94 protein-coding genes (2 of these 94 running past the window's edge) are annotated in these 115343 nt (G+C 32.9%); 48 read left to right on the top strand and 46 right to left on the bottom strand.

The window, feature by feature from the left end:
• From Q0829_RS24460 to Q0829_RS24360, 21 genes are all read right to left on the bottom strand, one after another.
• A protein-coding gene (locus Q0829_RS24460; protein WP_298547917.1) for a peptidoglycan-binding domain-containing protein crosses the window boundary here: on the bottom strand, window positions 1-389 show its beginning. It extends 430 nt beyond the left edge of the window; only the first 389 of its 819 coding nucleotides appear in the window; the start codon lies at window positions 387-389; its stop codon lies off the left edge, out of view.
• 144 nt (window positions 390-533) lie between these two features.
• Window positions 534-1835 carry a hypothetical protein gene (locus tag Q0829_RS24455; RefSeq protein ID WP_298547915.1) on the bottom strand — a complete coding sequence of 434 codons (1302 nt, stop codon included), beginning with the start codon at window positions 1833-1835 and terminating at the stop codon, window positions 534-536.
• Between the two features lie 137 nt (window positions 1836-1972).
• Entirely contained in the window at window positions 1973-2629 is a 657-nt protein-coding gene (locus Q0829_RS24450; RefSeq protein WP_298547910.1) for a hypothetical protein, read from the bottom strand.
• Window positions 2626-6672, bottom strand: a complete 4047-nt coding sequence (locus Q0829_RS24445; protein WP_298547908.1) for a DUF4157 domain-containing protein — start codon at window positions 6670-6672, stop codon at window positions 2626-2628. The genes Q0829_RS24450 and Q0829_RS24445 overlap by 4 nt, the downstream gene beginning before the upstream one ends.
• Before the next feature lie 62 nt (window positions 6673-6734).
• The gene (locus Q0829_RS24440) at window positions 6735-7406 is read right to left on the bottom strand and encodes a hypothetical protein (RefSeq protein WP_298547906.1); all 672 of its coding nucleotides are present in this window, start codon (window positions 7404-7406) and stop codon (window positions 6735-6737) included.
• A 28-nt stretch (window positions 7407-7434) separates the two neighbouring features.
• Window positions 7435-9255, bottom strand: coding sequence for a DUF4157 domain-containing protein (locus Q0829_RS24435; RefSeq protein ID WP_298547904.1), 1821 nt, complete (start codon window positions 9253-9255; stop codon window positions 7435-7437).
• Window positions 9252-9740, bottom strand: coding sequence for a hypothetical protein (locus Q0829_RS24430; protein ID WP_298547902.1), 489 nt, complete (start codon window positions 9738-9740; stop codon window positions 9252-9254). Before Q0829_RS24430 ends, Q0829_RS24435 begins: the two co-directional genes overlap by 4 nt.
• 12 nt (window positions 9741-9752) lie before the next feature.
• The gene (locus Q0829_RS24425) at window positions 9753-11429 is read right to left on the bottom strand and encodes a contractile injection system tape measure protein (RefSeq protein WP_298547901.1); all 1677 of its coding nucleotides are present in this window, start codon (window positions 11427-11429) and stop codon (window positions 9753-9755) included.
• A gap of 4 nt (window positions 11430-11433) precedes the next feature.
• Entirely contained in the window at window positions 11434-15273 is a 3840-nt protein-coding gene (locus tag Q0829_RS24420; RefSeq protein WP_298547900.1) for a PKD domain-containing protein, read from the bottom strand.
• A 15-nt stretch (window positions 15274-15288) separates the two neighbouring features.
• Window positions 15289-18102, bottom strand: coding sequence for a hypothetical protein (locus Q0829_RS24415; protein ID WP_298547898.1), 2814 nt, complete (start codon window positions 18100-18102; stop codon window positions 15289-15291).
• Window positions 18103-18112: 10 nt separating this feature from the next.
• Window positions 18113-21355, bottom strand: a complete 3243-nt coding sequence (locus Q0829_RS24410) for a baseplate J/gp47 family protein (protein ID WP_298547895.1) — start codon at window positions 21353-21355, stop codon at window positions 18113-18115.
• A gap of 18 nt (window positions 21356-21373) precedes the next feature.
• Window positions 21374-21793: a GPW/gp25 family protein gene (locus Q0829_RS24405; protein ID WP_298547893.1), complete on the bottom strand. Its 420-nt coding sequence runs from the start codon at window positions 21791-21793 to the stop codon at window positions 21374-21376.
• Between the two features lie 2 nt (window positions 21794-21795).
• Window positions 21796-22086 carry a PAAR domain-containing protein gene (locus tag Q0829_RS24400; protein ID WP_298312687.1) on the bottom strand — a complete coding sequence of 97 codons (291 nt, stop codon included), beginning with the start codon at window positions 22084-22086 and terminating at the stop codon, window positions 21796-21798.
• 184 nt (window positions 22087-22270) lie between these two features.
• Window positions 22271-24016, bottom strand: a complete 1746-nt coding sequence (gene vgrG, locus Q0829_RS24395; protein WP_298547890.1) for a type VI secretion system tip protein VgrG — start codon at window positions 24014-24016, stop codon at window positions 22271-22273.
• A 2-nt stretch (window positions 24017-24018) separates the two neighbouring features.
• Complete coding sequence (locus Q0829_RS24390) at window positions 24019-24744, bottom strand: LysM peptidoglycan-binding domain-containing protein (RefSeq protein ID WP_298547888.1); 726 nt, start codon at window positions 24742-24744, stop codon at window positions 24019-24021.
• 2 nt (window positions 24745-24746) lie between these two features.
• Entirely contained in the window at window positions 24747-24914 is a 168-nt protein-coding gene (locus tag Q0829_RS24385; RefSeq protein ID WP_298547887.1) for a DUF5908 family protein, read from the bottom strand.
• A gap of 1 nt (window position 24915) precedes the next feature.
• Entirely contained in the window at window positions 24916-25359 is a 444-nt protein-coding gene (locus Q0829_RS24380) for a phage tail protein (RefSeq protein WP_280929528.1), read from the bottom strand.
• Window positions 25359-25805: a phage tail protein gene (locus tag Q0829_RS24375; protein WP_298312700.1), complete on the bottom strand. Its 447-nt coding sequence runs from the start codon at window positions 25803-25805 to the stop codon at window positions 25359-25361. The genes Q0829_RS24380 and Q0829_RS24375 overlap by 1 nt, the downstream gene beginning before the upstream one ends.
• A gap of 153 nt (window positions 25806-25958) precedes the next feature.
• Entirely contained in the window at window positions 25959-27923 is a 1965-nt protein-coding gene (locus Q0829_RS24370) for a phage tail sheath C-terminal domain-containing protein (protein ID WP_298547883.1), read from the bottom strand.
• A gap of 15 nt (window positions 27924-27938) precedes the next feature.
• Window positions 27939-28949 (bottom strand): hypothetical protein, encoded by a 1011-nt coding sequence (locus Q0829_RS24365; RefSeq protein WP_298547882.1) that lies wholly within the window; start codon window positions 28947-28949, stop codon window positions 27939-27941.
• A gap of 1 nt (window position 28950) precedes the next feature.
• Window positions 28951-29541 carry a DUF4255 domain-containing protein gene (locus Q0829_RS24360; protein WP_298547881.1) on the bottom strand — a complete coding sequence of 197 codons (591 nt, stop codon included), beginning with the start codon at window positions 29539-29541 and terminating at the stop codon, window positions 28951-28953.
• A gap of 431 nt (window positions 29542-29972) precedes the next feature.
• On the opposite strand from Q0829_RS24360, the gene Q0829_RS24355 reads away from it, so the two are divergent.
• Window positions 29973-30542, top strand: a complete 570-nt coding sequence (locus tag Q0829_RS24355; protein ID WP_298547879.1) for a hypothetical protein — start codon at window positions 29973-29975, stop codon at window positions 30540-30542.
• Between the two features lie 24 nt (window positions 30543-30566).
• Window positions 30567-30917 carry a hypothetical protein gene (locus Q0829_RS24350; protein WP_298547877.1) on the top strand — a complete coding sequence of 117 codons (351 nt, stop codon included), beginning with the start codon at window positions 30567-30569 and terminating at the stop codon, window positions 30915-30917.
• A gap of 146 nt (window positions 30918-31063) precedes the next feature.
• On the opposite strand, the gene Q0829_RS24345 is transcribed toward Q0829_RS24350, so the two are convergent.
• From Q0829_RS24345 to Q0829_RS24325, 5 genes are all read right to left on the bottom strand, one after another.
• Entirely contained in the window at window positions 31064-31792 is a 729-nt protein-coding gene (locus Q0829_RS24345; RefSeq protein WP_298547876.1) for a LytTR family DNA-binding domain-containing protein, read from the bottom strand.
• Window position 31793: 1 nt separating this feature from the next.
• A complete protein-coding gene (locus Q0829_RS24340; RefSeq protein WP_298547873.1) occupies window positions 31794-32876 on the bottom strand; it encodes a histidine kinase in 1083 nt (360 codons plus the stop codon).
• Window positions 32854-33195, bottom strand: coding sequence for a DUF4907 domain-containing protein (locus Q0829_RS24335; RefSeq protein ID WP_298547871.1), 342 nt, complete (start codon window positions 33193-33195; stop codon window positions 32854-32856). Before Q0829_RS24335 ends, Q0829_RS24340 begins: the two co-directional genes overlap by 23 nt.
• 83 nt (window positions 33196-33278) lie before the next feature.
• Entirely contained in the window at window positions 33279-34298 is a 1020-nt protein-coding gene (locus Q0829_RS24330) for a kelch repeat-containing protein (RefSeq protein WP_298547869.1), read from the bottom strand.
• On the bottom strand, window positions 34282-35190 hold the full coding sequence (locus Q0829_RS24325) for a DUF6268 family outer membrane beta-barrel protein (RefSeq protein ID WP_298547866.1): 909 nt from the start codon (window positions 35188-35190) through the stop codon (window positions 34282-34284). The genes Q0829_RS24330 and Q0829_RS24325 overlap by 17 nt, the downstream gene beginning before the upstream one ends.
• Window positions 35191-35414: 224 nt before the next feature.
• Here Q0829_RS24325 and Q0829_RS24320 point away from each other — a divergent pair, with 224 nt between their 5' ends.
• The 17 genes from Q0829_RS24320 to Q0829_RS24240 all read left to right on the top strand — a co-directional run bounded on the left by Q0829_RS24320 (window position 35415) and on the right by Q0829_RS24240 (window position 57187).
• A complete protein-coding gene (locus Q0829_RS24320; RefSeq protein WP_298547865.1) occupies window positions 35415-36728 on the top strand; it encodes a DUF4270 family protein in 1314 nt (437 codons plus the stop codon).
• Window positions 36721-37968, top strand: coding sequence for a hypothetical protein (locus tag Q0829_RS24315; protein ID WP_298547864.1), 1248 nt, complete (start codon window positions 36721-36723; stop codon window positions 37966-37968). The genes Q0829_RS24320 and Q0829_RS24315 overlap by 8 nt, the downstream gene beginning before the upstream one ends.
• A 10-nt stretch (window positions 37969-37978) precedes the next feature.
• A complete protein-coding gene (locus tag Q0829_RS24310) occupies window positions 37979-38341 on the top strand; it encodes a hypothetical protein (RefSeq protein ID WP_298547862.1) in 363 nt (120 codons plus the stop codon).
• Between the two features lie 6 nt (window positions 38342-38347).
• On the top strand, window positions 38348-39460 hold the full coding sequence (locus tag Q0829_RS24305; RefSeq protein ID WP_298547860.1) for an efflux RND transporter periplasmic adaptor subunit: 1113 nt from the start codon (window positions 38348-38350) through the stop codon (window positions 39458-39460).
• Window positions 39461-39462: 2 nt separating this feature from the next.
• Entirely contained in the window at window positions 39463-42609 is a 3147-nt protein-coding gene (locus Q0829_RS24300; RefSeq protein ID WP_298547859.1) for an efflux RND transporter permease subunit, read from the top strand.
• The gene (locus Q0829_RS24295) at window positions 42596-43906 is read left to right on the top strand and encodes a TolC family protein (RefSeq protein ID WP_298547858.1); all 1311 of its coding nucleotides are present in this window, start codon (window positions 42596-42598) and stop codon (window positions 43904-43906) included. Before Q0829_RS24300 ends, Q0829_RS24295 begins: the two co-directional genes overlap by 14 nt.
• Window positions 43907-44357: 451 nt before the next feature.
• Window positions 44358-44975, top strand: coding sequence for a TetR/AcrR family transcriptional regulator (locus tag Q0829_RS24290; protein ID WP_298547857.1), 618 nt, complete (start codon window positions 44358-44360; stop codon window positions 44973-44975).
• A 69-nt stretch (window positions 44976-45044) separates the two neighbouring features.
• Window positions 45045-46403, top strand: coding sequence for a TolC family protein (locus tag Q0829_RS24285; protein WP_298547855.1), 1359 nt, complete (start codon window positions 45045-45047; stop codon window positions 46401-46403).
• A gap of 12 nt (window positions 46404-46415) precedes the next feature.
• Window positions 46416-47468: an efflux RND transporter periplasmic adaptor subunit gene (locus Q0829_RS24280; RefSeq protein WP_298547853.1), complete on the top strand. Its 1053-nt coding sequence runs from the start codon at window positions 46416-46418 to the stop codon at window positions 47466-47468.
• 11 nt (window positions 47469-47479) lie between these two features.
• Window positions 47480-50539, top strand: coding sequence for an efflux RND transporter permease subunit (locus tag Q0829_RS24275; RefSeq protein WP_298547852.1), 3060 nt, complete (start codon window positions 47480-47482; stop codon window positions 50537-50539).
• A 398-nt stretch (window positions 50540-50937) separates the two neighbouring features.
• Window positions 50938-51450, top strand: coding sequence for a hypothetical protein (locus Q0829_RS24270; RefSeq protein WP_298547851.1), 513 nt, complete (start codon window positions 50938-50940; stop codon window positions 51448-51450).
• A gap of 10 nt (window positions 51451-51460) precedes the next feature.
• A complete protein-coding gene (locus Q0829_RS24265; RefSeq protein ID WP_298547850.1) occupies window positions 51461-53167 on the top strand; it encodes an ATP-binding protein in 1707 nt (568 codons plus the stop codon).
• A 2-nt stretch (window positions 53168-53169) separates the two neighbouring features.
• The gene (locus Q0829_RS24260) at window positions 53170-53904 is read left to right on the top strand and encodes a LytTR family DNA-binding domain-containing protein (RefSeq protein ID WP_298547849.1); all 735 of its coding nucleotides are present in this window, start codon (window positions 53170-53172) and stop codon (window positions 53902-53904) included.
• 382 nt (window positions 53905-54286) lie between these two features.
• Window positions 54287-54688 (top strand): hypothetical protein, encoded by a 402-nt coding sequence (locus Q0829_RS24255; protein WP_298547847.1) that lies wholly within the window; start codon window positions 54287-54289, stop codon window positions 54686-54688.
• Between the two features lie 62 nt (window positions 54689-54750).
• Window positions 54751-56295, top strand: coding sequence for an MAC/perforin domain-containing protein (locus tag Q0829_RS24250; protein WP_298547845.1), 1545 nt, complete (start codon window positions 54751-54753; stop codon window positions 56293-56295).
• A 222-nt stretch (window positions 56296-56517) separates the two neighbouring features.
• On the top strand, window positions 56518-56859 hold the full coding sequence (locus Q0829_RS24245) for a hypothetical protein (RefSeq protein ID WP_298547843.1): 342 nt from the start codon (window positions 56518-56520) through the stop codon (window positions 56857-56859).
• 88 nt (window positions 56860-56947) lie between these two features.
• Window positions 56948-57187 carry a hypothetical protein gene (locus Q0829_RS24240; RefSeq protein WP_298547841.1) on the top strand — a complete coding sequence of 80 codons (240 nt, stop codon included), beginning with the start codon at window positions 56948-56950 and terminating at the stop codon, window positions 57185-57187.
• A 109-nt stretch (window positions 57188-57296) separates the two neighbouring features.
• Here Q0829_RS24240 and Q0829_RS24235 read toward each other — a convergent pair whose 3' ends face one another.
• Together Q0829_RS24235 and Q0829_RS24230 are read right to left on the bottom strand one after the other, a co-directional pair.
• Window positions 57297-58835, bottom strand: coding sequence for a YifB family Mg chelatase-like AAA ATPase (locus Q0829_RS24235; RefSeq protein WP_298547840.1), 1539 nt, complete (start codon window positions 58833-58835; stop codon window positions 57297-57299).
• Window positions 58836-59444: 609 nt separating this feature from the next.
• Window positions 59445-60776: an aspartate kinase gene (locus Q0829_RS24230; protein WP_298547839.1), complete on the bottom strand. Its 1332-nt coding sequence runs from the start codon at window positions 60774-60776 to the stop codon at window positions 59445-59447.
• Between the two features lie 104 nt (window positions 60777-60880).
• Here Q0829_RS24230 and Q0829_RS24225 point away from each other — a divergent pair, with 104 nt between their 5' ends.
• A complete protein-coding gene (locus Q0829_RS24225) occupies window positions 60881-61525 on the top strand; it encodes a hypothetical protein (RefSeq protein WP_298547838.1) in 645 nt (214 codons plus the stop codon).
• Between the two features lie 59 nt (window positions 61526-61584).
• Here Q0829_RS24225 and Q0829_RS24220 read toward each other — a convergent pair whose 3' ends face one another.
• From Q0829_RS24220 to Q0829_RS24205, 4 genes are all read right to left on the bottom strand, one after another.
• On the bottom strand, window positions 61585-63657 hold the full coding sequence (locus Q0829_RS24220; RefSeq protein WP_298547837.1) for a M13 family metallopeptidase: 2073 nt from the start codon (window positions 63655-63657) through the stop codon (window positions 61585-61587).
• Window positions 63658-63971: 314 nt separating this feature from the next.
• Window positions 63972-64427, bottom strand: coding sequence for an RES family NAD+ phosphorylase (locus Q0829_RS24215; RefSeq protein WP_298547836.1), 456 nt, complete (start codon window positions 64425-64427; stop codon window positions 63972-63974).
• Window positions 64427-64879, bottom strand: a complete 453-nt coding sequence (locus Q0829_RS24210; protein ID WP_298547835.1) for an antitoxin Xre/MbcA/ParS toxin-binding domain-containing protein — start codon at window positions 64877-64879, stop codon at window positions 64427-64429. Before Q0829_RS24210 ends, Q0829_RS24215 begins: the two co-directional genes overlap by 1 nt.
• A gap of 52 nt (window positions 64880-64931) precedes the next feature.
• Window positions 64932-67256: a hypothetical protein gene (locus Q0829_RS24205; RefSeq protein ID WP_298547834.1), complete on the bottom strand. Its 2325-nt coding sequence runs from the start codon at window positions 67254-67256 to the stop codon at window positions 64932-64934.
• 358 nt (window positions 67257-67614) lie between these two features.
• On the opposite strand from Q0829_RS24205, the gene Q0829_RS24200 reads away from it, so the two are divergent.
• The 11 genes from Q0829_RS24200 to Q0829_RS24150 all read left to right on the top strand — a co-directional run bounded on the left by Q0829_RS24200 (window position 67615) and on the right by Q0829_RS24150 (window position 77908).
• Window positions 67615-68148 (top strand): hypothetical protein, encoded by a 534-nt coding sequence (locus tag Q0829_RS24200; protein ID WP_298547833.1) that lies wholly within the window; start codon window positions 67615-67617, stop codon window positions 68146-68148.
• A gap of 145 nt (window positions 68149-68293) precedes the next feature.
• Complete coding sequence (gene glp / locus Q0829_RS24195; RefSeq protein ID WP_298547832.1) at window positions 68294-69469, top strand: gephyrin-like molybdotransferase Glp; 1176 nt, start codon at window positions 68294-68296, stop codon at window positions 69467-69469.
• 142 nt (window positions 69470-69611) lie between these two features.
• Window positions 69612-69944, top strand: a complete 333-nt coding sequence (locus tag Q0829_RS24190) for a LysR family transcriptional regulator (RefSeq protein WP_298547831.1) — start codon at window positions 69612-69614, stop codon at window positions 69942-69944.
• Complete coding sequence (locus Q0829_RS24185) at window positions 69941-70513, top strand: molybdenum cofactor guanylyltransferase (RefSeq protein WP_298547830.1); 573 nt, start codon at window positions 69941-69943, stop codon at window positions 70511-70513. Before Q0829_RS24190 ends, Q0829_RS24185 begins: the two co-directional genes overlap by 4 nt.
• The gene (locus Q0829_RS24180) at window positions 70504-70743 is read left to right on the top strand and encodes a MoaD/ThiS family protein (RefSeq protein WP_298547829.1); all 240 of its coding nucleotides are present in this window, start codon (window positions 70504-70506) and stop codon (window positions 70741-70743) included. The genes Q0829_RS24185 and Q0829_RS24180 overlap by 10 nt, the downstream gene beginning before the upstream one ends.
• 13 nt (window positions 70744-70756) lie before the next feature.
• Window positions 70757-71197, top strand: coding sequence for a molybdenum cofactor biosynthesis protein MoaE (locus Q0829_RS24175; protein ID WP_298547828.1), 441 nt, complete (start codon window positions 70757-70759; stop codon window positions 71195-71197).
• 81 nt (window positions 71198-71278) lie between these two features.
• The gene (gene moaCB / locus Q0829_RS24170) at window positions 71279-72193 is read left to right on the top strand and encodes a bifunctional molybdenum cofactor biosynthesis protein MoaC/MoaB (protein WP_298547826.1); all 915 of its coding nucleotides are present in this window, start codon (window positions 71279-71281) and stop codon (window positions 72191-72193) included.
• Entirely contained in the window at window positions 72183-73211 is a 1029-nt protein-coding gene (gene moaA, locus Q0829_RS24165; RefSeq protein ID WP_298547823.1) for a GTP 3',8-cyclase MoaA, read from the top strand. The genes moaCB and moaA overlap by 11 nt, the downstream gene beginning before the upstream one ends.
• A gap of 130 nt (window positions 73212-73341) precedes the next feature.
• Window positions 73342-74745, top strand: coding sequence for an ATP-binding protein (locus Q0829_RS24160; RefSeq protein WP_298547821.1), 1404 nt, complete (start codon window positions 73342-73344; stop codon window positions 74743-74745).
• Window positions 74746-74974: 229 nt separating this feature from the next.
• Complete coding sequence (locus tag Q0829_RS24155; protein ID WP_298547818.1) at window positions 74975-76282, top strand: carboxypeptidase-like regulatory domain-containing protein; 1308 nt, start codon at window positions 74975-74977, stop codon at window positions 76280-76282.
• Window positions 76283-76456: 174 nt separating this feature from the next.
• Entirely contained in the window at window positions 76457-77908 is a 1452-nt protein-coding gene (locus tag Q0829_RS24150) for a S41 family peptidase (RefSeq protein ID WP_298547816.1), read from the top strand.
• A 3-nt stretch (window positions 77909-77911) separates the two neighbouring features.
• Here Q0829_RS24150 and Q0829_RS24145 read toward each other — a convergent pair whose 3' ends face one another.
• Window positions 77912-78385 (bottom strand): hypothetical protein, encoded by a 474-nt coding sequence (locus Q0829_RS24145; RefSeq protein ID WP_298547813.1) that lies wholly within the window; start codon window positions 78383-78385, stop codon window positions 77912-77914.
• 207 nt (window positions 78386-78592) lie between these two features.
• Between Q0829_RS24145 and Q0829_RS24140 the strand changes: the two genes are divergently transcribed.
• Complete coding sequence (locus Q0829_RS24140; RefSeq protein ID WP_298547811.1) at window positions 78593-79108, top strand: lipocalin family protein; 516 nt, start codon at window positions 78593-78595, stop codon at window positions 79106-79108.
• A gap of 173 nt (window positions 79109-79281) precedes the next feature.
• On the opposite strand, the gene Q0829_RS24135 is transcribed toward Q0829_RS24140, so the two are convergent.
• Together Q0829_RS24135 and Q0829_RS24130 are read right to left on the bottom strand one after the other, a co-directional pair.
• Window positions 79282-80718 (bottom strand): rubredoxin, encoded by a 1437-nt coding sequence (locus Q0829_RS24135; RefSeq protein WP_298547808.1) that lies wholly within the window; start codon window positions 80716-80718, stop codon window positions 79282-79284.
• Between the two features lie 2 nt (window positions 80719-80720).
• Complete coding sequence (locus tag Q0829_RS24130) at window positions 80721-84239, bottom strand: nitrate reductase (protein ID WP_298547806.1); 3519 nt, start codon at window positions 84237-84239, stop codon at window positions 80721-80723.
• A gap of 584 nt (window positions 84240-84823) precedes the next feature.
• Between Q0829_RS24130 and Q0829_RS24125 the strand changes: the two genes are divergently transcribed.
• The 8 genes from Q0829_RS24125 (at window position 84824) to ccsA (ending at window position 92065) form a co-directional block, all read left to right on the top strand.
• A complete protein-coding gene (locus tag Q0829_RS24125; protein ID WP_298547804.1) occupies window positions 84824-85252 on the top strand; it encodes a globin family protein in 429 nt (142 codons plus the stop codon).
• A gap of 36 nt (window positions 85253-85288) precedes the next feature.
• A complete protein-coding gene (locus Q0829_RS24120) occupies window positions 85289-86158 on the top strand; it encodes a DUF3365 domain-containing protein (protein ID WP_298547801.1) in 870 nt (289 codons plus the stop codon).
• 2 nt (window positions 86159-86160) lie between these two features.
• Window positions 86161-86658 (top strand): hypothetical protein, encoded by a 498-nt coding sequence (locus tag Q0829_RS24115; RefSeq protein ID WP_298547799.1) that lies wholly within the window; start codon window positions 86161-86163, stop codon window positions 86656-86658.
• A gap of 14 nt (window positions 86659-86672) precedes the next feature.
• The gene (locus Q0829_RS24110; RefSeq protein WP_298547796.1) at window positions 86673-87713 is read left to right on the top strand and encodes a ferredoxin--NADP reductase; all 1041 of its coding nucleotides are present in this window, start codon (window positions 86673-86675) and stop codon (window positions 87711-87713) included.
• Between the two features lie 6 nt (window positions 87714-87719).
• Window positions 87720-88439, top strand: coding sequence for a cytochrome c3 family protein (locus tag Q0829_RS24105; RefSeq protein ID WP_298547794.1), 720 nt, complete (start codon window positions 87720-87722; stop codon window positions 88437-88439).
• 35 nt (window positions 88440-88474) lie between these two features.
• Entirely contained in the window at window positions 88475-88843 is a 369-nt protein-coding gene (locus Q0829_RS24100) for a hypothetical protein (RefSeq protein ID WP_298547791.1), read from the top strand.
• A 61-nt stretch (window positions 88844-88904) separates the two neighbouring features.
• Window positions 88905-90290 (top strand): cytochrome c biogenesis protein ResB, encoded by a 1386-nt coding sequence (locus Q0829_RS24095; RefSeq protein WP_298547789.1) that lies wholly within the window; start codon window positions 88905-88907, stop codon window positions 90288-90290.
• Window positions 90287-92065: a cytochrome c biogenesis protein CcsA gene (gene ccsA / locus Q0829_RS24090; RefSeq protein ID WP_298547787.1), complete on the top strand. Its 1779-nt coding sequence runs from the start codon at window positions 90287-90289 to the stop codon at window positions 92063-92065. The genes Q0829_RS24095 and ccsA overlap by 4 nt, the downstream gene beginning before the upstream one ends.
• Window positions 92066-92359: 294 nt before the next feature.
• Here the strand turns inward: ccsA and Q0829_RS24085 are convergent, their stop codons facing one another.
• The 7 genes from Q0829_RS24085 to Q0829_RS24055 all read right to left on the bottom strand — a co-directional run bounded on the left by Q0829_RS24085 (window position 92360) and on the right by Q0829_RS24055 (window position 99689).
• Window positions 92360-92686 carry a hypothetical protein gene (locus Q0829_RS24085; RefSeq protein ID WP_298547783.1) on the bottom strand — a complete coding sequence of 109 codons (327 nt, stop codon included), beginning with the start codon at window positions 92684-92686 and terminating at the stop codon, window positions 92360-92362.
• 91 nt (window positions 92687-92777) lie between these two features.
• Window positions 92778-93107, bottom strand: coding sequence for a hypothetical protein (locus tag Q0829_RS24080; protein ID WP_298547782.1), 330 nt, complete (start codon window positions 93105-93107; stop codon window positions 92778-92780).
• A 384-nt stretch (window positions 93108-93491) separates the two neighbouring features.
• Complete coding sequence (locus Q0829_RS24075; protein ID WP_298547779.1) at window positions 93492-94316, bottom strand: ABC transporter ATP-binding protein; 825 nt, start codon at window positions 94314-94316, stop codon at window positions 93492-93494.
• Between the two features lie 11 nt (window positions 94317-94327).
• The gene (locus Q0829_RS24070) at window positions 94328-95191 is read right to left on the bottom strand and encodes an ABC transporter ATP-binding protein (protein ID WP_298547777.1); all 864 of its coding nucleotides are present in this window, start codon (window positions 95189-95191) and stop codon (window positions 94328-94330) included.
• 13 nt (window positions 95192-95204) lie between these two features.
• Entirely contained in the window at window positions 95205-96302 is a 1098-nt protein-coding gene (locus Q0829_RS24065; protein ID WP_298547774.1) for an ABC transporter permease subunit, read from the bottom strand.
• Between the two features lie 126 nt (window positions 96303-96428).
• Entirely contained in the window at window positions 96429-97835 is a 1407-nt protein-coding gene (locus Q0829_RS24060; protein ID WP_298547772.1) for a CmpA/NrtA family ABC transporter substrate-binding protein, read from the bottom strand.
• Window positions 97836-98288: 453 nt separating this feature from the next.
• Window positions 98289-99689 (bottom strand): MFS transporter, encoded by a 1401-nt coding sequence (locus Q0829_RS24055; protein ID WP_298547770.1) that lies wholly within the window; start codon window positions 99687-99689, stop codon window positions 98289-98291.
• A 435-nt stretch (window positions 99690-100124) separates the two neighbouring features.
• Here Q0829_RS24055 and Q0829_RS24050 point away from each other — a divergent pair, with 435 nt between their 5' ends.
• A complete protein-coding gene (locus tag Q0829_RS24050) occupies window positions 100125-100958 on the top strand; it encodes a type IV pili methyl-accepting chemotaxis transducer N-terminal domain-containing protein (RefSeq protein ID WP_298547766.1) in 834 nt (277 codons plus the stop codon).
• A gap of 19 nt (window positions 100959-100977) precedes the next feature.
• Here Q0829_RS24050 and Q0829_RS24045 read toward each other — a convergent pair whose 3' ends face one another.
• Entirely contained in the window at window positions 100978-101661 is a 684-nt protein-coding gene (locus tag Q0829_RS24045; protein ID WP_298547764.1) for a response regulator transcription factor, read from the bottom strand.
• A 258-nt stretch (window positions 101662-101919) separates the two neighbouring features.
• Here Q0829_RS24045 and Q0829_RS24040 point away from each other — a divergent pair, with 258 nt between their 5' ends.
• From Q0829_RS24040 to Q0829_RS24015, 6 genes are all read left to right on the top strand, one after another.
• Window positions 101920-103254, top strand: a complete 1335-nt coding sequence (locus Q0829_RS24040) for an alginate export family protein (protein ID WP_298547763.1) — start codon at window positions 101920-101922, stop codon at window positions 103252-103254.
• Window positions 103255-103411: 157 nt separating this feature from the next.
• On the top strand, window positions 103412-105931 hold the full coding sequence (gene nirB, locus Q0829_RS24035; RefSeq protein WP_298547760.1) for a nitrite reductase large subunit NirB: 2520 nt from the start codon (window positions 103412-103414) through the stop codon (window positions 105929-105931).
• A 26-nt stretch (window positions 105932-105957) separates the two neighbouring features.
• Entirely contained in the window at window positions 105958-106335 is a 378-nt protein-coding gene (gene nirD, locus Q0829_RS24030; protein ID WP_298547757.1) for a nitrite reductase small subunit NirD, read from the top strand.
• 55 nt (window positions 106336-106390) lie between these two features.
• The gene (locus tag Q0829_RS24025; protein WP_298547755.1) at window positions 106391-106975 is read left to right on the top strand and encodes a DUF4202 domain-containing protein; all 585 of its coding nucleotides are present in this window, start codon (window positions 106391-106393) and stop codon (window positions 106973-106975) included.
• Window positions 106976-106985: 10 nt separating this feature from the next.
• The gene (locus Q0829_RS24020) at window positions 106986-108797 is read left to right on the top strand and encodes an ATP-binding protein (RefSeq protein ID WP_298547752.1); all 1812 of its coding nucleotides are present in this window, start codon (window positions 106986-106988) and stop codon (window positions 108795-108797) included.
• A gap of 48 nt (window positions 108798-108845) precedes the next feature.
• On the top strand, window positions 108846-109220 hold the full coding sequence (locus tag Q0829_RS24015; RefSeq protein ID WP_298547749.1) for a hypothetical protein: 375 nt from the start codon (window positions 108846-108848) through the stop codon (window positions 109218-109220).
• A 21-nt stretch (window positions 109221-109241) separates the two neighbouring features.
• Here the strand turns inward: Q0829_RS24015 and Q0829_RS24010 are convergent, their stop codons facing one another.
• From Q0829_RS24010 to pfkA, 3 genes are all read right to left on the bottom strand, one after another.
• A complete protein-coding gene (locus Q0829_RS24010; RefSeq protein ID WP_298547746.1) occupies window positions 109242-110111 on the bottom strand; it encodes a BadF/BadG/BcrA/BcrD ATPase family protein in 870 nt (289 codons plus the stop codon).
• An 88-nt stretch (window positions 110112-110199) separates the two neighbouring features.
• Window positions 110200-111201, bottom strand: a complete 1002-nt coding sequence (gene gap, locus Q0829_RS24005; protein WP_298547744.1) for a type I glyceraldehyde-3-phosphate dehydrogenase — start codon at window positions 111199-111201, stop codon at window positions 110200-110202.
• A gap of 44 nt (window positions 111202-111245) precedes the next feature.
• Window positions 111246-112232: a 6-phosphofructokinase gene (gene pfkA, locus Q0829_RS24000; protein ID WP_298547741.1), complete on the bottom strand. Its 987-nt coding sequence runs from the start codon at window positions 112230-112232 to the stop codon at window positions 111246-111248.
• A 304-nt stretch (window positions 112233-112536) separates the two neighbouring features.
• Between pfkA and Q0829_RS23995 the strand changes: the two genes are divergently transcribed.
• Window positions 112537-115343, top strand: the 5' portion of a protein-coding gene (locus tag Q0829_RS23995; RefSeq protein WP_298547738.1) for an Ig-like domain-containing protein. The gene runs 385 nt beyond the window's last position; the window shows 2807 of its 3192 coding nt (coding positions 1-2807); its start codon is at window positions 112537-112539; its stop codon lies off the right edge, out of view.

Below are 115343 nucleotides of genomic sequence, written 5' to 3'. Positions count from 1 at the left end.
CTATTGGATTGCCCTTTTATCTCTAGTTCGAAAGGGTGTTGCATTAAATGATTCTCTGACACTTCCACCATCAAATCTCTTAAATTGTTACTTACTAAAGGTTTTTCAAAAGCTTCTTTCAACCCAAAAGAGAGTGTATTGAATAATTCTTGATCAACAATACCTGTTTTTGTAAGGTTATTAAAACTCTGAAAATTCTTTACTGACCTTTCTGTAGCAGGGCCAAAATCTCCATCAATTGCAGTCGCTGTGCCACTGTTTGGATTCCTAATAGAAAAGAGTGTTAACCAGGATTGAATTTTCATTACATCTTTTTTGTTATTATCAGTTCCCTTTCTTTTTTGAGTCGCTTTAATAACCAATTCTTTCTGATATGCTGTTTTTTTCATCCCGTTGCGATTTAGAAACTAAATTTACTCTTATTTAACTGGTTTTCAATGGGGTAAAAAACTAATCTTTTTAGGGGTATTTTCCTATACTGCTATAAGTAACCTAGATTAACCTCTTTCTTTACTTATAAAAAAAATCTTGAGTTATTCTGAAGAACACTTTCCTCCTTCTAGAACATTCATTGCACTTTTGAATACCCTAGCTTTCAACTTTGCTCTTCCTATAAATTTTTCTTTTTCTTTTAATTCATTAATATTTTGTCCTGCTACCCAACTGGATTCAGGTCCTGTACCCAAAAATGATGGTGACTTACTTACATTTCCAGATTTTGCAACTCCTCCTGCCATATGCATATAGGCTGCAGAAAAAATAAATGTAAATTCTGGATCCGAAGCTTTGGTTACGTCCTTTTTTATTGCATCAGAAGCTTTCTTTATTTTCTCCTTATCTTTTTCTTGAATAGCATCATTTGCCAGTAAAGCATCTAGATATGCCAAAACCTTAATATAACCATCCTTATGTGTTGTATGGAATGCTCCTCGTCCTCTATATTGTTCGCCTCCCCGATACTTAGCCATCCACTTATTTTTTGTCTCTGTAAGACTCATTAGATTATTACTCTCTCCTGCTGCATGTGCAAGATATACGGCTTGTGATTTAATCGTATCAATCCCCATGATCCTAAAGGCTTCATTCATATGATCGGCAATCTTTTTATCTTTTAAAAACTTAAGGTATTCATCTTTATTTTTTAAGCACTGATTATTTTCAATCATTGTACAGCTTCGACCTTGATCATTAGTTTCTAGTTGTTTAAAAAGGTCACCTTCTTTAAAAATTGCAATTAAATCAGCTTCCGAAATGGTTTGACATGATTTTTCCGCATCTTTATTCCAATCACTTGCTGTTTTAAAAATAACATCTCCTTTTTTAAGAATCTGCATCATTTTTTTTGGAAACTTGCCATTTCGAATAGCTCCAATAATTAACTTATAAATATTAACAATAGGTTCTTTACCTTTCTTTCCTTGTAAGCTTTGCTTATGAGTTATCAATGATTTTTTCCAAACATCAAAAATATTTTTATGTTCTTCCGGGATTACATACGTAGCATTTTTATCTACATTCTGAAAAATTACCTGAATCTCGTATGGCATATAGTTGTTTCCTGAAAATGTATCTGTATGCCATTCATCATCTTCTTTTTTCTGAGGTGTTTCACTTGCTTGTTTTTGTATAACTGATGAATCGAAAAATCTATTATTATTATTTCCTTCTGCTACAGCCTTATCTGCTTTATTTTCTGCTTCTACCTCATATTTACCTTCAGGTTTTCCTATATTTAACTTAGGTTGAATGAAGCCATCATTACTTTTTCCTTGTTGGAAAAGGTGTGGTTTACCTAAATCTGTATTTCTATTGTATATGTTTGTTTCTCTAAACATCATCATCTTTTTTTGAAACGTAAATTATTTTCACCTATAACAACCTATGTATCAGTTATATTAATTTTAAGCATAATTAATATCATTTAGAAAAGCATAAATTACTGTTAGAACGTTAGCGTATATACTTGTTCCAATTATTCATACATTTTTGATTCTTCTATAAATTTCAATATTTCCTCATGATTAATGGTTGCAACATCATATTTATCCTTGTCAATAACATCTTTTATTACTTCTGAATCATACGGTTTTAGCGGAAATATTAGGTTCAGAAGTCTTGAAAGAAATATGCTTTTGTTCGTATTACTAATGAAAAGATCATTTGCCACACCTACCACAACATCTTTTATAGCAACTTCTTGTTTGGCTAAATTCACTAATGCTTCGAATATAATTACTTTGAAATTCCATTCAATCTTATCATTATTCAAAAAGAGTTGGAGTTCTGGAATTATTTCATCCCCAATTAATAGTAACACTTTAGGCAGTTCATTTCTAAAATCAAAAGCTTCTTCATTTTTTTGAGCAGTTAATGCATCTAAAAGTGGGGTAACTGCATCTTTACTTTTAAGTTGCCCCAACGCTCTCCAGGCATGTCTAGGTCCAAAATCCTGAATTGTAAAACCTGAAATAGCTTTACTAAGATCAGAACTTGTAATCACATCAATAAGTTCATCACAATGTTTTTCTTCCAGGTTTATATCTTTTATATAGTTTGGCCAAACATCTAAAAGATCTGTACTACCATAAGAGAATAACTTTTCTACTTCTTTTGAATATTTCTTTTTCATATGACATAATAATTATTTCCATGTTTTGTGATATCCCCTCCGGCAACATTCAAGGCTTGAACAGCATTACTTATAACTGTATTATCTTTCCCTAGAGCTCTCGCCATATCAAAAACTGATGTGAATGTAGTTTTTGTATAGGTTACACCATTTTTGATAATCGTTTGACCTGCTATTTTATCTGCAGTTAACAAATTTAACACCTGTGTTTCGGGAGGGATAGCCGGTACTATTGCTAAATTTGGGAAACTACCCTGAACATCTTGAGATGGGTAAAGAGATGTCACATTAGTACCATTTATCTCATCCACTTGAGCGGTTATAGATTCTGCTATATAGAATCCTAACGCTTTTCTAATATCTGCTGGCGTAGGTGAAGGACCACTTAATAACGCATCATTATTTGTGCTTTCGTAATAATTTACAGTCATAGAATATCGTAAGGTCTTAGCTGTATTATTTTTACCTATCGTTTCTGGACCACTTAACATTCTGCTATTTAACGATTGCGAACCAAAAACTATATTCCAGTTAGCCCATTTACCATGTAGATGATGAGATAAAATGTGTACTCCTTTAGCTTCGGACTGACCTCCTGCATTTTTAGCTATATGCGTATTTACCATACTATTTCCGAAAACTATTGCTCTAGAACCTGAAGCTACACCTGGTCCATAAGAAGATGCTACACTAGTTAGAGGATCTGCTATTACTGTACCGGGTCTACCTTTCGAATCTAAGGTTGGATTAATAACTGTAGGTGGAGTTGGTGGTTTTTTAGGTGTTTTTTTAACAGCTCGCTGTACATAATTGTAATCCCAAGTATCATCTCCATCCGTAACCGAAGAAATATTAATTACAGAAGCATGATCTGTATTCACCTTATTTTTGATGCCTTGCGCTTCTTCTGCTGTAACTTCACCTTCGTCTTGTTCTCTTGCGCTCTCTGTTTCAATTTCCGTCAATGCTTCACCAACAGGACCTGCAGGTGTTTCCTCTTCTTCTGACGAAGGAGCACTTCTTCCCATCACTCGATCCAGTAATGCCATACCTGTATCTACAGCTTTATTTACCAACCAGGTCAGCGCTTCATCTATTAACGCTCTCACTGATCCTATAATCTCTGCTATTCTAGCTCCTATTCCACCCAACCCAACTTGATTGGCAAGGAATCCAATAACTACAGGCATAGATTGTCCCATGGTTCGTTCCAGATAATCTGCTGCAGTTGCTACATTTCCTTGAGCAATATCAGCTACTCCATTGACAAATGAATTTATCACTTCCAGCATTTCACGGAGATACTGAATAAAACTCTGTATTGCATTAAAGAAGGCCATAGCACCATTGATCACTGCCATGATACCGGTTGGATCTAACATGCTCAATAATTTTGTGGTTATTTGGGTAATGATTCGTGTCATTACGAAATTTTTAACCGCATCTAGCACAATATTCCAAAGGTTACTAAGCTGCTCCTGAATTTTATCCCAGATCGCCGCGATACCCCTTTCTTGTACATCTTTGATAAATGTCCAAATACCTTCTAGTGTATTAATAGCTCCTCGTATTCGAGCTACTCGCTCTGGTCCTATACGTGGATGTTCTGCCAATTTCTCCCAGATCCTTTCCATAGACAGCCCTAATACTTCTAAGACCCAACTGATCACTCCTTGCAAGGAGAAGTCTGTTAACTCCGGAATGCCAGCATCTCTTAACTCTCGCATGAGCCAGCCCATCACTCCATTGATTAAATGAGTAACGATATTATCAAAGAATTTCACAAAACCTTCCTTAATAGCTCTTAGTATATTTTTCAGGAAGCCTATTGGATCTCGTTTGATATCTTCCATAGCTTGAAGTGATCTTGTAATAATATTTCCGATCAACTCAAATGGGAAATTCATTATTTCCAAAATCGCAACGATCACTATTCTCACTATTTCTGCTACAAAAGCTATTAATCTGCCAATTGGTTCTCCGAATGTGTCAATAATTCTAATGAATGCATCTATTGGATTGAGAAGGTCATCAATAGAAAACGAATTCCATAAATCTGTAAACAACTGTACAATGGACTCTGGAGTCATGTTTAATGTCTCCACGGCGGCTTCAATTTCACCCGTTATTCTTGCTATGGCACCGGTTTCAACCATCTGCGCATATTGTGCTTCTCCTCCATCCATAAGACTCATGAATCCACGGATAAGATTAGGAACAGTTCTGGGCACTCGCTCATCAGTAAAAGGATCTTTTCCAATGATTACTTTTACAAGAGAGAATCCTCTGGTTTCATTAGCTACCGAAGAAAGCCAACTGAGTAATGCTTTTTTAATAAGTTTCAATACTTCTATAGCCACAGTCAGTGCAAATGCCCATACGCGTTCTAAGAAGCCTGTAACACGACCTGATAATGCTGTTAAGTTAGTTGCTATCTCTGTTAGATTAGCAGGTCGAATCGCATCCCAAGCTGCCGTAATCAAACCACGTAACTCACCTAATAATGACATAAAAGTACCTACCTGTGTATCCAGCCAATCCGCTGTTTCCTGCAAGGTTCCCCTTTCTCTCATTTGCTCGAGTTCAGTTTCTTTACCGATAAGCATTAAGAAATCTTCTAGAATTTCTACCGTAGTAGCTGTTACTTCTTCATCTCTAAGTGGATCGTAGTGTATGATTTTTTTAATGAGTGACCAGGCACGATTTTCCTCTAAAATAGGCTCTGCTACATCGATTAGTGCTTCTTTAATCCAAGTAAGAATCTGATCGACTAGCGAAATAGCGAAGAGTTCAATTCTGCTGAGTAATTCATTAAATTTTTCTCTAACAACGTCAATAAACGTAGTAAGAGACGACTCATCCCAAGCTTCTTCAACCAGATCCAATATTCCCTGCGTGGTTAGATTGAGTTCTCCTAATCTTCCACTTACCCAATCAAATACTCGTTGGATGATATTATATTCCTGTAGTTTATCAAAAATTGCTGTTCCAAAAGGAACTAATCCCATTAAACCTCTAAGTAAATTGATTGGTGTTGGCTCTACACGCTGACCTAACAACGGATCATATTGTATGATCACTGTAAACAATAGATATCCAGGAATATGACGCGCGTTGTTTATAATCCAATTTGGTATTAAATCTAGAATACCAAAACCTTGAATCATTTTTGGAGCTGAAGTTACATTCTGAACTTTACGCTTAATACCTCCTCCTTGTTGTACAGTGTGAGTCAACTCATGAGCTAATAGATGTTTTCCGGAATTGGAAGATGTATCAAATTTCCCTTCATTAAAATAGATATCATTCCCATGGGTAAACGCTTGTGCACCCATATCTTGACTCATTTGTTTCGCATTGGAATCTGTATGTACTCTTACATTACTAAAATCAGTACCAAAACCAGACTCCATTTGGGTTTTAGTATCTTTTGGTAAGGGAGAACCTCCTCCTTTAGAGCTATGTAATCGAGATTCTATGGATGAGTTCTCGACTCCGCTCGAACTGACAGCCGTATTCGCTTTGGTTTGAACCGGCATATCTTCCTCTTCTTCTTCTTTTTCCTGAATTTCTTCCTCTTGTTTCTGTATCTCCGGAACTACAGAACTACTTTCTGTTTTTTCCTGGATCGTTGTTTCTGGAACTGCTTCTTTTTGCTGTACTTCTTCCTCTGGTTGTTTTTGAATTTCTTCCTCTTCTTTTTGTTGTAAAGGTTCTTCTTCAACCTGTCTTTGAACTAGAGGGCTTATATGTTCTACTAATGGTTTCTGTTGGATCTGATTCTCGGTGTATTCTTGTTTTTGAACCTCTTCTTCTGATTGTTTTTGTACAAGTGGTGCCGGGCTAAAAAACGAATTGCTTTGATCATTCCCTTTGGCTACAATAGTATCTGCAACTCGATCTGCTTCTACTTCGTACTTATCTCCGGGTTTACCAATGTTTAATTTAGGCTGAATAAAGGCACTATCACCTGTCTCTTTTTGAAAAAGAGAAGAATTGCTTGATTTAGCATTTGTAGTATGTGCCGTTGCCGTTTTAAACATTACTTATTATTATATCTCATTCTTATGATTGATTTTTATTTTCTGAAACTTTCAAGTGATAATTATTGATCCCGTAACCTTTCTAAGGTTTTTCTTTTAACTATGATATTTTTAGTTCCTTTTAGTTCATCATCAACTTTGATACTTCGTATTTTGGCTTTTAAAGCAGCAGTATCCAGATTATCATTTTCCATATTTTGAACTCGAGCTAACTGTTTTAACTGAATCGCTTTGTTAGTAGTTTTAGATTGTTTTGTTGGAGTATTTATGTCGCCAGTACTTGTGTCTACCATGAGTGTCTCACCACCATCCGAACCCGATCTTTTTTGCTCGATTTTAATGGCTTTATCTGCATATTCGATTGCTTCTTTGGCATTGCCTAAGAGCAATTTTGCTTTACTAATTTGTATGATATCTTCTGGTGTATTTGCTCTTTCTTCCAGTTTTTCTGTGAGTTCTTCTAATCTTTGTTTGGTTATAGTATCATTAGGATTTTGAATATATTCTTCTTGGTATTTAGAAAACGCAATTTTATCGCTAGAAATAGTAACCTCTTTAACACTAGGATACCCTATCATTAAAATAGGAATAGGGAAAAACAACAGTAATTTCTTAATCTCCTCTTTTTTAAGAATGTAGTACACTAATCCTGCACTTAGAATTAAAAATAAGAATACGCCTAAAAACAGGAGTATTAATTCGTATAGATGTAAATCGTTTAGTAAAGTTTTCATGATTTCTTATTTTATCACACGTCATAATTTATTTCACAAAAGGGCTTGATCTTATTGTTTTGATTTCTTCTGGTGTCAATTTTTTAGGATTGGAAGCGGTCGCATGCATCAAATACGTGTCATCCGGAACATTATGTGTTCCGCGATCTAACAGCATATGTCCCATTTCGTGAGATACTGTATTATCGGTTCCTGAATTACTCACTACAGTCCCTAAAAGTCCCGTACCGTGACCAGGTCTAAAGTTTTCACCCAAACTGCCTTTACTTAACTTTTTGACGTAAAACAATGTAATTTGATTATTCTTCTGATTCAGCGGTAATAAGGCTCTTTCTTCGGTTGTCGGACTAGTTGCACTACTAAACTCTTCGAGGACAAGATCACTTCCTATTAGAGCTGTAGAAATAAATCTAGACAATGTAACCTCCTTACCTTTAACCACTTTGATATTAGCCTGGTAATACACTTCGTTGTTTGCATAATTTATAGCACTGGATACATTACCGCTACTTCCTTTTACATGCACAACATTTAACGTGATCGTTTTTTGTTTTGGCTTCTTTTTCTTGGGAGTTGGTGGTGGTACTGATTTTGGGATGGTCATCATGGCTCTTCTATTAGGTCCTAAGGACTTAGAAAACTGATTGGTTTCTCCATTTGCAAATGTTTTGATGCTTGTTAACGGTATTCCTTTTGATCCATCAGATGGATGCATTAGTTCTTGTGCTACTTTTTCAGCTCTATCGCACGATAGTCCCCAATTAAGTTCTGGTTTTCCATCGATACTTGCAAACCCATCAATCCTGATAACATCTGTACCTCCAGAAGCATGCCAGTTCATTGCCAGATTGGACAACATACTTTTATCAGATGCGGATAAATTACTACTTCCGATTCCATGATTAATACTCATTTGAATCCCAGATGCACTACTATTTGCAATGTTACAACTCATTGCTGAAGGCGCATCTTTTGGATCATTTTCTAGTTTGTGTTTCTTCTGAATCTTTTTATTTACCATTCCGCTTTGCTGAACAGTATGTGTAAGCTCATGCGCCAACAAATGTTTCCCAGATTTAGAATTTGGATTATATTTTCCTTTATTAAAATATACATCATTACCATGGGTAAAAGCCTGAGCTCCTAGTTCCTGACTCATTTGAATCGCATTGGCATCTGTATGAATGTTTACATTGCTAAAGTCTGCTCCAAAACCAGATTCCATTTCATTTTTAGTGTCCCCGGAAATAGGGTTTCCTTTTCCTTTACTATTTTTTAACTTAGACTCTATAGGAGAATTTGATTTGGATTTAGTTTGCACTTCCTCTTCCTCTCCCATTTTTTGTACAGATTCTTCATTTTCGCATTCGTCGCACTTTGCCTGAACTGATTCTTCTTCCTCCATCGCTTGAACTGATTCCTCTTCTTCCATTGCTTGAACTGATTCTTCTTCCTCCATTGCTTGAACTGATTCCTCTTCTTCCATCTCCTGAACAGCTTCTTCCTCTTCTTGTTTTTGAACGGGTTCTTCTTCCTCCATTGCCTGAACGGGCTCTTCTTCTTCCATCTTCTGAACCGCTCCTTCATTTTTATCTTTAAACATACTGGTTTGCACCAAAGGAGTAATTGAAGATGCTAATGGTTTCTGTTGTACTTCTTCTTCTGAAGTTCCTTTCTTCTGAATAGCACCTTCTGAATTAGAAGATGTTTTACTTACCACTTTATCCGCCATCGTATCTGCTTCTACTTCATACTTATCACCTGGTTGTCCAACTTTTAACTTTGGTTGTATAAAAGCACCTTCTGCCTGGGTTTGTGTTCTTGTTTTTTTCTTTCTTTGTAATCTCATGCTGTATCCTCCTTAATTTCTTTTCGTTTTGCTTTTGTGATATCGCTGATTAGACTGACCAATTGATGCCAGCCATCTGTTCCTCCTGCTATTATAGCCGCAGTAAGAATACAATCCAGACTTCTGAATGCTACGTTTTGGAATACTTGGGTTTCTATAGGCGGATTCATAAATGTTTCTAAAATTCTAAACCCAACAATTGCAATCAGTAATCCTATCGTAAATGATGTTAAAGTAGTATGTCTAAAGTTTTTTTTAGGAGTCCGATTTTCGGGGTTTTCATCGGTCTGGATCTGATTGATTCTTTTTATTACAAAAAGTTCATTGAATCGCTCTACTAATGCCAATAAAATTGGAAATGAAATCAATAAAGTACTTAGATCTATATCCTTTAATGGTTTCAGTTCTAAAATATCCATATCAAACTGATACAATAAAATGATAGTGAGTGTAAATAGTGCTAAAATGTAGAGTGTTGTTTTCATTACTTTTATATTTTACCATTCAACAAAAATTAGTCTATCTATCCATGGAAGCTTAATAATAGTTAGATTCCATGGTAATTTTTCTAATAAAATGTCTTGTGTCTTACGCTCTACAATAACTCGATATCTCGAAGGATCATCTGACATTAACTTACCTTCTCTTTTAATAAAATTCTCTCTTAAACCGTCTGTAGAAGTATTTTTTAACGCCTTCCAATTGTTCAATAAAGCTTTTAGTAAAAGCTCTGCTTCTTCCTTAAAGTTCTGGGGTAATCTTATATTTTTACGGATTGGTTTATTTATGGGATATCCACATAAGAATTTTTCAAAAACCAAATCACTTTCTATTTGTTTTTCTCTCTTAGTAGCTAGATAATGTAATAAATGAATGGCCAATGCTACTTTTTTCTCTTTAATTTTCTTTTCCCTGGTTAGTAACTTTAATTCAGAAAACAACCTTTCTATATATGGATGTAATAAAAGCAACCCTCCGTTTTGGATATATTGATAAAAATCAGTTGCTACTTTTGGGGTTTCCTGAAGTTCTAGATATTGATTTTTGTTTATTGGTTTATCTAAAAGTTCTATCTCATTATATCGAAATCCCTCTAGTTTTTTTGATATCAATTCTGAAGTAAAAGGAAGTATTTTTTCTTGAAAACTGTAAAACTCTTCTTGGAGTATTTGATGGAATAGCTCAGCGCTTACTTTTATGATTTCATTTAAAAATCTGGTGTTAATAAACTCTTTAAACTCTCCGTGTAGTTCATTATAAACTTTAATTTTGAAAGCTTCTTTTACTTCTTCTTTTTTCTTAATTGATTTCAGTTCCTTAACAACTATTTTTTCTACACTTTTTAGTATAGAATTCCTTAGTTCTAATACTTTGAGATGTTTGTTTGTTTTTTGAAGTATATCCGTCTTTTCTAATTCGATTATTCGTGTTACTTCTTTTGATAAAATTTTACTGACATTTTTTTGAATTTTATCGTCTTTTTTTAGTTCTGAAAACAGCATTACAAAACCACCTTGTAAAACCCTTATATTTCTATCTCCTATATATTTAAAAAGTAGTTCCCAATAGTGTTCTCTAACTTTTTTTGCTTTAAGGATTTTTGGAAATTGAAAATCTAATTTATCACTGCCCAAAATTTTTAGTAGTACCTCATCAGAAAATTGATACACTAATCTTTGACGAACACTCGTATCTAATAAATACGGATTAAGTTTTTTTCTGAAGTTTTTACTAGAAATGACTGCTTCCAAAAACGTATTATCTTCTATATCATTTTTTGATACCCACCAAGGGTTCTGACCGAATTTCAAGAAATAGAAGAACGTTTCGATATCACTTTTTTCTTGGTTAGTGATCAAAAATGCAGGATCCTTTTCTGTAAAAGTTTTTGATTCTTTTTTCGGTTTTAATTGTTTTTGTAGTGACTTAATAATGTCTAATTGTAATTGTACTTGATCTTTTACATCGGTACTATCAATATTTAATTCTAGTTTATCAAATCGGATTATTTGATCTTTTCCTGAAGTTAAACTGTCAAAATATGCCTGAATTGTAGGAAACAAACTTTGTTTTAAAAACGTATCAAGATTATCCTTGAGATCATACGCCGTCTTAGTATTCGACGTATTAACCTCAAAGAAAACTTTATTTATGATATGTTTTTGTTCAATCATCCTTTTAAGAATTGAGAATTTCTAATTGCATTTTAATATTCCTTAGTAAAAGTTCTTTTTCTTCAACTTTCTCCAAAGTAATATTTAGGAACTCCTTAAGTCTTCCTTCTTTATCTACTTCTATCTGATTCTCCCTGAATTGCTCGAGAGATTGATTAATTTCTAGCAGTACCTCCTCAATTATTGTTTCGAACTTCTCCAGTAATTCATTGGATTGACAGCATAGAATGCTATACACTAATTGTACTTGTAGCCTAAATATATTTGTAACGGCAAAAAATTCGAAAGTATCTTGATCATCTAATGTTAGAATTGTTTTTGCTGTAGTTTGTATTAAGTCTACAAACCTTGTATTTAACTCCTCATCAAGATCTCCATTAACAAATGCTTCGAACTGTTCCAACACTTCTTTATACTGAGTCATCGTAGGATCAAAGATTTCTTGTTTTATATTCTCTGAGATATCATTAAACTCAGGTAATTCTTGTAAACCTATTTCGATAGTTGTGTTTGCATTTTCAATACATTCTCTATCCACTACTTCCACTTCAAATTGTATGTCGTGAGAAACTGAATGACTACATTTACCATTAGTAATTGTTAAGGTTACAGTAACTAAGTTTTCTTCGTTTACGGGCAACTTATATTCGTGTCGCGGATTCTCATCAGTTCTGTTATCTGGAAGGGTATCATCTCCAAAATCCCAGAAATATTTAACACCTGCTGGTAAATCAACTCCTTGAACGGTAAAGTTTACAGAAGCTACTGTATCATCATTAAAATATTTTGGTTCTGAATTAATGAAATCAAAATCAGGTTTTCTGAAGACAATAATTTTGGAATCAGTAATCTGCTCATTCACAGTAAACTCAATCTGTTTACCTAATAATGAGTCACTAATTTGTGTCGCATCAAAGAAGTATTTACCATCAATCTGTGTAACACCTCCATTAAGACCTTCATCTACATTTGCTGCAACAATTCCATCCGCAGGAATCACTTCGAATGCTATTGGTGTTCTACCTTCATGAAGACAAACAAAATCGACTGGTAAACGAAGAGAAACTGGTTGTTTTGGAATAATAAAGGCCGTTGGAGCACAATCAGAACAACATAAATATGGTAATGCAAAATCAGCTACCACAGTATTCTCTGTTACATTAGCAATTGGAGGTACTAACAAATCTCTAAATCTCGAAAAATCTACTGTACTTAATGCTGTTAATGCCGAATTAGCTTCTAAGATGTTAGGATTTATGACTGCTGTTGGATTAATTCCTGCCACACTCACTGTCGGATTATTGACTCCCAATAAATTAAGCGAGGGCAAGTTAGCAGTAGTAATTGCCGTAGATGCAATCGCATTACTTACTAAAGAAGGTGTTCTACCTGTTGATTCACTTTTTCCTTTGTACACCATTACAAATGTACCGCCAGGTTTTACTCCAGCTTTATGCTCTAATCCACTATGCTTTTCGACAAACTTGGATAAAAGTTTTTGCGCTAATACTTCTTCTTTACGCTTTTGAATTTCTTCTAGTAATATTTCAATTTTTTCGGCCGCACAACAATTGATAGATAATTGATTCAATAATAAAGCATATTGTTGTTCAAAACCTGCTCTTCTATAATTTGTAGATTCTGCATATAATAAACCCGTCGTCTTTTTTTTATAAGCCTCTACTTTTTCGCATAAACTCTCTATTGTTATCTTGTAATCATTGATCCTCTTAACGTCCATTTCTTCGACACTATTGGGGATGTACCTCGTTGCCACTTTGGTATGTGCCAGAATCTCTGCTGGCTGATTAATTGCTACATCTTTTACTTCAGTTTCCCAAGAAGAAATAATCGGATCTTCATCTATATCTTTTTTGATCACTGCAATAATATCCTCTGCCGAGCCTTCTGGTTTTTCCTTAAAGGCTTTATCTATAACTTTACCCAGAACATCTTCTTCTTTTATAATATTATCAACCACCACTGTATCCACATCATATACAGTTTGAAATCCACCTATCTCTCGAAAAGAAGCGTCTAATGTTACCGTATCTAATGGGATGTTTATATTCGTTATGGAGCTTATTGGTGATAATAACACTCTTTCTGACACCATCGGTTCTTCTGAAACGACAGAGTTTGCAGCGGTTTCAAAACTATCTACTTTATAGTATTTATGTCTCCCCTTATCTTTTGTACTAAATCCTGAGAAAAATTTTGCCACATTAGCATTTAGACAATTCTGCTCTGCTCGCCAAGCTTTTAACACTGCATTCAAATCCTCAAACTGACACTTGTAATCAGAAAGATCAAGACTTTCTAAAGTTTCGTCAATACTTAATACTTTAATATCAAAAGCTAATCCTTTTTCATTTTTGATCGTATCCAAATCTTTTATCGCTGTTCGATAATCTTTACCCAAATGTCCTTCGATTCTATAAAAATCATTTCCATCGATATTATAATCTAAAGGATTTTGAATTGGGTCACTATCAGAAAGGTTTGTACTTCTGTAACCTAAATTTTGATCTTCTTCATATTTCTTGGTTTTTAAGTAGTCCCAATTTTCAATAAGATTTTTTGAGGTACTGTAATAATATGGAATAGAGCGCTTACTAAGAGAAGTATCATATCCCAATGATGGAGTAACTTTGATATCTGTAAGTGCTGATTGTGTGATATTATATTCCTGTAACATATAATATATCTTCAATATCAGATTTCTGATCTCTTCCCACTTTTCTTTACCGTGAGGTATTATAGGCGAAGGATAAAAACTATGTCTGCATTCTAGGTATGTTGAAGCGGGAGTTAATTCTCCCAATAGTAGATGCTTAGGAAATGAATTTTTATCCGGACAACAGATGACTCTTAAATCAAATAAAAGGCATTTAATTTCATTATAAGTACTTACCACATCCTTTAGCACATCATAACGATATTGAATATCCAGCGGTATATTGGTAATCTTAAAATTGAATATCGAATCAATTCTATTATTAATAGCACTTGATGTGTTTACTACCAAAGAATCTGTGTCCAGCAAGGTCTTGAAATCTGTAAAAAATCTGGTGATTCCTGCTTTTAGATCTGTAATAACGGAAGTATTTTTTATAACATCATAATAACTGTTTTTTAATTTAAAGTAATCTGCAGTATTAGAGTTTTTTGAAATAACTGCATTTCTGAGGTTACCAAGTACATACTCATTTTTAAGAATCACACGTTTAACAGAAATCTCCGGAAGATTGATAAATTTTTTGATATTATTATGCTTATCAAATATTGGGTCATTGTCCTTATTGCTGATGGTCTTTACATCATTTTTAGATAGTAATAACATTCTAATGTTAGCAACTTGTTCTTTACCTTGAGTATCACAATCGGTAGAAGTACATGGCGTTTCTTCCTTTGCAAAATTTTCGAGATATAGCACAACTACTTTATCTGCAATATCATCCATAGCATCTAATGCAGAAGCCTCTGTCGATTGAGACTCTTCTGTAGTCAATAATTCATGAATATCGGAGACACCTATAAATTTACTGTAGTTAGCATCTTTGTCCTCAAACAGTTTAGTATGAGTATACGTTTTAGCCAAGTACTTTATTAAATCTCCATCCGTGGTTACAGCACATCCATCCGATACGGTAATAGAAGTATTCTCTATAAAGGTTACATCAAGACCGCACACAATACCTACTCCATTTAAACAAATACGGGTTAGTCTATGCTGATCTTCAAAATATTCTATTATTGTATTAAGTTGTTCTGCCGTCAATACCTGATCATCGACAAAGGATCGATATTGCGTTGTAATTTCTTCTAATCTTATTGTTGCCATGACTTTTCTTCTTTTTTAAAGGTTGCCAATATTTGTTCTTCCTAGTATTATTTTATTTCCTGTTTCTTCCGTATCATCATTATCACAATCGTGTAATCGTCCGGTATGATAAATTGTATGTGCATCGTTCATACATTTCACCAATTCATTTACTGTAGTTCTATAATTTTCTATTGCTGATGTACTATCAATGATCGTATCGCAATGCAGTTGTTCTAAAAAGCTTTTGTACTTTTCTTGTAGATTGAACATGTCATTCTCTTCATCAGGTACTAAACCTATGGGATATCCAACCCAACAGATTCTTGCTAACACGTGAGCCGGTAATTCTTCTCGGATTAATTGTTCTGCAAATCTTCTGAAATCTTTATTACCAAATCTTTCTGTCCAACCAGGTAGTATTATAGAAACTCTAAAGGAGTAAGGATCTACTGGGCTACAAGATTTACAATCAGTATCTAAACAGGTGGGCATAAAATCTTGTGGACCGGCATCTGGTAATAAATCATCTGGATTTTCGACATCAAACTGATTTAGATTATTGGTATCTGGGCGTAGTAGAATATGCTCTATTATATACATTCCTTCATCAGCACTAATTTCCTTAATAAGTCTTATTAAAGTATCTCTAGCATCTATTGCTTCCTCTTCTGTATCAGTAAAAGCAATCCTTCTTGCAATAATCCAATCTTCATTTTCTGGATCAGAGATATCCGGATTGATTAAATTAAAATAGGTTTGTGTACCATCTTCGGTCAGCCTAAAATCATAATTATCTGCATTTTTAGCCAAATGATATGCTCGAAAAAGTTCTTCGAAAGCATCAGTAAGATTGTGATAGTGTTTACTAGAAGATAATAGTATCTGGTCTTCATTTTTAATCCTCCATCTGTACTCTGTAATTTCATCATCATCCAGCTCTTCGTAAACTTCTAAAAACTCTGATGCCAGATCTCTTCTTGTATAGTCCAATACTCCTAGAAGTTTTGATATTCTTTTCTGTACTCCAGAAACATTAGCTGTATCCCAAATCCCGTTATCATCTGCTTCTGTTTTGGGATTACAATAGTTAAATCCTACACCTCTAGCACAACTAATTTCTTTATAGTCTTGCAAAAAGCTGAGTTTTGCTCTTAAAATTTCATCATTAGCACTTTGATTATCTCCATATAACAACTTCATAACGAATACATAATCTCCAAATCGTTCAGAAAATCGACTTATCAAGTGATCCAAAAGCTCATTACGCCTCTTATAAAAAACCTCACTACTGGTTTCTTCTCCTTTTACATCACTCATAATTTTTATTAGATCCTGCTCATAATTCGTGTGATCAGAAATTATAGTTTCTATATCGGTAATATCCTCTACCTGTTGTGTATAATAGGTTTGTTTCGCTTTTAACTCTTCTATTTCTGTAAGTACAACATCATCTATATATAATTTTTTAAGATTTTCATCTACGGACAACAAATTTTTAACCTGAGATAAATGCTTAAAATAATTAGCCAGTATCTGATCAAAAAACAATAAATATGCTTTCAACTGTTTTGCTTTTGCTTTGCGCTGTTTTTTTGCATTTCCAGGAAGTCCGAATGAAGAAATCCCATAGGTATCTGGAAAATCATTTTGAATTGTAGTATACCTTTCTGGTGTTTGATAACTCCCCAAAGGAATTTCTACATCTTCAATACTTACACTTTGCTGTTTTGCTTTTTCTTCTGCTTTAAGTTTTGCTATATTAGTGGCTACTCTGGATTCATTAACACCTATAGGTAATAATCCTTTGGTAAAATTGAAAGTGCTCTTATCACATCTAACTGGTTTGTGCCAGTCTTTAATACAGATATTCCAGGATCCTTCTAACCCTAAAGTTCCGCCACAATTACCAATAGAAATATCCTTAATCACATGAACTCCCTCTATATTCATGATCAACTGAATGATATCAGAGAGCCGGACTTCTTTTCTAAGATCCGCATTTATAAGTTCTTCTTTATCAATAAACCCTCCTTTGATATTATCAAAATCAACACAAGCTTCAGAAAAAGGAATAGGTCCTTCAAAAATTTGATCCGTAGTATACCCTTTATCAAACATCTGCTGTAAAGAATAGAAGTTTACTGATGGAGAAAAATAATGATCTATAGCTTGGTAAATCAATGCTAAAATATACTCTTCATCTGCTCCAGCTTCTAAATCTATATAAGCGCAAATAGCTATTGGATATTCTTTTACAATCGTAACATCCACTATATCTTCGCACAAGTTCCTGTTTTGATGGTATACATTCTTTACTAAGCTAATAACACTATCTTGATCTACCACTTCTTCTTCAAGGTCTAAAATGATATCATTAAGTCCTTTTAGTTTAAACGGAGCCGGTAACACCTGATTTTCGTCAATAGCATTATACGACAGTTCAGCGGGATGTGTTTTGCAATTAATATGGATGTATTGATCATGAGCTTTGATCCAAGCATTTTTTACTCCTTGTACGTGAACAAACAAGTTTCGATAATCCAATGCTGTTACAGGTTTTGTAGGAAGGATATGTATCGCTGACAAAAACTGTTGGTGCATGTTACTTTTATTATTCTCCTTGGAGGCTAATAAATTCTGAATTGGCATCTCGATTCGTTGAGAAAGGTCGGTAATTGCATATGACAACATCTCTAACATAGTCACGCCGGGATCGTGAACATTATAATCTGTCCATAATTTACTTCCGATCTTTTCGATATAATCAACACCTACATCTCTTAGATAATCATAGTCCAGATCATCTCCTGTATTTACATTCTTTGGTATGGAAATCGTTTCTTTCATGAGTTTCTATTTACTGTCCTGATGTTAATACTGTACATCCTTCTTCTGGAGTTACTACTCCTATTTCATGGCTTGTGAATTTCACCGAAGTGAGAATCACTTTTGCACTACTTGGCTCTACTTTCTTTACTGATGAGAATATTTTTACTCCTAAATTGGTTACACCCGTTTCTTTTTGCAACTGAAAATCTGTTATATAGTCTACGTATTCCAGTTTTTCTATATAATTAATCACCACACTTTCATGTAGGGTAATTCCAAAATCGATAATCGAAGTTTCTTCAAAAGCCCAAGGAGCCAATAATTTTGCGACATCCTTTTGCAGTTGAGTTGAATAAAAATTTTCATCTTTTCCTTCATAAAACTTTGCTTTCAGGATTACTTTTACTTCTTCGTAAATAGGATTAATTACCTGTGCTGTTACATGAAGTGTATTTAACTGATTGACGAAGTTTTGTATTTCATTTCTCTTTGCTTTACTAATTCTAGGCTTATACGGATCATACACATTTTGGTTTATGATATTAGGTATAATCACTAAGGTCACATCTCCTGGAGACAGAAAAGAAGTCAACGATGTATGATTCAAACAATTTACCTTATAGATATCAGGAAACTCCTGTAAAACTAAATGTTCATAATCCCAGATCGTAATCGCTCGTTGTTTATGTCTTAATCGTTCGCTTATTCTTCTATAGAATTCTTTATCAGTTTCCTCTGGTTTACCATCAAATGATCCATACTCCTGAATGGCTCCTTTTACATTGGCCAAGCGTTCCACCAACTTAGAAATTGTTCCAGCCGGAATTCCATACTGTAAGTGATTCAGGTTATTATTGTTATTTTCAAATTGAGCTAATACTGCTTGGGATTTGATATCAATCAGCTGACTCACAGTATCAAAATCTCTTGGGTTATCAACTTTAAGCCAAAAATATCCAGTCGGTAATTTTGTATTTTCCTTAGTAGCTTGCTTAGGAATTGAAAGCTTTACTATGCCAGATTTTAAGAAATTATCTGTATTATTAGCCAGGATAAAATCTGTATTTAAGGATAACCATTCATTATCGCATAATATGGACCATTCTAATTTTTCTCCTTTGGCAAAATCATTAGTTGTTTCTGGATTTTCACTTCCTTCTAATGTTTGGACAAGTAGTGATACACTCTGAAGATTCTCTGCATTTTCTAATGCTAGAAACAAAGATCCGTTTTTATATGCAGGCAATAATTTAATTACCCGATCTGTTGTTTTTAAAACGGAGTTATTTTTTAGTTCTTCATTTTCTTCAGAAACTCCAAAAGGGTGTTCGTGAAATAACTTCACATCATTATCCGTCGTACTCGCTTGAGCATCGTATCCAACCTTGATTGTTTCGATTTGTGGTGTATATGGAGCATTGGGAATAAGTGTATTCGATACATTTTCTTTGGACAACGCTACGGAAAAAATTCTAGGAAACAAATCGTGCAAAAATGATGTATTCAGGATGAGTTTTACAAAACCCTTTTTAACAGCGGCTGTAAATTTTTCTTTTGGAGGTTGTTTGCTTTGAAATATATTTCCCCCTTTTTGAAACTTTCTTCCAGGTTGAAAGAAGAAATCAAAAAAATCTTCTTTATCAGCAGCAGTATCCGCAGTTTTTGTAATTTCTATGCTACTCTTATTGCGATCGGATGTACTAAATAAAAGATGATTTAAATCCTTAGTATCCCAAACTCCATTCTCAAGAACTTGTACTTTTGACGTAAAATAATCCTCACTATCTACAATAGCATCAAGAGTATTAGGATTACCAATAGCTCCATTTGCATCTAGCGTTAATGTATATCTGTCTTTACTAATTTTATCAATAAATTCTGTCCTGTAAGCAACATAATTGTCTACTAGATTTATCTTATCCTTCCATTCAAAATCTATATTTATTTTAGTCCAGTTTTTATCTAATGCTTCTGGTAATCCTATAAAAAAATTAGATCCTCTTTTAGGTTGCGGACCAAAAGGGTAAAATGGTTTAGAAGCATCCAAAACTCCTAAATCATTCTCAACTGTAATATCCTGTATGGCATCAATTGACACATCTATTGTTGCACTATTTATTACCGTGGAAGAGAATAGTTGCTGAAACGTATTGCCTTTATTATTTGTAATACTATTTCTAATCACAAATCTAACTACAGGATCTGTTGTATTATAAGGTTCAATTAATACTTCTTTATCATAATTAATTATTGGATCTAAACCTTCGTTAAGTACAACTACTATTTTTAATTCTCCGGATGCAATTGAAGATTCACTTGCTATAATTTCGCCTTCGATCCATTCTTTTTCTCCACTAAAAAAAACTGCTATTGCATCTGTAAGATCAGAAGTATCCAATTGTGCTGCGTTAAAGGGACTAAGATCAAAAGTGAATGTGATAGTTCTTCTCCCTTCTTTTAATAATAATACCGGAGAGGATAATCCAAATCCTATTTTTGCGAAAGGAAGGTCTGGATATGATCCAGAATCCTGTGTAGCTCCAGGAGTATCCGTTGGATACCCAAATGGCCACCACCTAATTTCATCTCCAGGAAAATCTTCTCCGATTCCATCATAAGAATTCGCTACAAAAGCATTTTTTATTCCCACCCCATCTTCATAAAAAACATTCCGTAAAGAAGCTACTGTCGCTTTATTTACTATAATTTCTTCCTGAGTTTTATATACTCGTTTTAATCCGTCATTATCTTTTCCTCCATCAAGAGAAGTTTTCTCTTCGATTCTAACTTCAGTAGCATTTTTCGCTAATTCAAATAGTATATGTACCTTATCTTCAACGGGAGCTTTATTATCTAATTTTAAAACTTCTTTATAGTAAAAATCCAGATGCTTTTTGGATAAAGTGTTTAATCGTTCTTGCGAGAATGAAGTCAACTTTAAAAAGGCTGCAAACAGCGTAAGATGTGGTTCTACATTTTTTTCTACTATACTATCTTCTGAAGGTTCTTCTAATTTTTTTAGTTTTTCTACAAAAGCTAAAATTTCATCTTCTTTTACAAAGAAATTAGTCCAATCTCCTGAAATACTATTTGTTTCAGTTTTAAAATAGTGTACATTTTCGGAAAACTTAAGTGCAAATCGCATCCAATCTTCTGTAGTTAGATCATGCAATTGAATATTATTCGGGTCCAGTGCATCAATACAACGTTGATTCTGGGATGTTCCATTCCGCATCAGCAATAAATCGTTATGTTCGCAACTGTTACTCATCGTATTTTATTTTTTCTATTATATGTTAGTTCCTTCTTCTTTGTAGAATGGGAATACCAGATTATTTCTAGCATTGGTTGCTCTGATTCTATAGTCAATAAGGATCAATAATTCTCCGTCTAATTCGTTCGTTTGATCAATCTGTATTTTCTCTGCATCAATTCTAGGTTCATAATACAGGATCGCATTTTTAATCAGTTCTTTTACAAAAGTTTTCAGCGTTAGGTTTAATGGTTTGAACAACAGTTCATCGAGATTACATCCATAATTTGGAACCATCACACGCTCACCTAGTCGAGTGGAAAGTAGAATCTCCAAACTACTTTTTATATCTGCTTCATCAGATAACATTGCTACTTTTCCAGATTCAACCCCTTCTTTATTAAATTCAGGTGGAAATCCCCAACCTGTTCCTAAAAATGATGTATTTATATCCATAATTAACCTCCTATTATTACTGTTGGTAATCCTAAAACAATAGTTCCTCCGTGCGCAGTACTATCTCCCATTCTTGCTGCTGGCATTCCACCAATCATTACTGTTCCGGAACCTACGATTATAGTATCTGGTGGTCCGACACAAGTTGCCATATCTCCAACTCTTGCTGCCGGAAGTCCGCCGATAAGTACTGTAGGTTCTCCTGCTGGAAGTATTGGTCCTCCAACGTGTGGTACTACACCGGTTACCATAGGACATACATGCATATCTGTTATTCTTGCTGCTGGTGGCATATTTCTTAGTTTATGTTATTAGTTGTTCGTTTATAGTTTTTTTATAACTAGCATTTTTTTACAATTCCCCTCTCTGTCCGCCTTGGGCGGACATCTCTCTCAGAGGGAGAGAAGCTGGAATTCGTTCTTATTCAATTTTGTATTTTGTATTTTATATTTTGTACTCACTACTGAATACTTACCTCTAGTTTATCTGTACTAAAGAACCTTTTAAGGTTGCTGTGGCGCTTGATGACATTTCGACTCCTGCTGATCCTTCTGCTTTAAACTGTGCACTGGCAGTAATATTTACATTGGTTCCTTCGATATTTACATCTCCAGATGCTGTTAGGTTAATATCACTAGCACTTTCTATCGCTATTCCCGAATCATCTATGGTGATTACATTAGAATTGTCATCTTCTACAACTATAGATCCTGCATCTTCATCCAGTACTATTTTTTTACCTGCAGGTGTTTCTATACTTATTGATTTTTTATCGTCATCGAACAGTACTTTCATCTCACTTCTGGTAATGAACCCTTTTTCGTGATTATCATCACTTGCTGTAAGTGGCGCAGGTTTAGCACTGCTATTTAACATACCTAATACTACTCCATCATTGGGATCATCATTAATAAAACCAACAATTACCTCATCAGAGATTTCTGGGAGAAAAAAAGCACCTCTGTTTTCTCCAGCGTCTAAAGAAGCGATACGGCACCAAATACCTTGTTCCTCACTATTAACTATAGGTAATTGCACTAATATTCGATTTTCTCCATCCGGGTCTTCTTCTAACTGACTCACAACACCAATCTGTAATCCACATACTCCTGATAATAAACCAGATGCAGGCATTGGGTTAATATCATAGGTTTCTGAAAACCATTTGGGGTTAATTCCGAACTGTGCATCTACAGTCCAATTTCCTTCAGAAATATGATGACTTATCCCGGTTACATATACCTTTCCGTTAAAGCGGTCTCCTACACCCTGAAGTTTTAGAATCGTTCCTGGTTTTACTACTGGAATCCCTTGGAACTTTACTCTACCTCTAATTTTAGAAAGCTGTTGGAACATCCATTTAGCATCGCTCCAATCCTGCATTTCTGTGGTAGAAAGTGCACCACCGTGTCTTAGTTCTAAGTTCTCTAGAGCAATAACGGATGATAGATCAGACGGTTCTAAATTTCCGTTTAAGGATACAGCGGGATCAGCCGCTTCAATCTCCACAAGCTCCTGGTCAGCATAATTCCAACTATACGATGTTACTTTATCTATCTGATGCCTTGCGTCTATTTCTGCATCTAAATCTAACATGGTAGCACCAAAAGTGACTGTTTCTATTTCGGTAGCGCCGAAATCAGGTTTTTTAATACTTAACTTTCCGTCATCAACAAAACAAAGTTTCCCATTTGCCTGTGCTCTACTTACTATAAAATCCCAATCAGAAATATTATACTGCACTAGTTCTTTATGTTCATAATTGGTAGCTTCTACTTCTTTATCAATTCCGTAGGTATCAATAATTTCTTCAATAATTCCACTATCCTTATTTTCGTAGAAATACTTACTCTTCCTACCTATGGTAAGTTTAACCGATTCATCTTTGCATTCTAGAATTAAGTAGGAACCATTCGTTCTTATCTTTATATTGTGTTTGATTACAATACCCTTAAAAACTGTTTCCTCATCGGAATGATATCCGGCTGTGATTTCGACTTCTGTACCTGGAATTAATAACTCTTCATTACTTAATTCAAAATCCTGCTTTGCCGGCTCGCCGTCTATCAAAATGATCTTAGCCGTTGAGATTCTATTCACTTCTTTTTCTATAGAAATCGTCTTAACCTGATATTTTTTTGAAAGTTCCTGCCCGCCCACAAGAAGTTTATGAGTAACCAGATCTGCATTCTTCGAAGTTTGTATAACGCTACCTTCTGCCATAATTATGATATTTTTTCTATAGGTGGAAAAAAGATTTCTTTTCCTACTTCTAGTTTTCTAAAAGAAGAAAGCTCGTTTACTTTGGCTACTTCCAGATAATACTTTGAATCTCCATAAATACGATGCGACATCAGCGGTAATGTATCTCCTTCTTTTACCAAACGGATATGTGTTAAATCGGGAGATTGATTATTCTCTTTCGCTACCCGTAGATCATCTTCTACAAATCCCTGAAATTTTGCCTTTGCAACTGCTCGTATGGGAGTGCCATCTGATTTAAAAAGCTTAAATTCTACATTCATTTCGGTGAGACTTCCTTTAAACAAAAGGGTTCCCCAATAGATCATTACATAATTGGGTTTGTGCTCATCACCATTATAATCAAGAATTACTTTTTTAAACTTTTCGATATCATCGATAACACCTTCTCCATTATCCTTAAAAACTGTATCATCCGAACTTTCATCGGGATTACTACCATAATGTATAATCACACCGGTTCTATCAAAAAGGAATTCTAATTCGAGGTCTTCTGGAAGTTTTTTATTAAATCTAGGAGATAAATCACTCGTCCCTGATGCCTGATCTTCATTTTGTTCGATCTTATAATTAAAGGTATACTTCTCTGGATTTACCAAAGTGGTGAATTCTCCATCGGCTACCTCGTTATTAAACTGAGGATCGCTATAGGCTTTAATCTTTAATTTTGTTAATTCTCCCGTACTCATAACTATCGTTCCTTTTGTTTAGCAATGATTTCCATGACTTGTTCTACACATTCGGCAATGATCACATCCTTATTAGCCTCAGGTTTTTTAGAAGCATTACCACTGGATTTACTTTTTTCATTATCAACATTAATTTTGATATGAAGTTCTTTGATCTCTATTGCGCCCATGTTATGTTATGGTATTATAATAGTTGTATACCAACTCAATTGTTTCTATAACTACTTTGCTTTCTTCTGCATTAAAATCTGCTATTGACCATTTTATAGGATATGCGTGCACAATATTCCAAGATAGTAGTGGTTCGTGTTTTTCGTTAAGGAGCTTGACAATAAGATCTATTGGCTCAAAATCAAAATTCTCTACTGCTTTTTTACACCAATCCACTACTTCTGAATCAACTAGTAAACCTCTCTTTAAAACAAGATTGGGATACTTTGTCCTTACTGGAATTTTATGCTTGAATCTATTTTCTCCACCTTCTGTAATTTCTTCAGTTTCGATATCCACGGTTAGTCCAGAGACGGATTGAAACTGATGATCTTTATCACCAGTAGATAAACCGGTAAACTCTACACTAAAATGAAATCCTACTGGTGGATAATAGGTAGCCATTACGAAGCAAGTTTAAGACTGTTAATTACAAACTCTGCAGATTCTATTGCAATCTCGTTTCCATCGGCTTTCAGATCTGTTGACTGGATTTTTAGCAACCACGCATCTGCTGCTTCCCAAGTAACGATTGGTTCATGTTTCTCATCCAGTAAACTGATGGTAAGATCACTTCTAAATTGTTCTTCGCCTTCCTGAAAGAATACATTTTTCTTCCACATATCGTAGAACTGACCTTTTGTTGAAGCAAAAGTCCCTCTCTTGATGGAAATATTCGCAAACTTGGTCATTCCAGGTTGCTTTTTCTTAAAATAATCATTGTCCGCTCCTCCTCTGTATTCTATCACTTCGGTTTCAAAATCTAAACCTGATACTTCGGTACAATTTAATTCGGTATCACCGCCAATTGTAACCTTAAAATGGAACTTTGGTAATGGATATTCTGCCATGATTTCTATGTTTTAACCTCCTCTGCCTTTCAGGCATCTCCCCTAAAAAAGGGAGAAGCTTTTTTTTTAAGTTACTTGTTTGGCAAAAGAGAAATGTTATTATTAATGATTTACTTTATGGTTATTTTATTTACTAGCTACTAAAAATCTACTCTAAGCTTCTTGCATTTTATGAGAGAATCTAAGAATGATAAATTCTGCAGGTCTCACTACTGCCATTCCTATTTCTATAATCATATTACCATCCAGGATATCATTAGCAGTCATTGTCTCTCCTAAACCAACATTTACGTAAAATGCTTTATCTGGTGTTGGTCCAGCTAATGCTCCTGCTCTCCATTGCAGTGTTAAGAAATTATTGATCATTGCTTTTACTCGAACCCATGTATTCATATCATTTGGTTCAAAAACAAACTGTTCTGTAGCTTTTTTGATAGACTCTTCTGCCATATTAAAAAACCTTCTTACTGGAACATATCTCCATTCTTTATCGTTTCCTGCCAGTGTTCGTGCTCCCCAAACTAATGTTCCTTTTCCTGTAAATGTTCTGATAGCATTAATTGATTTACCTGCTACTGTATCAACATTAAGGCGATCCTGAATATCATTTGTAATCTTCTGACTTGGTTTTACAGTATATTTAACAGATACATTTGCAGGTGCTTTCCATACTCCACGATCATTATCTACTCGAGCATACACCCCTGCCATAGCTGATGATGGTGGTAATTCTAGAGGGAGATTATTAATAGCTGTCTTAATATTATTGTAAGTAGCGCTGTCTTTATCCTTTATTGCACTTAGAATTAAGCCATCTAGACTACCACTATCAGTGTCTACCGCAATAGCTGCAGTAATAGCCAATATGGTAGATGCTATCAAATCTTCTACTGATTGTATGGTTGCATCTACTGTCGATAATGAGGCTATAGAAGCTGTAGATTCTGCTTTAACAGCGGTACCATTAGCGGCTCCAGTAAGGTTTACTACATGTCCATTTACAGTGTCTATTAAGTTAGCTATCGCAGATCCTGATCCTACCGCTACTTCTAAAGTATCTGCTGCTGCAGTAGCTGCTGCGGATAAAACGGCATCCTCACTCGAAGTTGCTGCTGCTGTATTTGCACTACTCACTACGGTATTTGCGTCACTTACTACCTGCTCTAATGATGTAATAATTGGCGCTAAAGCGTCTGTTATTGTTGTCAGATTAGTCAATGCGTCCGGTGCTGTTCCTGCTTGTAAAGTAGTATCTGCTGTAGTAAGATCTGTTACTAGACCTGTCATTGCTACTTGCTCTGCTGCTATACTCGTTGCAGCATCATTACTGTCTGATTGTAATGAACCTCCAACTGGTACATCAGAATTATGTGTAATCTGAAGTACATCTTCATCATAATGATAATCCAAAATCGTTTTTAAGTATGGGAAATATACTGCTCCATATTTTTTTTCATCAATATCAGAACTGATAAGAAATCTAACTCCTTCTGGATCATTCATTTCTACATCTTCGTCATCAGTATAAGTATCAATTATTGCAAACCTATCTTGCATCTTTTTACACTGTGATAATGCATTATTATACAGGTTATAAAAATCTGCTTCATTTGCTAATGAAGTTGCATCTGGAAATAATAATAATGTTGGTTCGTCCTCTTTTTCTAATGTGGCCAGACCATCAGATAGATCATTAAACTGAACTGGAGTTGCTGAATTATTAGTAATTGCATCTGCATATGTATTTACAGAAACTATATAGCAAGGACCGCCTCCATTTGCAAAATACATTTGCATCGCATAGTACATTAAAAATGGTGACTTTGCATCGGATGCCGGTTCAGTCACTTTTATTGATTTTTCGCCATCAACTTCCGTGATAGTAATACCCAATGCGGTCTCCTTCTGTGGAAATCCAAAGTGTACTTCGTATTCTAACATAGATGTAATCCTTTTCGGATCCATATGGAGTGTCTCGGTAAGATCTTCTTCTTTCTCCCTAGCTTTTTGCGTGTATCCAACAAATGCCGGAATTGCTGTTTCTACTTGGGCTACCGAAGGAGGAAATTTTACAATCTCCTCGATATAGACCCCTGGTGTTTTGTACGTAGTTGCCATAATTTTAATTGTTTTTTAAATAAAAATTTCAGAATATGTTGTTGTTATATTTGTGTTTTCGTCAGTTATCTGTTTTATGATATTTGCCGTAGGGTTCGGAAAAATGTATTTATCTATATCAGTGGGCAATGGACCCGAAAAATCAGTATCTGGATCAATTTCTATAAAACCATTCCTGGTTAAAGGTTTTACCGAAGAAGTTTCTAATTCGTTTTCATCAGATTTTTTGATGTACTTCCAAATGGTTTTTCTGTTTTCGAAATGAAGTTTATATGCTGGTGTTGGGTTTAATAAAAAACTTTTGATATCATTAGGATCAGTACTATCAATCTCTATAACATCCATAGTATTGTCACCAATCATTCGTAGCTCAATAATTCCTAATAGGCCTCTGCCATGTTCTTTTTGAATAGATTGATCTAAAATCTGTTTTCCTTCGTCTGTAATTAGATCATCGTTTTTGAGCTCTGCGACCAGATCTAATCGTTTCGTTATTTCTGCCCTTATATTGTCCTGTTCCAAATCAAACCATAACTGTCTAGTGCTTTCTTCTGTTAACAAAAAATCATCGGTAATTAAGTCACTTGAGGAACTAAGTGGAATATAGGAGTAAGGATCTGTTTCTGTGGCTGGTTTGATATTAGAGAAATAGTAAAGTCTATTATCTGTTTTTGTGAGCTCAGTATAATTATCAAATAAGTAATCTTTTATATAGACTAAAAAGGTAAGTTTTAGATCATTTTCTAAAAACCTATGCAATTTAAATTTATCATTTTCTTCAACCACACTACCCAATATCCTGAAACCTTTCAGCCCTTTTCTCAAAACCAGTTTATGATTTTTTAAAATTCCCTGAGTTGCATACGAAGGAATTATATTGATGTAGTCCAAAAAATTGTACTTTTTTAGTTGCTCTTTTTTATCATCATCATTCATAGATACAAAAGGGGATAATCCGTCATCCAGAAAATAAGAGTGCAGCAACTCTATCTCAAACAAGGTTTTATATAGTGTTCTAAATGCCATTTTATTTATGATTTAGAGTTCCATTTATTTCAGTAATTAAACTTCCTTCTGATTGTGTAACATCCCTTTCTATCTCGAGAACGCTAGCTTTATATATCACTGAGGGATATTGTTTGCCGCCAAGTGTACCCCAGATAAAATTCATCTCTTCAAAAGATGGACTAAAAAGCTCTACAGTGAATCTGAAATCTTTAATCTTGTCCATTCCATCTACTTCTCTATCAAAACTGGTATTACTTTGCGTAAAAATTCTTTTTGACTGGAAAAATTCAATGATTTTTGACAAACTTTTTAGTGATTCTGTATAATCACTTCTGTTAGCGGAAAACATTACATATAGGTTCAAATGCACCTTATTATTTTTATAGACAACCTTAGTTCCTTCTATTTGATGGTTTAATATGTTTTTTAAAGTGGCCTCCTCCTCAGTATGTAATAATGATAGTACTACATTATTACTGGTGTTTGAATTCTCGTTAGTGTCTGATTCTATAAAGGCGATGTTATCCAATGAAACTGGTTTTTCTTCGATCTCTATATTGAAGAAATTGTTAACCTCTTCTGTAATAATCTGTAGTACCTCGAATATCATACTCTTTTAATTATAGAATTAACTGTTTTTATAAATCACTTTTTCTGTATCAAAAGATGATTTACATTTTAAAATCCAAAGAAATAGGGCGTGCTTATACTAATAAGTGGGGTACATATTCTCAATCAATTAAAAAGGGAATTATAGGTTTGATTAAGATGATATAAAATTATGTTTTAGATGCATAAGTTAACATAGCTAAAACACGGATTCTATGCAGGAAAATAACTTTTAGATAATGGGTTAAATCCCCCTAAGAAATTACTGTTTTATTGTACTCTTATTAAAATATAAGTATAAATGATGTAAATCATACGTTGTTAAAGTTCCATTCCCTGAAAACAGTGAATGTATTTTCACTATAAGAGGTGTAATAAAAATCTGGTTTATTGTGAATCTTTGTAAGGAATAAAACCAAAAGCACTTTTATTATGAAAAAGATACTCTTCACACTGTTGTCATTTTTAAATCTATTTTTCTATACTAAGACTAACGCTCAGGAATTGACATCTCTAACAAATAAAATGACCAATAACACTTATTCTAATATTGGTAAACAGAAAAATATTCAGAATACATTGTACTATACTGACGGTTCGGTTAAAGAGATAAGAGAAACAACAGGAAACAAGCTAAACGGATCTTGGGAACTCTTTTATACCAATGGAAAATTAAAAAAAGAAGGAACATTCAAAAATGATAAAACTCAGGGGCAGTGGAAAATTTATGATAAAAATGGAGCTTTAAGCTTTATAGAAAATTATAATGATGGTGAGGAACATGGTACTTGGAAAGCTTTTTATTCTGATGGGAAGATAAAAATTGAAGGTGCCTTTGTAAAAGGTAAACGACAAGGTCCATGGAAAGTATATAACCCATTAGGAGCATTAGAAAAAATTGTAACGTTCGAAAATGATATAGAAAAAAGTGAGTTAATTTTAAATCCTCAATCAACGGATCTAAACTTCTTTTCTGTTAGTCAATCTATAGGTAATTACTAGGCATTCTATAAACTTCACATAATCATGGTAGTAATTATTTTATTGATCATACTTATCGCTATTATAGTAATATATTATCAATCATACTGGGCGAAAATCGAACGACACTATGAATGTATTAATTATGAAAACTATTCATTAATTAAAGAATCTCCTTTTTCCGAAGAGTGCAGCACATATGAAATTTTATGTAAAGAAAATGAGGTTTGGTTTAAACGAGATGGATATTCTTTGTTCTATATTCAGTTAACATCAGGAGACTCAAAGAACGTAGAGTTAATAGGTCTTGATGGTTATGGGGTTCGGAATATGGAATTTAAAAAATATGTTTGTAAACTGGTGCAAAAAATAAAAATTAAACATAATAATTCGTAAAATAAAAGAATTAAAAGCTTAGTTCCTTTTAATTTATGAGCGAGTTTGTTCGGTTTTTCTTCATTATTATTTTTATTAACTATTTATATTTCCTTTTTACACAAAAATTAAATAACGAATTTACATTAACAAATGTTTTATCTAAATCATATCCCTAAACGTTTTAAAAAAGCTTTCTTATAACTTTCTCCAATTGGAACTCTTACGGTATCAATGATTATTCTATTTCTTTGAACAGAATCGATGTAGTTTATATTAATGATAAATGATCTATGAACTCTCAAAAAAACATCCAACGGTAATTTAGTCTCAATGTCTTTAAAACTCATCAATGTTAATATAGGTTTTCCGGAAGTGATGTGAATTTTCAAATAATCTTTAAGACCTTCGATATATTTTATAAGCTCCAATTCTATTTTTATGTTTTCATATTCTGATTTCACAAAAATAAATTGATCAGGAGTAGTAATCGATTCTGTGGGTTTCTTTACTGTATTTGGTGTTTTTAAATTGTCTTTTTTTAATTCAAAAATTTCCTTAGCTCTATTTACTGCTTTTATAAACCTTGGAAAAGGTATAGGTTTTACCAAATAATCTACAGCATTTAACTCAAATCCTTCTATAGCATATTGGGAATAGGCAGTAGTAAAAATAAAAAGCGGTTTGTGATCTATAGCTTTCATAAAATCGATCCCATTGATTTGAGGCATTTCGATATCAGAAAAAACAAGATCAACATTCGTATTATTAATAATGTCTAATGCCTCTAATGCATTTGTAAAAGTTCCAACAACTTCTAGAGTACCTAAATCCTCACAATAGGATTTTATTATATTAAGCGCTAGTGGCTCATCATCAATTATAATACACTTCATTCTATTTAAGTGTTAATGTTAAATCGACTTTATAAAAGTCTTCATCCTCCTTTATAGTAAGCGTATAGGCATCTTTGTACAAAAGTTCTAAACGATTCTTTATATTGCTAAGACCAATACCCGAAGAATCTTCATTCTTCTTATAAGTTCCGATGATATTACTTATACTCATTATCAGTTTATTTTCAATGACTTCAATCGTAATGTCTATAATAGTATTTCCTTTAAAATCCGTACCATATTTAAAAGCATTTTCAATAAAAGAAATCAATAGAAGAGGATAAATTTTTTTGTCCTCATAGTTTCCTTTTATAAGTAGTCTTACTTGTTCACTATTAGCAAGTCTAAGTCGCTGTAGAGATACATAGTTTTTTATATAATCAATCTCTTTTTTTAGAAACACTATTTCCTGATTAGCCTCATATAACATATATCTCATTAACTCGGATAGTGTAATTACTGCTTCCGGAGCTTCATTAGATTTGTTACGTACTAATGAATAAACACTGTTTAAAGAATTGAATAAAAAGTGTGGGTTTAATTGAGTTTTTAGAAATCGAAGCTCCGTTTCAGTTCGTTTTGCTTCTATTTCTTTAGAAACTTGATCTCTTTTATAAAAATCAACAATAAGACTAAAGATGCCTCCTAAAAGAAAAAAGACAAAAGAGAAAATCGCAGGAACAATATATTTCAATTTTTTTATAGGATGGAATTCATTTTCTAATTCCAAATATTTATCTAAATTCTCCAATGGTGGGATTGGATAAAAATTTCTAAGAAGGTAATTAAAAGAAACCAAAACACTAATTGAAAGTATGATGTATAGAAGGATTTTTTTCTTCAGAAGCAATCTGGGAACTAATAGCAAGTAGTTAATATAAAATAAGATTGCGCTACTAAATCCTCTATAAAAAAAATCTAATCGTATTTGATCTAATTCTGGAATTGCGATTATTATAGGTAATGTAAAAAAACACAACCAGATAATTACGTGAATCCAGATCTCTTTAATTTTAAAGCTTTTTTTCAAAGCAACTACTTTTTTATATGGATCAAGATAGTTATTTTTTGAAAGTGATATCATACTTCTTTAATTCATTTAATGATATCATTGGCAGGTTACCAGATTTTAGTTTAGTAATTACTAACAAACCAATTCTTCTTGCCTCTTCTTTAGATTTAAAGCGTTGCACCCCTGGAATTCCAGGAATGGTTTCTTGTTTTATAATTAACTTAGAATCCAAATACACTTCGTAATACCATTCTTTTTCTGCACGTTCACTAATCTTTAGTATATATACATTATCATTTTTTAGTGTTCCTTTTTGAAGAAAGAAACTCGATACTAAAACCCCTGTGACAATTGTGATAAAGACGATCGTATATTTAAGAAACTCTTTCATAGTTGTTTAAAATAGACCAGACAGTATTTATGGAGGAAAGTATTGGTAAAAAAAGAATACTGTCTGATCGTAGCTAATAATTATTAATCATCTTCATCTTCAGTTTCAAATGGAAAAAATTCTCTATTATCGTCCAGATATAAAGTTCCTGTTCTACCTAATCCAACAAAAGCTCGTGATCCATTATAAAAGGCAATCGCATCTTCTCTGGATATACCTTCATATTCTGTTTTCTCCACCCAAAGATCAGTTGTAGGATCATATTCCCATATAGAAGTAGATGGACCTAGTCCACTATTTCCACAAGCAACATATCCTTTGTTTCCTATACTAAAGCCTACAGCATTATTTCTTGTAATTGTATAGTCATCATTATCATCAAGATCTGTTAGTACACTCCAGGTTTCTGTTGTAATATCAAACACCCAAAAATCTTCCTGATTTATACCATTAGAAATACCTGTTCCCAGATATACTTTATCTCCGATAGAAAAAGTTATGGCATCTCTTCTTTTATCCCCGCCAAAGCCTACTAATTCGTTCCACTCATCACTAACAGGATTGTATTTCCAGAAATCCTTCTTGTCATTATCACCGTCAAAACCGGTTCCTACATATCCAGAAGAATCAGAATTAAAAGCAACAGCACCTCGTCTGTTCCCTCCTGTAAAATCAGCAATAGGAGACCATATATTGGTTGAAGAATTATATTGATAAAAATCATTTAATTCATTATCTCCATCAAAACCGCTACCTACGTACCCATTACCACTAATTGTAAACCCCACAGCAGCGCTGCGTTCTACTCCGGGAAAATCTGCCAATTGACTCCAGAAATTTCCTTCCAGGTCATATTTCCAGAAATCTTTCAGATAATCATCACCATCAAATCCGGTACCCATATATCCGGTGTTATTAATAGTAAATGCTACAGCACTGCTTCTAGGAGTTCCATCAAAAACGGATCTTTCTACCCAATTTCCTAATAACTCATCATCATCATCATCAGAACAACTAGTAATGACAATAACCATTAGTGATGCCAATACTAATTTTTGTAATTGGAATGGATTTATTAGATATGGATTATTTTTTGTTTTCATTCATTGTTTTATTTAAGTTAAACTTTAATCCCATAGATATATAAAAGGAACTATCTGATCCTATATCATATAGCTCATTATTGTTATTGTCAAGTATTTTTAATTGATTCCAAGGCGCATAACCTAAACTAATGGTAGTAGTCCAGTTGGGTTGGATTCTATAATTATATTGAAATCCTGTATTTAGTGAATTATACTGCAATTTTGTATTCGTTTGTAAACTACTATCAGGCAAAGCAATGGACGAAGACACATTTCCAAAAAGCCCCTCAAAAGTAGCTTTCCCTGAAAAAACATGTCTCTCTCTGTACGTATAGTTTATACTTGTTTCCGGAATTCCCAATATATAACTCCAACTAGAATTTATTTTTTTTCTAAAAGAAATAGCAGGAAAAAACTGAGGTTCACCAAACGGAGTTCCGAAACCTAATCCAAACGTTAGTACCGACAAATTCTCTTCATTGCCCCATTTTTTGGATACAGAAAGTATAGAATTTATGATGAGATCCTCATTACTTAAACTCCCTGTTAAGTTGGATGATATAATCGGAGAAAATAGAATATTTCCTGACCAGGATTCATTAATCATATACCTATAAAATATTCGTAATCTTATATTATGAATCCTTTCATAGGGAGCTAGATTAAAATCGACAAAAGAGTCCTTCTTATAAAAAAAGTCATAGAGCGTATAGGAAACCCCTAAACCTACCATACCCGTTCCTAGTTTAGTTCCAAAATTTAGATTTGTAGCATATTTTTCTATCTGGGTATCACCAATATCAGGAACAACCGAATATTCAAAACCTCCTATCTCACCTTGTGGATTCTGACTCCATAGTGTATTAGCAATTCCTGAAAGCATTATTATTAATGTAAAATGACACCTCATTTAATACGAGTTTTGAGTAAAAATAACCCAGCTTAAAAGCATCAAAAAAAAAGATATACCGGTTTATATTTTTTATATACCAAAATGTGATTTACCTCGATGAAACTCTATTTAATAGATTGGTAGGATAAAAACAGGAGCTGGTATAGAGGTATTCCTAATCTGTAGATTCTAGTTTTTTAATTCTGAATAGTCTCTTTGTTTTGTTATTCAAATAATAAAAAATGAGGAAACTATTAGGTTTATTACTATTGATATTATCTATAATTTCTTGTTCTGATCGAGAAGAAGATATTCCTACGTTAGAAGTAGGGCAGGATTTTACAGATTCTAATGTGCGGATAATATCTATTGATACTTTTGCAGTTGAGTTATCGACTTTTAAGTTTGATAGTATTAATAGCTCCAGTAGCAATAGATTATTATTAGGACAGTATAAAGACGAGTTCTTTGGTACTGTGCGTGCTTCTAATTATTTCGAGTTAACCGCTCTTAGTTACGGTCTACCGGATGATGCTGAGCTAGACAGTATTGCTCTGATTTTAGGATATGATCGATATTTTTATAGTGATACTACTAAGGTTGCACAAGTAAATATTCACGTTCTTACGGACGAAGTTGATCCAGAAGAGGATGTGTTTTATAATACAAGTTTACTTCCTTTCGAAACTACTCCAATAGTTACACGAAACTATATTCCTGAACCATTTGATGAAGATTCTTTGCATATATCAATACCTATTACCTTTGGTCAAACATTGTTTGATTTGATACGTGATGGAGATATTAATGACGATGAAGAGTTAATAAGAAATTTTAAGGGGTTTACTTTACAACCCGGAGATGATGATGATGCTTCTGTTTTAGGTTTTTCAAAAAGTAATGGAAATACCTATCTCCGATTTTTCTATACGGTTCCCGGAGAATTTGGGGATAATGAAGAAACATTTGATTTGTTTATAAATTCTGCTACAGTCATTCCTAAATCCTTTAACAATATTAGAAGTAATGTAACGGGTACTTTTCTTGAACCATTGATTGATCAAGAAACTAATTTATTGTCCAAAGACAGCGAAAACAGAAGTTATATTCAAGCTGGCGTTGGGTATGCAACTCGTATTCAGTTTCCTACTATTCGCAAGATTTATGATATTCCTGGTACCGGAACCATTCTTAACGCCACGCTGCAAATTAAACCTCCCCCGCAAGTTTTTAGTGAAGTCCTTCCTATTAGGGACTCTCTTAATGTTGACATAGCTGATCAAAACAATGAGCTGGTAGATCGATTGTTCAATGGACAAGGAAATGTTTTTGCAATTATTAATGAAGAAAACATAGAATTCAATGAAGTGGTATACGAAATACCTATTGGGTTTTATTTAGAGCAAGAACTTGAAGAAGCTCCTATTATAGATAATGCTCTAGTACTTTTTTCCCAAAGCTTTAATCAAACCGTAGATCGTTTTGTACTAGAAGGCGAAAGCAGTACAGACTTTAGAGCTCGATTAATATTGACGTATGCTATTTATGATGAATAATAATTGTTTAAAAATATTAGGAGTATTGTTTTTTTGGATTTCTATATCAAAAGCACAAACCAATTCTTTGACAGGATCTCCATATTCCTTGTTTGGCTTAGGTGTACAGACCAATTCTAATACAGGAAGAAATAGTGCTCTAGGAAAAGGAGGAATTGCTTTAGAAAGTAATTACTTATTGAATACCTTAAATCCAGCATCCTTCACAGGTATTTCTGAACAGAGTTTTTTATTAGATATTGGTTTTCTAGGAGAGCTTAATAAAGTTTCTACTAATGATAAAGATGAAAACAGGTTTTCGTCTAACTTTTCTAATCTGTCCATGGGATTTAGCCTTAATGAAAGGTCTGGAATGGGTTTATCCATAGTTCCATTTACAGACGTCGGATATGCTTTGATCGGAATTGCAACTAACATCGAAGGTTCTCAAAATGAATTTGTTAGTAACATTATCGGTTCTGGAGGTCTTAATGATTTAAGCTTGCATTATGGATATAAATTATATGATAATCTAAGTTTAGGTATTAAATCTTCATTTTTATTTGGCGCTATTGACCAAACAGAAAACATCATTTTTGAAGAAAGCTTCCTGAATATAGCAGAAGAGAATTTTTATAATGGTTTCAGACTAGGGTTTGGATTACAATATAAAATAAATGACCAATATGCTTTGGGTTTTACAACTGATTTCCCCACATCCTTAAGGGGATCACAGGACAGAAGTGTTTTTAAAAGTCTTGACTTTATTCCTACTGAGGTAGAAGATGAAAACGATCTAACTATCGACAGCTTTAAACTACCACTAGAAATCGGTTTTGGAGCTAGTGCTCGATTTTTCAACTCACTTACTGTTAATTTAGATTATAAGGGAAGTTTGTGGGGATTTACCAATCAAAGTGATGATATCGGTGATTATGTGGACCAAAGCATAATCAGTCTTGGAGCTCAATATAGAGCAAAAGAGATTGGACTAAAATATTGGGAAAATATAGAATTCAGAGCTGGACTTAATTATGATTCTGGATACTTAAAAGTAAATGATCAAACAATCAATAATTACAGTCTTACCGCCGGAATAGGTTTTCCTATTAGCATTAGAGGAGGTTCCATGATCAATATTTCATATGCGACCGGGCAACGAGGAACAGTTTCGGGTATTCTGGTAGAAGAAAGATTTAACATGATCAATGTCAACATAAGTCTTAAAGATATATGGTTTAGGAAACTAAAGTTTAATTAAAAAAAACTATATGAAAAATAACATTCTAACAGTAATAATAATTCTTTTTTGTAATGCAAACAGTTTTGCACAGCAAAAAATGAATGTAACTGAAATGTCTGAATATCAGACACAGCAGATGGTTAAGGAGTTGAATCTTACTAAAGAACAAACTGAAAAAGTAGAAATAATCAATCTAAAGTATACAGAGAAAATGGTTGTTTTAATGGAAGCAGAGGGAAGCATGTTTGGTAAAATTGGAGAGATGAACGAAATAAAAAAAGGAAAATCTGCTGAACTGGAAAAAGTATTGTCTCAAGAACAATTAGAAAAGTATGAAGACGATGTAGCTCCAAAAATTAAAAAACATTTGAGAAAGAACATGAAACTATAGATCAAAATGAAAAAATATGTAAGTATCATTATAGGAATTTCAATTGTAATTTTAGGCTTGTTGGCTTTTAATTTATTAAACAGTGAAGACAACGAAAAAAAGGAAGAAGTCGTAGTCGAGACGGCTATAAAAGCAATTAAAGTAACACAAGTAGAATTAACCAATGTGCCATATCTCGTAGAAGCTACAGGCATACTTCACGCTAAAGAAAAAATAGAACTATATAGCGAAGTGCAAGGAGTGATTCAACAAACAAATACGGCTTTTAAGATCGGTAATAGATTTAGAAAAGGACAAGCTTTAATTGTAATGGATAGTAAAGAACATGCTGCCCAAATTAAATCCGCGCGCAGCGATTTAATGAATCAAATTGCGGCTATGTTGCCCGATATGGAAATAGATTACCCTGATATCTCCAAAAAATGGGGAACTTATTTAGAAAATCTTACTGTTAATTCAAAAACACCAGAGCTGCCAGAATTTAGTTCTAATGAAGAGAAACTTTTTGTCTCCGGAAAGAATATTTATAGTGCGTATTACAACATCATAAATTTAGAAGAACGATTAAGTAAATATCATATCAATGCCCCCTTTAATGGAATAGTCACAGAGTCTACTATAAATGTTGGAACCTTAATTAGAAGTGGTCAGAAAATCGGAGAATTTACAGATGATTCTAATTTTGAACTCCATCTTGCGATTCCCGCATCTGATAATAAATATCTTAAAAAAGGAATTTCTGTTCACCTTAAAACAATAGATAATTCTCAGTCATTTATTGGAAAAATAACACGGATAAACGGTAAAATAAATCAAGATACACAGAGTGTTAATGTTATTGTAGAAGTTAGCAATGAAGACCTAAAGGATGGTCAATACCTAAAAGCTCAAATAGATGGTGACGATTTAATAGATGTTTTTAAAATAGACAATGCGCTTATTCTCGAAAACAACATGGTCTATGTTGTAAATAATAAGCTGTTAGAATTGAGATCCATAAGAATTGTCAATTATCAAGGTGATACGTCTGTTATTTCTGGTCTGGAATCAGGAAATCTTATTGTAAATCAAAGCATTGCCAATGCTTACCCTGGTATGCCAATTGAAATTCTAGAATAATTATGAAAAACTTTCTTGGTTACTTTATAAAATATCCTGTTGCTGTAAATATTTTTATAGTAGGCTTTTTAATTTTTGGTTTTCTGGGGTATCAAAAAATGAATTCCTCATTTTTCCCTTTATCTGATGCCAAAACTATACAGATTACGGTCACTTACCCAGGAGCCTCTCCTGAAGAGGTTGAAGAAGGTATCGTAGAAAAAATTGAACGAAACCTTAAAGGTATTATAGGTGTCGACAGAGTAAGTTCTGTTTCGCAAGAAAATAGTGCATCTGTAACAATTGAAATTCTGTCTGGTTTTGACATCAATTTGGTATTAGATGAAGTAAAAAACGCAGTCGACAGAATTCCTTCATTTCCAAAAACTATTGAACCTCCGGTCATAGAGACAATTAAACCAACAAGACCAGCTATTTCATTCATTATTACTGGTAAAGATATTCCTTTACGAATTTTAAAAGAGTATGCACAGGATATAGAAAATGACTTACTAAGGATTGATGGAATTTCGCAAATTTCGCTAACAGGATTTCCTGATGAAGAAATAGAAATTTCTATTTCAGAAGCTAAACTTAGAAATTATAACCTGACATTCGAAGAAATTGCAAAGTCTATTGCAGAAGCTAACATTAGTATTTCCGGAGGTTCCATAAAAACTAAGGATGAAGAATTTCTTATTAGGGCTAATAATAAAGAGTATTTTGCAGATAACCTTAAGGATATAGTTGTAAAATCCTCTACAGATGGATCAAAAGTATATCTTAGAGATATTGCCAAATTAAATGACACCTTTAGTGAAAATCCCGATAAGCTTTTCTACAATGGAGAACAAGCAATACAAATTGACTTAAAAAATACGAATTCTGAAGACTTAATTAGTAGCGTAGAAAGTGTAAAAAACTATATAAAAGAGTTTAATGATACTAATAAAAATATTGAATTAAAATCAACTTTCAACACTGCAGACCTTATAGAAGATAGGATCTCGCTATTACTAGAAAATGCCATCGTTGGGATGTTACTGGTTTTAATACTTTTATCTTTCTTTTTAAGACCTAGTGTAGCATTTTGGGTAGCTTTTGGATTACCAATATCTTTCTTCGGGATGTTTATTCTTTTACCTAATTATGGAGTTACTTTAAATATGCTTTCCATGTTTGGGATGATTCTGGTTATAGGTATACTCGTTGATGACGGTATTGTAATTGCCGAAAACATCTACAGTCGACGAGAAAAAGGAGAGTCGCCAATACAAGCAGCCGTAAATGGTACATTAGAAGTACTAAAACCTATCCTTTCTGCCATTGCCACTACAATATTGGCATTTTCGGTATTCTTCTTTTTAGATGGACAGATAGGTGACTTTTTTGGAGATATTGCTCTTGTAGTTACTTTAACTTTACTTGTATCTCTAATTGAAGCGTTATTGATTCTTCCCGCGCATTTAGCACATTCTAAAGATATTAAGAACATCAGTAAAGTAAGTAAGTTTAATAAACTTGGAGAAAGATTTATGAACTATTTACGGGATAAGATATACAGTCCTGTTTATAAAAAATGTCTGCAGAACAAGTTTTTGTCTTTTGCTATCATATTATTCTTGTTCATAATTACAATTGGCGCTTTCACAAGTGGTATCATAAAATTAACATTTTTTCCTACGAACGCAAGTGATCAAATTGTTGCAACAATAAACACACCCAAAGGAACAAGCGAACGTGTTACAGATTCAATTGCCACTTACATAGAAAATAATGTTTGGAAAATCAATAAAGATTTAGGTCCAAACGAGATAAACGAATCTCATATTACCGGTACCGTGAAGCGTATAGGTCCAAGTAGTTCATCCAGTAGTATTACAATAAACCTATCCCCTAGCGAAACACGTTCTATTTCTTCTATAGAAATTACAGATAAAATTCGAGCTTCTGTGGGTAATATTCCGATTCTCGAAAAACTATCCTTTAATTCTGGTGCTAATGTTGGTGGAGCGCCTATCTCGGTATCCTTGCAAGGCAAAAATATTGAACAGATTAATAAAGCTAAGGAGATCATATACTCCGAATTAAATAAGAACCCTAATGTTAAGGATATTACAGATTCAAGCCCAAAAGGTATCAAAGAGATTAATTTGAAACTGAAGGATAACGCACAATTGTTGGGTTTAAGTTATAATAGTTTAATGACACAAGTTAGAAATGCTTTCTATGGAAATGAAGTACAGCGAATTCAACGAGGTCAAGACGAAGTAAAAATCTGGGTACGATACGATAAACAGAACAGATCAACAATCAATAATATCAATACTATTGAAATCAGTACATCAAATGGACGGGTTCCGTTATCAGAAGTAGCGTCATATACTATTGAAAGAGGCGAAGTAGCCATTAATCATTTAAACGGAATTCGAGAGGTAACTGTAGAAGCGGATGTTGATAATGCTAAAGCCAGTGCTGCAGATATTATGATAGATTTACAAACAAGAGTTGCTAAACTCATAGAAGATAAATACCCTGAAGTTACAGTTTCTGCAGAAGGTCAAAATCGAGAAGTTAATAAAATTGCAGACTCAGCAACTGCTGTTTTCCCTGTCATTATTTTTCTGATATATGTAGTTATAGTATTCACATTTAGATCATTCAGTCAGCCATTTATATTGTTATCACTTATACCCTTTAGTATTATAGGCGTGGCTTGGGGACATTACTTACACGGCTTTCCAATGAGTATTTTGTCATATTTAGGTATTGTTGGTTTAATAGGAATTGTAGTAAATGATGGTCTTGTATTTACGAATAAGTTTAATTCATTTTTAAAAGAAGGATTAAAGTTTGAGGATGCTCTTTATGAAACCGGGAGGGCACGTTTTAGAGCTATTTTCTTGACCTCGATAACTACCATAGCAGGTCTTGCTCCTTTGATGTTAGAAAGAAGCCTACAGGCACAGTTTTTAATACCAATGGCTATCGCTATTTCTTATGGAATAGCAATTGCAACCATATTAACCCTATTCATTCTTCCTGTTTTTCTATCGTTTTCTAATACAGTTAAAGTCTATATAAAATATGTAAGAACAGGTAAAAAACCAACAAGAGAAGAAGTAGAACGTGCAATCATAGAACAAAAAGTAGCAAATGAAAAATTTTAAAACTTTAACAATACTATTAGTTTTTCTTATTAGTTCTCCAGTGGTTTCACAAAATGTACTTACTGTGGATGAAGCTATAAAAATTGCGGTAGAAAAGAACTATGATCTCCGGATTGCAAAAAATAATACAAAAGTTTCTGATATTGAAAAAGGAGTATTCAATAGTGGTTATCTGCCTACCGTTTCACTTTCGGGTGGAATCAACTACTCTGATGAAGCTCAAAATGTAACTTTTTCTGATGGTAGTAATACCAATATAACCAATGCCATAACAGAATCCTATAATGCTTCTGTTACTGCAGAGTATACAATTTTTGATGGATTGGAACGTAAATTCAATAATAAAAAAAACAGTGAAAATTTCAATCTTAAAAAAATTGAAGAGCGACAATTAATAGAGAATACCATTGTCTCATTATATGATACTTATTATAATGTAGCATATCAAAAACAGATTACCGAGAACCTCCTTCTAAATATTAAAAACTCTAAAGATCGTCTAGAGCGTACCAAAAAGAAATTAAAATATGGACAAGGCTCAAAATTAGATGAACTAAACGCACAAGTAGATCTTAATAATGATAGTATTTCATATGCTTCTGCATACAAAGATTTTAAAAACCTAAAACGCAACCTAAATCTGCTATTAGGTAGAGATATTACTACTGAATATGCTATAGACACCACAGTAATTTTTCAAAAAACACTTAAAGAAGATATCATCTTACAAAATGCAATTAATAATAATGTAACCTCTTTACTGAATAGGCAAAACATATTATTGAGCGAGTTAGATATCAAAATAAGTAAAGCTAAATTTCTTCCTAAAATTAATGGTAGTGCAAGTTATAATTGGAACGAAAGTATGAATCCCGTAACCTCATTCGCACTTAATAACGAAACGTACGGTGTTAATTTAGGACTGAATTTATCGTGGAATTTATTTGATGGAGGAAAAACAAAAACGAAAGTTCGAACATCTAAAATAACAAAACAAAATCGGGAAATTGAACTTTATAAGGCTCAAGAAGAATTAAAAACAGAAGTTTATAACGCCTATGAAGATTACTTAAATAAGCAATTTACTCTTAAAGCTGAAAATCATAATATAGTAACAAACCAACTGAATTTTAATCGTACACAAAAGCAATTTAGTCTTGGTCAGGTATCTGCTGTAGAATTTAGGCAAGCACAAATCAATTTATTCAATGCCTTAAATAATAATGCAAAAGCAAAATATGATTTAAAGATTGCTGAGATTACTTTACTTCAATTAGGAGGAATCTTATTAGAATAATAAAGATACCATTTCTCATATGAAATAATTGTATAAAATTGTCTCTTTTGACTTGATGCTTCGTTACAAAATTGATCGATAGCTATGGCTATCAATAAATTTTATGCCTTGCCTGAAATCAAAATAGTTCAATTCGTATTTCAATAATTTTATATAAGAACTGATATGATTTGTTTGTTTCGGTAGATTTATAGTGTGATTTTTATAACTAATTTATGCTCACTAGTTTTTCAGATCAATCGCTATAAATCTAAGTTAGCCCGTAGTTTTGTATTACGGGCTTTTTTTATGTGATACTATTTCAAGACGAGACATTAGGGACTACCTCCTTTATTAATTATATATTCAAGAATATCTCTCGCCTAAAACCCATCCTAATATGTTAAAATATGATAATTTGTTTTTTTAGTAAACAGCGTTTACTATATTTACATCGTTTAATAATTTAGCTATGGGTATAACAGAAAGAAGACAAAGGGAGAAAGAAGAGTTAAAAGCATTAATTCTCGATACGGCAACAAGACAATTTTCTACTTTAGGTTATAGTAAGACCACTATTAGAAGTATTGCTAAAGAGATTGAATACAGTCCGCGTACTATATATCTATATTTTAAAGACAAAGACGCTTTATTATATGAAATTAGTGTAAAGGCTTTTACACTTTTTAAAAAAGAATTCGAATCTGTATTGTCCATAAAAAAACCAATAGATCGTTTAAAACAATTAAACCAGCGCTATGTAAAATTTGCAATTGAGCATCCTGCATATTATGATTTAATGTTCATCCTTAATGAACCAATGCAATCAGACCAAACAGAATCCGGATGGGATATTGGAATGTCGGCCCATCAAATTTTATTAGATATCATTACAGATTGTATAAAAGACGGTTATTTCAAGAATATGAATGCCGAAGCAGTAGCATTTTCCATATGGTCTTATGTGCACGGCATGGTATCCTTAAAAATTAGAAATAGAATGAAGATGTATCCAGAAGAAAACAGGTTGACGCTACTTAAAGAATCATCAGAAATTATGCATGAAATTTTGACAATGACCAAAGTATAATATTTTTTTACACATATAGTAAACACTGTTTACTAAAAAAACAATGAATATCAATCTAATACTATAATTATGAGAACTAAAAGCACACCGTATAACCTTCTCTTTTTTCTTATGATTACTAACCTATCCATAGGGCAATCTATTATAGAAGATTATGTAGAAGAAGGCTTAAAAAGCAATTTAGCTTTACAACAAGAGCATCAACTATTGTCGCAAAGCTTTGAGGATTTAAAACAAGCAAAGGCATTATTCCTCCCTAATGTTACATTTAATGCATCATATATGATCGCTAATGGGGGTAGAACCATTGATATTCCTGTAGGTGATCTCCTAAATCCGGTATATACAACATTAAATCAGTTAACGGGTTCAGAAAATTTCCCTATAAATCTTCAAAACGTAGAAGAACCAATTATACCAAATGATTTTCATGATACACGTCTTGAGTTTAAGCAAGTCATTTTCAATACAGATGTTTATTTCAATTATAAAGCAAAATCTGCTCTTACATCTTTTCAAAAGGCTAAAAAAGATGCTTATGTACAAGAGTTAAAAAAAGAAATCAAACAAGGTTATTACAGTTATCTCCAGAGCGAAGAAGTATTACATATTTATGATAGCTCAGAAACTGTATTAAAAGAATTAGTACGTATTAATAAAGCATTAGTAAAAAACAACAAAGCAACCAAAGATGTTGTGTTTAGAGCACAATTCGAACTAGACCAATTATATGCCGATAGAGCATTAGCAGTACAACAACACAATATTGCTAAAAGCTACTTTAATTTCTTATTGAATAGAGAACTCAATGAACAAATACGAATCGATACGTCTTTAAAAATTTCAGAAGGTTTTCTATTTAGTGATTTAAACACGCTACAAACTACTGCCCTATCTGAAAGGGAAGAGCTAGTTCAACTAGATCATGTTATCAAGGCTAATACATATGCTCATAAAATAGAAAAATACAGTTGGATACCTAAATTCTCTCTTGGTGGCTCTATTGGTTATCAAGGTTTTGGTTATGAGTTTGATGGAAATCAGGATTATGGCGTACTACAGTTTAATGTATCAATTCCCTTATTTACAGGATTAAAGAATAAAGCAAAAAAGACAAAAACAAAAATACAAGTAGAACAGTATCAAACACGTTATCAAGAATTGGAACAACAAATTAGACTGCAAGTTATAGACGCCTACTACAATTTGGAGGCATCTAACACTGTTGTTTCCTCCAAAAAATCTGCCTTTGAAAGTGCCAAGGAAAACTTCAGAATCATCAAGCGTAAATACGAAGAAAACCTTGTCATACTGGTTGAGTTTTTAGATGCCAGAGTTCAATACACTAATTCACAATTGGGTTTAGTGATCGCACAATATAATGTACTTAAAAAACAAGCTGAACTTGATAGAGTTCTAGCGCTTTAAAAATCAAAAAAAATGAAAACAAAACAATTAAAACACCTGGTAATGGTTATGGTAATAACAACACTATTACAAAGCTGTAAAGATAATCATCATACAAATGATGATTCTGGAACCCACGAAATTGCTGTATCAATAGCAACTGTATCGGAAGAAACAGTTTCACTACCTGTAAAAGGTTCTGGACTATTGTCCTCTGATACAGAAGCAACACTATCATTTAAAATAGGTGGTGTAATTCATAAAATATACGTTGAAGAAGGAGAATCAGTAAGAAAAGGACAAGTCTTGGCCAGACTAAACCTAACAGAAATAAATGCCAAAGTAACACAGGCTAGGAAAGCTCATGACAAAGCAAAGAGAGATTTAAAACGAGTAAATAGCCTTTATAAAGATGACGCTGCCACTTTGGAGCAAGTTCAAGATCTGACAACCCTTTTGGATATCACAAGACAAGATCTACAAATAGCAATTTTTAATCAAAATTATGCAGAAATACGAGCCATAAGTGATGGTACCATTGTTCGAAAAATGATGAATGAAGGTGAGTTAGTAAATCCTGGAACTCCTATCCTATTCATGAATGACACAACAGAAGATGAATGGAAATTAGAAATTGGAGTTTCTGATAAAGACTGGGCAAGACTCCAGAAAGGAGATGTAGCATCAATTCATATCGACGCGTATCCAGATAAAACATTCGAAGGAAAAATTATTCGCCTGGCTCAAGGAGCAGATCCTACTAATGGTTCCTATGCTATTGAAATAAAAGTAAATCCCAAAGGTGTCAAATTTGCTACTGGAATGTTTGCCAGCGCAGCAATAAAAACACAAACGGCGTCATCCTATATGATAATACCCATTGAAGCATTGGTAGATGCAAATGGCAATAATGGGTTTGTTTTTGTTTTGGATGGTAGTAGCAAAGTTAAAAAGATACCTGTTGATATTGCATTTATGGATAAAGAACGGATTGCGATTTCAAAAGGAATACATAACGGAGATAATGTAGTTACGTCAGGTTCAGGTTTTCTAAATGAATTCGTATCTGTAAAAGTCCTCAACTAAAATAATACAAGATGAAAAACATAACATCCTTTTTTGTAAAAAACACCTCTTTTTCGGTAGTCATTTTAATAGCGATACTTGCTCTTGGAGCAAACTCTCTATTCAATATGCCAAGAGGTGAAGATCCAGAGGTTAACTTTCCTAGATTCTTTGTGGTTGCCATATATCCGGGAGCCTCTCCTTTAGATATTGAAGATCAAGTAGTCGATATTTTAGAAGGAAAGATTAATGAGCTCGATGATATTAAAAAAATTAAAACTACCATTGAAGACGGATTAGCTGTTATTGATGTAGAATACATTTTTGAGGTGGATAAAGATGAAAAGTATCAGGAAATTGTTAGAGAAGTTAATGCCGCAAGAAGTGAATTACCCGAAAACTTATATGCACTGGAAGTTCAGGAATTTAACTCATCTGATGTCAACATATTTCAGATGGCAATTACCTCAGAAAATGCTTCATATGCAGATTTAGAAAAAACCGCAGAACAACTTGAGGAGCAGCTTGAAAAAATAAAAGGGTTTAAAAAAGTTGAAACTTGGGGATATCCGGAACAAGAAATTAGAGTTGAATTAAACTTACAAAAACTAGCGCAACAAAATATTCCATTGCAGTATGTTTATGGTGCCCTACAAAGCGAAAATGTAAATATTCCCGGAGGAGCAATTAATATCAATTCCAGAAAATTTAATGTAAAAACCAGTGGTGATTATGAAAGCATTGAAGACATTAAAAACACAGTAATATATGCTTCAAATGGAAAAATAATTAAACTAAAAGACATTGCTAATGTAGTTTCTACCTATGAAGAAGAGCGACATATTACTCGCCTAAATGGCAAGCGCGCAGTTCTTATTTCTGCAAGCCAAAATGATGGAGAAAACATTTTCAAAGTTGGTGATGCAGCCTGGCCAATAATTAACGATTTTAAGGAAAAACTACCAAAATCTATGGATTTGGTAGTTAATTTTGATCAATCAAAAACCGTAAAAACACGTCTTAGCAGATTTGGTAAAGATTTTTTATTTGCGATTCTTCTGGTATCCATTACGCTATTACCTTTAGGATTTAGATCCGCCTGGGTAGTAATGATTTCTATTCCTCTATCACTATCTATTGGGCTTTTTGTTATGGATGCCTTAGGGTATTCTATAAATCAATTAAGTATTGTGGGGTTTATTGTAGCGCTTGGTATATTAGTAGATGATGCTATTGTTGTTGTAGAAAACATTGAACGCTATATAAGAGAGGGTGCTTCTAGAATGGAAGCCTCCATAGAATCCGTAAAACAAATTTCTATGGCAGTAATTGGAGTGACATTTACCTTAATCGCAGCATTTTTGCCTATTTTAAAATTACCCGGCGGATCTGGAGATTTTATAAGAGGATTACCCATGGCAGTGGTTACAACAGTTTTAGCTTCATTGTTGGTCTCTTTAACAGTAGTTCCTTTTCTATCAAATAAAATTTTAAAAACACATACCAAATCTCAAGGAAATATTTTCTTAAGAGTGCTACAAAAATTTATAGACAGCTATTATTCCAGAGTTCTGGATTGGGTACTAAGAAAACCCTATGTTACACTTCTAATTGCTGGAGGAATGCTTTTAGGATCTTTTGCGCTTATACCGGTAATTGGTTTTAGTCTTTTTCCGAAATCTGAAAAGCCTCAGTTTCAAATTAATATTGAATTACCTCAAACAGCAACTTTATTGGAAACAGATCGTGCAGCCAGATATGTAGAAGCTAAATTACAAGAAACAAAGCATATAAAATACTTTACAACTAATGTAGGTAAGGGAAATCCAACAGTTTATTATAATGTGCGTCAGCGTAATGAACAAACTAACTTTGCTCAAATTTTTGTTCAAGCCGATGTAGATTCTTATGACGAAAAAGAAGATATTATTGAAAGTCTTCGTAAAGATTTCCAATATTATCCAAATGCAAAAATTCAAATAATTGATTATGAACAAGGACCTCCTTTTGAAGCTCCGGTAGCTATTCGCGTCTTTGGGGATGATTTAAAAACGCTTCAAAACCTATCCATTCAAGTAGAGAACATATTAAAAGAAACACCTGGTACGCTCTACATTACAAATCCTGTTGCTACCAATAAAACCAATCTCAAATTTAAAATTAATAAAGAGAAAGCTGGTATTTTAGGAATTCAGACGGCAACAATAGATCAAACAATTAGAATGGCAATTGCTGGCTTACCCATGGCAGAATATTCTCCAGGTGAAGGTCAGGATAACATGAACATTACGGTAACACTAGCTCGAGATCGCTTTACAACACCTACTGTTTTAGAAAACTTGTATGTGAATTCTTTTTCTGGAGCATCTATCCCCTTAAATCAGGTAGCTGATCTAGAATATGAAACAGAAACACAATCCATAAAACACTATGACGAGTCCCGCTATGTTACTATAAATGCATACGCCAAAAAAGGATATACGTATGCAGCACTAAATGCTGCTATTATAGAAAAGTTAGATCAATTTGATTTTCCGGAAGGGTATCATTATGTCGCTGCAGGAGAATTAGAAAATAAATCAGATGCTTTTGATGGAATTGGAATTACAGCTTTAATTGCTGGTGTCATTTTTTTACTTATACTCATACTGGAATTTGGATCATTTAAAAGTTCTTTAATTGTATTGTCTGTTATTCCTTTAGGATTAATTGGTGCTTTTATTGCATTATATCTCTCAGGAAACCCTTTATCATTTACGGCACTTGTTGGATTTATCGCATTGATCGGAATTGAAATCAAAAACTCCATCTTGCTTGTTGACTTTACCAATCAACTAAGAATTGAAGGCATGGCTTTAGAAGATGCTATCAAAAAAGCAGCAAAAACACGTTTTATACCAATAATCTTAACCGCAAGTACCGCTATAGGTGGATTAACGCCTTTGGTTCTCGAAGCAAATCCTCTATATGAAGGATTGGTAGTTGTTTTGATAGGAGGGTTAATAAGCTCCACATTGCTCGCATTTTTAGTATGTACAGTTATTTATAAACTTATACCTCCTAAAATTGAAGTAATAGATCAAAAAGTTTAATAAAATAGTATTGACTAACTAGATAATATTTACAAAGAGAAGTTAATAGATCTGAGTTATAAACTTGAAAAGCAAGATAACTGATATAACTTCTTAAAATAGATTTGGTTAGTCATACTTTAATTTACCCCAACCAACCATCCCGATCCAGACTACGATACTGTATCGTTTCGGAAATATGTTTTTTTTAATAGTTTCTGAATACATTATTAAGAAAACCGAAAGTATTTCTTAAAGTGTGATCTAAATTATTTACTTGAGATAATTGAAGAACCTACTAAATAAAGAATTAGGGGAAATTTCATTATATTTTACCTTATGATTTTCTTCATAAATAAGGTTTTACAGTTTTATATTTAGTACATTTAAATTATCAACTAAAACCTAAAATTATTTGAATGGGAAACAAGATTACTATTGCAGGGCTAGAATTTGAACCTAAATTTTGTAAAAAAATAAATAAAGACCCAATTGATGTATGGGAAGTTTCAAGAATACCCTTAGCAAATATCTATAATAGTGAAGATTCTGGAACGTATGCTGTAAATATTATTATTCATATCCCTGTTAATTTTAAAACTATTCAAAACCCTAATCAAAGTAGTTTTGAATTAATTTCAAAGGACCTTAAAAATAAAATATACTTTAGTTATAATGGAGTATCCACCATAGAGACTGAAATATCTACAGTTACTGATAGTGATATAATCTTATGTAGAAATTTTGGTATTGATTATGAAACTTATAATGAATTAGAACCAATGACGTATGATTTATTCCACATTAAAATTCATTACAGTATTAAAGAAAATTATGGACAATCTGTTGAGGCAATTATTGTACACGATAACAATTTAGACCCAGAAACATCAAGAGGCACAGTTACTACGGTAAGAACAGGGACTAATTAAGATATTAATAGTGAGAGTACTACTTTTATTTTTATTCCCTTTCTGTCTGTTTGCGCAAAAAGACAAGGATTATTCTGATTTAAAAAAAAATATAGAAAAAATATGTAAAAAGAACATTACAAGTTTTCATAAAGCACATATTTTCTATTTTAATCAACAAATTGATTCTTCTTTTATCTATAGCAGTCAAGCATATAATCAATTATCAGACACAACTGAAATAAGGAATTACTTAGATTATATTTATGGCGTAAGTGCGCTAGAAAAAAAATTCAATTCCATCGCTCTGGAAAAATTAGAAAGTATTCCTAATTCATTTCCATATAAATATCTAGTAGATTATAATCTTGCATCTATATCATTGGAGAATAGAGAATATAATAAAGCTTTGAATTATTATAATTCTGTAATTAAATCCAATAGGATACAAAGTACTAATAAATTAAAAAGAGCATATCACAATATTGGATTATGCTACCTGCATTTAAAAAAGTATCCAGAATCCGAAAAATTTCTGCTTAAAGAATTAAAAATATCTCAAAATGAAAAAGATACACTAAGTATCATTTATGCGAAATTGGATTTAGGCAACTTGTTTTATGAGCAATATAAAGACACAGAAGCTATACAATATTTTGAAGAAGCATACCATGTTGCTCAATTATTTTCGAATATTACAGCAAAACAAAATACTGCTCAAAACATGGCAGTAGTAGAGAAAAACAGAAAACGCTATAAAGAAAGTGTCGACTATTATACGGAGTATATAAAATGGAAAGATTCTCTTTGGAATAGAGATAAAATATCTGCACTTTTAGAAAAAGACAAACAAATTGCTGTCGCTGTTAAAGAGAAAGAGGTTTTTGCTCAGAAACAAATTACAAAAAAGCAAAAAGAACGTATACAGTTGTTTGTAATAGCTTTTATTATTATATCCGTTTTTTTAGGAGCTCTTCTCTACTTGTATCGAATAAAAATAAAACAAAACAAATTTATAAACTTACAGAGACAACAATTAGAAGAATCAAATAACACAAAGAATTATTTAATTTCTGTAATCTCTCACGATTTAAGAACCCCCATCAATCTGCTAAAAAATAATCATAAAAAATTATCTGATTTATTAGAAATCAATAATATTAATTCAGCCAAGAATTTGAATAACGAAAATACTTCTATCGCTAAAAGCACTTCTCAATTATTAGATAATATTCTTAATTGGGCTTTACAACAAAGTGACCAATTGCTCTTTAACCCAGAAACACATCCAATAGAAGTTTTGGTAGATGCTATTTTATTTGATTTTAGACCTTTAGCTTCTGCAAAGAACATTGAACTAAACACTAAGTATCTAAGCTCTAATGCACAGGTGTTTTTAGATAAAGAATTGTTTAAAATTGCTTTTAGAAATTTAATTGACAATGCTATTAAATACACACCGAATGGTGGCAAAATAACTATAGAGACTTCTATTCAAAATAAAGAATGTATTCTCAAGATTAGAGATTCTGGTACCGGAATGCCTTCTAAAGTTTTAGATATAATTAATAATTATAAAGTATTAACTATTGAAAAAATAGATAGATCCAAAGGTCTAGGGCTTGGCTTACTGTTAAGTAAAACTTTAATTACAAAAAACAAAGGTACCTTTACGTTAAGCAATAATGACAACTTAGGAATGACAGTAGCAATAGGTCTACTCATTAAAGAAACTTAAAAATGAAATCACTTCATATTATTCTATTAGAAGACAATATTTCTGACTCGCAAAATATCATGAATCTTTTATCCAAAGATTATAATATTACATTAGTGAATACTTTAAAAAAAGCTAAAGATGCTTTGGCTTCTTCTCTTTTCGATTTTGCGATTTTGGATATTAGTATTGATGGGAAATTAGATGGAATTGAATTTGCAAAACATATCCAAGCTACTCATAATCCTATCCCTTTTTTATTTCTTACCAATATGCAAAGTAGGGCTGTTTTTGAAAAGGCTAAATTGACCATGCCATTTACATATATCCTAAAGCCATTTAACACTTTAGAATTACAATACTCCATTGAATTAGCTATTGAACAACATTTTCAGCAAGAAAATACCTTGAGATCAAATACGGGAGTTTTAGCATCCGATTATCTGTTCATAAAAAAGCAGCATAAAATCTGTAAAATAATTCTTGATACCATAGAATATATTGAAGTCGAAGAAAATTATTGTTCACTTTTTACGGAAAATGAAAAGCATATTGTGAGATTATCTTTGTCCAAAATTAAAACAATGCTCTCTAATAAAAACTTCGAGCAAATCCACAGAAAACGCTTAATCAATTTTGACAAAATAAAAGAAATCAATCTTACTGAAAACGCTGTTTATCTAAACTCTGGAATTCAAATAACCATAAGTGATCGATTTAAAAAACAATTCACTAATATCCATAACATTATAAAGTAATAGTTTTTATTTTTTATTCCTTATTACCAACTACTTCCTTTTGTAATTAAAGATTACACAATTTTGGACGATACGTTCAGGTGCGTTAATAGTTCGTTGATCACTACGATTTACACGCTTATCTACAAATTCATTTCACGTGCTTACATTTTAGACACCTTTACATTGTAATTAATCAAAACCACATATTCGATTAAGTAGCCACTAGTATTTAGGTTGATTACATCAAAATTTTGATAGTAAACAAAGCATCACAGAAATACATATTTCAAATAAGAGTACAATCAAGGATGGATTTATGGTTTACTAACAAAATTTAAAAGGCGGAATCTGAAAAGCCTCTTTTAAATAGAGTAGGAATTTAATCTATAAATTTTTAATTATGAAAGTAACAGAAGATAGTAATTTCAATCTAACATTAGGAATCCAAAATAATTCTACAATTGAGTTTACTCAAAATGGAATGTTTACAAGTTCTGGAAAAGCAACAGCATGCAATGACATAGCTCCATCTACATATACAGGAACAGCCTGTAGCGGAGTGGGAACAAGTGGCACCTGGACTGGTTTAGTTGGAAACGCAAGTTGGTCATATAAGTTATCTGAGAATAAAGTGGCAACACTTACCTTAAATTTTGATATGCCATATGATGGAAGTAATAGCGCATCTTTAACTGGAAATTCTCACTTTAATAACAATTTCAGTATAAACCCAAATATTGTCATGCCAGAAAATGGAGACTCGGCAAACCTAAGCGCTACAATTAACATCAACCCTAAATAAATTATTTTTTTTAATAATAAATGGTTAGGTATTATACCTGACCATTTCTAAACAATTTAATTATGAATATCGATAACATCTGGATTGGACATTGCTACGACATACTATATTTGGATCAGTTTTCTCTTGGTGAAAAGGAATCATATCCATTACAAAAAGGAGAAAAACGCACAGGAACAAAAGAAAGTTCAGCTTTTAATTTCACGACTAATAATATTGATAAATGGTCAAGAACCACAACGGAGGCTTTAACTATAGGGCAATCAAGTAATAATGTTATTTCTTCGAGTCAAAGTTACCAAACCAAATTAAAAACGGCTGTAAATGCAAAAGCAAATTATCTAGCCTATAGCGGCAGTCTTAGTACTGAAGTAAACTCACTAGTTAAAAATGATTTGTCAAAAAAACAGGTAACTACATTAACTACTTCGACACGTAAAACAAAAAAAATCTCTTTAATAAATGAGGACAGTTCAAATCCTCCCCCATTGGATTCTACATTCCAAAATACGCTTTGGAGTGCTGCTAGTAGTCAAAACAAATTTAATTCCTTTGTGAAAAAATATGGAACACATTTCTCATCTACAGTTACTTTAGGTGGAGTAGGTAAACAAACTTTTATCTTAAAAGCTAAAAGTATGGCTAAACTGTCTGAGCTTGGTGTAGATATTAGTGCACAGGCTTCAGGAGTACTAAAAATGGTAGAAGTAGAAGGAGGCTTACACCAAAGTGTAGGAATAAATGATAGCTTTTTAAAAGATATAGAATCTCAAAAAACAGATATTAAATATCTTGGGGGGACATCTAGTCGTGATTTTGACACTTGGTTAGAATCAGTAGATAATAATCCTGTACCTATTGAGGTAACATTAATCGATCATAGCTTTTTCTTTAATGCAAATTATTTCCCAAAAAAATCTAATATAGAGGAGACTAAAGAAAGTTTCCAAACTTTTTTGAATTCCTATATACAATCTAATGGAAGAGATTTGGGGGCTAGCCAAATATCTGATGGTGATTTGATTTGTATATGTGCTTTGTCAGATAAAACAGGGAATGATCTTCCTCCAATGTTAGTTCAATCCAACAATCCAGTTTCCACACAAACTATTATGAAATCGTTAAACTCTACAGTTAGCATTAATGAGTTTTTGGATTTATATGCTAAGAATTATTCTCAATATGTCTGGAAGATAGAACATGCAGATTTAGAAAAAAAGGGGAAACCCTTTGCTCTTACAGATTTAATCACATTGACTAATTTAAAAACTGGATATAAGCTTAATGGAGAGGGTGCAAACCCTGATCACGGATGGGTTTCAGCAGCAAATAATTCTAATATATTAGGAAAAGATCTAAAAAAATCAAATATATGGAGAATTAAAAATCGTATAGAGTATTTTGATGATTCAATTGAGAATCCCATAAATTCAGGTGATATCATTTCATTTCATCGTATGTATATTTCCCCTTCTCCTGCAGACCCTACTGGTTACTTACATGTTAGAAATAAACTTGCATTTTCTACAGGGCAATTATTAGGTAGAGATTCAATTATTGAAAATAGTATGGCTTTTCAAATATTTAAACTTAATACTACCAATTAAGTCTAATGTAGCTCAGGTTATTTAAACTAAAAATAAGCTATACTATAATAACCTCTTTTTGATTCTTCAATAGGAAGCTACAAAAAAAATAGTAGAGAAAACCTAATAATCCGGAAATTGAAATAAAGTAGAGTCAAAATACACTCAAAAAACAAACTTTCCTTTAAAGGCATCATTAAAGTCTCTCTTAAATAAGAATAAGAAAACTAAACATTTTAAATTATGTCTAAAGAACTAATTCATCATCCAGTTGACAGAAAGTCACTTGGTAATCAAATCAGTGGAACTAAAAGTTTCGGACCACTAACTATAACATATGACCTAGATTTATCAATACCTCAATTGACCGCTAATGCTACACTACATGGGTACTCAATTGGTCACGTTGTAATCAATCCAGAACACCCATCTGCAACACTAGGAGGTAGTGTTGGTATCGCAGAAGCAGAAGCAGAAGTAACGATAACAGCTAATTTTGATAAAAAGGAATTAGATTATACTGTTGATGTAGAGGCATTTGGCACAACTTTCTATAAAGGTAGTGGGAAATTATTTAGCTGGTAATTTCAATAAACTTTATTGGTAATTATAAGGCGGAATCTGAAAAGCCTCTTTTTAAATAGAGTAGGAAAAATCACAAAAAAATAATATTATGGCATACAAAGTAATGATGGCTGTATATGCATCAAAGAACAGGGGAGAAATTGTAACTAAAGAGTGTCAACAGATTATAGATTCAGGTAAAACTATTATACCTGTAAACAGTACAACTTTTGTGGATCCAGATCCAGGACACAAAAAATATTTTACAATTATGTATCAATTTACGCATAATGGGAAACCATACGGACAAACCCGTGGTTGTGCAGAGAGTTCTGATTTACAATTATAAAATAAAAAACACAGCTTGAATCATATCAGGGATTCAAGCTGTGTTTAATAATAACTTTTAAGTATAATCTTTTTAAAATTTAAGAACTAGAGATCGCATTTGTCTGTAACTACCCCAACCAACCATCTCTATCTAAACTACGATATTGTATCGCTTCAGAAATGTGATCTCCTTTAATAGATTCTGCTCCTTCCAGATCAGCGATTGTTCTGGAAACTTTTAGAATTCTATCATACGCTCTGGCAGAAAGATTTAATCGTTCCATAGCTGTTTTTAAAAGTTCTTTAGATGCCTCATCTAATGCACAATATTTTCGGATTTGTTTAACTCCCATCTGAGCGTTATAATGAATTTTTTGAGACTCAGAAAATCGATTAGTTTGAATATCTCTGGCTATGGTTACCCTTTTTCTAATATCCACACTACTTTCGCCTCTTCTTTCCTCACTCAACTTATCAAAAGGTACAGGAGTTACTTCGATATGAATATCAATACGGTCTAATAATGGTCCTGAGATCTTACTAAGATATCGTTGCATCTCTGCCGGAGACGAGGTGACCGGTGCATCCGGATCATTAAAATATCCTCCCGGACTTGGATTCATACTAGCTACTAACATAAAACTGGACGGATAGGTTACCGTAAACTTTGCTCTAGATATTGTTACCTCCCTATCTTCTAAAGGTTGACGCATGACTTCTAAAACTTCTCTTTTAAATTCCGGAAGCTCGTCCAAAAATAAAACCCCATTATGAGATAATGAAATTTCTCCTGGTTGCGGATAACTACCTCCTCCAACCAATGCAACATTAGATATTGTATGGTGCGGGCTACGAAATGGTCTTTGCGCCATAAGTCCGACATTGTCTTTAATTCTACCTACTACACTATGAATTTTGGTGGTTTCTAAGGCTTCCTGTAAAGACATTGGTGGCAGAATACTAGGTAGCCGTTTACTAAGCATGGTTTTTCCACTTCCTGGAGGCCCTACTAAAATGATATTATGTCCTCCTGCTGCAGCAATCTCCATACATCTTTTTATGCTCTCTTGTCCTTTTACATCTGCAAAATCAAACTCTGGATTATCTAATTCTTTAAAAAATTCTTCTCTGGTATCTACAATCGTTTGTTCTAATATCCCTTTTCCATCAAAATAGTCAATTACCTCTCTGATATTTTCCACACCATACACCTCTAGATTGTCTACTATAGCCGCTTCTTTGGCATTTTGTTTAGGTAATATAAAACCTTTAAAGCCTTCTTCTCTTGCTTTGATAGCAATTGGCAACGCTCCTTTTATTGGTTGCAGACCTCCATCTAGTGAAAGTTCGCCCATAATTAGGTAATCAGAAATATTTTCTCCTTTAATTTGTGAACTAGCTGCCAGAATTCCTAAAGCCAACGTTAAGTCATATGCGGATCCTTCTTTTCTAAGATCTGCAGGAGCCATATTAATCGTTATTTTCTTACCCGGAAGTTTATATCCGTTATTTTGTAATGCTGCTGCAATTCGGAAACTACTTTCTTTAATAGCATTATCTGGTAACCCTACCAAATGATACCCTATTCCTTTATCTATATTAACCTCTACCGTAATTGTTGTTGCCTCAACACCAAAAACTGCACTTCCAAAGACTTTAATAAGCATATTATATATTTTGATTAAAGCTGCAGTATTATCTTTTTAGTATGTAATACTACCTGTCATTAGTACGTGTTTGTTATTGGGCACATGTTACCTCTTATTCGATGGTTTTTTAATATTTTTTTTTAAACCTCGAAAGAACAGCACTATTACTTTATCATTTTAATAGTATGGAATGGATATAAACAGATAAAGAACAAGCCTTTATTGAGTACTCAGATGAAATTAGAGAATATATTACTTGAAAGAAAGAAATTACCAGAAGAAAACCTGAACTAAAATATAATTAATTAGAATTTATTGAACTACAAAAAGTTTAATAAAGATAACTGCAACGACTGAATAAAAAACAAATAAAACAATTTCTAATCGATATTTTTCTACAATTCTCTTTAACATAATAATGAGTTTACATTTCTAGTTTATATATATAAAACAGTTAATTAAAGATATACCCTATTTTTTTCAAAAAAATCCCAACATGTTTATATGCCGGGATTTAATAAAAATAAGAATTTTAATTGTAGTATTTTTTTTTACTAGCTTTAGTTGTCAATAAGCTTCGTCTACACGTTCTCATTTTTTACTCACCATTTTTACATAACAAAATATTTAGAGAATAGCTTCCTGATGAGTAAGAAACAATTTCTCATTTAAAAACCTAAGGGTTGGTATTTTATCCTTCGTTTCTACAAGAATAGAAATATTATTATTACTTCCTCCATAAGAAATCATTCTAACCGGTATATAATTTAGTATTTCAAAAAGTTTATGGGAGTTTTTGTCATTAATAACGGATTCACCTACAACACAGATGATACTATGATTTTGTTCTACCGTTACCTCTGCATATCCTTCAATTTCCTTTACAATATCATCTATATATGTAGTATAATCTATTGTTAAAGAAATTGCTATCTCTGAGGTAGTAATCATATCAATTGATGTATGATAATTATCAAACACCTCAAAAATTCTTCTAAGATATCCATGTGCCATCAACATTCTGTTTGATTTAATCTTAATAGCGGTAATACCATCTTTTGCAGATATTGCTTTTAAACCTTTTCTATATGTTTTATTCGAAATAATAGTTCCAGAAGCTTCTGGATCAAATGTATTTTTTAATAATACCGGAATATCCATATCCACAACAGGTGATACCGTTTGTGGATGTAAAATTTTTGCCCCAAAATATGCTAATTCTGCTGCCTCATTATAAGTAAGATGCGATATTGGGTTTGTACCTTCAACATATCTAGGATCATTATTATGTAATCCATCAATATCAGTCCAAATCTGTATCTCTTGTGCATTTAATGCCGCTCCGATTATGGTTGCTGTATAATCACTTCCTCCTCTTTTTAGTGTACTTAACTGATTCAAATGATCCTTACAAACAAATCCCTGAGTAATGTATATTTCGGCAGGATTGGTATCTAATATTTTATTAAGTTTTTTAGAAACTTTCTGAATGTTGGGATTATCTGTATTATCCACATTCATGAACTCCTTAGCACTAATTAATTGATTCGTTACTCCGGTAGCATTTAAAAAGTTTGAAAAAATATAAGTTAACAATGTTTCTCCAAAAGTTAGTACTGTAGCGTTTAAAACATCAGAGTATCCTTGATTCGATAATTCTAACATCTCGGTTATCATAGATGATACTCCATCCTTAAGATCATTCCTTAATTCAGTATCTTCGATCAATTCATCAATAACATCTATATGCTTATTTTCTAATTTATGTAGGTTCCTGGTAATTGCCTCTGCATCTTTTAACTTAATATAAGCTACTAAATTCACTAACTGATCAGTAACTCCTGACATTGCAGAACATACTACAATTTTTTGGTCATTATCACTAATAAGAATATCTTTTACTCTGTATAAATTAAGTACAGATCCGACAGATGTTCCTCCAAACTTTAAAATCTTCATCGCATTATCTTTTTAACGGTACATAATTAAACAATAGCACATAAAAAATAAATATTTTAATTAAAAAAGTATATATTTACACAATATGTTAAATATCTAACAAAATGAAAACTATAACAGATTGTGTTCACAATATACTTAGGCATCAACCATTTTTAGAAGATGCATTATCCAGAGATATCATTAATTTTAGTTCTCTTGCCACTGATTTATTACCTCAAGTAGAAAAAGAAATGCGAAAACCTGTAAAACCAGGATCTATTGTCATGGCATTACGAAGATACCATCCTAAAAGGATTAAACATTCTGAAAACCTGGGTAGTTTAGGAGATATAGTAGTGCGATCCGGTATTACTGAATATACTTTCTTAAATTCTAATACTATTCTTACTAGTCAATCTAATCTATTAAATACTGTAAAAGATAAAACAAAGACCTATTTTACATATTCTAGTAATTTCCAAGAAAGTAATATACTCGTATCTTCCTCTTTAAAAGAAATTGTGGAGGATCATTTTAAAGGTGAAACTTGTATTTCTGTAGCTGACAATTTATCTTCTATGTCTATTGCACTACCTGATGATAGTGCTAGATCTATTGGACTATACTTTTATATTTTTAAGCTTTTGGCCTATGAAGGTATTCCAGTTTTTGAAATCATATCAACTTCCAATTATTTTACGTTGTTTCTAGAAAAAGAATATGTAAACGATGCTTTTTTGTTAATGAATGAAATAAAGGAAAATTAAAAACAATTATAAAAAAAGCCCTGAAAACAGGGCTTTTTACTATTCTTATTTATTGGTATTTACCAAATGTTCACTCGCTTCTCCGGAGCTAAATACATTTCATCTCCTTCTTTAATATTAAAAGCATCATAAAATGCCTGAACGTTTAACAAAGGTTGTATTGCCCTAGTTGTTCCTGGAGAATGAGGGTCAGTCTTAATCTGTGTTCTTAATGCATCTTCTCTAATCTTTGTTCTCCATACGGTAGCCCAAGACATAAAGAATCGTTGCTCTGGAGTAAATCCATCAATATCTTCAGGTCGACCATTTTCAGCTAAATGCATTTGTAATCCATCATAGGCTCCCAATACTCCACCTAGATCTCCAATATTTTCTCCAAGTGTAAATTTACCATTGATAAATACACTATCTAATACTTGGATAGCACTATATTGCTCTGCAAGCGCATCACCTCTTTCTGTAAACTGTTTAAGATCATCATCGGTCCACCAATTAGAAAGGTTACCTTCTGCATCAAAACGAGCACCTGAATCATCAAAAGCATGTGATATTTCGTGACCTATTACCGCACCAATTCCACCATAATTAACCGCTTCATCTGCCGTATAGTTATAAAATGGAGGTTGTAAAATTGCAGCTGGGAATACGATTTCATTAAACAACGGATTAAAATATGCATTTACTGTCTGAGGAGACATCCCCCATTCTGTTTTATCAACTGGCTCTCCAATTTCATTTATATTTTTCTTGAATCCCCATTCGGAAACTGCCATCATATTTTCAAAATATGAGTTTCCGTCTTTCACCGCTAGGCTAGAATAATCTTCCCACTCATCTGGATATCCAATTTTTACCGTAAACTTATCTAATTTCTGAATAGCTTTAGTTTTCGTGCTATCACTCATCCAATCCAGCACTTCAATTCTTTTTTGATATGCCTTGATTACATTCCCAATCATCTTCTCTGCTTTTGTCTTTGCTTCTGGCGGAAACTTAGCATCTACATATAATTGTCCTATTGCTTCTCCTACAGAACCGTTAACTCTTGCTAGAGCACGTTCTTCTAATGGTCTTTGTTTGATAGCTCCATTAAGTGTCTTACTATAAAAATCCCAATTTGCCTTTTCGATTTCCATAGAAAGTGCTCCTGCAGCCTGATTCAATGTTGACCATCGCATTACCGTCTTAAGATCCTCAATACCAGTTCCTTTAAGAACATCTTGTAACTTACTCATGTATTTAGGTTGCATAACAATTACTGAATCTAATTGCTTTTTCACATCTAAATCTTTCATCAATTTATTCCAATCAATTGCTGGAGTCATTTCTGAAAGCTGCTCCATTGATCTTGGATTATTAAAGTTTCTAGTATCTCTACTCTGAACTTTATCTAGTCTTGGTTCTGCTAATTTAGTTTCAATTGCTAAAATAGTTTCCGCATTTTTACGTGCTTGTTTCTCTGTTTCTCCAATGTATTGAAGCATTCGCGTAATATGATCCACGTACTGACCTCTAATCTCTACAGATTTTTCATCTTGATCCAGATAATAATCACGATCCGGTAACCCCAATCCTCCAGTAGAAATGTATGGAGCATTGATCTCACTATTACTTAAGTTAGGAAAAGAAACTAATCCTGCGAATGGAGCAGAAGCTGCTATTTCTGTAGCCAAAACCGTTTGTAAGTCATTTAAATTCTTTATTCCAGCAATTTTATCTAAAGTAGGTTGTAATGGGGTCACACCAGCTTTATCTCTCGCTACAGTATCTATAATCGATTCATAAATCAATAAAGCTTTATATTGATCAGTTCCTGCAGAATATTTACCACTAGACTTTGCCTTTTCAAGAATCTCGAGTACATCATAGTCTGTTTTTTTTCTTAATACACCAAAACCTCCCCATCGAGTTCTATCTTCTGGAATTTCTGTATTTTTCATCCAACTACCATTAACATAGTTGTAAAAATCTTCTTTTGGACTAATACTTGTATCCATATTACTCAAAACAATACCCGGTATTTTTTCTACCTCAGCTATTGTTTCAGGCTGATTTTCACCATCTTTCTTGACTTCATTTTTGCAACTTGCAAAAGCAATTATCAATGTTGCCAAAAAATACACTTTTCTCATTTTTTTAATCATTTTATTAGTATATTAAGTTTAGTTCTTCTGAATATGACGTATAAATTGAGGATTCGTTACTCATATCGAACCCGGAAAGATATATAAATTGTAAAAATGTAGGAAATTCTTTATAAAAATTTAACTTAAAGCGATACAAAAAACAATCACAAACTATTGATTAACAATATTTAACATACATCTAAACTTTTTTGATTAACAAAATATTAAGCTTAAATCATTAGAGAAATAAGATGATTCTATTGTAAAATTGAGATTCATAACCCTAATTCAAATCTTAGAACTTCCACAAACTTCAAAATCTACTTTAGCAAACGAGTATCAAAACTAAAAGGTTCTATTTCGATCAGTTTTACTAAATCAAAATCGGGATGCAAAGGATTAATAAGAAGATTTTGTTCTCTAGGTACTATAATACTAGGAACCTTTAATCCTAATTGAACATTCTCTGATATCCAATTCATTGCAAAATGTTGAATACCTGTAGATGGAGGAATCTTATTCCAATCTTTTGGTAATTCTTTAATATCTATTGTAGAAGTTAATTCATCTGGTAATTCTATCGTAGCAATTGCCATATTATCAGGAAAATATGCAGCTGGAAGATGCGCAAGTACTTCGAGAACGGAAAGAGCCACAGTAGTACTTGTGTATAAGACTGCAACCCCTTTGGGATTCCATCTACCACCAACAGTTTTTGCACCAATACCGGTTAAGTCTTTTATATATTTTTGTTTAGCAATTCTATATACCAGCATTATGCAAAAATTCCGTGCTCTATACGAACTAACTCTTCATTTAATAATTGAAATCCAAATGTAGTATCAAGAAGTTCTTTAGGCTTTTTGGTAGCTAATGCTATATTGGGATGTTCCATCCATCGCTTGAAACGGTCTAAATCACCAAAAATATTCTCACCCCTAGCATAAAGTTTAGCTAATTGTAGTGCTTTCGCACTTGCCTCTGTACTCAACTTCTTATTTAATTCATAGCGTTGTATAGTACGTTCCGATAAATGCAAAACGTGTGCTAATTCACTTAGATCAAAATCGATCGTTTTCGCAAGATGTACTAATGCTCTTTTATCTATCCCGTTACGAGATAATTCTATAAAATCGTAAATATTACGTAGAGGAATATCCAAATTAAGATACCTTAACAAACCTTCACTTTCTAAACCATCGTAATCTAATGGGGATACTGCGCTCATAATACAAATGAATTTATCACGACAAAAATACAAAAAAAAATGACAAATGACTTTATTCTTCTATAATTAAATCCAATTCTCCACTTACTTCTTCTAATCGCGCCTCCATAGACCGAATTGCAATAGTAGATAAATAACGCCCAAGGGGTAAAACAGGTTTAATAGCTAATTCTTCCTTATTTATGTCATCAGGTAACAGAGACACGGAAGACGGTATTATTTTAGTTTGTTTTAGGTTAATAATATAATTACTTTCTAATCTCTTTAAAATTTCCTGAGTATGTCCATATCGTACATTTCTTAATGTAGTTAATGGAGCTTCAAGCTGTGTGGTTGTTTTGGCGATCTTATGCTCTTCTTCATTAGCTATAACCAAATGTTTAATTCTTACTTTCTCTTTTAGATCTGGAAAAGAATCATGTAATACTTTTTTTAATACCTCTTCTATACCTCTAGATACCCTACCTCCAATATTATCATAATATCCAGCATCCGCATATTGATCAGATTTTAATATATCCGTATCCGTAATTTTTCTAATCTCACCAACTGGCGTTATATAGGGAAAACTGGCATTAATACGCATAGCCGTAGCAAGTGCGATAGAATTATTAGGATAGCTGGATTGTACATTATCCAAAAAATCATTCATCCCTGTTAATGGTCTTAAATGGGAATACCTTACCGGACTGATAATATTATAATTTCCGGTTTGTGTATGTGTTGTATTAATTAATAATAAGGGAGGAATCTGTTGATCTGTACTATGCAAACTATCGTTTGGAATATTTTTATAAAAAGATAAAAACTCTTTATCAAGGATATTTTGACCTTCTTTATCATAAAAATACTTTTCATGAGCTTGGGTCCATTGTTCTTCTAATAGTTGTCCCCTGTTTTTAAAATTAAATAGACTAGTAACTTCTTTAAACAAATCTCTTCCCAATAAAGAAAGTAAAGCTACCGATAGATAATTTTCTTTATATATAATACTAGCCTTATATGTAAGATTAGGATATTCTACACCTTTAGGAATTCTAAAATTAGACTTTTCTCTATTGAGGCTTGTATTTCTTGCTTCTGCAAAAAACATAGAATTCCCTACACTACCTCCAGAAGCACCTGTTAATGAAAGTAAGTTCTCTTCGAAATAAGCTCCATTAGACTTTTCATACAAGTAACTATGCACCAAAAATGACCAAAGTCCGGCTCTAGACCCTCCTCCTTCTGCAGAAACCATTATAATAGGAAAAGTTTTATTATTATTTTTAATAATCTCTTCCCTACTCTTTAACCAATGATATATATAAGTATCTAATGTAGGTCTAAGAACTGTGGTTTCCTTAAGGTTGAGCTGATAATGGTCTGATGTGTCAGAAAAGAACCTAGCAGAAAAAACACAAAACACAGTAACAATTGAAAGAAGTGGTAGCTTAATCCTTTTACCCATCAAAATTAATAAGAAACAAATCATAAAAAGACTTAGCAAAGAAAGAATCAAGATAGATAAGGGATTTACACCACTCGCCAGATAAGGATAGAAATTCAGAATCAAAAATGTAATCAACAATATAAAACCAGATGATATAATCATTCCATAAAAAAGTTTCTTTGGAAAACCGTTAAGAAACCTATAGCTATTAAACGATAAGGTAGAAAACAAAAGTGCTAAAGCACAGTTAGAAAGAAACAGCTTACCTAAATCTTTCTCAGCTTGTGTATTTAAGGTTCCTAATGATATTATTAAAAGTATTAATCCAATGGAAACACCAAAAAAAATAATCGTTGTTTTAGAACTTCGGCTAAGAAATCCTTTTAAAACTTTATATAGTTTAGGTTCGGATAATAATAACAACAAAAAAATAATCAATATTAGAGTATTCGTTGGGTCTAGAAATTTTGTATAGGTATTTTCTAAACCAAATAATTCCATTGCATTAAGAATGCTCAGTGCTGATATTGCTAATAATAGGATAGCGAGAATTCTTGGCAATGTTTTTCTCATATGAATTCTAGTCATATAAGGATAACTAGCTGACTCACTTCTATCCTGAAATTTATAATGTTGATTAGGAATAAAACCTATAAGATTAGAAAGAGAAATATCTTTATAATTATGAAAATAAAAATATTTAGGAGCATTCCATATTAAGAAGGCTGCGATTATAAGTAAACTAAAATATAAAGGAACTTCTAATAGAAAAGTATCGGCTTGATTAAGAATCAACAGTAGATCTACCGTTTGAGGAAAGTGCCATAGTGCCAGATAGACTGCCCCAATAAAAAAAATACTAATCATATTATTAGTTAATTCTCTTAAAAGGTTTTTAAACCAAACACTGAATCCTTGGAAAAATAATAATAGTTTGACGATCATTATAACCAAATTTAGAATTAAATATCCTTAAATCATTACCTAATTTAAAAATAACAACTAAAAAAGTAGATCATTGCTATTTTCTATGATTTAGAGTAAAAAAGCAACAAACTAACAATCAACATGTTAATAAAAATATAAAATTTAACATTTGTCTAAACACCCGTATTTATAGGTCTAACGAGATATTTTGGAAAATTAATGTTATAAAAATCAATATTTAAACTGAAAAAGTACGGTTTTAACATAAAAAAAATGTATCTTGTCGTTGATTATGTGTTTTACAACGATAAAAACACTCTTAACGTAAGAAAAAACTTACTTTTTTAATTACAGTTTAACCCAAAAACTGAACCTTATGAAAAAACTATTACCCCTATTAACATTACTTTTTGCAAGTGTAACATTTGCGAATGTAAAAATCGACATTTCTTATAAATTAATGTCTGTGACCGAGAATACCGTAATTAACGGATTAGATGAAAATACTGAAGAAGGAGTAATTTTTATAACAGAAAGTTTACATATAGAAAATGGAGTTCGCATTAAGATTAGAAATGCTTGTTTAGTCATTTTAGGAGATATTTCTGGAAATGGAATTCTTGATGTGGATGAAACAGCAACGGTTACTTTAGAAGGAGAGAAAAAAGGAAGAGTTACCTTTATAGATAGATTTCTAGCAGACTCCACTTGTCAGCAAAACACTGGAAATAAAACTTTTAAGCACGTAAGAGAAATACCCACTGGAGTTAAATATAGTCTTTATACACTTTCTGGAAGATTATTAGATAGCGGTATAATTGATGAATACATCCATAATTATGTGGATCCCAAAACATATCTTATTAAAGTAGAAGGGTATAAACTAAGAAAAATAGTTTTTAAAAATTAAATCAATCATAAAAAGTAAGGTTTTATGATAGCACGGCAGTAATTGCCGTGCTTTTTTTATTACACTTTTAAACTTTTTTTTTGTACAATCTAAAATTTAGGTTTCTTCCGAACAAAACGATATTTTTGAAACAAAATAATTGTGTATGATTTCCGTATCGACAGCGTTATCTATAATTTCAAAAATACCCTATACTCCAAATCCAAAAACCGTTCTATTAAAGGATGCAAATGGATTAAACCTTGGTGAGGATATCATCTCTCGAATACATATGCCTCCCTTCAGACAATCTGCAATGGATGGCTATGCATTGTTACTTCATGATAAAAATTCGTATCAGATTATTGGCGAAGTAAAAGCAGGAGATTCACAAAATTATTTATTAAAACCAGGACAAGGTGTTCGTATTTTTACTGGAGCGAGAGTTCCCGATGATGCTAATACTGTAGTAATTCAGGAAAAAGTCAATAGATCAGAAAACACTATAACTATTGATAGCGAAATACACCCCAATCAAAATATTAGAGCAATAGGAGAACAAATAAAAGAAGGAGATACAGCATTAATTAAAGGAACAAAATTAACTCCTGCAGGCATTGGATTTCTAGCCGGTTTAGGAGTAACTAAAGTTGCCGTTTACGCTCCTCCAAATGTCGCAATTATTACTACTGGTAATGAGCTTATAACCCCTGGAGAAAAACTTAAAGAAGGAAAAATTTACGAAAGTAACTCTATACAATTAGAGACTGTATTGGAACAATTACATATCAAAGAAATTAACAAATATGTAGTACAGGATGAATATGAAAGTACTAAAGAAACAATACGACAAGCTATAAACGATAATGATCTAGTATTAATTAGTGGTGGTATTTCTGTTGGAGATTATGATTTTGTAAAAGAAGCTTTATCAGAACTACATACCGAAGAGTTGTTTTATAAGATTAAGCAAAAACCTGGAAAACCTTTATTTTTTGGTATCAACAACAAGACTATGATTTTTGCGCTACCTGGTAATCCTGCTTCTTCACTCACTTGTTTTTATATCTATGTACTACCAATCATCCAAAAAATGATGGGGATTAACGCAATAGGTCTTAACAGAACCACAAAAATTATAACCAAAGACTTCGTTAAGAAAGGAGATAGAGCACAGTTTCTTAAAGCAAAAGTATCCGGTGAAACTGTAGAAATTCTGGAAGGTCAAAGTTCTGCTATGTTATATACCTATGCTATTGCCAATGCATTAGTTTATGTCCCAGAACACATAGATAATATTGAAAAGGGAAAATCAGCTGAAACTATTTTATTACCTATATAGTTTTTTCTCTTTTTCAAAAAGAATACAGCATTTATTTTAGTATAAATTAGTACACTCCTTTTTTATTGAATAAATCATAAAAATTTCTGAAAGAGTTTATTCTTTGTATTTTTCGTTATATCTTGCAGGAAACAACGCTTTCATGTATCATATAAAAAGTAGAATTTGGATAGAAGGAGAAGAAGGGGTTTTTCTTGGAGAAGGACGAATTAAAGTCTTAAAAGCAATTATGGTAGAAGGTTCTCTTTCTAAAGCTGCTAAATCTTTGGGAATGTCATATAAGAAAGCTTGGAATTTAGTTGATTCTATTAACAAAAACGCCTCAAATCCTGTCATTATTACTAATACTGGTGGTAGCGGTGGTGGCGGAACAGAAATTACAGCATACGGAGTAAAAATGATAACTGCTTTCGAAAATATTAATAAAAACTGTTGGGATTTTCTAGATCAACAACTAAAAGAGTTACAGCTATGATTTTAGGAAAAGATCAGGATATAACAGGAATTATACTCGCTGGTGGAAAAAGCAGTAGAATGGGTCAGGATAAAGGTTTAAAACTTCATAGAGGAACGCCATTTATACAACATATCATACAAGCAATAGAAACGATTACTGATAAAATTCTAATCATTACAGCTAATACCCACTACCAAACATTTGGTTATCCTTGTGTTCCGGATATTATTCCTGATCAAGGTCCTATTGGTGGTATTTATACTGGTTTAAAACATACCAAAACAACACAGAATTTAGTTTTAAGTTGTGATGTCCCTTTTGTAAAACCTCTTGTTCTTAATAATCTTATTTCTGAATATGAATCCAATTATGATGTTGTAACATATGAGGATATTCCTCTGATTACTTTATATAATAAGTCGGTAGAAACAACATTTTTTGAAAGTATTCAAAAACAACATCTTAGTCTCAGAAAAACACTTTCTAAATTAAAAGTAAAAAGCATTCCTATTTCAGAAAGTATAGAACCTTATGTAAAAAACATCAATACACCTCAACAATATAAAGAAGCAAGTCAATGGAATTAAAGGTTTTATATTTCGGAATGATTGCAGAAGTTACAGGTTGTAATGAAGAAATTATTTTATTGGAATCTAACAGTAATGTAGATCAACTAGAAAATCTATTAAAAGATAAATATCAAAATTTGCAACATTTATCATTTAAAGTAGCAATCGATAAAGAAATTTCGGCAAACGACACCTTGCTTAATCCTAATAACGAAATAGCATTATTACCTCCTTTTTCTGGCGGTTAAAAAAAATAAAACAATGAATAAAAGAAAAACAGTTTTTATAGAAGGACCTATCACCCCTTCTTTTATCGCAAATTCTATAGAAAAGCATCAAACTAAAACTACGATCGGGGCACACGATATATTTTTAGGCCAAGTACGAGCAGATAAAATTGAAGGAAAAATTGTTCAAGCGATCGATTATTCTGCTTATACTGAGATGGCAGAAGGTAAATTTCATGAAATTCGTGAAGCAACTTTTAGTAAGTACGATCTTACTTGTATGCATATTTATCATAGTTTGGGAAAGGTAAAAGCCGGTGAAATCTGTCTTTTCGTATTCGTTTCTGCTCCACATAGAAAAGTTGCTTTTGAAGCATTAGAATTTTTAGTAGAAGAAATAAAAAAAGAAGTGCCTGTATTCGGAAAAGAAGTTTTTGAAGATGAAACTCACGTTTGGAAAGTAAACAAAGTTTAATGTATGTAGTTAGGCATTGAAAAAATCGCAATTGAAATCCTAATAAACAATTAAACAAAAAAATACAATCAAACAATCTAAATGGTAGATATTACACATAAAAATAATACCCTTCGTACCGCAGTAGCGCAAGCAATCGTTAAAGTCGGAAGTACAGAAACTATAGAAGCTATTGTATCCAGGAATATTCCGAAAGGCGATGTTTTTGAAATGGCAAAAACTGCAGGTTTGTTTGCAGTAAAAAGAACCAGTGATATGATTCCGGACTGTCACCCATTGCCTATTGAATATACAGCTATAGATTACAAAATCAACAATCTCGAAATTACGATTGAGATGACCGTAAAAACAATCTATAAAACAGGTGTGGAGGTTGAAGCCATGCATGGTGCATCTGTGGTTGCCCTAACGATGTATGACATGCTAAAACCTGTAGATAAAAATGTAGAAATACAACATATCAAACTACTACGTAAGAAAGGTGGCAAATCTAGTTACCGTGATAGTGGAGAACCTTTTACCGCTGGAGTAATAGTATGTTCCGATTCTATATCAGCTGGACAGAAAGAAGATAGAGCTGGTAAAGCTATCATAACCAAGCTAGAAGAATGCGGAGTTACTATTAATACCTACACGATTATTCCTGATGAAATAGATCAGATCCAGCAGCAAGTAAAACAATTAGAAAAAGCTGGTAATGATCTTATAATTTTTACCGGTGGTACAGGATTGTCGCCACGCGATGTAACACCAGAAGCAATTTTACCTTTAATCGAGCGTCGTATTCCAGGAATCGAAGAAGCAATACGTACTTATGGACAGGATCGTATGCCATATGCTATGCTCTCCAGAAGTGTCGCTGGAGTAATTGGAGAATCTGTAGTCCTCGCTTTGCCAGGTTCTACAAATGGTGCCAGAGAATCCATGGAAGCAGTTTTTCCTGCGATATTACATACCTTTAGGATTCTGAAAGGTGCTAAACACGATGGAAATTAAAGATAGTAATGTGATTAAAGAAAATCAAAACATATTAACAGATAGTTTCGGTCGTAAACATACATATCTTAGGATTTCATTGACAGAAAAATGTAATCTTAGATGCACCTATTGCATGCCTGCTAACGGGATTCCGCTAAGTCCAAAAGAACATCTGATGTCTGCAGACGAAATCTATATGATTGCCAAAGAATTTGTAGAATTTGGGGTTACCAAAATTAGACTAACCGGCGGAGAACCTATGGTACGAAAAGATTTTCCTTTGATACTGGAAAAACTAGCCAGTTTACCTGTAGAATTAGGGATTACAACCAATGGAGTATTGGCAGATCGTTTTATCCCAATATTAAAAGATAGCGGAGTGAGGACTATTACCATCAGTATAGATTCACTTCATAAAGATAAGTTTGAGAAAATTACACGCCGTAATGAATTCCAAAAAGTTTGGAGTACGATACAGCTTTTTCAAAAAGAAGGTTTCAAAGTCAAATTGAATATTGTTTTAATAAAAAACTTTAATGAGAATGAAATTATTGATTTCATTAATCTAACTAAAGATCAAAATATCGTTGTTCGTTTTATAGAATTTATGCCATTTGATGGAAATCAATGGAATATGGACAAACTGGTAACACAACAGGAAATCTTGGATAAGGTAAATTACACTTTTCCTTTGCAACTAACGCGATTAGACGATGCACCTAATGATACTTCCAGAAACTATAAAATCACTGGATATATAGGCAGTTTTGCAATTATCAGCTCTGTTACTAATCCTTTTTGTGACAGCTGTAATCGCATCCGCATCACTGCAGACGGTAAACTAAAAAATTGTTTATTCTCTGGTAAAGAATTTTCATTATTACAACCACTAAGAGCAGAACAACCTATACTTCCTGTTATACAATCTGCATTAGAACATAAATTTGCCACCAGAGGAGGAATGGATACTCCAGAAAAATTAAAAGACCCAGAGTTACATTCTAAAAATAGAAGTATGACAAGTATAGGTGGTTAGTTTCTGAATATTCTTTTTGTCATACATTTCCAAAAAAACCATTATATTTAGGCTTATATCCTAATAAGGCCCCTAAAACAACCTTATCTGAAGATTAACTAACGTAAGATCTAAGCACAAAACATATTCTATGAATAAAAAATCATGGTTAAAATCTGAAGCAGCCATATACACCATATACGGAATATTATTTGGCTGTATGTTTCCTATTTTGGCTACGAGTATAGATATTACAAAAATGGGATTGGATTTTTCATGGAATTCTATCGTATATGTACAAAAACAATATCCAATTCATTATATTATTGATACTGCTCCCCTATTTCTTGGTTTGTTCGCCATGTTTGGAGGACGTAACTTGGATAAACTGAAAGAGAAGAACACGCAAATCCTTCAAGCTTCTAAATTTAAACAGGATTTCTTAGCTAATATGAGTCACGAAATTAGGACGCCTATGGTGGGTGTTATAGGTATGATTGATTTACTATTTAAAAATACCGAATTAAATGATTTACAAAAAGAATATGTTACCACGATTCATCAATCTTCACAGAATTTATTAGATATTTTAAACCAGATTCTAGATTTATCAAAAATGGAAGCGGGAAAGTTTACACTATCTCCCAAAGGAATTAATCTTAAAAAGTTAATAAATCAAAATGTAGATCTATTTCTTGCCAATAGCAAAGCAAAAGGAATTGACCTGGTTTCTGAATATCCCGATACCTTGCCAGAACATATTTATGCAGATGATAACAGGTTGATACAAATATTATCCAACCTTATCGGTAACGCCATCAAATTTACCAATAAAGGTACGATTACCATAAAATCATCTTTAGTTTCCAAAAAAAATGAAGAACTGACCATTAAAATAGAAGTGATTGATTCTGGAATTGGTATTAGTAAACAAGATCAGGAGTCTCTTTTTAATCGTTTTAGCCAAGTACATAACGATGCTATTTTAATTGGAGAAGGAAGTGGATTAGGACTTACTATCAGTAAAAAATTAGTGGATCTAATGAATGGAAAATTAGGTGTACATAGCGAAGTAGGAAAAGGGAGCAATTTTTGGTTTACTTTCAAAACTAAAATATCTGATACAATAGCACCAACAATTGACAAAGTTTTTGATAAGAGCAAAGATCAAAAATTCGATCTTCATGTTTTGTTAGTAGAAGATTCTGACACCAATATACTTGTTTCCAAACAAATTCTTAAGTACCTGGGTTGTACGGCCGATGTCGCTAAAAATGGAAGAAAAGCTCTAGAAATGTTTGAAGAAGATGTTTATGATCTTATTTTAATGGATATCAATCTTCCGGAATTAGACGGTGTAGAAACCTGTAAATTGATCCGTAAAGGTTATAAAAAAGTACCTCCTGTTATTGCAATTACCTCTAACGCCCTACCTGGTGACGCAGAACGATTTATTGCAAAAGGATTAGATGATTATATTACCAAACCTTTTACTACAGAAATACTTAATATAAAACTTAGAAATTGGTTTGGCGATCACAGTGGTTATCATTAACATTAAGAAAACCTTTCTTTAGCATAAAAGATAACATATTTTATAAAAAATGTCCTAAAACCTATTATTAAGGAACGATCATGTTTATTTATAAACAACGAAAAGACCGCCATATTAGCTCATTTTTAACTATTGTATTCTGAAAATCATCTGTAATTTTAGTATCTTGTATAATCGACATTCTACCTCAAAAATTAAAGAATGCAATTATTAACTGAATGAATCTGATATGGACAAAAAAAGTATTTTTTTACGTAAAAATGGTATCACATTTTTATTCTGTATATTTCTAATTATTGGATACTCCAATAGTCTACAAGCATTTAGCTTTTTTCAAGACACCGATATCCAGAATGGTGTAAATTATGATGAGTATAAAGGGATTGTAGTGGATAAAGACTCTAATGAACCATTAGTATCTGCAACAATTTTATTGAATGGAACTAACATCTCGACGATTACCAATCGAGAAGGTGAATTTTTGTTAAAAGTGCCAAAAACTGCTACTGATGATAAAATCACAGTATCTTTTCTTGGGTATAGAGATCAAGTAGTTTCACTTTCTTCATTGAAAGGAGATAAAACAAAAATTAAATTAAGTGCAACGATAACAGAACTATCTGAAGTAAATATCGATCCTACGGATCCAGAAGCACTTATTAAAGCTGTTATGAAAAGACGTGGTGCAAACTACCAAAATGACAACACTATCATGACCGCTTTTTATCGTGAAACTATCAAAAGAAGAAGAACCTATGTATCACTTTCTGAAGCCGTAGTTGATGTATATAAAAAGCCTTATGTATCTGGTAAAACCGATATTATTAAACTATACAAAGCCAGAAAAAGTGCGGATTACAAAAAGCTAGACACACTTACTCTAAAACTTCAAGGAGGACCATCAAGCACATTGTTTATCGATGTTATGAAAAACCCAGATCTTCTTTTTACAGAAGATATCTTAAAAATCTATGAGTTTAGCTTTGATAAATCCACTAAAATTAATGATCGATATATTTACGTTCTTAATTTTAAGCAACGTCCTAATATAGATGATCTGTATTATTATGGAAAATTATATATAGATTCTGAAACATTGGCATTAACAAAAGCCGTTTTTAGCTTAAATCTAGAAGACAGAGATAAGGCCAGTAGATTATTTGTTAGAAAAAAACCAACGAGAGCCAAAGTGTATCCTACTGTAGCTACTTATAATATGAATTATAGAGAAGCTAATGGTAAATGGTTCTATGGGTATGGAAAAATTGATCTTGTTTTTAAAGTTAATTGGAAAAAGAAATTATTTAATTCTACATACAAGCTAAATATCGAAATGGCCATTACCGATTGGAAAAAGAACCCGAATAACGAAAATGTAAGACCAAAAGATCGTTTAAAATCTTCTGTGGTTATCAGTGATGAGGCTTCAGGGTTTTCTGATCCAGAATTTTGGGGAGAATATAACGTAATTGAACCTGACAAACCAATAGAATCTGCGATTCGCAAAATAAAGAAACAATTGCGAAAATTGAATTGATCATATTTCAATACGTTTTTCGAAAAAACAGGTGCTATAAAAAGCACCTGTTTTTTTTATTGTTCGTAATAACTACCTACCTCTAATTTATTACTTTTACATTTCAGAAAACAAGGGGTTGTCACATCTTTTCTTATAAAAAGTCTTTATAGATTATATATTAATAATTATCACATGAATCGCATTTTGTGTATTGTAATTTTAGTCATCACATCTACTACGCTATTTGCTCAGAAAAACCTAACGCTAGAAAAGGCTCTACAAGATTTTAAAATCTTCGAAAACATACTAAAAAAAGGACATCCGTCACTTTATGAATATATTAGTGAAAGTGATCTGGATTCTGTTTTAGGTGTTACCAAAGAATCAATAACAGAAGAGATTTCTGATATCGAAGTATTCAAGAAGATGCAAGAGGTTACTGACCAGATAAGGGATGGGCATTTGTTACTTTTTGCACCTAATACACTTAATACTACACAGTATTATTTTCCGCTAATTCTGAAGATCATACAAGCAGAATTTTATATAGATACGGATGATTTTGGGATACCTATAGGTTCGAAAATTATCAAAATACAAGATAAACCTACAACACAAATTCTGGAAGCCCTAAAAAAATATACTCCTACCGATGGTTATAATCTAACCAGAAAATATCGAGATATCGAACTAAAGTTTGGCCTATTTTACACATACGAATATGGTCTACAAAAAGAGTACACAATTGATTATATAGAACCAAATGGTACTGAGAAAACAATCACGCTGGAGGCAGAATCTTTTGTGAATGTAAAACACCGAAATATTAACCGAAACTCTTATTTTTCAAAATATCATCAGGAAGAAGATAAAGTTGCTTTTTTCTCAAAACATATTAATACTAAAGAACCTTTTGTATACTATAAAAAAGATCTGAAAACAGCGGTTTTGGTTGTTAACTCTTTTGGAGTAGACATTAGCGCATTTAAATCTCGTTTGATTAAACTCTTTAAGCAAATTAATAAAAAGAAAATGAAGCATCTCATTATTGATCTACGAAACAATGATGGTGGTTTCAGACCAAATTCTGTTAATCTTTTTTCTTTTGTCACCAACAAATTATATAAGCAAAGAACCGGTGCTTTTGTTTCTTCACTAGAAGTTCCAGAACGGAAATATGTTACCCGAACATATGGCGAGAAAGAGTTTTTAAAAGATAAATTCTATAATCATCCAAAATATGATGGATGGAAACTGGATTTTGATGATCTGGAAACCATGATGATTCCTAATAGAGATAGATTTCATGGTAAAGTTTATGTATTAGCTGATGGAACAACTTTTTCTGCAGGTTCTGCCTTAGTATTATTAGCTAAAAACGATCCAGATATTCTTTTGGTAGGAGAAGAAACTGGTGGTGGTTATTATTTTCATACAGGTCAATTTCCAGTCTATTATGAGTTACCTGGTAGTAAGATTATTATGGTAATGTCTATGGAAAAAATAACACATTACGTAAAAGACAAGACCGTTCCCAAAGGCTCTGGTGTTATTCCGGATCGCACAGTACTGCTTTCTGTAGAAGATCTGATGCAAGGAAAAGATAGTCAGCTGGATTATATTCTAAAATTGATCAAAGGATAGAAACTATCCCAGAGCATCTAACATTTGCTCATAATCATATTGTAGATCTTCGTGCAGAGTAGTTATGATTTTTTTAGTACTAGCTATTTGACGTTCATAAATCCCTAGCAATACGTTGTTATTTCTAATAGAAGGACGCATATTTTTTAATTCTGAACAGAAATGAAGTAATATTTCTACCTCTGTTTCTTTTTTGCCAGAATACCGGATATACTTTTTACTGATACGTAGAATTTTACGAACACTTTTTTTTATGTAGTAATAACTACTGGTATTAATAAGATCGAACTCTTTGGTGATTTCTTGTCGTACTTCTGCTATATAATGGTCTTCATCAGATGCTTCGTAAAGCAAGTATGTAAGTAATTCTTTATTTTCTTTTTTGAATTTAGATAATCGCAGACACAATGCTACTAATTCCTGTTGTGAACAATTGTTTAGTTCTAATTTTAATTCTCTTACTGTAGCTGCTTTCATTGCAATGTAACAAGTTTATGTGTATTGCGAACTTAGGAATAAAAATTAAGATGACGTTTTTTATTTATTATAAGCATTAAGCATCACTCTTTAAACCGAAAACTAAAATTATTGTTGCTTTGAGATTATTATCTGAGGAAAAGAGTAATAGTTATTATCTCAAATGGGAATAGTTTTTGATCAAAATAAAGCCACTAACTTTACATTATGAAAAAATACTATCCTACATTGTTATTAGCTTTCGTGATTATAACATTCTCTTGTTCTAAAAGCAATAAAGAACCTTATCAAATTCCTGAAAATTCTATTGAGCTTATTGCAGGTATATCAGGTAAAACCTGGAAAATAGCAAAACGACATAATGATGGTACACGAATGAATATGGCAGGTTGTTTCTTATCATATAGAACCATTTATAAACCCGACATGACTATGAAGGATAATAATAGTGAACAGCACGATTGTGGCCCATCGCTTATCGCTGATTGGGAGATCACACAAAGTAAAAAAGGGCACTACTTTATCAAATTAAAAAGTGATCAACTTCCTGAAATGATGAACATAGAAAAAGATTATAAAAATTTTCAGATTACATATCTTAGTAAAGACAGTCTACAATTACGTTACAGACATGCTCAATTCTCTGGTCAGGTTCGCACGATTGTTGACCTATATGTACAAGAAGATGTACCAGTGAAGAACAGGGATTTTCATAATAAATAATATCAATTAAAATACTTAGCAGAAATGATCTCAAAACTATGTTAGAGTGCATATAACAACACTTCGACAAGCTCAATGTGACAATGCATTATGACAATCCTGTATGATGGAACGATGTACTATCGGTCTACAGAAAGTATAAAAAAATCTAATCTCTATACTTATTTAGTCTCCTAAACCACTTCTAATATCATTTTCTCAAAGCTATCTTTGGAAGACTCACACAATGCACATTGATAAGTTTCTGGCAAGTCTTTAAACTCTGTTCCTGCTGGAATATCCGACACAAGATCTCCTATAGATGGATCATATATTGTTTGACAATCTTTACATTGATATACTTCGATCTCTGTTTTCTCATTTTTAACACGAATTCCTCCAAAACTTTCTTCGTCACCTTCTCCCAAATTCTGGAAATAAGCTTTTGTTAATTCTAACAATATAGCCGGTAAATCCATTTGATCTATATCCTGCGCATATACAATATATTTTCGCGTATTAGGATCAAAATTTTTAGCATACAAGACATTATAAGTTGGTCTGATAACAAAATCTTTTATCGCTTCAGGTGTTTTATTTTCTTCTATAACAACAGACGTAAAATATCTTTTTTGATTACGCCTAATGCTTATGGTAAAAGTCATACCATACGTACTAATATCATTTTGATCAAAATTCATGACCAAGAACTTTTTTAGATCCAGAGCTTTTTGACTAGCTACCGGCAAATGCCAATTTAACTCTAATGCAGAATGACGAACATTAATTCCAAACTGACCTAACAGCTTTTCTAATGGTAATTTACATTCCTTTGGAATTCCTTTTATGATAAAAGATTTCCAAGGAGTTAAACATATTTTACCTATTCTATATTCAATACAAAACTCACAAATTGCCTTAAGGAATTTTAGATCATATTGATTATTTCTCCAATACAATCCTAACCAATATTGATTGATTCCCATTTTATTCATTCCTTCATAATACGGAAATGGTTTAAAACTAACACTTAATGATTTCTCTATAACTCGATTATTCGTATCAATACTTTCGTTGAGGAATTGAAAAAGCTCCTCAACATTATTCACTTTTTGATATATCTTTTCGATTTCCTGAGCCACTTTTGCAATATCCCAGGTAAATATTAAAACTGGATAAAACACTTCTTCCCATCCTGGTAATTTCAAGAATAGATACCAATAATCTTCATTTGCAGATGCAATAAAATTAAGATCTCCTGAGAATAAAGAAACCATTTGTTGTTGGGGATCTGAGATGTTAATTTTTAGTGTTGGCTTATATCGAAACTGCTCCAAAATATATAAATAGGTCGTACCACGTAACCAAACTGTAGAATTAAAAATATCTATAGAAACGTAGGAACAACTTATATTCTGCTCAGTTTCTGGAGCAAAAAAATCAGTATTAAATGATTCATGTTCAGAGACTATATTTCCTTTAGTATCTTTTGATGGGAATATGATATCCTGTCTGGATCCAAAATGAAAAGTATCTAATCCCAGATCCTCTGCATACATAATGATTCGCTGCAATTCACTAGGAGATAAAATTCCACCTTTGATATTTACTCTATGCATAAATTCTTCCATACCTAAGCTAATTGCATTACATTATTCAACACTTCTTTTACTTCTGGTTTACAACTTCCACAACCCAATCCTGCTCCTGTTTTAATGCAAAGTTCTGAGAAATCTTCACAACCAGATTTTATAGCTTCTTCTAGATTACCTTCGCCTACCTGACTACAAGAACAAATCAATTTACCAAGTACAGGTTCATCAGGTTGTGATGATCTAAGCAATTCTTCTCTTTTTTCTGATAATTCTATTTTCTCTTCGATCAGTCTTTTAAAGTCTGCAAACTCACTCTTATCACCCATCAAAATTGCTCCTACCAGCCAATCGTTTTTAATAATACATCGCTTATAAAATCGCTTACCTACATCCATAAAAATAACTTCTTCATAGGTAGGATCATCTTTTGGCATATCAATATTACCAATACTACAAAGATCCAAATCTTCAAATTTCAGAATATTCATAAATACAGACCCTTTATAAATTGCGCTAAAATCTCCTAAAAGGTATTTTGCTACTACATCAGCCTGTTGCTCTGCTGCAGCTGTAATTCCGAATAAATTTCCTTCGAATTCGGCGATTTCTCCTACTGCAAAAATATCTGGATCACTAGATTGTAAATATTGATTTACTACAATTCCGCGACGACAGGTGACACCTACAGCCTTCGCTAAATCAATATTAGGAATAGTACCAATAGAATAAACTACAGCATTGCAAGTAAATGATTTTCCTGATTTCAGGTTTACTAATAAGGATCCAGAATCCTGATTAAATACTGTATCAACCTCATTATCAAAATGAATTTGTATCCCTTTTTCACGCACATCTTCTGCCAACAAACGACTAGCTACAATATCCAGCTGGCGTTCCATCAATCGATTTCCTCGTTGTATGATAGTAATTTTCACTTCTTTTTTACGTAGTGCTGCCGCCAGTTCTAAACCTAATAATCCACCTCCTACAATGGTTACATGTTGTTTGTTTTCGGGCAAACCGGTATCATCAAGATATGTCTTTAGTTTATCTGCATCACCGCGATCTCTCATAGTAAATCTTCCTGGCAAATGGATAGGTACTTCTTTTGGGACAAAAGCCCGACTACCTGTAGCCATTAAGACCACATCATACTGATGCTTTTCTCCTTTGCTATCTACAAGATACTTTTCCTCTCTGTTGATCTCAGCAATTGGATTGCTTGTAGATAAAGTAACATTAAGAGATTCCATACTACCTTCTCGCATTTTTTGTAATTGCTCCCAGGTAAGTTCTTCGCTTACATATTCTGGTAGTAAAACACGATTATAAAAAGGATATGGCTCTTTGGAAAATACGGTGATCTCATCTTCCATATTATGCTCTCTATACGTTTGTATAAAGCGATATGCTGCAGTACCAGCACCAATAATACAAATCTTCTGCTTTTCTTTTATAAATTTTGAAACTTGCACCGCAGAGAACTTAAAATCAGGTTCTTTAGAAATAGGATCAACAATACTAGTTGTTAGATTATTAGCTCTTCCATAATCATTTCCCAGTACTTTACCCCAATGCATAGGTAAGAACACCACTCCCTTGCCAATAGTATCACTAACCTTTACCTTAACCTGTACTTTTCCTCGTTTACTCTCTACAACAGCAATATCACCATCTTTCATCTTTCTGAGAAAAGCGTCTACTTGGTTCATTTCCAGAAAAGGATGTGGGATGTGTGTTAATAATCTATTTACTTTTCCTGTTTTAGTTCTGGTATGCCATTGATCACGTACTCTACCAGTTGTTAAAATCAATGGATGTTTCTCTGTTAATAATTCTGAAGTTGGTTTGGTAAATCTTGGTACTATAAACTTTGCATTACCTGTATCTGTATAAAAACGCTTATCCTCAAACAAACGTGCAGTTCCTGAATGATTACTTTCTGGCACTGGCCACTGAAAACTACCTTCATTTTTTAGTCGATCGTAATTTAAACCAGTAATATCAATATTTGTGCTTTTAGTCAAACGACAATGCTCTTTATACACCTCTTCTACAGATGTATAATCAAACCCACGGTATCCCATTCGTTGTGCAAACCTCCAAAGGATTTCTGAATCTGGTAATGCTTCTCCAGGAGGATCAACCACCTTATTCAAATAAGTAATCCGTCGCTCACTATTAGTCATTGTTCCTTCTTTTTCTGCCCAACCAGCAGCTGGCAAAACTAAATCCGCATACTCTAATGTTTCTGAACGATGTGAGATATCCTGGACAACAACAAACTTAGCATTTTGTAAAGCTTTTTCGACCTTATTAGCATTAGGAAGACTTACTAAAGGATTTGTACATATAACCCATACTGCTTTTAGTTTTCCACTTTCCAGAGCATCAAACATCTCTGTAGCTGTTAATCCTGGTTTCTCAGAAATCTCTTTTCCTCCCCAAAAATTCGCAACTTCTGTTCTATGTTCTTTATTACTTAAATCTTTATGTGCAGCCAATAGGTTCGCCATTCCTCCTACCTCTCTACCTCCCATTGCGTTAGGTTGTCCTGTTAATGAAAAAGGACCAGATCCTGGTTTTCCGATATGCCCAGTAAGTAAGGATAAATTTAAAAGTGCATTATTTTTATTGACTCCTATAGAACTCTGATTTAGTCCCATCGCCCAAAGTGTTATAAAACCTTTAGCATTGCTTATATAAGAAGCAGCTTTTTTTATATCAGCAAGAGTAATTCCACATATTTTTGCTGCCTCTGTTAATGAGGTAGATTGCAAAGACTCTTTTAACGATTCGTAATTATCTGTATGGTTTGCTATAAAATTTTTATCAATTTTTCTTCGATCAATTAATCGTTTAGCAATAGCATTATACAATACTACATCTGTACCTGGTATAATTTGTAAATGTAAATCCGCAATATCACAGGATTGCGTTTTTCTTGGATCAACTACAATAATTTTGGTATCTGGATTTTGTTCTTTATGTGCTTCAATTCTTCTGAATAAAATCGGGTGACACCAAGCAGGATTGGCTCCAGCAATCATAAAACAATCCGCTAACTCTATATCATCATACGCAATCGGAACACTATCTTCACCTAACGCCTGTTTATACCCGACAACGGCGGAACTCATGCATAATCTAGAATTCGTATCTATATTATTAGTCCCAATAAATCCTTTGGTCAGTTTGTTTACCAAGTAATACTCTTCTGTAAGACATTGTCCTGAAACATAAAACCCAACGCTATCAGGTCCATATTTATCAATAATAGTATTAAAAACCGCTGTTGCACGATCAAAAGCCTGATCCCAAGATACTCGCTGACGCTCATGTCCTTTACTCCATCGCATCTCTGGATACAAAATCCTATCACTTTTATCCTGAACAACGTGATGTAAATTCATTCCTTTAGAACATAACATCCCTTTGTTTACAGGATGATCAGGATCTCCCTCTACGGTAATTACTCCCTTAGGATCTTTTTTAGCTATTATTCCACAACCAACACCACAATACGAACAAGTAGTCTTATAAGATTTAAATGCCATAAAAGAGTTTTGTTACAATTAAACACAATCACAAAATTAAGTATTATTACTTAAAAACAAATCAAATTATAAGAGAAGACTTCAAATAGCATTGTGAATTATGAAATCCATAAAAGAACATATCAAAAAAACATTTTTCGGAAAAAAGAGACGTATTGATTCCCTTATATTTAAAATTAAAACCGACTAAAAGCACTGTACTATATATAAAAAACAGGTTCTCCTTATTATATACCAAAGCTTAATATTATATATTCTAAAAAGTATTTTAGATAGCAGTAATTATCATTTTTGCAAAAAAAGAACAGAATAAAACGATTATCATAAAACGTACTTATTAAGTTCAAATACGTATTTTTAGAAGTTATGCAATATCATAAATTCTAAATTACACTATTATTAATAAAAAAGTTAAATAATTAAATTATAATAACAATACATGTTTTTTAAAGAAAAAAATAACGTATAAATTCATTTTTATTGAATATTCAATATTTGTGTTTTGTCAAATATTAAAATATATTTGAAACATAATTAAGTATAAATACTTAATTTTTCATTATCTCACTTTAAAAAACGTAATTATGGAAAAACGCACAATTGAATTGGTACAAACGTCCTTTAGTAAAGTAGCACCTATTGCAGAGACAGCTGCAGGAATTTTTTATAATAAGCTTTTCGAATTGGATCCTGAATTAAAAAAGATATTTCCAGCCGACGATGCCGAAGCTATGAAAGGACAAGGAAACAAATTAATGACTATGCTTTCTTCTGCAGTAGCAGGACTAAGTAATATAGATAGACTCATACCTATATTACAAGATTTAGGAAAAAGGCATGTGGATTACAAAGTAGAATCTTCTCATTATGACACAGTGGGCGCTGCATTACTAAGCACCTTGGAAACTGGACTTGGAGAAGATTTTACACCAGAAGTAGAAACCGCTTGGGCTGACACCTATAGTATTATGGCATCAGTTATGAAAACTGCCGCGTATGGAGAGGTAGCATAAAATATTAGTAAAGTAATTAACCTAAAACATAACAATATGAATCATTTAAAAGCAAAGGGGATATTTTTCTTACTAGTAACAGGATATTCTGTTATTCTTCAATCTTGTGGCGGCATACCAGAAGAAACCGCATCAAATGAATCATCAGACAAAGTACTAGCGGTAGCAGACGTACTTACCTTGGTTGCAGAAGAAAACGATATCACAAGAACATTATATACTAAAGGAATTGTAGGAGCTGGAAAAAAACAAGGATTAAAATTCGATGAAGACTGGCAAGATGACGAAGTAGAAGCTGGCCCGCTTCCTGCGTTATTCTTAAGAGGGATTTCTTCTGATATCAGAAAAAGCGATGTGCCACTAGGACTATACCTAGGCTCTGATTTCCCTATTAATGCTTCCAATAAATTTCAAGGAAAGCAAGCAGAGCTATTTACCAAAATAAAGATTGATCAAAAACCTCAGCATTTCTATGAAGAAGATCAGAAATTATACACCTCCATGTTTGCAGATCTCGCTGTAGCAGCTCCTTGTGTTAATTGCCACAACGATCATAAAAGCACTACAAAAACTGATTGGAAACTAGGTGATGTTATGGGAGCAACTACCTGGCAATATCCTTCTGATTCCTTGTCGTATAAAGAAGCTATAGGAGTTATAAATGCGTACAGAAATGGTACAAAAGCAATCTACAATGCCTATCTCGAAGAAATAGCAGCTTTTAAAAATGATAGTACAAAACCGCAAATTGGCAATAAATGGCCTTCTAAAGGTTTCTATCTGCCAACAGCAGAAGTATTTATTGATAGTGTAAGAAAATTAGCTTCATATCATAGTCTTGAAAAATTATTGCTTGCTGACAACAACAAGAAAACCAATAAAATAAAAGACTTAGCTTCTAATTAAAAATGAATATTTCGGATAGAGTGAAAAAATCATATAGCTTTTTGTTTATCGGATTTAGTCTATTTGTATTCTATATCCTACAATATCTTTTAGATCTAAAGTGGCGATGGCTATACGATCTTCAACTCAATGAAGAATATAAACGATGGTCCGGAGTATTTGTTGGAGCATTCATATTGTTTCAATGGATACTTACCCTGACCAGAGTGTCCAAAAAATTAAGAAAACACACCATCCGTTTTACAAGCTTACACAAGTGGATTGGAGTTGTTTCGCCAATATTTTTCTACATACATGCATTGGAGTTTGGATATGGATACTTAGCGCTCTTATCCTATATATTTTTCATTAACATGATTTTAGGCACAGTCAATCTTGACATTATCAAAAGTCAAAAAGAATGGATCTTCAAATCATGGATGATCATCCATGTACTGCTCTCTGTAGTAATTACATTTTTAGTAGTTTTTCATATTGGCGTTGTGTTTTATTACAAATAAAAAAACAAAATATTATGCTGTTAACTGTCAAAGAGATAATTCACGAAACTGAAGATGCTGTTAGTGTTATTCTTAATAAAGGTGGATTATTTAAGAAAATCAAATACAAACCAGGGCAATTTCTTACTGTAAAAATCCCAATTAAAAATAAAATTGAAAAAAGAGCTTATTCTTTTAGTAGTAGTCCATTCACTGACAAATTTCTAAGAATAACAGTCAAGAAAGTACAAAAAGGGCTAGTATCTAATTATATCTGTGAAAAATTAACAGCGGGACAAAAAATAGAAATTGAAAAACCTTCAGGTAGTTTTTATATAGAACCTAATAAAAAAGCAAAACACAACTATGTTTTTTTTGCAGGAGGAAGCGGTATAACACCTATATTCTCTATTATTAAAACAGTTTTAGAAAAAGAACCTCTATCCAAAATCGTATTAATTTATGCTAATAAAAATGAGGAATCCATCATATTTAAAAAGGCATTAGAAGATCTTGAAGAAAAATACCAAGAACGCTTAAGCACTCAACATGTGCTAGAAAAAAACAACTCTAACAAACTAAACTACCATCAAGATTTACTAAATGAGGAGCTAATTACCGAAATCATGGAAACACATATGTTAAAATATGCTGATGGGAAATACATGATGTGCGGTCCACAAGGTTTTATGGATAAAGCAAAAGAAATATTAGCCAATAATGGTATTGCCAGAAATCAAATTAAACTAGAAGCCTTTAGTGCCAATTTTATAACATCCAGTGATGCTAAAGACTTAATAAGCAATGTAGTTATCTACCAGGAAAAAAAGAAGCACCAGATAAGCGTTCCGGGAGACAAAACAATTCTACAAGGAGCAATGTCCGAAAACATAATGCTACCATACTCTTGTAGATCAGGCATGTGCAGCAGTTGTAAAGCAAAATGTGTAAAAGGAAAAGTAAAGATGATAGATGGTCATTTTTTAACAGAAGAAGAAGTTGCTAATGGAGATATCTTAACCTGCATAAGCTTTCCAGCTTCTAGTAACGTTAGTATTAGCTTCTTAAACGATTAAAACTATATGTTTAGCAAAAATCCATTACGAAAAAGACAACGGATTGGCTCTATAATTGGAATCACTATCGGCATCATTATATATATCGTTTTACCTCTAAAAAAAACAGAAAACTTTTTGAGTCTAGGACCTCTTAATACAGGGCATGAAGGATTGTCTTGTAATGCATGTCATACTGATGCAAAAGGAAATTTAATACAACAACTACAATCTAATATAGCTTATACATTTGGAATGCGTAAAACCAAAGCCGATTTTGGGACTGAAAATGTAGATAACAAAAAATGTCTGGAATGTCACGATAGACCCAATGACCGCCACCCTACTCATCGTTTTCTAGAACCTAGATTTAAAGAAGCAATTGCTAGTATAAACGCTACAGAATGCGAAACTTGCCATAGAGAACACAATGATACCAGAATAGTTCTTAAAGATGCTGCATTCTGTGTGAATTGTCACTATGATTTAGAAGTGAAAAATGATCCTATTGATACACCTCATGAAGAATTGATTGCCAACAAACAATGGAACACCTGTCTACAATGTCACGATTTTCATGGAAATCACATTTATAAAGTAGCAGAAAAAATGAAAGATACCGTTCCGTTAGAAAAAATTCAAGAATACCTAAAAGGAGGTCCAGATCCTTTTTCTAACAAAAAGAAACACCAACCATTAAGTGAAGAAGAATGGTTAAAAATGAAAAAGAAATACTCCGTTAAATAACACTCTAAGACATTTGAACCCAAAATAAACCTATCATGAACTCTACTACAATAATAAAGCTAACACTCTTGCTAACATTATTCATCAATTTCACATCCTGCAATGGAGAACCAAAACAAATATGTGATATCCCGCAGAATGTAACTTACAATGATCAGATAGCATCACTAATAGAAGTTCATTGCTTTAAATGTCACGCTCAAGATGTTTACAAAGAAAAGGCTTCTAGAAATAAAATTTTTGACTACTCAAGCTTAAAAAAATCTGGGGAAAGCGGACAATTAATAGGTTCTATCACCCACGCTCAGGGGTTCATTCCTATGCCTTATCGAAAAGGAGTTAAAATCGATAGTTGTGCGATAGAAATGATCAAAAAATGGGTTAAACTAGGAATGCAAGAATAATATTCTTGATATAGAAAACGAAGAGGTTAAAACCAGGAAGATATCAAAAAAAGAAACACTATTGAAACACGTATTGAACATACTTTTTTCTAATCGCACAAGCGGAATACTATTAATTGTATTTGCAATCGCAATGGCTGCTGCAACTTTTATAGAGAATGATTATGGAACCGAAACCGCCAAAGCACTAGTCTACAATGCTAAATGGTTTGAAATATTGATACTCCTTCTTACTTTTAACTTTATAGGTAATATCACTAAATATAATCTTTTTAGTTGGCAAAAAGCTCCTGTTTTTTTATTTCACTTAGCATTCATTATCATAATTCTAGGTTCTGGAATCACCAGATATAGAGGTTATGAAGCATTAATGACCATAAAAGAAGATACTGCCAGTAACAGGATGATCTCTATAGATAGCTACTTGCAATTAGAGATGGGTAATGGTTCAATTAATAAGAACTTTTCCAGCGACCCTATTTTTATGAGCGAACTTGGCTTCAATAATATTCATGAAGATTACGATTTTGAAAATAAGAATATTAAAGTAAATCTAAAGAAATATATTCCGAGAGCACATTATAACCTGAAAGATACTACCCAAGGAGCGACTTATATACACATTGTAATTGCAGACAGTGATGAGAGAAAAGATTTTTACATCAAAAAAGGAACACGAGAAACAATTTATGGAATCCCAATCGCTTTTGAAAGCCAACATAAATCCAAAAAAGACATTTTTATTACTAAAAAGAATGACACTTGGTCAGCATCATTTCCAAAAAGCACGAATTACTTTTCTATGATACTAAATAAGGCTAGTTTTTACCCTAAAGACAGTCTTGTTCCATTACAATTTAAAGCACTTAGTGAAATCAACAACACACCTATAGTTTTTAATCAAATATCAGAAAACAAATATTTAGAAATCATTTCAAAGGAAAAAGATCCGGAAATTAAAAACCCAGAAGCTGCTATTACAATATCCTTGGAGTCTGGTAAGGAAACAAAAGAAATCACATTATTTGGAGGTCCGGGATACATGAATCCTTATAGAACTTTATTTATAAACGGTATTCATATAAACCTTCGATATGGTTCCAAACCAATTAAACTACCTTTCTCTATTTTTCTAAAAGACTTTATACTAGAGCGATACCCTGGATCTAATAGTCCATCAGCTTTTTACAGTAATGTAGAAATTCAAGAAAAACACAGGATTTTTGACTATACTATTTTCATGAATAATGTTCTGAACCATAGTGGATATCGTTTTTTTCAATCTGCCTATCTTCCTGATGAAAGCGGCACTATTCTTTCCGTAAATCACGATTACTGGGGAACATTTACTACTTATTTTGGTTATGCACTATTAGCTCTGGGAATGTTACTGAGTCTATGTTGGAAAAGTTCTCATTTTGGATTAACACTAAAACTATTAAATTGAAAAAAAACATCCCATTTAAAGTTTTAAGCTTTCTAATCCTTTTTGTTAGCCAAATACAAGCACAACAATTACATCACTTAGAACCATACGAATTAATCAACAGACAACTCATTGACATTAACCACGCAGAAAAGTTTGCCACTGTTCAGGTTCAAGATTTCCAAGGAAGAATAAAACCAATTAGTACATTATCATTAGAATTGGTCAGGAAAATCCATGGCAAAAGCAGCTTCAGTTATTTTGATAAAGAAAACAAAAAACAACAACTTACTCCGACCCAAATATTCTTAGGAATGCAGTATAAGCCTGATTCATGGCAACTAATAGCATTTATTAAGATTGAAAAAAAAGCAATTAATGGACTAAAAGAATTAATTGACATCAATACTTTAGGTTACACAAGCGCTTCACAGTTTTTTGACTTTCAAGGCAACTACAAACTGGAGCCTCTCGTTAATAGAGCTTATGAAAAAGCCCCTGGAAAACGTTCCGTTTTTGATAAAAACATCATTAAAATCGACGAACGAGTTAATATTATATGGGGGATCTTTAATGGACAATTTCTTAAGATTTTTCCTAAAAAAGATGATCCATCCTTGAAATGGTATGCTCCGATGGAGAAAGAAGCAACATTCAATGAAGACGATCAACTTTTTTATTCAAAAATTACGCCTACCTACTTTACAAATCTTACCATTGGTATTAAAAATAGAGATTGGCAAAAAGCAGATGAAACTATTGATTTAATCAAAAGGTTTCAGGAAAATAACGGAACAACGATTATATTATCGGACACAAAAGTAAGTTTAGAGATATGGTTTAACAACAATCCAATATTTTTATGGTGTCTTATTGGATATTCTTTTCTGGGAATGTTATTAGTACTCCTTAGTTTTGTAATAACATTTAAACCCTACAATAATTTATTAAAAAAAATCATTGGCTACATACTTTTTTTAGTTTTTGTTTTATTCATTTTGCAAGGCTTTGGAATTATATTGCGCTGGTACATTTCGGGACATGCTCCTTGGAGCAATGGTTATGAAGCTAGTATATTCATTTCCTGGGTAGGAATGCTAGCTGGATTTATTTTTCACAAAAAAAGCTCGTTTGCTCCGGCCACTGCATCCATATTAGCTATCTGCTTAATTGGGATTGCACACGGAAGTTTAATGAATCCTGAGATTACTAATTTAGTTCCTGTGTTAAAATCATATTGGCTATTAATTCACGTGGCGATCATAACCGGTAGTTATGGTTTTTTAGCACTAGGATCTCTTCTTTCATTAATTTCTCTGTTACTAATGTGTATTAACACCTTTTCTGATCATATGGAAACAGAAAATACCATAAAAAAACTCACGAATATTAATCAAATTACTAGTACGATTGGTTTATACATGCTAACTATCGGCACCTTTTTGGGAGGTATTTGGGCAAATGAGTCATGGGGAAGATATTGGGGTTGGGATCCCAAAGAGACCTGGGCTCTGATAAGCATTATTATCTATTCCTTTGTACTTCATATAAGAATTATAATCCCTAAAAACTACATATACATGTACAATGTATGTAGCTTATTTGCTTTAGGAAGTCTTATTATGACTTTTTTTGGAGTAAACTATTACTTATCTGGATTACATTCTTATGCAAAGGGAGATCCTTTTCCTATTCCCTATTGGATATATATTATCATACCAATAGCTTGTATTATCTCGATAATACCTTTAATAAAAAAAAATAGTAAAAAAAAAGCCGGTTACAACTTCTCATAACCGGCAACACAAGAAACACTTAAAGCTACTAGTCTTTAAGGTTTCAAACACTAAATTATTTAGGATAAACCTTATATATTTTCACAAATACTAATGTATATAGTATGATATAAATAGTCAAAAAAGCGTTTTCTTTCCGGAGTACAAAATACATTCCTTAATAAGATCCTAAAATCATATCCAAAGAAACAAGCTCTGTATGCACAAATATTAGATTAAATATACCAATATTCCACAAACAGAGCTTAAAACTTATTCCTTTTTAGAAAAATTTATGAACTATAACGTTACAGCTTAGGCAGCTTTTTCAATTTTCCTCAATAAACCTATTTCTATATACTCTTCTATCTTATCGGCTTTTTTAATTTTTCCTGTATCAATAGGTATCCATCCATCAATTTTAATCATATCATTAGGATTACTACTAAAAAACATTTCATACTCATATGCATCGGAGTTATTATTTACCCCATATGATTCTGGACTATTTTTAACTTTATTAGTGATACGTTTTTTTACGATTTCTATTTTAGAAGCAAAATTCAGGTTACCAGTATCTCTGCTTACTTCTACTTCTAAGAACTCTGTAATAGCTTCAGTGATTAATTCATTTACTTTCATTATTCATTCTATTTTTGGGTTAATATTTCCATAATTATAAATTTGGCTAAGCATAATGATTTATTAACAAAAAATTAATAACTAATGTTTGTTAGCTTAAGGAACTGCCTATTCTTCTAAGCAATCCAATTTCTATATATTCGTCTATTTTATCTGCTTTTTCAATCCTACTAGTATCAATAGGAATCCATCCATCAATTTTGATCATATCATTAGGGTTACTACTAAAAAACATTTCATATTCATATCCTTCAAAACCACTCACCATGCCATAAGCATCCGGGCTATTTTTGACTTTATTAGTAATACGTTTTTTTACGATTTCTATTTTGGAAGAGAAATCAAGGTTTCCTGTATCCCTATGCACCTCAACATCTAAAAATTCCGTAATTGACACCATTATCAACTCTTCTATATTCATATTCTTTTTTCGATTTTTTCTTAAACAATAACCCCTTATTTTACAGGGTTGTAATAAAAATAAACATTAATTTAATCAATTTAACCCTATTAATTTAAGACAAATCTATACATAAAACATATAAAAAAGCAAATGACCCCTAAAAAATTAGGGGTAAAACATTAATTATTACATTTTAACAAAAAAACATTTAGTTAAATTATTTTTTCTGCAATTTGAATTAGTGAAATTTTGATATTTAGTAAGTGTAGTTAGTATAGTATATGCTTATTTGAGCGTTACCAGCATAAACAAGTAAATAAAAAAACACCTTATACTGCCATTTATCCCTAAATAACATTATAAGGTGTATCCTAAAAATTGAATGTTTTTCTTTGTAAAACTCTAGTGTTCTAGAAAATTTATCAAATGTTCTCTATATTTATAGTAGTCAGGATGCTCTAAAACATCTTTTCTTAAACGAGGGCGTTCAAAATCTATTTCCAATATATCTCCAACTTTAGCTCTTGGACCACTTGTCATCATAATCACTCGATCTGCCAGAAAAATAGATTCATCAACATCATGAGTAATCATAATAGCTGTAATTTTTTCCTGATTCCAAACTTCTATCAGCACATCTTGCAATTCTCCTCTTGTAAGGGAATCCAACATCCCGAATGGCTCATCTAACAACAAAACCTTTGGTTTTAATGCAAATGCGCGTGCTATTCCAACACGTTGTTGCATCCCTTGAGACAGTTCTTTTGCCTTCTTATGCATAGCATCTTCTAGACCTACTTTTGATAAGTAATATTTTACAATATCATCTCTATCTTTTTTTGTTCCGTGTCCAAACACCTGCTTAACACCCAACATCACATTATCATATGCTGTCATCCAAGGTAGTAAGCTAGGCGACTGAAATATAACTCCTCTATCAGGACCAGGACCTTTAATTGTTTGATTATCAGCTACAATTGTTCCTCTAGAAATAGGATTAAGTCCTGCAATCATAGTAAGTAATGTAGATTTACCACAACCAGAATGACCTATAATGGAAATAAACTCTTCATGTTTTACTTTTAAATCAAGATCATCTAAAACCACATAATCTCCTTTAGGAGTTGGATATATTTTAGTCAATTGAGAAATATCTAACATATACTTATCCTCAAACAATCCATTATCTGATCTTCTTACCTCTTTTAATTCTTTTAATGTTTCCATTTTACTCTATTTTAGCTAAAACTCATTCTTCTAAAAGGTGCAGTTTTAACTCTTGGTTTAATATCAGGCAACACATGATTGCTTTCTTTTTTAGAAGCTCTTTGTTCTCCTATCTGAATAAGATATTCCATAATACCATTACGGAGTTGTTTATAATCATCGTTATGATTAAGCGCTGTTTTATCTCTGGGACGCTCCAGATTAATTTTATATTCGGGTCCAAGCGTAGCCTTAGGTCCGGGTTTTAATGGAATGATCCGATCTGCCATTAAAATCCCTTCATCCACATCATTAGTGATCAATAAAGCGGTCTTCTTATCTTTGTTCCAAATATTCAGAATCTCCTCTTGTAAATTACCCCTAGTCAAAGCATCTAATGCACTTAATGGTTCATCCATCAAAATCACATCAGGACTCATAGATAAAGCCCTCGTAACAGATACGCGTTGTCGCATACCTCCAGAAAGTTCTTTTGGTAATTTACCTATAGCGGGCGAAAGATTTACCATTTCAACATACTCTTCAACACGTTTGCTTCTATCTTTTTTAGACATTTTCTTAAATGCTTCTTTCACTGCCATACCCACATTATTACGAACATTCAACCAAGGTAATAATGAGTAATTCTGAAAAATGACACCTCTCTCATGACTCGGCCCTGTTACCGGCTCTCCTTTAAACAGTACCTGACCCTCATCAGGCATCAATAAACCAGATATTAGATTTATCAAAGTTGTCTTTCCACTACCAGTAAAACCTACAATGGCAACAAACTCTCCTTCTTCAATTTCTAAATTAATATTAGACAAGACTTGCGTACGATCTTTTCCAGTTCCAAAAGATTTGGATACATTTCTTAATTCTATATATGCCATAATAACCTGTATTTTAAGCCGTTTCTTCAGTAAAAGTGACAAACTTTTGTATCGTTAACATAATGCGGTCCAATAAAAACCCTATAATACCAATTATGAACATTGCTACGATAATTTTAGAGTTAGAGTCATTTGCTCCATTCTGAAATTCCTCCCAAACAAAAGAACCTAATCCGGGACTTTGTGCTAATAACTCTATAGCAATTAACACCATCCAAGCTACCGACAAAGTGATTCTCAATCCTGTAAATATTAAAGGAAATGAAGATGGCAAAATGATCTTAAACACTTTTTGCGCAACACTTAATTGAAGTACTTTAGCCACATTTATATAATCTTTATCAACTGAAGAAACTCCCATACTCGTGTTTACTAATGTTGCCCACATGGAACATAAACCAACACTTATAAATGAAATAATAAAAGAGCTATCAGAGTCAGAACCACGAGTTAACGTTTTTACAATCATAAACACTAATAATAACCAAACAACAGGAGAAACCGGTTTGAATATCTGAATCAGCCAGTTTACTGATGACCTCAGTGTTTTACTTAATCCTAACATAATACCGATAGGAACCGCAATAAATAACGCTAGTAAGAATCCTGCAAATACTGTTTTTAGACTTGTAAATATCTGATCTACAAATGATGGTCTTCCTGTATATGTAATTGGCGCCAACCCTTGTGCCTCTCTTTTAGTATTTGTTACAGCTACTTTTTCAGCAAAAGCTGTCTTTTTATCAGATATTACTCTATGATCTGCCAAAAGTGACTGATATGCAGTCCAAACCTGTGCGGGCGATGGCAACGTATTAGGTTGACAGCTTATATCTCCTGATTCAATACAAGTCCGCATCTCTAAAGCTGCAGCTTCTCCTTGATCTGCTAGTGCCTTTTCTATTCGTGCATCTTTTTCTACATTATAAAGATATGTAGCACCGGAATGCCATAACACCAAAAACAATCCTACAGATAATAATGGCAGTAACACTTTTTTAAATAAAGCAATTAAATTTTTCTTTATTTCCTCACCAGTAGCCAACCTTATGGCCGGTTCAAAAAAACCTAATCCTACAAAATTGAGAATATGTATAGATCTATCTTTCATTTTATTTCTTTTAAAAACTTATTCGCTCCAGTCATTTTAAAATACATCATTTTCTACACTAGAGACATTAGATTACTTTTGTTCATTTTTCACTGGAAGGAGAAACAAAAAGAGAGGATTCTCTTTTTATTTCTCAATGCTTGAAACACCTTCCGTATTTTCTTTATTTCCAATACCAAAACTATTGATGTACCCTATTGGATCTTTAGCATCATACTTATTACCATCAATAAAATCAGTAGTTGCTGGCTTATATCCATCTGTTTCAGGCAACTCTGAAGCCTCAAGATGACCTTCATCAACCAAGAGTTTAGCTGCTTTTGTCCAGATATCAGGACGATAAATATCTTTAATCGTTTTATCATACCATGCTGCAGGCTTACTATCTGGAATCTGTCCCCATCGTCTCATTTGAGTCAGAAACCATATACCATCAGAGTAGAAAGGATATGTAGCATCATGTCTATAGAAAACATTGAAATCTGGCATTTCTCTTTTATCCCCTTTTTCGAACTCAAAAGTACCAGTCATAGAATTCGCTAATACTACCTCATCTGCTCCAACATATTCTGGCATTGATAATATTTTTACAGCTTCCGGACGGTTACCTGGCGTATCCAACCATTTACCTGCTCTAATCAACGCTTTCGTTACAGCGGTTGCCGTATTAGGATACTGCTCCACAAATTTCTTGGTCATCACAAATACTTTCTCTGGATTGTTTTTCCAGATATCATAGTTCGTAACTACAGGAACACCAATTCCTTTAAAAACAGCTTGCTGATTCCATGGTTCTCCAACACAGTATCCATATATAGTACCTGCCTCAAGTGTTGCTGGCATTTGTGGTGGTGGAGTTACAGAAAGTAACACATCTGCATCAATTTGCCCTTGAATATTATCTTTAGAATACATACCAGGATTAATCCCTGCTGCAGCTAACCAGTATCTTATTTCATAGTTATGTGTTGATACCGGAAACACCATTCCCATCTTAAAAGCCTTTCCATCATTCTTATATGATTCTATTACTGGCTTCAATGCTTCGGCAGAAATAGGATGAATTGGTTTTCCGTCTTCACTTTTCGGTACATTGGGTTTCATTTTAGACCAAACATCATTAGACACTGTGATACCATTTCCATTTAAATCCATAGAAAAAGGAGTAACTAATTCGGCTTGTCTACCAAAACCTGCTCCAGCAGCAATAGGCTGACCTGCTAACATATGAGAGCCATCTAACTGCCCATCAATAACACGATCTAACACATTCTTCCAGTTTGACTGTGCCTCTACAGAAACAAATAGTCCTTCGTCTTCAAAAAAACCTTTTTCTTTAGCTATTGCCAAAGGAGCCATATCTGTTAGTTTTATAAAACCAAAAGTTAATTGTGGCTTCTCTATTGCTAACTTGGATGCTTCTTCTTTTAAACTCGCATCGCTTGATGCTATTTCTTTTTTCTTTTCTCCTGCGCAGGACAGCAATGTAAAAACCGTGAGTACTGCTATAATTTTAAAATTAAGTTTTATCATAATTTACTTTTTTTATTATTCAGCTAATAGAACACTTCAAAAGTAAGTATAAATACTTAATTAAATATTTTAAAAATACGTATTTAACTAAGTATTTATGATTTATAAAAAATACTTAGCAAATTTTATTTTCTAGAAAAAAATAGGTGCTTATTTTTGAAAGAATGACAATAAGCACGAAAAATAAATTAACAAAAACCCTAAATATCAGTGCGCTAAAAAAATATTTTATCAAGAAAGCATCAAAAAACGACTAATATCATTCAATAACTTCCACTAATAAATAGCTAAAGTGTTTCTTACAATTATTCATTAACTACGTATTAAATGAGTTTTGACTCTGTATTTATTTAAATTTAATTAGCCTAACCAAAACAAAAAGACCTTTATATAGATTGTTTCCTCATCTATATAAAGGCCTTTTTTTTCCTATAGGGTAACCGCACAGAAACCTTAGCTTGACACAGCAACACCTTTTATCTCATGCGCTATAGCTTTTTCATCTTCCGTAGAAAATTTTATTGTTAAAGAAACAATTGCCGTTAGAACCACAAAACCTCCTATTAAAAAATATCCTTCAGACACAGCTTCTGAAGAAGCAATTGCCTGAGCTGCATCCATCGCTTCTTGCCCTAGATTTTGGTTTTTCGAAATAGCTAGTTTCTCAGCTACAGCAGATTTAGATTTTAATACCATCGCAGCAACAAAAGCCCCTACATTTCCTCCAGCTCCTACAATTCCAGAAATAGACCCTATTGCTTTTTTATTAATAAAGGGAACAACGGAAAACGTAGCTCCTTCTGCCATCTGAACGGTTAAACTAAAACCTACTAAAAAGACAATACCAAATGCCAATCCACTCATTCCAGAAAACAAAGAAAGCATAAGTCCTTCTACCGCAAGAATAACGGCTAAAAATAATACACGTCCGCGTAATCCTTTTAGTTTTCCAAATTTATCTCCAAAAAAACCTCCTAATGTTCTTGCAAAAATATTCATTAAAGCAAAGGAAAGAACTAAATTACCTGCTGTAGCCCTCTCTAATCCAAATGTATTCTGAAGATAATCATCCATAGTACCATAAACAGTTAACTCCATACCAAAACAAGCAGCATACACTACAAAAAGAATCCAAACTCTATAATCTTTAATCGCGGACAAAAAACTAATTTCATCTTTTTTTGATTGAGGCAAAGCTCCTTTCGCTTTTAATTCTTTATAATTTCCGTTTGGAGTATCCTGTGTAAAAAAGTAATACACAATCCCCATTAAAAAACAAACAATACCAGCAACCACCATGCAATATCGCCACGCTTCGGTCTCCGCCACACCAAAACTCACAACAGCAGCAGCTATAAGAGGCATACCTAATCTATTTGCTCCACCACCAAGATTACCCCATCCAGCAGAAGTTGCATTAGCCGTACCTACTATATTCGAAGCAAACATAATAGATGTATGAAATTGTGTTATTACAAATGACGCACCTATAAACCCAATAAAAAGTCTACATATAATAAACTGCATAGGAGTCTGAACCAAACCTAACAAGATTACAGGAATAGCTCCTAACATCAATAACCAAGTATAACACATACGAGGTCCATACTTATCACATAATTTACCTATCAAAAGCCTAGCGAAAACCGTTCCAGTAACTGCTACAATAATAGAATTCCATTTTTGATCCGGTGTTAAACCTAAATCTCTAATTACATCAGGCATAAAAGGAACAATACCAAACCAAGCAAAAAAGCATAAGAAAAAAGCTATTGAAGTTATCCAGAAAGTCCGAATTGGCAGACTCTTTAAGTTTAAAAGTTTTAGTGTTGTAGACCTTCCTAAGACATCCATATTTAAATTATTTTGATATTAAAATTTTTACTAATTATAAATTACGCATCAAAACTAAGTATAAACACTTACTAAAAATAAGTTTTAATCAAAAAAGTAAGTATTTAAAACTTTAATTACGTATTTGTTAATTTTAGAACTAGATAATTACAAGATTGATAATAAAACCTTCTAGAATCACAAATCCTACCTTAAACAATTATTAAACAGATTAATAACTCTTTAAACATACTATAATTATGGCTTTACCTTACATTGATTAAAAGATGAAAAGTTCATCTTAAAACTAAGTATCAAATATTTGGTTTTGTCAAAAAAAAGTAAGTATTTTGAAAAAAAGACCCCTTTTAAACGTAGATATTTTCCCTCATAATAAATTAGTATTAAACCCAATTTAATACATCCAATCCCTATAAATAATTTAAAAACTTACTTATGAAAAAGAAGAAAACCAACACTTTATTAATTATTTGCGTTATCCTTTTCACCTGCAATATTGCATTTTCTCAATCCAACAACTTCGGCGCTATTACTTACGGAAAGGCAATAAATATATCTGGGAAACAACGAATGTTATCTCAAAAAATGTCTAAAGCCTATTTATTACTTGCAAAAGGAATAAGTGATGCATCGATAAGGAAAGAATTAAATTCTAGTAAATTTATTTTTGAAAAACAGTTACAAATATTGACGAAAAATGCATCAAGCTCTTCAGTTAAGTTATCTATAAAAAAGGTAGAGCAATTATGGGGAGTTTTCAAGGAAGTTGTTACAAGTACGCCTAACCCCCAAAATTGTATAAGAATAATGAAAATGAATACATCATTATTAAAAGCATGTAATGATGTCGTTGTCAGTATTGAAAATAACTTTAGTTATAACAATCAATTTTTCCAAAACAAAAATAAAGAATTGGTAAACACAATAAATGTGTCAGGAAAACAAAGAATGCTCTCTCAAAGATTGTGTTTATATTACACAGCTTCTACAATGTTTACCCAGGAGAGTGCGGAATACAGAAAAGTACTTACTAGCGTATATACTGAATTTGACACTGTAATAGGAAACCTACTAATTAGTAGTTATAACACTACTGAAATCGAAGAAGAGCTAGGGTCCATTATGGGGATATGGGAGAAATTCCAAACAAATCCAAAAGGCTTATTCAATGGGGAATTTCAATTACAAGAAATATTTTCAACTACTAATCAGCTAACCAAATCATTCAATAAAATTACCGGTTTGTACGAAAGTATTTCTAATGATTAAATACGAAAAAAACAAAGGGTCAGGAAATCATATTGTATTTTCTGGCCTTATTACTTAGTTCCAGTACATTTTTGACACCCATTTTTTTCATCAAATTAAAACGATGTACTTCTGTAGTTCTTTTACTTATATCCAGTTCTACTGCAATATCTTTATTAGTCATACCTGAAACAGCCAACTTGAGTATTTGATTTTCTCTTTTTGTAAGATCGAACGGATTATTATTTACGTTTATGCTCTCTTTGGTTAACTGAACTACTTCTTCTTCATTCTCGTTCTCTACGCCCTTAAGTAAATTCTTAACCAATATTGAAGATACATCTCCACTAAAGTACTTATTTCCTTTACTTACAGTCGACAATGCTTTAAGAAATTCTTCTTTTCCTGCATCCTTCAATAAGTATCCATCAGCTCCAGCATTTATAGATTGTAAGATATATTCATCAGAATCGTGCATCGACAACATAATAGTTTTAGATGATACCGACAAAGCTGTAAGTTGTTCTACTGTCTCAATACCTGACATTTCAGGCATTCTTATATCACATATTACAATATCCGGTTGTAAAGACTGAACTAAATCTATGGCTTCTCGCCCATCGGATGCTTCCCCAATCACCTCATATTGATTTTCATCTTCCAAAAGCGAACGGATACCATCTCTTACCAAAAAATGATCATCTACCAATACAATACTAACCATATTTTCTAATACCTAATTAAACTGATCTTTCCGCCAAAGTTGTTAATCCATCAAATATATGAATAATTCAAAAATAGCTCTACAAAATTAATAATCCTAAAATTATAACTAAGTATTTTTATCTAATAAAAACATTAAAAATAAGTATTAATACTTAGATTTGTCATTCAATTAATGTATCAGCTAATAGAATTAATTGAAAAGAACATAGCAATAGTGTGAGTAGCACGCTCGCACAACAAACGAAAAACTTAAGAAATGAAAAACAAGTTACATTATACTATACTATTTTTACTAGTATTAGTATCTAAGGGGAAAGCTCAGGAATTAAGTATTGATTTAGATTTTAGAGATCGATTTGAATATCGTCATGGATTCAATAATCTGGTTCCTCAAGGAGCGGATCCTGCTGCTTTTGTGCAACAGAGAGCCAGGCTAAAATTTGGGTACACTTCCGAAAAATTCAAAGCTCATTTTAGTATTCAGGATGTAAGAGTATGGGGAGATACCAGACAGATTCTGGATAATGATGCTAATAATAATTTACAAGTTGCAGAAGCCTGGGCATCCTTGGCATTCGGAAAAGGTTGGTCCACTAAAGTAGGTCGACAAATGATATCATACGATGATCAGAGAATCTTAGGTGGTTTAGATTGGGCATTACAAGGTCGTTTTCATGACTTAGCTTTAATAAGATATGGAAACGAAAAGATCAAATTAGATCTTGGTTTTGCATTTAGTCAGAATGATCTAGATGCACTTCCAGGTAATCAAACAGGAACAATATATAATGTTACTGGTTTTTTTAGCTATAAAGCCATGGAGTATGCACACTTAACCTGGAAAGCTTCAGAAAAAGCGACGCTCAGTTTTTTAGCATTAAATAACACATTTCAGAATGTAATAAATGGTACTCCTACAGATGGATTCTATCATACCCATACATTTGGTACACATTCTAAATTTAAACTAGGAGGAGTAGGTCTTGCTTTAAATGCATATTTACAAGCAGGAGAAGGCCCTGATACCACTGATCCTGCAAGTCCATCTACTGATCTTTCTGCATATTTAGTTGGACTAGAAGCCAATGGGAAAATTGGTACTGTTGGTATTGGAGGTGGTTTTGAAATCCAAAGTGGTACAGATCAAAACGAAACGGATGGAAAAAACTATTCTTTCTTTCCTCTTTATGGTACCAATCATAAGTTTAATGGATATATGGATTACTTTTATGTTGGAAACCATGCAAACTCTGTGGGTTTAACTGATATATATGCCAAAGCAAATTTTAAATTTGGAAAATCCTCAAGTCTTCTTATCAAAGGACATTATTTCTCATCAGCAGCTACTCTTATAGATGATACGGATGGATCAGAGGCAGACAAATACCTTGGAACGGAAGTAGATATTGTATTTACACAAAAATTACTACCCTATGCATCCGTAAAAGTTGGATATTCACAAATGTTTGCTGGAGAGGGAATGGAGTTTCTAAAAAATCAACCTAATCCAAGTGGATTACAAAACTGGGGATGGGTTCAATTAGTGATTAAACCTAATTTCCTTAAGTGGAGTCCTAAACCTCTGCAATAAGTCTTTAAAAAGATATTTCTAGAACCTGCGAAACTGATTTCGCAGGTTTTTTTATGAATTATTTTAAAATTCTCAATTTCCAGTAGTCATAATTACGTAATTCTTACTAGCTAAATACGTATTAATACTTAATTTTGAACTAATAAATACGTAACTAATGAAGAAGGTAGTAGTAATAGGTAATGGAATGGTAGGTTATAAGTTCTGTGAGAAGTTTGTAGCTTCAGAAAAATTTCCTGATTATAAACTTATAGTTTTTGGAGAAGAACCCAGACGCGCATATGACAGAGTACATCTAAGTGAATTCTATGACGGTAAAACTGCCGAAGATTTAAGTATGTCATCTGCAAACTGGTATGAAGACAATAATATCGATCTTCACACTTCAGAAATGATCACAGAGATTAATAGAGCAAATAAAACTGTCGCTAATCATCGTGGAGATACGTATACTTACGATTATTTAGTATTAGCAACAGGATCTTCTGCATTCGTTCCTCCTATTCAAGGAGTTGATAAAGAAGGGGTTTTTGTTTATAGAACTATTGAAGATCTTGAAGCGACAGAAGCTTACGCTAAGAAATTAAAAGCACAAGGAAAAACTGAAGCAGCAGTACTTGGAGGCGGATTGTTAGGCCTGGAAGCTGCAAACGCAGTTAAAAACTTAGGATTAAACGCTCATGTTGTAGAATTTGCTCCAAGACTTATGCCTAGGCAACTAGATAAGGGTGCAAGTGATATGCTACAAGCCAAAATAGAAGATTTAGGTTTAAAAGTTCATCTTTCAAAACAAACACAGTTTTTACAAGGAGAAAAGTCTATTGAAGGTTTACAATATATTGATGATACCGAATTAAAAGTAGATATGCTAGTTGTATCTGCAGGCATACGTCCCCGCGATGAAGTGGCAAAAGAATGTGGATTAGAAGTCGGAACTCGTGGAGGTATTCTTGTAAACCAGAAAATGCAGACCTCTGATGAAAACATTTATGCTATTGGAGAGTGTGCTTTACTAAATAGTATGATTTATGGTTTAGTTGCCCCTGGCTATGATATGGCAGAAGTTGCTGTACAACAAATTACTGGTGGTAATGCAGAAATGCCAGAATCTATTGACATGTCAACTCAGTTAAAACTAATTGGCACAGAAGTAGCAAGTTTTGGTGATGCACTTAATGAAGCTAAAGAAACAATAGATGAGATTACATATGAAAATAAACGTAAAGGCATTTATAAAAAAATAAATGTTTCTAAAGACGGCAAAAAACTATTAGGAGGGATTTTAATTGGTGATTCATCAGATTATAATTCTTTATTCCAAATATACATTAACGGAATGAAACTTCCGGAGGAACCAGAAGATCTTATATTAGGTAGTCGCGGTGGTGATGGTGGTGGACTTCTTGGAGATGTTATGGATCTACCTGATGATGCTCAAATCTGTTCATGTGAAAGCGTTACTAAAGGACAAATTTGCGGAGCAATTGAAAAAGGAGAAGCCACAGATGTTTCCGGAGTAATTGGTTGCACTAAAGCTGGAACCGGTTGTGGTGGTTGTAAACCTATGGTTACTGATTTAACAAATGCTACACTAAAATCCTTAGGTATTGAAATTAAAGATGGGGTTTGTGAGCATTTTGAGTTAAGTAGACAAGATTTATACAAAATCATTCAAGTAAAAGGGTATACTACATTTGATGAAGTTTTAGACAACCACGGAAATGGAGGTCATGGATGCGAATTATGTAAACCACTGGTTGCTTCCTTAATGGCTACTATTAATGCTGATACCGCCAATAAAGAATATGCTATCCAGGATTCTAATGATCGCTTCTTAGCAAACATACAGCGTAACGGAACATATTCTGTAGTACCTAGAGTTCCTGGAGGAGAAATTACACCTGATAAATTAATCGCTCTTGGAGAAATTGCTAAAAAGTATGATTTATACACCAAAGTAACGGGCGGTGTACGTATCGATTTATTTGGCGCAACATTAAATCAATTACCGTTAATATGGAAAGATCTAATTGACAATGGTTTTGAAAGCGGTCATGCATATGGTAAATCTTTACGTACTGTAAAAACTTGTGTAGGATCAACTTGGTGTCGTTATGGAATGGATGAAAGTGTAAGTTTTGGTATTGAACTTGAAAATAGATACAGAGGAATTCGTGCTCCTCATAAAATTAAAGGTGGAGTTTCTGGATGCATTCGTGAATGTGCAGAAGCTCGCGGAAAAGATTTTGGTTTAATTGCTGTAGAAGGTGGATGGAACTTATATGTTGGCGGAAACGGTGGAGCAACACCAAGACACGCAGAATTATTTGCAGAACAAATTGATAACGAAACTGTAATTAAATATTTAGATCGTTACTTAATGTTTTACATGCGTACAGCAAAACCATTACAAAGAACTGCAGCTTGGCAAGAACGCCTGGAAGGCGGGTTAGATTATCTAAAAGAAGTAATTATTGATGATAAGCTAGGCATTGCTAAGGATTTAGAAAATGAAATGAAAACTTTAGTAAACAAGTTTGAATGTGAGTGGACTCAGGCTATCAACGATCCTGAAATAATGAAAAGATTTAACCATTTTGTTAATAGTGACGAAGAGGATGACAACATTGTTTTTGTACCTATGAGAGAACAAAAAATGCCAGAACCTTGGAAATAATAAAACAGCTTATAATTCAAAATAACATGGAAGAAATTCTAACAAAATATAAAACCACCAAATTAGAAGATGTAAAAGTTTGGTTTAAAGCTGCATCAGTTGATGTTTTTCCTAAAGATGGAGGAGCTTGTGTTAAATATAAAGATCTACAAATTGCCGTATTTAATTTTAACAGATTAAACAAATGGTATGCTACCCAAAATTTATCACCTGAAAAAAATGAAATGGTACTTAGTAGAGGAATGATCGGCGATCATAACGGAATACCTAAAGTTGCTTGCCCTCTTCATAAAAAGACTTTTTCATTAGAAACTGGTGAAAATCTGAATGGGGATCTTACTGCTATCGCGACATATCCTGTAAAAATAGAAGATGGTATTGTATTTATTGGTTTCGAAGAATAATACGTTTTATTGCTAAAAACCTTAAATTAGCACGTATTATAACATCATTCCTTTTATGCCAACCACAAAATTAGCCGCTGCATTTTCTTTTTTTGACAAAGCAAATGCAAAAGACCCAAATAAAGAAATCGTTAAAGGAGAATCTATTCCTAAAGAATTGATCTACGGTCAACGAATGAGTCAATCTCTTAATAATTATACTTCTGAAGCATCAGAAGCGTTGCAGCTAGCTGCAAGAGCCCAGCATTTATGCAGATGGGAAATTCCTCGTAACAATTATCCGATGGATCGAGTGGGTTATTTAAAATGGAGAGAAGAGTTAAAAAAGTTTCATGCAGAAAAGGCTTCAGGAATACTTCAGGAAGTAGGGTACGATAAAGAAACTATAGATAGAGTATCTTTTCTCATACAAAAGAAAAAGTTAAAAAAAGACGAGGATACTCAAATATTAGAAGATGTTATCTGCCTTGTTTTTCTAGAATTTTACTACTCAGAATTCTACGAAAAACACAGTTCAGAAAAGGTTATTGATATTTTACAAAAAACCTGGAGAAAAATGTCTGAAAAAGGTCATCAAGCAGCATTAAAACTATCATATACAGAAAAAGGGTTAGATATGATTAAGCAAGCTATTGCATAATTCATTTGTATTGAACAAATTAACATCATTAGATCATCAAACTTTTAATCGCCTAAGTAAAATTTACATTATTGCTTTAGGAGCTATCGCTCTATTTACTATTGGAGCGCAATTTTTTATTCAGCAGTATCTAAGCTCTCAAATTGATGATTCTAAGATTATCAATATTTCCGGTAGACAACGAATGCTCAGTCAAAAACTATCTAAAGAGATTTTATTACTTTCTTATATTAAAAATGACAAATCAAGAAAACGATATCTATCAGAATTAGAGACAACCATAGATCTTTGGAAAACATCTCACGAAAGACTCAAAAGATACAATGACTCGATACCCAAAGGAAAAAATGATAGCACCGAGATAAAACGAATGTTTTTGGTTTTACAACCCTACTTCGAAACCATTTATGAAAATAGCCTACAAATACTGGCAATAGCAAAAAAAGATTCTGTCAATCCTGAAATTCTAAAACCTCATCTCGAAAGTGTCATTTTTAATGAACCCTTTTTTCTTAGGCAAATGGATGCCATTGTGTTTAGATACGAAAAAGATGCTCAGGAAAAAATATCCAGACTTAAAAAGATCGAATACATCTTGTTTTGTTTAATTATTTTAATTCTGGTTTTTGAATTTTTCCTATTATTCCGACCTGTAGCTTTAAGTATCAAAAAAAACATATCCGATCTTCTTTATTCGCAAAAAGAAGCTACAAATATGGCTTCAAATGCAGAAAAATTAAGGAAAATTCAGAATGAAAATGTACAAGAATTATTATCACTTACCAAGGCTTTAGATCAAACCTTATTATATGCTCGAGTAAATGAGTTTGGTATGGTAAAAAGTCTGGGAGAACGCTTCGGTAAAGTGTTACATCTAGATCCAGGATACCATTCAAAAAATCTGGCGGAGCTTATGAATTTAAGTGAACTGCAAACAAACAGGTTACTTCAACTTATTTCTCAAAATAAAGGCGGAGTTTTTAATGAAGAATTTGAATTTACATCTAACGACGGTGAAAAGATGTGGTTAGACATTTCGATCCTGAATGTGTTTAAAGAATCTGGTAACTCAGAAAGATTGGTGCTTTGCTCTGACATCTCTAAAAGAAAAGAGGCTCAGCAGGAAATAGAACGATTAAATGACTTAGAGTATCAACAAAAAGAAGAATTACAGAAGTCCAACGCAAGTATGATTGTTGAAGCTCAGGAAGAGGAACGAAAACGAATTGCAAAAGAGATCCACGATAGTATTGGACAAATGCTTACAGCATTAAAGTTCAATATTGAATCTATTAATACGGATAATATTGAAAAGACAAATCAAAAAATTGAAGGGCTCAAAAAGCTATCAAAAGATCTCATATTAGGTATCAGAACAGCCACATTTAATCTCACCCCTCCAGAATTAAAAGATTATGGGATAAGCATTGCTCTTCAGAAAATGACAAAAGAACTGTCTAAATTAACAGGTAAAAATATTGTTTTTGAAAACAAATCTGATACTGAACCTCGTTTTGACTCTTTAGTAGAAACAAATTTATATCGCGTAACGCAAGAAGCTGTAAACAATGCTATTAAATATGCTAAATCAGATTATATCCTAATCTCCATAAACAGCTCAGAATCAATATTGAGTATCATTATAGACGATAATGGTCAAGGATTCGATCTTGACAATATCCCTACTAAGCCAAAAAATAATGCAGAAGGAGGAATGGGTCTTTTCTTTATGAAAGAACGAATGAATTATATAAATGGTCGAATCTTTATAAGTTCTACACCAGGCAAAGGCACAAGAATTACCTTAAATTACACTATATAATACGTAAAATTATATATTTTTGCGGATTATATTCCCCAAAAAAGTAACGTGAAAACACATCAGGAAAATACAAAATACCTAATGAACTGGGATTCCAAAAAAATCTGGAAAGAAGAAATCATTAGTAAAGAGTTTATTAAATATCTCAAAGAGATAGAAGTTAATGAGCTTATCATAAACAAGGATACTCAACTAGGAATCATTTCTGAAAGAGATGTTATCGATTGGATTGCAAAAGAAGAAAATGAAAATTTTTGGAACAATAGCATGAAAAATCATATCTGCGAAAAGATTATCAAAGATGATGATGATTATTTCGTAGGTTGTGACTATGAAGATTTCAAAGGAGGATACTTTTTCGTAGCTAGTTTATGGAAAATGAAAAAAGGAGAAAACTTGATAATATTAGAACATTATCATTAATCACTCCTTTTTTTCTAAAATCTAAACGTTATTTGGTCTCTTTTTCAAGACATCATTTCTGTAGTAATCTATAATACCATCAATTGGTCTTCTTACGATATTTCCAACAGTCAAATGGTATGGCCATACTGCTGCTCTAATGATATCTTCACTGAAATGTGCTATAGACCCAATAAAGTGAACTGGAACATTTTGAGCTTCAGGAAAACACAACACTCTTGTTTCTACAAATTCCTGAATACCTTCTGTAATAATTTTATAAAAGTATCCATTACGCTCACTTGTAAAAATAAACTCAGCAAAAGATGCCAAATAGGTATTTGGGTTTTCTTTTTTATACAAATTCTCCTTTATAGAATCTGAAGAAAGATCAAAACGCTTCTCGAATTCCCCAGTAACTTCTGGAGGCATTCTTTTATAATAATAATCTCTTATCAATCGTTTTCCAAAATAGTTACCACTTGCCTCATCCATAAGGATATACCCCAAAGAATCTACAGCCATATGAATATCATCTCCATCGTAGTAACAGCTATTGGATCCAGTACCTAAAATACAAACAATTCCGGGTTCTGTAGTAGCTGCATATACCGCAGCTACCATATCTTCTCTAACAATTACGTCTGCATTGATAAAAAAGTCTTCAAATATTTTCTTTAACATAGCCGCTGGCTTTTCGGTACCACATCCGGCTCCATAAAAGTGAACTGCTTCAATCGTTGTGCTATGAGCCGTTAGCTCTGCATTAGCACGAACTCTTTTTTCTAGTAAAGACTTCTCAAATACAGCAGGATTCAATCCTTCTGTACGGGTTTTAAATACAATTTCACCAGATTCATTTAGAAGAATCCAATCGCATTTAGTAGAACCACCGTCAGCTATTAAAATCATTTGAAAGTATATTAGTTGTGTGTGTTAGCTAAGAAAAAGCCCCGATTTTTTTATCATAACCGGGGCAATATAATTTTATTACTCCTTATTATAGATTACCTACATAAGATGATAGGTCTACCAACTTAGAAGAATATCCATATTCATTATCATACCAAGATACTAACTTAAAGAAGTTATCATTTAATGCGATTCCTGCACCTGCATCAAAAGTAGAAGTATGATCTTCTCCTACAAAATCCTGAGATACTACAGCTTCTTCTGTGTATGCTAAAACTCCTTTTAGTTCATTTTCTGAAGCTTTTTTAACTACCGCTTTTAGTTCATCATAAGATACAGATTTCTTAGTTTTTACGGTAAGATCTACCACAGAAACATCTGCTGTAGGAACTCTAAATGCCATACCTGTAAGCTTACCATTCAATTCTGGTATCACCTTACCTACAGCCTTAGCAGCACCAGTTGATGAAGGTATAATATTATTTAATGCAGAACGTCCTCCTCTAAAATCCTTTTTTGATGGAGCATCTACTACTGCTTGTGTAGCTGTAGCTGCGTGAACTGTAGTCATTAACCCTTCTTCGATTCCGAAATTATCATTAATCACTTTAGCCAATGGAGCCAAACAGTTAGTTGTACAAGATGCATTAGAAACAACAGTATCAGTTGCTTTAGCATCCATATGATTTACCCCCATAACAAACATAGGTGCATCCGCCGATGGTGCAGAGATAACAACTTTTTTAGCACCTGCTTTAAGGTGAGCACCTGCTTTGTCTAATGTTGTAAAAATACCTGTACAATCCATTACCACATCAACTCCTACTGCATCCCATTTTAATTCTTCAGGGTTTCTTTCTGCAGTAACACGGATTGCTTTGCCATCTACGACAAGACTTCCATTTTCTACAGCTATAGTACCATCATATTTTCCGTGTACGGAATCATACTCCAATAAATAAGCTAAATGATTTACATCTAACAAATCGTTAATAGCTACTATTTCTACATTCTCGCGTTTAGAAGCAATTCTAAAAGCAATTCTTCCAATTCTACCGAAACCGTTAATTCCAATTTTTAACGTACTCATATTTAATAATTTAGTTGTTTTTGATTTAAAAAACGTGGTTATATTTACACTGAAGTAATATCAGCAACTTTAATTAATCGATCGTGTTTGTGGGTTCTTTTCTCTAAGGCAGTAGTAAGGGGTACTATGGTCACAGTTTTATGAACAATTCCGATCATTACTTCACTTTTTCCTTCGAGTAAAGTTTCTACAGCTCCAACACCTAATTTACTAGCCAATACTCTATCATAACAGCTTGGAGCTCCTCCTCTTTGTATATGACCTAATACGGACACTCTAACTTCATAATCTTCTAAGTTCTCTTCTACATATTCTCCTAATTCGAAAATATTCTTACCGGATTTATCTCCTTCTGCAACGACAATAATACTAGAAGTTTTTCCTGTCTTCTTACTCTTTTTAAGGGATTCTATAAGTCTATCAACCCCCATATCTTCTTCAGGTATCAAGATTTCTTCTGCTCCTGCCCCAATTCCTGCATTTAAAGCAATATCTCCTGCGTCTCTTCCCATTACTTCTATAAGAAATAAGCGATTGTGAGAACTTGCAGTATCTCTTATCTTATCTATAGCTTCTACTACCGTGTTCAATGCAGTATCATAACCTATTGTATAATCGGTACCGTTAATATCATTATCAATAGTACCTGGAATTCCTACTACTGGAAAGTTAAATTCTTCGGAAAGTTTTAATGCTCCAGTAAAACTACCATCTCCTCCAATTACAATAAGCGCATCTATATTATTCTTTACTAAATTATCATAAGCTTTCTTCCTTCCTTCCTCCGTGCGAAAATCTTTAGAACGAGCGGACTTAAGAAAAGTTCCTCCTTTATTTATGATATTTCTTACCGAACGTGCATTAAGCTTTTCCATTTCATTATGTATAAGACCCTCGTAACCTTTATACACACCAAAACAATCTATTTCAAAATAACTACATGCACGAACTACTGCTCTGATAGCAGCGTTCATTCCAGGAGCATCTCCTCCTGAGGTAAGTACCGCGATATTTTTAACTTTTTTTGTCATTGAAGTCAAATCTATCGTTATTGACCACAATAACCTAATTTACCCAAAATCTAAAACGTTTTCGGTTAATAAATTCAGTAATTACTGACAAAAAATGTATGGTTTTAACACATTTTCATGAAATAAGTTAAGAAAAAAGTATTATCACAAAATAGTTTATTACTGATTTTGGTATTCTCAAAACCTAGATAATCTAAATAACATTAATAAGATACTTTCATATAAACATAAGCCTCATTCATATTTAGTATCTTTATGGGCACAAAATAGTCATAGATTCACCCAAATTAATTTTATTACTGATATGAAAAAAAAGACCCTCACCATAGCTTTGTTAATGGTAATTTTTATTTCATTCAAGGCTTTTTCTCAAAATCAAAATAATTTAATAGACGCTCCAGGTGATATTGCTTTTGTTGCTTTTCATACAGATAATGGAGGTGCAGATCAAGAAGATGGATTTTCTTTTATTCTATTAGATGATGCTATTGATGGAACTACCATAACATTTATAGATGAAGAATGGGATGGAACTCAATTTTCAAGCCCTGTAAATGAAGGAGATTTAATCTGGACTAATAATACTGGTAGCACCATCGATGCAGGAACGGTAATCAATATTACCGATGCGGATGGAAATATGGAAATGGCGTCCATAGGTATTATTGACGAAATCAATGCTGGATTTGATTTAGCCGCTGCAGAAGATATCGTAGCGGTAACCGGAACAAGAGCGAGTCCTGGTGTTTTTCTTACAGCAATTGATGGAGATAATAGTTTTCCATTTAACAGCACTAATACAGGATTATCAAGTGCTCAGATATTACTGATCCCTGAGCAAGGTATTTATACTGGACCTACTACTTGTAATAGTTCGATCGGTGATTGCTTAATTCAAATATATGACTCAACAAATAATTGGAGTTTTGGAAACTATACTCATCCGGATGATGTAACTGGCAATTTTACCGGAAATGCTTTTTTAGGAGATCTAATATCGCCAACAGTAAGTATTACTCTTTCTGATGTTACTCTTACAGTAGGTGAAACTTCTATCATCACTTTTACATTTAGTGAAGTACCTGTTGGATTTACTGAGGCTGATGTAACTGTACAGAATGGAACTTTAAGCGGCTTTACAATTACAGCTGATACAACAATATATACGGGAGTATTTACTCCTACCCAAAATTTACAGGATGCGACAAACATAATTAGTGTAGGAACGGGATACACCGATGCTGCTGGAAATATGGGAATTGCAGCAAATTCAGATAATTACACTATAGATACTACTCCACCTAATTCAGCCCCGAGTTTTTCTATACCTGTCAGTCCGGATCAAACTGTACTAGAAGATGCAGGAGCGCAAACAGTAAATGGATTTGCATCAAGCATTGATGATGGTGACGGAAATACACAAATCCTTACTTTTAATGTAGCAAATGATAATAATGCACTATTCAGTAGTCAACCTTCTATTGATGAAGCTACTGGAAATCTAACCTATACGCCTGCTGCAAATGCAACTGGTGTAACTACAGTTACAGTTAATCTATCAGATGATGGAGGGACTGCTAATGGAGGAATTGATACTTCGGCAGATCAAACCTTTACCATTACTATAAATGAAGTGAATGATGTTCCGAGCTTTTCTATACCTGTTAGTCCGGATCAAACTGTACTAGAAGATGCAGGAGCGCAAACAGTAAATGGATTTGTATCCGCTATTGATGATGGTGATGGAAATACACAAACCCTTACTTTTAATGTAACAAATGATAATAATGTACTATTCAGTAGTCAACCTTCTATTGATGAAGCTACTGGAAATCTAACCTATACGCCTGCTGCAAATGCAACTGGTGTAACTACAGTTACAGTTAATCTATCAGATGATGGGGGGACTGCCAATGGAGGAATTGATACTTCGGCAGATCAGACGTTTACCATTACTATAAATGAAGTGAATGATGTTCCGAGCTTTTCTATACCTGTCAGTCCGGATCAAACTGTACTAGAAGATGCAGGAGCGCAAACAGTAAATGGATTTGCATCAAGCATTGATGATGGTGATGGAAATACGCAAACCCTTACTTTTAATCTAACAAATGATAATAATGCGCTATTCAGTAGTCAACCTTCTATTGATGAAGCTACTGGAAATCTAACCTATACGCCTGCTGCAAATGCAACTGGTGTAACTACAGTTACAGTTAATCTATCAGATGATGGAGGGACTGCCAATGGAGGAATTGATACTTCGGCAGATCAAACCTTTACCATTACTATAAATGAAGTAAATGATCCTCCGAGTTTTTCTATACCTGTCAGTCCGGATCAAACTATACTAGAAGATGCAGGAGCGCAAACTGTAAATGGATTTGCATCAAGCATTGATGATGGTGATGGAAATACACAAATCCTTACTTTTAATGTAACAAATGATGATAATGCGCTATTCAGTAGTCAACCTTCTATTGATGAAGCTACTGGAAATCTAACCTATACGCCTGCTGCAAATGCATCGGGAAGTACAACGATTACCGTAAATCTATCAGATGATGGTGGAACTGCTAATGGAGGAATTGATACTTCGACAGATCAAACCTTTACCATTACTATAAATGAAGTAAATGATGTTCCTAGTTTTTCTATACCTGTCAGTCCGGATCAAACTATACTAGAAGATGCAGGAGCGCAAACAGTAAATGGATTTGCATCAAGCATTGATGATGGTGATGGAAATACACAAACTCTTACTTTTAATGTAACCAATGATAATAATGTGCTATTCAGTAGTCAACCTTCTATTGATGAAGCTACTGGAAATCTAACCTATACACCTGCTGCAAATGCAACTGGTGTAACTACAGTTACAGTTAATCTATCAGATGATGGTGGAACTACTAATGGAGGAATTGATACTTCGGCAGATCAAACGTTTACTATAACAATTACAAGCGCTAATGATGAACCAACTGTAATCATTACTTCTACAGAAAGTTCTCCTACAGATGCTAATCCTATTCCTATAACTATAACATTTTCTGAAAGTGTTCTAAATTTTGATATAAATGATATCATTATTACAAATGGATCACTAACTAA

It is taken from the genome of uncultured Aquimarina sp. (assembly GCF_947492405.1).
In the GTDB taxonomy this organism is placed as follows: domain Bacteria; phylum Bacteroidota; class Bacteroidia; order Flavobacteriales; family Flavobacteriaceae; genus Aquimarina.
The sequence above is the reverse complement of the archived record's forward strand: the minus strand, read 5'-3'. Positions and strand labels throughout refer to the sequence as shown.

What these genes read in the sequence shown, in the direction of transcription:
- Q0829_RS24455 (WP_298547915.1), bottom strand. Translation starts at nt 1,835, where the DNA reads ATGTTTAGAGAAACAAACATATACAATAGAAATACAGATTTAGGTAAA.
- Q0829_RS24450 (WP_298547910.1), bottom strand. Translation starts at nt 2,629, where the DNA reads ATGAAAAAGAAATATTCAAAAGAAGTAGAAAAGTTATTCTCTTATGGT.
- Q0829_RS24445 (WP_298547908.1), bottom strand. Translation starts at nt 6,672, where the DNA reads ATGTTTAAAACGGCAACGGCACATACTACAAATGCTAAATCAAGCAAT.
- Q0829_RS24440 (WP_298547906.1), bottom strand. Translation starts at nt 7,406, where the DNA reads ATGAAAACTTTACTAAACGATTTACATCTATACGAATTAATACTCCTG.
- Q0829_RS24435 (WP_298547904.1), bottom strand. Translation starts at nt 9,255, where the DNA reads ATGAGATTACAAAGAAAGAAAAAAACAAGAACACAAACCCAGGCAGAA.
- Q0829_RS24430 (WP_298547902.1), bottom strand. Translation starts at nt 9,740, where the DNA reads ATGAAAACAACACTCTACATTTTAGCACTATTTACACTCACTATCATT.
- Q0829_RS24425 (WP_298547901.1), bottom strand. Translation starts at nt 11,429, where the DNA reads ATGATTGAACAAAAACATATCATAAATAAAGTTTTCTTTGAGGTTAAT.
- Q0829_RS24420 (WP_298547900.1), bottom strand. Translation starts at nt 15,273, where the DNA reads ATGGCAACAATAAGATTAGAAGAAATTACAACGCAATATCGATCCTTT.
- Q0829_RS24415 (WP_298547898.1), bottom strand. Translation starts at nt 18,102, where the DNA reads ATGAAAGAAACGATTTCCATACCAAAGAATGTAAATACAGGAGATGAT.
- Q0829_RS24410 (WP_298547895.1), bottom strand. Translation starts at nt 21,355, where the DNA reads ATGAGTAACAGTTGCGAACATAACGATTTATTGCTGATGCGGAATGGA.
- Q0829_RS24405 (WP_298547893.1), bottom strand. Translation starts at nt 21,793, where the DNA reads ATGGATATAAATACATCATTTTTAGGAACAGGTTGGGGATTTCCACCT.
- Q0829_RS24400 (WP_298312687.1), bottom strand. Translation starts at nt 22,086, where the DNA reads ATGCCACCAGCAGCAAGAATAACAGATATGCATGTATGTCCTATGGTA.
- vgrG (WP_298547890.1), bottom strand. Translation starts at nt 24,016, where the DNA reads ATGGCAGAAGGTAGCGTTATACAAACTTCGAAGAATGCAGATCTGGTT.
- Q0829_RS24390 (WP_298547888.1), bottom strand. Translation starts at nt 24,744, where the DNA reads ATGAGTACGGGAGAATTAACAAAATTAAAGATTAAAGCCTATAGCGAT.
- Q0829_RS24385 (WP_298547887.1), bottom strand. Translation starts at nt 24,914, where the DNA reads ATGGGCGCAATAGAGATCAAAGAACTTCATATCAAAATTAATGTTGAT.
- Q0829_RS24380 (WP_280929528.1), bottom strand. Translation starts at nt 25,359, where the DNA reads ATGGCTACCTATTATCCACCAGTAGGATTTCATTTTAGTGTAGAGTTT.
- Q0829_RS24375 (WP_298312700.1), bottom strand. Translation starts at nt 25,805, where the DNA reads ATGGCAGAATATCCATTACCAAAGTTCCATTTTAAGGTTACAATTGGC.
- Q0829_RS24370 (WP_298547883.1), bottom strand. Translation starts at nt 27,923, where the DNA reads ATGGCAACTACGTACAAAACACCAGGGGTCTATATCGAGGAGATTGTA.
- Q0829_RS24365 (WP_298547882.1), bottom strand. Translation starts at nt 28,949, where the DNA reads ATGGCATTTAGAACACTATATAAAACCTTGTTTGAGATAGAGTTGCTG.
- Q0829_RS24360 (WP_298547881.1), bottom strand. Translation starts at nt 29,541, where the DNA reads ATGATATTCGAGGTACTACAGATTATTACAGAAGAGGTTAACAATTTC.
- Q0829_RS24355 (WP_298547879.1), top strand. Translation starts at nt 29,973, where the DNA reads ATGAAAAAGATACTCTTCACACTGTTGTCATTTTTAAATCTATTTTTC.
- Q0829_RS24350 (WP_298547877.1), top strand. Translation starts at nt 30,567, where the DNA reads ATGGTAGTAATTATTTTATTGATCATACTTATCGCTATTATAGTAATA.
- Q0829_RS24345 (WP_298547876.1), bottom strand. Translation starts at nt 31,792, where the DNA reads ATGAAGTGTATTATAATTGATGATGAGCCACTAGCGCTTAATATAATA.
- Q0829_RS24340 (WP_298547873.1), bottom strand. Translation starts at nt 32,876, where the DNA reads ATGATATCACTTTCAAAAAATAACTATCTTGATCCATATAAAAAAGTA.
- Q0829_RS24335 (WP_298547871.1), bottom strand. Translation starts at nt 33,195, where the DNA reads ATGAAAGAGTTTCTTAAATATACGATCGTCTTTATCACAATTGTCACA.
- Q0829_RS24330 (WP_298547869.1), bottom strand. Translation starts at nt 34,298, where the DNA reads ATGAAAACAAAAAATAATCCATATCTAATAAATCCATTCCAATTACAA.
- Q0829_RS24325 (WP_298547866.1), bottom strand. Translation starts at nt 35,190, where the DNA reads ATGAGGTGTCATTTTACATTAATAATAATGCTTTCAGGAATTGCTAAT.
- Q0829_RS24320 (WP_298547865.1), top strand. Translation starts at nt 35,415, where the DNA reads ATGAGGAAACTATTAGGTTTATTACTATTGATATTATCTATAATTTCT.
- Q0829_RS24315 (WP_298547864.1), top strand. Translation starts at nt 36,721, where the DNA reads ATGAATAATAATTGTTTAAAAATATTAGGAGTATTGTTTTTTTGGATT.
- Q0829_RS24310 (WP_298547862.1), top strand. Translation starts at nt 37,979, where the DNA reads ATGAAAAATAACATTCTAACAGTAATAATAATTCTTTTTTGTAATGCA.
- Q0829_RS24305 (WP_298547860.1), top strand. Translation starts at nt 38,348, where the DNA reads ATGAAAAAATATGTAAGTATCATTATAGGAATTTCAATTGTAATTTTA.
- Q0829_RS24300 (WP_298547859.1), top strand. Translation starts at nt 39,463, where the DNA reads ATGAAAAACTTTCTTGGTTACTTTATAAAATATCCTGTTGCTGTAAAT.
- Q0829_RS24295 (WP_298547858.1), top strand. Translation starts at nt 42,596, where the DNA reads ATGAAAAATTTTAAAACTTTAACAATACTATTAGTTTTTCTTATTAGT.
- Q0829_RS24290 (WP_298547857.1), top strand. Translation starts at nt 44,358, where the DNA reads ATGGGTATAACAGAAAGAAGACAAAGGGAGAAAGAAGAGTTAAAAGCA.
- Q0829_RS24285 (WP_298547855.1), top strand. Translation starts at nt 45,045, where the DNA reads ATGAGAACTAAAAGCACACCGTATAACCTTCTCTTTTTTCTTATGATT.
- Q0829_RS24280 (WP_298547853.1), top strand. Translation starts at nt 46,416, where the DNA reads ATGAAAACAAAACAATTAAAACACCTGGTAATGGTTATGGTAATAACA.
- Q0829_RS24275 (WP_298547852.1), top strand. Translation starts at nt 47,480, where the DNA reads ATGAAAAACATAACATCCTTTTTTGTAAAAAACACCTCTTTTTCGGTA.
- Q0829_RS24270 (WP_298547851.1), top strand. Translation starts at nt 50,938, where the DNA reads ATGGGAAACAAGATTACTATTGCAGGGCTAGAATTTGAACCTAAATTT.
- Q0829_RS24260 (WP_298547849.1), top strand. Translation starts at nt 53,170, where the DNA reads ATGAAATCACTTCATATTATTCTATTAGAAGACAATATTTCTGACTCG.
- Q0829_RS24255 (WP_298547847.1), top strand. Translation starts at nt 54,287, where the DNA reads ATGAAAGTAACAGAAGATAGTAATTTCAATCTAACATTAGGAATCCAA.
- Q0829_RS24250 (WP_298547845.1), top strand. Translation starts at nt 54,751, where the DNA reads ATGAATATCGATAACATCTGGATTGGACATTGCTACGACATACTATAT.
- Q0829_RS24245 (WP_298547843.1), top strand. Translation starts at nt 56,518, where the DNA reads ATGTCTAAAGAACTAATTCATCATCCAGTTGACAGAAAGTCACTTGGT.
- Q0829_RS24240 (WP_298547841.1), top strand. Translation starts at nt 56,948, where the DNA reads ATGGCATACAAAGTAATGATGGCTGTATATGCATCAAAGAACAGGGGA.
- Q0829_RS24235 (WP_298547840.1), bottom strand. Translation starts at nt 58,835, where the DNA reads ATGCTTATTAAAGTCTTTGGAAGTGCAGTTTTTGGTGTTGAGGCAACA.
- Q0829_RS24230 (WP_298547839.1), bottom strand. Translation starts at nt 60,776, where the DNA reads ATGAAGATTTTAAAGTTTGGAGGAACATCTGTCGGATCTGTACTTAAT.
- Q0829_RS24225 (WP_298547838.1), top strand. Translation starts at nt 60,881, where the DNA reads ATGAAAACTATAACAGATTGTGTTCACAATATACTTAGGCATCAACCA.
- Q0829_RS24220 (WP_298547837.1), bottom strand. Translation starts at nt 63,657, where the DNA reads ATGAGAAAAGTGTATTTTTTGGCAACATTGATAATTGCTTTTGCAAGT.
- Q0829_RS24215 (WP_298547836.1), bottom strand. Translation starts at nt 64,427, where the DNA reads ATGCTGGTATATAGAATTGCTAAACAAAAATATATAAAAGACTTAACC.
- Q0829_RS24210 (WP_298547835.1), bottom strand. Translation starts at nt 64,879, where the DNA reads ATGAGCGCAGTATCCCCATTAGATTACGATGGTTTAGAAAGTGAAGGT.
- Q0829_RS24205 (WP_298547834.1), bottom strand. Translation starts at nt 67,256, where the DNA reads ATGATCGTCAAACTATTATTATTTTTCCAAGGATTCAGTGTTTGGTTT.
- Q0829_RS24200 (WP_298547833.1), top strand. Translation starts at nt 67,615, where the DNA reads ATGAAAAAACTATTACCCCTATTAACATTACTTTTTGCAAGTGTAACA.
- glp (WP_298547832.1), top strand. Translation starts at nt 68,294, where the DNA reads ATGATTTCCGTATCGACAGCGTTATCTATAATTTCAAAAATACCCTAT.
- Q0829_RS24190 (WP_298547831.1), top strand. Translation starts at nt 69,612, where the DNA reads ATGTATCATATAAAAAGTAGAATTTGGATAGAAGGAGAAGAAGGGGTT.
- Q0829_RS24185 (WP_298547830.1), top strand. Translation starts at nt 69,941, where the DNA reads ATGATTTTAGGAAAAGATCAGGATATAACAGGAATTATACTCGCTGGT.
- Q0829_RS24180 (WP_298547829.1), top strand. Translation starts at nt 70,504, where the DNA reads ATGGAATTAAAGGTTTTATATTTCGGAATGATTGCAGAAGTTACAGGT.
- Q0829_RS24175 (WP_298547828.1), top strand. Translation starts at nt 70,757, where the DNA reads ATGAATAAAAGAAAAACAGTTTTTATAGAAGGACCTATCACCCCTTCT.
- moaCB (WP_298547826.1), top strand. Translation starts at nt 71,279, where the DNA reads ATGGTAGATATTACACATAAAAATAATACCCTTCGTACCGCAGTAGCG.
- moaA (WP_298547823.1), top strand. Translation starts at nt 72,183, where the DNA reads ATGGAAATTAAAGATAGTAATGTGATTAAAGAAAATCAAAACATATTA.
- Q0829_RS24160 (WP_298547821.1), top strand. Translation starts at nt 73,342, where the DNA reads ATGAATAAAAAATCATGGTTAAAATCTGAAGCAGCCATATACACCATA.
- Q0829_RS24155 (WP_298547818.1), top strand. Translation starts at nt 74,975, where the DNA reads ATGGACAAAAAAAGTATTTTTTTACGTAAAAATGGTATCACATTTTTA.
- Q0829_RS24150 (WP_298547816.1), top strand. Translation starts at nt 76,457, where the DNA reads ATGAATCGCATTTTGTGTATTGTAATTTTAGTCATCACATCTACTACG.
- Q0829_RS24145 (WP_298547813.1), bottom strand. Translation starts at nt 78,385, where the DNA reads ATGAAAGCAGCTACAGTAAGAGAATTAAAATTAGAACTAAACAATTGT.
- Q0829_RS24140 (WP_298547811.1), top strand. Translation starts at nt 78,593, where the DNA reads ATGAAAAAATACTATCCTACATTGTTATTAGCTTTCGTGATTATAACA.
- Q0829_RS24135 (WP_298547808.1), bottom strand. Translation starts at nt 80,718, where the DNA reads ATGGAAGAATTTATGCATAGAGTAAATATCAAAGGTGGAATTTTATCT.
- Q0829_RS24130 (WP_298547806.1), bottom strand. Translation starts at nt 84,239, where the DNA reads ATGGCATTTAAATCTTATAAGACTACTTGTTCGTATTGTGGTGTTGGT.
- Q0829_RS24125 (WP_298547804.1), top strand. Translation starts at nt 84,824, where the DNA reads ATGGAAAAACGCACAATTGAATTGGTACAAACGTCCTTTAGTAAAGTA.
- Q0829_RS24120 (WP_298547801.1), top strand. Translation starts at nt 85,289, where the DNA reads ATGAATCATTTAAAAGCAAAGGGGATATTTTTCTTACTAGTAACAGGA.
- Q0829_RS24115 (WP_298547799.1), top strand. Translation starts at nt 86,161, where the DNA reads ATGAATATTTCGGATAGAGTGAAAAAATCATATAGCTTTTTGTTTATC.
- Q0829_RS24110 (WP_298547796.1), top strand. Translation starts at nt 86,673, where the DNA reads ATGCTGTTAACTGTCAAAGAGATAATTCACGAAACTGAAGATGCTGTT.
- Q0829_RS24105 (WP_298547794.1), top strand. Translation starts at nt 87,720, where the DNA reads ATGTTTAGCAAAAATCCATTACGAAAAAGACAACGGATTGGCTCTATA.
- Q0829_RS24100 (WP_298547791.1), top strand. Translation starts at nt 88,475, where the DNA reads ATGAACTCTACTACAATAATAAAGCTAACACTCTTGCTAACATTATTC.
- Q0829_RS24085 (WP_298547783.1), bottom strand. Translation starts at nt 92,686, where the DNA reads ATGAAAGTAAATGAATTAATCACTGAAGCTATTACAGAGTTCTTAGAA.
- Q0829_RS24080 (WP_298547782.1), bottom strand. Translation starts at nt 93,107, where the DNA reads ATGAATATAGAAGAGTTGATAATGGTGTCAATTACGGAATTTTTAGAT.
- Q0829_RS24075 (WP_298547779.1), bottom strand. Translation starts at nt 94,316, where the DNA reads ATGGAAACATTAAAAGAATTAAAAGAGGTAAGAAGATCAGATAATGGA.
- Q0829_RS24070 (WP_298547777.1), bottom strand. Translation starts at nt 95,191, where the DNA reads ATGGCATATATAGAATTAAGAAATGTATCCAAATCTTTTGGAACTGGA.
- Q0829_RS24065 (WP_298547774.1), bottom strand. Translation starts at nt 96,302, where the DNA reads ATGAAAGATAGATCTATACATATTCTCAATTTTGTAGGATTAGGTTTT.
- Q0829_RS24060 (WP_298547772.1), bottom strand. Translation starts at nt 97,835, where the DNA reads ATGATAAAACTTAATTTTAAAATTATAGCAGTACTCACGGTTTTTACA.
- Q0829_RS24055 (WP_298547770.1), bottom strand. Translation starts at nt 99,689, where the DNA reads ATGGATGTCTTAGGAAGGTCTACAACACTAAAACTTTTAAACTTAAAG.
- Q0829_RS24050 (WP_298547766.1), top strand. Translation starts at nt 100,125, where the DNA reads ATGAAAAAGAAGAAAACCAACACTTTATTAATTATTTGCGTTATCCTT.
- Q0829_RS24045 (WP_298547764.1), bottom strand. Translation starts at nt 101,661, where the DNA reads ATGGTTAGTATTGTATTGGTAGATGATCATTTTTTGGTAAGAGATGGT.
- Q0829_RS24040 (WP_298547763.1), top strand. Translation starts at nt 101,920, where the DNA reads ATGAAAAACAAGTTACATTATACTATACTATTTTTACTAGTATTAGTA.
- nirB (WP_298547760.1), top strand. Translation starts at nt 103,412, where the DNA reads ATGAAGAAGGTAGTAGTAATAGGTAATGGAATGGTAGGTTATAAGTTC.
- nirD (WP_298547757.1), top strand. Translation starts at nt 105,958, where the DNA reads ATGGAAGAAATTCTAACAAAATATAAAACCACCAAATTAGAAGATGTA.
- Q0829_RS24025 (WP_298547755.1), top strand. Translation starts at nt 106,391, where the DNA reads ATGCCAACCACAAAATTAGCCGCTGCATTTTCTTTTTTTGACAAAGCA.
- Q0829_RS24010 (WP_298547746.1), bottom strand. Translation starts at nt 110,111, where the DNA reads ATGATTTTAATAGCTGACGGTGGTTCTACTAAATGCGATTGGATTCTT.
- gap (WP_298547744.1), bottom strand. Translation starts at nt 111,201, where the DNA reads ATGAGTACGTTAAAAATTGGAATTAACGGTTTCGGTAGAATTGGAAGA.
- pfkA (WP_298547741.1), bottom strand. Translation starts at nt 112,232, where the DNA reads ATGACAAAAAAAGTTAAAAATATCGCGGTACTTACCTCAGGAGGAGAT.